The sequence below is a fragment of the Dactylosporangium sp. NPDC000244 genome, assembly GCF_040300725.1.
Lineage (GTDB): Bacteria > Actinomycetota > Actinomycetes > Mycobacteriales > Micromonosporaceae > Dactylosporangium.
The window spans coordinates 205,906-299,584 of the sequence record NZ_JBEPEH010000009.1 but is presented as its reverse complement, the minus strand read 5'-3'; the positions used below and the strand labels follow the sequence as shown (position 1 = coordinate 299,584).

Sequence of the window (93,679 nt, the reverse complement as noted above, 5' to 3'; positions counted from 1 at the left end):
GGGAGATAGAGACATGAGCGACGTCGACTACGGGCAGTACGAGACCGGCCAGGAAAGCGCCGAGCTGGACCAGCTGCACCAGGCCGAGGGTTCCGAGGCCGACTACAACAGCCAGTTCGGCGTGTACGAGCAGGACCACTCCGCGGCCGAGTCCACCGACTTCTCGCAGGGCCACCACGTCGAGTACGACGCCCCCGGCGCCGTGCACTACGAGTCGGACGACTACACCAACTACTCCCACGACGCGTCGGTCGACGACCACGTCTTCGCCGCGGAGGGCTCCGAGTCCTCGCACCAGGCCCAGTTCTCCGAGCTCGACATGCTCAAGGAGCGCTTCGCCTCCGGCTTCGCAAGCGGCACCATGTTCAGCGGCACCAACACCGAACTCGAGGCCGCCAACTGAAAAAGCACCGACACCCGAGATGCGGCCCGCCAACCGGCGGGCCGCATCTCGTTCGGCGTCAGGGCGGTCTGTCCGGATTGATCACGCGGGACAACGCGGTGGTGACGGTCGCCGCACAATGTCCTCGTGCAGAGGCCCCTCATCGCCGGACTCCTGGCGGCGGCCGGCGCGGCGACCGCGCTCGTCGGCGTCGCCGCCCCCGCCTCCGCGGTGGCCCCCAGGCCGGTGCTCTACGTCGGCGGGTATGGCACCGGCCTCGCGTCGGTGATCGACCCGGCGACCGGCCGGGACCTCAACCGGATCGGCGACGACAACCCCCAGGGCGTCACCGGGCGGATCGCGTTCGACGCCGGCACGGGCCGGGCCTACGTCGCGACCGGCAACGACCTCAACGTCGTCGACGTCGCCCAGAGCCGGATCATCAAGTCCGTCGGCCTCACCTTCGGCCCGCTGGGCGCGGCGCTCGCCCCGGGCGGCGGTCGCGTCTACACCGCCAACTCCGCCGACAAGACCGTGACGGTCATCGACACCACGAGCTACGCGACGGTCGCGACGATCGTCGTCGGCCGGAATCCGGCGGACATCGCCGTCGCCGCGGACGGCAGGCACGCCTACGCCGTCGCCCAGGAGCTCTACTCCGACCTCGGCACCGTGTCGGTCATCGACACGGCGACGAACACGGTCACGGCGAACATCCGGGTCGGCCGGCAGCCGCGGTCGATCGCCGTCGCACCGGACGGCACGCGCGCCTACGTCGCCAACATGGACGACTCCACCGTGTCGGTGGTCGATCTGGTGGCGAACAGGATCGCCGCGACCGTCGACGTCGGGGCCCAGCCGACGGCCGTGGTGGCCTCGCCGGACTGGGCGCGGATCTACGTCAGCAACTACGCCGGGAACTCGGTGTCGGTCATCGACACGGCGGCGAACGCGATCGTGGAGCGGGTGCCGCTCGGCGGGCACGCCCACGGCGTCACCATCGCGCCGGACGGCCGGAGGGCGTACATCGGCGTCGAGGACGGCACCGGCGGTCTGCTGGTCCCGTTCGACCTGGCCACCAACGCGACCGGGACGCCCCTGCGGATCTCCCGCGTCCCCGGGAGCGTGGTCTTCGTCGACGTCGCCGACCCGGCGGGGCCGTCGGCGGACTTCTCCGTCGAGCCCGTCGCCGGCGACCCGCCCAACACCTTCAGGTTCGACCCGAGCGCCTCCGGGCTGGTCCGGATCGTCTCGTCGGCGCTCGACACCGGTGACGGCTTCACGTACAAGTCGCCGACGCCGAGCTTCTTCACGCACACGTACCGGGCGCCCGGCACCTACACGGCCTCGCTCACCGTCACCGACGCCGAGGGGCGCGCGGCCACCGTGCGCAAGCAGGTGCGAGCGGCCTCGCCGAGCCGGACGTTCTCGCTGCTGGCGCTGAGCAATCTGCGGTACGTCACCGCCGAGGACGCCGGCCGTAAGCCCCTGATCCCGAACCGCACCGCGGCCGGGGCGTGGGAGAAGATCCGGGTGAGCGACCTCGGCGGCGGCGATGTCGCGCTGTTCGCCCCGGTCAACAACCGGTACCTGACCGTCGACCCCGCCACCTCGAAGGTGGTCGCGAGCGCGGAGAACGCGGTCCCGTTCGAGTTCGTCGCCGGCGCCGACGGCGTGTTCAGCCTCCGGTACAAGGCCACCGGCAGGTACGTGAGCACGAACTTCGACCGCGAGCTCACGGCCGACCGCACCGCGATCGGGCCGTGGGAGCGGTTCGCCGGGACGGTCGCCACCGACGTGTCCTGGGGCTCGGTGGTCCGGGGGCTCGTCTGCGCGGAGGACGGCGGCCGCAAGCCGCTGATCGCGAACCGATCGGTGGCCGGCTCGTGGGAGACGTACGACCTCATCGACGCCGGCGACGGGCAGGTCGCGTTCTTCGCCCACGCCGACTACCGCTTCGTCAGCGCCGAGGCGGGCGGCGCGCAGCCGCTGATCGCCAACCGGACCGCCATCGGCGCCTGGGAGAAGTTCAAGATCCTCTTCAACCCGGACGACGGCACGCAGTCGCTGCTCGCGAACGCCAACGGCCGGTTCGTCACCGCGGAGGCGGGCGGCGCGCAGCCGCTGATCGCCAACCGGACCGCGATCGGACCGTGGGAGCGGTTCAAGGGCCTGCCGCAGACCTAGCTCAGGCCAGGTGCGCCGCCGAAGCAGAACCCCATCGCCGCGAGCCGGGCCGCCGGCGCGCGGCGGTGCAGCTCGTCGAGGGCCGAGCGCATGTCCTTGATGAACCGGGCCGGGCCGGCCGCGCTCACCGGGGCGGACGCGCCCGCGCCTGGAGCGGGGGCCGGGTCCGTGCAGGCGGCGAGCATCGAGGCGGCCAGCGCGGCGCCCACACCCATCAGGGAGAGGCGCCGCAGGGCCTCGCGGCGGTTGATGAGGCCGTCGGCGTAGTCGACCACGACCTCGGACGTGAGGTAGGCGTTCACGCCCCTCAACGCTAGTGCTGGGAGGTCCGGTCCGCCGGAGGGAACGGCCATTCCAGCTTGGGCTTGTCCGAATCGCCCTCGGGCTGCTCCGCCTCGGCGGCGGGGACGGCCACCGGCTCGCGCGTGGACGCGGGCCGCGCCGGGGCCTCGGGAGCCCGGGCCGCAGCCGGGGCCGGGGCGGCCGGAGCCGGGCGGCGGCGGACCGAGGCCAGCAGCTCGCGCGGCGTCGGGAGGTAGTTCCACAGCGCGCGGTCGGGGATACGGTCGGCCGGGGCCAGCTTGCCCCACAGGACCGCGACGGCCACGCAGACGGCGAAGGCGAGGACGAACGGCCAGTAGTTCTCGCCCGTGCCCGGACTCGTCTCGACCGCCGGTATGAACCGGGCGATGTCGGGCTGCCGGATCTTGCCGGCCAGCCAGGTGAAGATCGGGTCGTTGCCGTCGCCGCCGCCGGAGGTGAAGCGCCAGAACAGGTTGACGTCACCCGTGAAGGTGATCAGGAAGCCGAACACGCCGGTGGCCAGGGCCAGCGCCAGCGGGAACCAGCTGTGCAGGCGCTGGAGGGTCACCGCCACGTAGAACGCGAGGATCGGCACGAGCACGACCGGCAGGCGCCCGGGCGGCGTGAACCCGGCCCACCAGGTGCGGAAGGTGGAGATGGCGAGCATGTACGGCAGGATCACCGCGAGCAGCATCCAGTGCGCCTGCATCCGGCTGTTGCGCCGGCCCACCAGGAACATGCCCGGCACCGCGAGCGCGAGCACAGGGAAATGACTGATCAGGCCGTACTGCCGATCGAACAGAAGCCCCGCGAGCCCCCGCTGCGGCGGGATCTGCAACACCCCGTCGCCGAGCGCCGAGTTGCCGGGGGCCGGGTTCAGCGACTGGTAGTGGGTGTAGTTGAAGATCTCGAGCGCGAGCAGCAGCACGAGCATCGGCACCGCGGCCGGGATGTAGGCGGTCAGCGCCCGCACGCCCTTCGCGCCGCCCCGGTCGACCCGCAGGAGCAGCAGCACCCCGAGGATCACGGTGAACAGCGTGAACCGGCCGTGCACCCAGGGCATCCAGCCCAGCCCCGCGGAGGCCAGCGCGACCTGCCACTTCGCCGGGCGGGCGGCCACCAGCACGCGCACGGCGTAGGCGACGAACAGCGCGCCGAACGGGTCGATGAAGAGCATGGACGCGTACATGTAGATCGGCGTCGCGACCACGAAGATCCCGGTGACGATCGTCGCGTAGGAGCGGGCGATGCCCATCTCGCGCATGATCCGGAACATGACCCCGACGGTGAGCACGCTGGCCAGCACGACGACGGCCTGGGCCCCGATGCGCCCCCAGATCATGAACGGGATCGTCCACAGGATCGGTCCGCCGAAGTTGTGCAGCGGCACCATGACGCCGTCGGCGTTCGGGTACACGTGGGCCTGGATGTCCTCGGGGTAGAAGACCCGAAAGTCACCGTTGGCGTAGGCCTGCGTGAGGTCGAACGTGTGATATTTGCCCAGCGCGATGCTCTCGATGAGGTAGTGCGGCTCGTCGCCGAGCGGCGGCATGCCGAGGCGCATCTTGGCGGCGATCGCGTAGAGCACCGCCGCGAGTGCCATCAGCGCCCAGATCACCTGCCGGTCGCTGAACCGAATCGTGACCTCGGGCTCCGGATCCGTCTGGATCGACCGGTTCGCCACTAGTTACCTCCGAGCCATGGGACGCGCGACGGCGAACGTAGCACGTCCCCTCACCCGGGGGAGTCCCCCGAAGCGCGAAAACGACTCGGCCTCACATTCCAGGCGGCCGACCCCACCCGCGCGCGGCTGGGCCTGGGCGACAATGCGGCCGTGGATGATGTGGTGGCAATCGAGGTGCGCCTCGCCGACGGGGGTCTCGCTACTTCCTGACCTGGGGTCGATGTTCTCGCTCGGGGGCGATCTCATCAGCGCCCGGCTCGGTGCCAGCCTGCGCGAGGCGGCCGAGTCACCCGACGCCCCGTACCTCTACGAGTGTTTTCTGAGCTTCTGTCGGAAGTCGGTCCCTGGCGCGGACGGCTACGAGTCCTGGCGCGCCGGCGAACAGATCTCCTACTGCGGTCGCCGCAGCGGCTCCTAGATGCCCGACACGAGTGAGGTGAGGCTGAGGTGTCGCGTTCCGCGAAGAGGTTCTACACGGTCGCCTGGTCGGCGCAGGACACGACCGGTGGGCCGCTTGACGAGGTCTTCCGTGCCCTGCGGGAGGAGCTTCCTGACCTGACCATCGAGCGGGTCCGGCGGACGCACCCGGGCGACGACGACAACGTCTGGTGGCTCACGCTCGCGGAAGCCGATTCGGATGTGCAGATCGATTCCGCCGAGGGCGGTGAGCCGCCGTTCGTCCTGGAGTCGGACACCGATCCGGCGCGTCGCGTGGCCACCGTGGCCATGGCAGTGACCACGCTGAGCGGGAAACGACTCAGGGCTGGCTCCCTGTTTCCAGGAAACCAGCCCTGAGCTGGAACTTCACGAAGTCGGGGTAGCCGGATTTGAACCGACGGCCTCTTCGTCCCGAATTAAGCCGATACGCGATCTTGAGCTGAGCCGTTTCGTGTTTCTGCAGCTCAGGACGTTGGTGAGTGTCGGTCTACGTAGGGCCGCAAGTGGCGTCTTCGCAAGATCTTCTCCCAAATTCTCCCAAGCGGGTGGCCGCTGCTCGTCGCTGGCGGCCACCCGTGGGAGGCTGTTTGCAGGAGGTGAGTCGCCTGTGAGCGTGGACGTGCTGGAGCACCTCGGGCCGTGGAGTGAAGAGGAGTACTTCGCGCTCGGGGAGACTCCGAACCGGGTCGAGCTGATCGATGGGAGCCTGCTGGTGAGTCCGGCGCCGGGGGTTCGGCACCAGATCCTGTCCCGCCGCATCGCGAACGCTCTCGATGCGGGTGCGTCGTCGGCCGGCATGCTGGTCCTCGAGGCGGTCAACGTCCGCCTACGCACCGGCCGGATCGTCATCCCGGATCTCGTGGTCTCGGACGTCGAGGACGGGTCCACGGTTGAGTCGGTTGACGTCGCCCTGGTCGGCGAGATCGTGTCGCCGAGCAACGCGGGGATGGATCGGCTGGTGAAGATGCAGCTGTACGCGGCCGCGCGGATCGACTGGTACTTGCTGATCGAGCCCGAAGCGCCGTCCTCGGTGACGCTGCGCTTGCTGCGCCTGGAGGGCGAGCACTACGTCGAGCTCGCGGTAGCCGGCGCGGGGGAGACCCTGACATCGGATGTCCCGTTCGCGATCCACCTCGACGCTGATGCGCTGGCTGCCCGCCGCTCCTCCTGATCGACCCCTTCAGCCCCTCCGTATACCCGTCGTCCACCCTCCGGGGAACAGGCCGGCGGTGGGGGCTGCCCTCGTGAGTACGGACCGCGACGGCCACGACCACGCTTGGCGGCCCCCACCGTCGGCCTGTTGGCGTTGCCTGGACGACGGGGCTGCGGAGGGGCGCCCACCGGAACCCTGAGGCCCCCGGCTGGAGGCCCCGCCGGAGGCAAAGAGCGCGAGTACGGATCGGCTGGCAGGGAGCGCAGCGACCGGTGTCCGCGGGAGCGACGGCATGTAGCGCGGCGAGCCGGGGCCATGGCCTGCAGGACCATCGATGTGCCGGTACCTGGCTGGCCTTATATCTAGTGCTGCTGCTGTCGGCCCGCGCGTGGGCCACCGGCCGGTGGGCTCCCGGCGCCGCGCGAAGCGCGGGCGCCGCTTGCACGCCGAGCCGGCTGACCGCGTGCGGGCTGCGCCGGAGGCGCCTTGATCTAGTACAGCCAAATTCGGCAACGCTGAGGCACGTTCTATGCGACGGAGCCTACCTAAAAGCGGCCTTCAGAGCCTCGGATTGTCTCGCTATCATGTTCAGGCGTGGATACCGTTGAATCGTCTGAGGCGACATACCGCCCCCGCTCGGCTAGTACGATTTCAGGCAGGAAAGGACTTCAGGTCCATGGGACTTGTCCCGGAGTCACCAGAGCAGAACTCTGTCGCCCAGGTCGACAGCCCCACAGCGGAATCGCTCCTTAGGGCTGCCGAGAAGTCCGTACCAGCCCTGAAGCTAGCGGAAATTCGTATCTCGATCACTCTGGCAATCGTTTCGGCCATTCTAAGTGTGGGTCTACTCTTACTTGTCGCCCTTTGGTTCGCCGACTTTCCGGCCATCGAAAACGACGGCCAGGTAAGCGCTCGCAGTCTCTTTGAACTCGTGAAGCTTGTTTTTGCCGTCGTCGCCGGAATCGGTGGCGTCGCGGCCCTCGTGGTGGCATATCGAAGGCAGCGAGTGGCTGAACACGGAAGTAAAATAGCAGAGTTTGCCCACCGCCTGGCGCAGGCTGCCGATGAACGAGCAGAGATATCCAAACTTCTCGCACAGGCCGCAGATGAGCGCGCGAAACTCGAGAGTGACCGCAACGGTGTGCGCTTGTTCCATGAGAGATTTGCGAAGGCCTCTGAACAGCTCGGAGCAAGTGAAGCCGCTATCAGACTGGCTGGCGTATACGCAATGGCGGGTCTCGCTGATGATTGGGAAGACGGTCGGCAAACGTGCGTCGACGTCTTGTGCGCCTATATTCGCATGCCCTACTCGCCAGCGAACGAGACTGATGACCAACCGATCCGTTTCGCCTCCCGTCAGGAGCGCGAGGTTCGGAACACGGTGCTCCGACTGGCGGCTTCTCACCTCAGGGGGGATGCATCACCCGTACATAGTTGGCAAGGATTGCGACTAGACTTTACTGGCGCTACATTCGACGGCGCCGACTTCTCTTACGTGCGAATTCTTGAACCCACGAAGATCATATTTGACTACGCAATGTTTGTGGCCGGTCGCACAACTTTTACGGGTGCTCAATTCTTGGCGAGTGTGTCATTTAGAAGCATTCGCCTCGTCGGTGGCACCATCGATTTTAGCGGGGCAAGATTCTTAGATGGCGGCCTTAGTTTTCGCTACTCCGTATTTACGAAGGGTTCGATCGAATTTGCCGACGGAGGAAGTCCGTCACTTGTTGGTGGATTTCTCGATTTCAGTTCGACTAAATTTCACGGAGCTGGTATGAGCTTCGGATACCCATGGGAGCCATTCTTCACAATGGAGTCAGGGCGCATTAAGTTCGATCACACGGAATTCAACACCGGATCGCAGTGGTGGGCGGGCAAACTAAATGGCGGTCGCCTTTCATACGAGTGGGCAACATTCAAAGGAACCCGTATTGACTTTACGGAGGCAGAGTTCAACGGCACATCGGTTGAGTTTCATCCTTTGTCAAGCAAAGAGCCCGGAGTGCCACCGAAGTTTGGAGATGCGCCGCTACGGGGTGTCAAGATGCCAGATGCGTGGCGTATGAAGCCCCGTAAAGATGGCGACTAACTCCGGCCATCCGCAAAACGCGGCTTCGGGGGGCGGCCAGGTCGGAAATCCGTGCCCCGTTTGACTGCTTGCCTTGCGTAGTCAGTCCTTTGCCTCCGCTTACTTCGGTGTCCTCTTCTGTGTGTGCCACCGTTCACCCAGCAGCCGGAGATCGTGTGAGCAGCGCGGTAGGCAGCATCACGCTCCGTGATGATCCTTAATGCCACCGACGTGTCACTAGGTGTAAACCCCGCCGTGTCACGTGGCGCGTGCGCCCCGTGTCGGTGGCGAGTGTATGGCGCGTTTCGCCTTGACCTCTCACACGAGGTTGTCCCACGCTATGCGCGTGTCGCTTCGACGGATAACGCCAGCTGTACGGCTGGCTGGTTGATCATGGTACATACTGTAAGCTCACAACATGTTGCGCAGCGTAGAGAGGGCGGCTGCCACCATGGCTGATGGCGCGTTGTCGTATGTGCGCTCACCGGACCTCCCCTACTTCGAGGAACCCCCGGTCCGCGAGGTGTCCGTCGTGATCCAGTTCCAGGCCTTGCCTCTCCGTGCCGTGGATCTCGGCGACTTGCGAGACCGTCTCCGTGGTCGCTACCCAACGGTTCACGAGCGACCCCCAGCTCCGTCGCAAGTTGAAAATTTCAGGAGCTCACTGAATTCACAACTGAGGGTTCAATTCACGCTCGCCGATCGCGTCCCAATTCCGATGCTTATCTTTGTATCGGAGGACGAATCTAGCATTATCCAGGTGCAGAGCGATCGGTTCGCGTGCGCTTGGAGACGCACCGAAACCGTCAAATACCCCAGATATGAGCGTATTCGAGAAGAGACCGTTCGCCTGTTGGAACTTTTCTCGGAGTTCGTTGAGGCTGCGTGTGACGGGGAAGACATCAAGGTAACTCAGGCAGAGGTCGCCTACGTAAATACAATCCCCGTGGGTGATCAGGGACGGCCCGATGTGCTCGCGAACGCTGTTCCCGATCACGCAAGAGACACCACGCTTCCTGTTATTTCGTCCACGATCGCTTCGTATAGCCTTACGTTCCAGAACGCCAATAAAGTCGAATACGCGCGGCTGCATATGAAGGGCGAACCGGATCTTGAGGCTAGCGAGCCGACAGTTCTGTTGACCCTGCTTTACCGAGGCGAGCCATACGAACGGAGCAGCGAACCGCCGGGGCTCGACACGCTCCTAGCGTTCGTCGATGAAGGCCACGAACAAATCGTTCGCGCGTTCGCGCAGAACACAACACCCGATGCCCAACGACTGTGGAGGCGAATCGTATGACGCTTACAGCCGTATGGCCAACCGGTGGAGGCTTAGCCAGGCTCCCTCGGCGGCAACCGCGCGGGCGTGCGGTACAAGTAGCCCCTGCGCCACCGAAAGATGTTTTCACTGAGCCAGCTGTGCCGGCATGGATGGAGTCCGTCATCGAAGCGATGACAGACATTACGATGCTTGAATACGGTTGGGACGGTGAGCAGGCTCAACCGTTGTCGGACCGCGCCTTCGAGATGGCCATTACGATCCTCGTCGACACAATGTCTATCGACACCGTGCCACCACAGATAGTTCCGACGTACGACGGCGGCTTGCAACTTGAGTGGCACTGCGCTGGCGTCGACTTGGAGGTCGCCGTGGAGTCGAACGGCCAAGTGTCGGTCTGGTTCCGTGAATCCGGTCGCGAATGGGAAGAAGAGCGGTATCCGAGGGCTCGCCTCAGTAAGGAGCTGAGTTTGCTCACTCGGGCGTATGTGGACTGATGGTCGCACACGACGACGCGTCAATCAGTGGCGATGACGCGTGCTACCGGCGAGTGCCTCCGTCGCAAGTCACTAGAGACGAAAATCATGATCGGCTCCGGCCGTCTTCCGCCTCTTTGGTACCCTCGAACGGCGACTCGGAGGTGTCCGTCTATCTTGGATCACTGATGGCGGAGCATGGACTGAAGCCGGAAGACCTTCTGGAGGGACATGAGCAGCACGGGCTCATGAGCTTTCCGGTGCAGGCGGCACGCGATGCCGGCTTCGGTGTCAAACGCGATCCGGTTGTAGATGCCGACCGGCCGTTGAAAGGCGACCCGGCGCACGCAGTTTTGACTGGCGACCCAATCGGAAACAAGCCGTGCATCAAGCGAGCCCGCAAGCTGGTGTATGACCCACGGCTTACCGTGGTTCGTGATCCCGGGCAGCCTGGCACGTATTAGAGCCGCCGCATTGCTTTTAGACTGGCACCCCGTCAGGCCGGCGAGCCCCCACGATGGGAGCCGGCTGGTGTAACCAGCGTCCACCAGCCGGTCATACGCCGACTGGACGCTGGAAGGAACTTCCTGCGGAATGGCGAACCCCCGCTCGGCGTACACGCGGATACGCTGGGTGTCGCCGACGAGCATGTTGACGACTTTTGTTGATGTCGCCGATGCTGCGCATGTAGTCGTCGAGGTGGAGTGGGTTTGACGCGCAGATGACGTCGACTTCGGGCCAGAGCTTCTTGGCCGTCGCGTAAGCGCGGCGTTGCTGGTACGGGCGCGACATCACGACCACAGAGCGCACAGCGATTCCGCGACCGTCGAGCAGTTTGCGGGTCAGCTCGGAGTTTTGGTGTGTGTTCGTCGCCCCAGGCTCGATCAGGACGGCGTCGGCCGGCACGCCGTGCTTGTGGCGTATTCGGCGTAGTGGACGGCCTCGCCGCGTGGGAAGCGCTCGACCGTCGTCGGGGCGTTCGCGCCGGTGAAGATGAGTAGCGGGTACAGGCCGCGGTGGTACAGGTCGGTGGCGATGATGGCCACACCCAGGTCGTGGCTGCCAAGGCCGATGCCGACGTCGCACGGGCGGAGTCAGTGGTGCATGTTATGGCACTCCCACAACGTCTCGACATCCGCACGGTGCTTTTCCGGGATCATGGTCGCTGCGGCGATCTCGTCGGCATCCGTCACGGCTGCACCTGTACCTCGTCGGCGAGTAGTCCGAAGAGCAGGGAGTCGCGCCAGGCGCCCGAGGTGTAGACGTGGTGGCGTACGCGGCCCTCGTACTGCATTCCAAGGTTCTTCACGACTGCGACCGAGGACTGGTTGTCTGGGCCGATGGCGGCCGAGATGCGATGCAGTCCCAGCGTCTCGAACCCGAAGCGGATGAGCGTCCGCGCGGCGTCGGTGGCGTAGCCGTGTCCCCACTGGTCGGCGCGGATGGCGTAGCCGAGCTTCGCGGCCTGGACGCCATTGAAGCCAAGTCGGGCGAACCCGATCAACTCGTCGGCTTCCGGCAGCGTGACGGCGAGGTAGTACTCCGTCCGCGGTTCCTGCTTTGCGCGCTCGATGGCGGCGTTGATCAGTGCGGTGACCTCGTCGCGGCTGCGGCTGTCGAAGGAGAGCCAGGCGGTCACGGTGTCGTCGCCGAAGATCTGGAACGCGCCGGCCGCATCGTCGGGGCGGAACTCGCGCAGGACGACGGTGCGGCCGGTAAGGGTCACGGGGTACATGCCCCGATCATCGCTCAGCGCGTGATCGCCTTCAGCGGGGTCCGGGTGAAGTCCTCGATGGCTTCGATGAGCTCGGCCGCGTCCTGGGCCAGGCCGGCGCGGACGATCGCGGCCTGAACCCGCTGGGCCGACTGCACCACGCCGTTGATGCGCTGCTCGGGCGGGAGGTCGAGCACCGGAGCGAGCGCCTCTTCGGCGCCCTCGATGTCGCGGTCGGCAAGGCGCGCGATGGCGAGGTTGGTGTGCGCGCCGGCCTGGTCGCCGAAGGCCCATGCCGGGTCGTTGCGGTTGCTGAAGGCGTCCACGGCGCGGGTGGAGTAGCTGATGGCGTCCGTCGCCTGGGCGGGCAGCCACGCGAGGGCGTCGGCTGCGTAGTAGAGCGTCCGCGGGCGGTTGAAGACGCAGATGCCGCCCAGCTCGTCAACCTCGTCGGTCGTCACGCGGTCCCATGCGTCCTCCGCGGCATGGATCGCCTGCATCGCCTGCTCGGCGTTGCCCAAAGCGGCGTGCGCACGGGCGGCGTTGAGCGGAAGCCAGACCGCGGTGGTGCCACCGGCGTTCGTGACGTACGTCGAGCCCTGCTCGGCGTAGCGGAGGGCCTCGGTGTAGCGGCCTGCCCAGTAGGCGACCAGGGATTGGAGGCCGCGAAGCCAGGCCCGAAGACCGGGGTGGTCGGCCTGGTCGGCGCAGAGGACCGCCGTCCGCGCCTGGATCATCGCGGCGTGGGGCTCGGCGAGGTCGTGGGATGCCTTGGCGAGTAGGCCACTGGTGACGGCGGCGAGGAAGTGCAGCTGCCGGGCCTGCGTGAGCGGCTGCTGGCGCTCGATCAGGTTGAACAGAGTCTCCTGCGTCTCGACCAGATCGCCGAGTAGCTCCGTGATCGGCCGCTGCGGGTAGGCGAGGGCGAGCCTGGCGACGTCGGCGTGCAGCTGATCGACGAACTCCGGGTTGGTCGCCTGCGCGGCGTTGAGGGTGAAGCGGCGTGCCCGTTCAGCGGCCATGGTGAGAACGCTCCTGTCGACATCGGTCACGATCAGCCCGGTCTGGCTGCCATCGTGGGATCGGACTGCGGGAAGGTCAGCCGGCGACCAAGGACGCAAAAGTTCTTCGACAGAAAGCGAAAACATGGCCTGGAGCGCACGCCGGGTCGCTGGGTTGGTGCCGGCCATCCCGCGCTCGCCGCGGGCAAGTCGGCCCAAGTGCCGGGCGCTGATCGTGACGCGCTCGCCCAAGCGGCCGAACTCTTCAGCCAGTTCCTCGTAGGTACGGTCGCGTTGCTGGATCAGATGCTCCAGCACCGTGCGCGGCTCGCGTCGAGTGTTCGCCACGAGGGTGCCTCGCCTCCTGTGTCATGGGCTGACCTGTTCACCGTCGCTTACCACGTCGCTGCAGTTCAATTGATGTCCACCAGGTGTCCCCGGCTGGTCCGTGAGAGGTCCTTCGGCGGACCTCGATCGGTCCATTGGCGTTACTCCATGCTTCTAGTGTGTCTCAGAGGGGTGACTTCGCGGCAGAGCCCGCTAGCCGGTCCTGCACCGGATGCGGTGGACGTGGCTGGAAAGTGGTCAGCCAGCTAAGGCGTATGCGCGACGACGGGCCGAGCGCCTCCTTCGCAACCCGGCCCTGCGTGGACTGCAACAACGCACCGATGACCGGACACCTGACTCATTGAGGAGAGGTTCATGCATGTCCTGCTAGCCCCGCAAGGTGATCTCGATCTGGACGCGGGCGCAATGCGCGTATGGGAGGCGGCCGACGACAATGGTGACCCGGCCTTGGTGCTCAAAGACGCGGAATCAACGGTGATCATCGAATTCGGCAGCGATGGCGCCTGGGACTCGGCGATCCGGTCCGCGGAACGGCTCAGCGACGCGGCACTCATGTACGCCTCGACTCTGCGAGCGGCGATGGCCAAGGCCAAGCAGAAGGACGAGAGCAACACCTGACAGGCGGCCCCTTGATGTCGGTAGCACCAAGGGACCGCGACTCATCTTCCCACTCCGTGCCGGCTGGGTGCGGAGTCAGTACGTGAGGGGTCGCGTGGCGATGGATGTGCAGGAACAACTTGAGGATGTGGAGCTTCAACTTGAGGTGGCGCTGGCGCTACTGCCGCTGATCGGTCGCTGCGTGCGGGTCGACGGCGACCGCGAGGTACACCAGCGGGGCAATCGGCTCGATGACGCCGAGGACCGGCGGGCGCTCGTGCACGAGGTTGCGCGCCGCTGGAGTGGTCTCCTTCCTGGTCAGCGGCGGCGTTACCCCCGAGAGCGCGCAGCGGCAATTGCGAAGTTCGCGGCGGACTACGTCGACGTGATTGAGCTGTCGGAGCTGGATGAGGCGGACTATCGAGCGCACGGCTTCGACGCGTCGATGGAGACGGTGTGGCGTAAGCATGTCGAGGGGATCCGCAGGCGTGATGAAGCCGCGTAGCGCTCAGCCTGGGTCGGCCAGATGGCCGAATCGACAGGCCGGACTCACGCAGATAAGCTCTTGACAAGCTATGTTGTCGTCTTCGTGAACGGTGGACGCGATGCCGATCGAGTTCGTGCCACCCAAGTACATAGTGATCGTCAACGCGCTGCAGGCGCGTATCGAGGATGGGACGTACCCGTCCGGCTCGATGCTGCCCAGCGAGACCGCACTGATGACCGAGTTCAAGACCTCGCGCCCAACGGTGGTCCGGTCTCTGGAGATCCTGCGGCAGGACGGGTGGATTGACACGCAGCAGGGCAAGGGCCGGTTCGTCCGGTCGAAGCCGGCGGATTCGCGCGGGATGCCTGCCCGGGCCGCGTCGCTGCTGACCACGGAGGCGGCGGGCCGCGTGCGAATTGTCGACGTTGCTGAGGTTCCGGCCCCGCCGCGTGCCGCTTCCGCGCTGGACATCCGCGAGGGTGCGCCGGTCGTGGTGCGGCGTCGGCTGGTGAGCGTTGACGGGCTGGGGCCGGTTGAGCTGGGTTCTGTGTACGTGCCGGTCGACCTCGCCGAGGGAACGTTGGTGCGCTCGTCGGCGCCATTACAGGAGGGCCTGCTCCAGCACCTGGCGACGAGGAAGGCCCTGCGGTTCGGGCATGCCACGGAGCGGATCTCGGCCCGGCCGGCGACCGATGAAGAGCGGGAGCTGCTCGACGTCGATCCGGGCGAATGGGTGCTGACCATATTGTTCTCGGTCCACACGAACGAGGGCCTGCCGGCGTTCGTGCTCGACGTGGCGGTACCGCCGGATCGGCACGAGTTCGAGGACTCCTTTCCGGTTACTTAGCCGTTGCATTGGCCTTGCTCAATCTCAGATTGAGGCGGCTCAACCACTTAACAAGTCAAGATGCCGCTCTACAATGGAGCTACTTAACAAGTCAACTGGTCGCCCGGTTGGGTGATCGAGGCCAAGGAGACACGGTGGCACTGAAGGGCGGAACCCGGTTCGCGGTCAGGTTCGAAGACGTTTTCCCGGCTGGCTGTGTGCTGGTGCCGGACTCGATCACGGAGGCGCAGGACTACAACGAGGTCACGCGGGCTCGTACGCCTGCGGTCGACAAGCTCACCGGGCAGCGGGTGTGGACGGTCCGCGTCATGGACATGGACCCGGATCTCGCGGGCCGGGCGCGAGAGGTGGCCGTGAAGGTCTCGGCGCCGGTGCAGCCGGTTCCCGAGTCGTCGGTGCCGTTCGCGCCGGTGGAGTTCGAGGGCATGACGGTGACCCCGTACGTCGGGCAGACCGGTCGGCTCACGTACTCGCTGCGGGCGACCGGGTTCCGTGCGTCGGTCCCGGCGGGCCGCGGGGCGAAGTAGCGCAACAGGTACGGGGCGGTCCGGCTTCCTACGGCATACAGACCGCCCCGTTCCTTCCCGAAACCCCTGTGAGGCAAGGAAGGCGGGCTTCATCATGCCCAATTCCGGGCCTTCGATCCAGCGTGGCCGGCGGCGTATGTGCGCCGGTCAGCTGCTCCTGCTGATGCCTGTGGCGCGGGATGCGTCCGGGCGGTTCACCCGCTGGTTCACCGGCATGCCGTTGCAGTTGCTCGCGTTCCGCCGCGATGTCCGCGGTCGGTTCGCGTCGCTCACGGCTGGCCGGTGAACCCGGGCTATCCCTGGGGAGGGTCGAAGTGAAGAGCAACGCTCCGCTGGTCAATTTCCGGCGGTTGCAGGTGCCCACACCGTGGTGGGTCGTCCTGCTCGTGGTCATTCCCTACCTGGCCTGGCAGGTTGCCCGCGCGCTGGTGCGGCTGGTGCCGGTCGTGCGCCGCAACCTCGGCTCGCTCGGACTCGTCTGCGGTGCTGGGTGGCTGTGGTGGCGGTACGGCTGGGGCGCCTTGGTCCTGGTCCTGTTGCTCGTCGCGGTGCTGCTGGCCGTGTGGTGGTGGCGGTGGCGGGCCTCATGGGTGCGGTTCGTGCTGCTGCCGGCCACGGCGTGGTGGCGGCGGGTGTCGCTCTATCGGCTGCACTGGCGTGAGGCGATGACGCTGTGCGGCCTGAGTGAGCGGTTCGACGACACGCGGGTCATGCCGAAGCTGCTGAGGGTCCGGTGTACAGCGGCGGCGGATGAGTTGCTGGTCCGGATGCCGCGTGGGCAGAACCCGGACCTGTACCACAAGGCGTCGGCGAACCTGGCGTACTCGTTCAACGCCCGCGACTGCCGCGTCTACACCGGCCGCCGGACCGCGCCACCGAACCGTCGAGGTCGGTTCGCGGTAGTGCTTCGGTTGGTGGACCGGGTGCGGTTCCGGGATCGGCCGCGCCTGGTCTGGCTGGTCTTCCCGCGCCGGGACCCGTTGCGGCAGATCGTGCCTGCGTTTCCGGTCGCCGAGGAGCCGGACTTCGACCGGCTGCCGCTGGGGCTCGGTGAGGATCTGCGGACGTTCGCGCTGCGGCTCCTGGCGACGCACGTCCTGATCGTCGGCGCCACTCGGTCGGGCAAGGGATCGGTGCAGTGGTCGCTGATTCGCTCCCTCGCGAGTGCGATCCGGGTCGGGTTGGTGCGGATGTGGGCCATCGACCCGAAAGGTGGGGTGGAGCTGTCGATCGGGCGGGAGCTGTTCGCCCGGTACGAGTACGCCGATCCGGAACCGATGGTCGCCATGCTCGAAGACCTCGTGACGCTGATGCGTGGCCGGCAGGCCCGGATGCAGGGCGCCGTCCGGTTCCACACCCCGACCGTTGGTGAGCCGCTGTACGTGCTCATGGTGGACGAGCTCCTCGCGCTCGTTGCGCTGTTGCAGGACACCGACCTGCGCAATCGCGCCCGCTCGGCCCTGGCGCTGCTGCTGACTCAGGGTGCCGGTCTGGGTTTCCTGGTGATCGGCGCGACGCAGGACCCGCGCAAGGAAGTGGTCGAGCTGCGGGACTTCTTCCCGACCCGGATCGCGTTGCGGCTCAACGAACGCAACCACGTCGACCTGGTACTCGGCGACGGTGCCCGGGCACGCGGCGCGCTCGCGGACCAGCTCTCGGCCGAGCCGGCCATGCGCGGCATCGGGTACGTGGTCCTCGATGACCGGCCGGAGCCGCTGCGGGTGCGGTTCGGCTACGTCACCGATGACGACATCCGGGTCATGGCGGCCCAGTACGCCGCCCCGCCCGAACCGGCGCCACAGCCCGCGCCACGGCAGCGGACCAAGCCCGCGGGGCATGTCAACCACCGCTCCCGCCCGGCGGCCGGGCCGCTGCTGCCGGACAGCCTCGCCGGGCTCCTGGACGGCGGTGAACCCGCGTGACCGTCACCGAAGCGACCCGCCGGTTCTACCGGCTCCGGGCGCCGCATCCCACGGCGGGCTCCTCCGCGGTCACCGTGCGGGTCACCGACGGTGAAGACCTCTACGTCGCGGTCGGTGCGGGCTGCCGGCGGATGTACCTGACCCCGGCCGAGGCATGGGCGCTGTGGCGGTGCCTGTCCGAAGCGGTCGCGTCCACCGGTGCGCCGCCGGACTGGATTCGTGTCCCGATCACCCCGAAGACCCGATGAGGAGGCCCGCTGTGCGTTCCCACCGCCGTCCCTGCCTGGACCTTGCGCACCGGTTCCGGGACATGACCTGCCCCCGCTGCTGTCCCGGCCGCCTCGACTCCGACGACATCGTCACCACCGCGCGGCGTCGGCACGCCCGCACGGTCGCCGAGGACCGTGACGGGTTCGGGTGGTCGGCATGACCGGTCGCCGCTGGGCCTACCTCGGTACTGCCCTCGGCGGGTTCGGGTCGCTCGCCGCGAACGTTGCCCACTGCTACATCCCACCTGCTGACGCTCCGGCGTCGTGGCGGCCGGAGGTCGGGGCGGTGCTCTCGGCGATGTTCTGGCCCATTGCAGTGTTCATCGCCGTCGAGATCCTCGTCCGTACGGTGTGGCCGGCGGGCTGGTGGTGGCGCCTGGCCCGGTTCGCCGGGCTGCTCCCCGTCGCGCTCGTCGCCGCGGTGGTGTCCTATCGCCACCTGTCCGGGCTGTTCCGCCACTACGGCGAAGACGTCCTGACCGCGACCCTCGGCCCGCTCGCGGTCGACGGACTCATGGTCATGGCCGCCGCCGCACTCCTGGCCGCCCAACCACGCACACCCGACATCCCCGCCACCGAAGAACCGATCCCTGAGCCGCTGCCCGAACCGCGCCCCGCCCTGCATGTCGTGGGCGCGATCCCGTCAGGAGTCGTGCGATGACCAACCACGACCTTCAGCCCGTAGAACACTTCCTCACCGGCCCGGCCGAGCAGCTCGCGAACGTTCTGCGCGCTGCCGATGCCCGGGGGCACCTCGTGCGGTATGGACGTCCGCAGTCGCTCGGCGGCGGCCGGTACGCCATCGGTGTGACGCTTCTCGAGCCCGTCCCTCGGCCGCGGTGGTACCGGCGCATCCGCTGGCGGCTCATCGGCCAGGTCGCCGCCGCCGTCGCCGGTTTCGCCGCGCTGGGCGGCCTCGGCTGGGGCGTCTGGCTGCTCATCGCGTGGGTCACCGCACACCTCACCGCCGTGATCGTGACCAGTGTCCTGGTGCTCGTCATTGCCGGGGGCATCGCGGCCCAAGAGGAGACGCGCGGCCGGGGGCGCCGGTGACCGTCACAACGCTTCCCGGACTCGAACAACAGGAGCAACAGCCCCGGCCCGGCTCGCGCGCCGCCCGGCGACTCATTCCCTTGGCCGCGGACGTGGTCAAGGACATGGCGGCCGAGTACGGGGTGTGTCTGCGCCCGGTCGGCCTGCGCCGGACCGATCTGGCGACCGGGAAGACGGAGATCGTCGACGTGCCGTGCGGGGCGACCCGGGACGACAAGTGTCCCCCGTGTGCGAAGCGGGCTCGTCGGCTGCGGAAGGTCCAGATCCGGGAGGGCTGGCACCGTGCCGACGAGCCCGCGCCCGGCCCGGAACCGGCCACCGAGGGCCAGCGGGCGCTGATCAGTCTCCGGGCGCACCTCGAACACGGCCGGGATCAAGCGGTCCGGGAATCGCTGTGGGAGCAGGTCGCAGAGGTCGACGAAGCGATCCGGGAGGTGGAAGCGGCGATCGCGGTCGAGGGGCTGCGGGGCAGTGTGGCGCCGCCGCACGACAAGCCGGCGGAACCGAAGCGGCAGCGGTCGACCAAGCGCCGTCAGGACGCTCCGGCGCTGCCACGACAGAAGGTCGACCCGCGCACGATCGGCCGGACCTACACCGCCCCGAACGGCGCCGAATACCGGCCCTCGATGTGGTTGACGGTCACGCTCGACTCGTACGGCCCCGTACGGTCGGACGGCTCTCCGGTCGATCCGACCACGTACGACTATCGGCGGGCAGCCTGGGACGCGATCGCCTTCCCGCGGCTGCTGGACCGGTTCTGGCAAAACCTGCGCCGCTGTGTCGGCTGGAACGTGCAGTACGCCGGATGTGTTGAGCCGCAACGTCGTTTGGCTCCGCACGCGCACTTCGCGATCCGGGGCACCATCCCGCGCGCCGTCCTCAAGGAAGTCGCGGCGGCGACCTACCACCAGGTCTGGTGGCCGAAAGTCGACGAACCGAACTGCCGTCCACAGTGGAACGCCGACGCTGAGATGTGGTGCGACGAAACGGGTCGGCCGCTCGTCACCTGGGATGAGGCCCTGGACGCGATCGAGGATGAGCCGGCGCACGTGATCCGGTTCGGTGCTCAGCTGCGGGCCGAGGGCGTCAACGCCAACGACAGCAACGCCGAGCGGGCCATCGGCTACATCACGAAGTACATCACCAAGTCCGCGGCCGACTGCCACGCCGTCACCACCGATCGGCAGCGGGATCACCTGGAGCGGTTCTGGCGGGAACTCCGCGTCACGCCGTGCTCGGATCGGTGCGCGAACTGGCTGCTCTACGGCATCCAGCCGAAGAACGCGCACGCCCGGCTGCGGCCCGGCAACTGCAAGGGGCGGGTGCATCAGCGCTCGACGCTCGGCATCGGCGGCCGGCGCATCCTCGTCTCGCGGGACTGGTCCGGGAAGACCCTCGCTGACCACCGGTACGACGCCAAAGCGTGGGTCCGGGCGCTACTCGGTGTCGAGGCTCCCGAACCCGAAACGTCGACCGCGCCGGTCGCGTGGGAGCTGGCGCGGCCGAACGATCCGGACCTTCCCCCGATGCGACATCGGCTGCTTCGCGCGCTCGCCCAACGCATCCAGTGGCGCAACGCGCTCAACGCGGCCAAGGACCGAGCGGCCCAACCGGCCGGGACGGGAGGGAGTGGACCGGGTGCTGCACCGGCCGGCTGAGGTCGCCAAGATCCTCGACTGCTCTGAGTGGTGGGTGAAGGAACAGGCCCGCAAGCGCCGTATCCCGTTCGCGTGGATCGGCGGCAGCTATCGGTTCACCGATGAACACCTGGCCGAGATCATCCGGATCTTCGAGGTCCGGCCTCAGGAAGAGCGACCGGCAACGCCGCGTGCCGCGCCGTCCGTGATGACCGGGCCGCTCCGGGCGCGGCGACCACGACGAGCGGCCTGAACAAGGAGGGAGAGAGGTGGGCTACGCCGAGAAACGAGGAGCGTACTGGCGCGCTCGGTACAAGATCGAACCCGGCAAGTACGGCACCGTGCAGGACTCGACCGGCGTCAAGGTCGAGTTCCGGACGAAGCGGGAGGCGAAGAAGGCGGCCGACGAGGCCGAAATCAAGGGCCGACCGACGACGACACCGGGTCGGATGCGTTTCGGCAACTGGGCCAACGTCTGGTACGAGCGGCAGGACCTGGCCGCGTCGACCATGCAGAACTACCGCCGCCACATCGAGGAGCACTTGCTGCCGACCTTCGAGGATCGGGAGTTGGGGTCGATCTCGTCGGCCGACGTCAACGCGTGGGCGAAGAGCGAGCGGGGCGCCGGCTACGCGGATGCCAGTGTGAAGACGTGGAGGGGAACGCTGCATCTGCTGCTCGCCGATGCCGTGGACGAGGGGCTGATCCCGTCGAACCCGGCCACGAAGCGGCGGGGGAGGGGCAAGCGGGTCGGGCGGTCGCGGAGTCGCGGGCCGGAGAAGGCGATCACGACCGCGCTCGGTGTGCTGCTGATGGCTGAGCGTGCAGCGCTGTTGTCCGGGCGGGATGACGAGTTCACGGCGCTGGTCACGCTCGGCTTCACCGGGATGCGTTGGGGTGAGCTCGTGGGCCTGGAGAAGGAATTCATCCGGCCGGGTGAGGTGCGGATCGAGTGGCAGCTCTACGAACTGGACTCGGGTGAGATGCACCGCTGCCCACCGAAGGACGACTCCCGGCGGACGGCGGTCGTCCCGGATTGGCTGACCGGGCTGCTCCGCGCACAGTCGGCAAGGTTGTGCGCCTGCCATGGCCGGGCGTACGTGTTCTCCGGGCATCGTTCGGCAAATGGAGCCGTCCGGGAGGTGGGGCCGAAGCTCGTGGACGTGGCTCGGCGGGCCGGCGTGTCGACGGGAACTGTTTCGGCAGTGCTGAACGAGCGGGACAGCGTGGCGGCGGCGACCCGGGAGAAGGTCGCAGCGGCCATCGCGGATCTCGGCTACGTCCGGGGCGGGGTCACGGGAACGGTCGCGGCCCACTGGCGCCGGACGGGGTTCGCGACGTGGTTGTTTCAGCCGGCGGCGACGGGTCGGTATCCGGGGAAGAATTCTCGCCCGGTCCCAATCCTCGGCGAGCCGTGGCCGGGCATCCCGGTGCGGGGTCGCAACGCCGCCGGTCGGGCTGATGCCTGCTGGGTGCCGATCGCGCCCGGGTTGACGCCCCACGGGCTCCGGCACACCTACAAGACGATGATGATCGAGCTGGGCACCCCGCCGGTGCTCATGGACGAGCAACTCGGCCACCTGGACGGCTCGGTGCAGGCTCGCTACTCCCACACCACCCCGGAGATGCGGCGGCGGCTCACGGACGGTCTGACGGACCTCTGGACGGCGGCGATCAACACAAGAAGAGAGATGAGCCCAAACTCGCCGGTGAACGTCCTCGACGAGATGCTCAGGCCAAGATCTTCTCCCAAATTTCTCCCAACGGAGATCAAGAGACGACTCAGGGCCGGTCCCTCGTAGTGAGGAAACCGGCCCTGGCCTGGTGTTTCACGAAGTCGGGGTAGCCGGATTTGAACCGACGGCCTCTTCGTCCCGAACGAAGCGCGCTACCAAGCTGCGCTATACCCCGAGCGTGCCGAGTAATCGTAGCCCACGCCCGCCGCATCCCCAACTCGGTATCCCCCGTGTCGGGCGAAGGGGGCCTGACCTGGGACTACAGGGAGCGCAGGAAGTCCGCGAGGCGCTTTTCGTAGGCCTCCGGGTCCAGGTTCCAGCTCCGGCAGTGACCCGCCTCACGTGTCTCGACCAGGGTCGCGTGCGGCGCCGCGGCTTGGGCGAACTCGATTGTCGGGGCGGGCGCTACGGTGCGGTCGTCGTGGTCGACGTAGAGCAGTGTGGGCACGTCGAGCCGGGCCGCCAGCGGGCGGTAGTCGAGGTCGGCCCCGCGCACGCCCAGGCGGTGCTGGATGAGCCGCAGCGCCGTCCAGGTCCACACCGGCGGCACGTTGAGCTGGCGGGCGTTCATGCGCAGCGTCTCGGTCCAGTCGACCACCGGGCAGTCCAGCACCAGGCCGCGCAGGTAGCCGTCGTGGTCCCACTCGCGCAGCAGGTTCAGGATGGCCGCGCCGCCCATCGACCAGCCCATGAGGATCACGTTGCGGGCGCCCGCCGACCGTGCGTAGTCGATCGCGGACCGGACGTCACGCCACTCCGTGTGGCCGAGGTGGAAGCGGCGGTCGTACGACGGCGGGGCGTCGGCGTCGTTGCGGTACGACACCACGAGCGTGCGGCGGCCCGAGGCGGCGAGCGTGGGCAGGACGCGCAGGGCCTCGCCGCGCGGGGCGCCGCGGCCGTGCACCGCGATGATCCAGGTGTCGTCCACCTGCTCGGTCGTGGGCGGGACGAGCCACGCGGGCAGCGGCCCGAGCTCGCCCGGCACGACCACCTCGTCGAAGGGCAGGCCGCGGGCGGTCGACGGATCGCCCTCGAAGACATAACCCGAGGTGTACCCGCGCACGCCCGTCGTCAGCGAACCCCGCGTGACCTCGGCGATCTCGCGGGTCACGGTGGCCCGGTCGACGGAGATCACGTCCCCGAGGATGGCGTGCCCCTCGGCCCAGACGAACGACAGCGGGATGCTCCGCGCCGTGTCGGGGGTGCGGGTCAGCGTGATCCGGTTGCCCGCGTAGGCGCGTACGCGCACGGGGTACACCCGCGGGCCGTTGACGTTGAGCACGTGGCCGGCCAGGAACCAGCCCGCCCCGGCGGTGCCCGTGGGCAGGAGCACCGCGAGCCCGGCGGCCCCGGCGAGGCCCGCATACGCGGCGCGCCGCGGCCATTTCCGCACGGGCGCCGCAGTCTCGGCGGTCACCGCGGGATGAGGGTCAGGATCGTCGCCTCGGGCGGGCAGGCGAAGCGGATCGGCGCCGTCGGGTGCGTGCCGAGGCCGGCCGAGACGTGCAGGTACGACTCGGAATATGGCCATCGGTGCAGCCCCTTGGCCATCCTCCGGTCGAGGCCGCAGTTGGTGACCAGGGCACCGTAGAACGGCACCGCGACCTGCCCGCCGTGCGTGTGCCCGGCCAGCAGCAGGTCGAAGCCGTCGTCGGCCATGCGGTCGAGGATGCGCGGCTCGGGGGAGTGGGTCAGCCCGATGCGCAGGTCCACGTCGGGCGAGGCCGGGCCGGCGACGGCGTCGTAGTCGTCGCGGCCGACGTGCGGGTCGTCGACGCCGACGAGCTCGATCGTGCGGCCGCCCGCCTTGATCGTGGTGCGCGCGTTGTTCAGGTCGGCCCAGCCGGAGCCGGACAGCAGGTCGCGCAGCTCCTCGGCGGGCAGCGCGGCGCCCTGGACGTAGGGCTTGTGCTTGTTGAAGTACCCCAGCGGGTTCTTGAACACGGGGCCGTTGTAGTCGTTGGAGCCGAAGACGAACGCGCCGGGCCGGTCCAGCAGCGGGGTGAGCGCGCGGACCACGCCGGGCACGGCGTCCACGTGGGCCATGTTGTCGCCGGTCACGATGACCAGGTCCGGGTCGGTGCCGGCCAGCTCGGCCACCCAGCGCTGCTTGCGGTGCTGGCCCGGGGTCATGTGCATATCGCTGATGTGCAGCACCCGCAGCGGCTCGGCGTCGGGGGCGAGCACCGGCACGTCGAAGCGGCGCAGGGTGAACATGTTGCGCTCGACGAGCGAGGCGTAGGCAAAGGTGGCGGCCCCGGCGGCGACGGTGCCTGCCGCGAGTCGCAGAACGGTCTTCGAGCGCATTTACTCAGCCTACCGGCGCGCTTACAACAGAATATGAGCAAGATCCGACGGATAGACTTTCCTCATGTTGAAGGCACGCCTGGAGTCCGACCTGCACGACGCCATGAAGGCTCGTGACGAGCTGGTGACGTCGACCCTGCGGATGGCGATCGCCGCGGTGCGCAACGCGGAGGTCGCCGGGAAGTCCGCCCGTGAGCTCTCCGACGACGAGATCCTGTCGGTGCTCACCAAGGAGGCCAAGAAGCGCCGCGAGGCCGCGGACGCGTTCGCCGGGGCCGGCCGCGAGGCCCAGGCCGCGAAGGAGCGCGCCGAGGAGGAGGTCATCGCGGGATACCTGCCGAAGCAGCTCTCCGAAGACGAGCTCAACGACATCGTGCGCGAGGCCCTCGCGGCCGGCGGGTTCGCCGGTCCGCAGCAGATGGGCCCGGCGATGAAGGCCGCGCAGGCGGCGGTCGCCGGACGCGCCGAGGGCGGCCGGGTGGCCGCGATCGTCAAGGCGCAGCTGACCTCGGGCTGACACATCCCGGCAAACGCGAACGGCGGGCATCCCCTGAGGGGGACGCCCGCCGTTTTCATGCGTTCAGGTGATCAGCAGACCCACGGGATGGGGCACGCGTTCGTCGGGACGTCGCCGTTGGGCACCCCGTTGCCGTTGTCGCCGCCGAGGTACGGCGCGGCCGGCGCGCCCGGGCCCTTGCTCACGACGAGCTGGACCGAGCTGCCCTTGGCCGTCGAGCCCGCCGGGTTGGTGCGGTCGACGGTGCCGGGCGGGCACTGCGAGGCGACCTGGCCGGACGCGACCGAGACCGAGAAGCCCGCGTTCTTGATCTTCGCGCGCGCCTGGTCGACGGAGAGGCACTTGACCGACGGGATGTCGACCAGCTTGCCCTGCGAGCGGTCCTTCGTCGGCGGGGTGAACTGCACGACGGGCTGGCCGGCCAGGCCGTCGCGGAGCACGCCCAGCGCGGCGTAGTTGACCGGCGGGTGCTTCATGTCCTTGTTGGTCTCGGGCCAGTCCGGGTCGGTCAGGAAGCCGGAGACCGCGAGCTGCTTGGTCATGACGGTGAACGTGGCGCTCTTCTCGGAGTCCGTCGTGCCCGTCTTGCCGGCGATCGGCCGCTTCACGAAGTCGCGGGAGTAGCCGGCGGTGGCGCCGGCGCACTTGCCCTGGGCCGACTGATCGCCGACCGGGCAGCGGGCCATGTCGACGGCCGCGCGGGCGACCTCGGGGTCGACGGCCTGCTTGCACTTCGGGTCGAGCCCGTCGACCTTCTTGCCGCTGTTGTCCTTGACCTCGAGGATCGGGGTCGGCTCGCAGAAGAGGCCGTCCGCGGCGAGCGTGCCGTAGGCGTTGGCCAGCTGCAGCGGGGTCGTGGCCGAGACGCCGAGGGTGAAGGCGCCCCACTGCTTGGGGTTGGCCGCGAGCTGGGCGTCGTTCGCGGCGTTGAACTGGATGCCGAGCCGCTTGGCCACGTCGACCACGTGGTCGACGCCGACCTGCTGCTCCAGCGGCACGAAGAACGTGTTGATGGAGCTGCCGAAGCCGGTCCACATGTTGTACGGCCCGGACTGTCCGCCGGAGTTCTTCGGGCAGTAGTGCGGGCCGTTGCACGCGGCCGGGCTCTTCGGGTCGATCGGGAAGTCCGAGACGAACTGCTTCTCGGTCTGGATCGTGGTGGCCAGCGGGAGCCCGGACTCGAGGGCCGCGACCGCGGTGAAGATCTTGAAGGCGGAGCCGGCCTGGTAGCCGGGGATGTCCTTGTCGCCCGTGATGATCGGAACCGTGGTGTTGGGGTAGTTGCCCTTCTGGTTCTTCTTGTCCGGGTTGGTGTTCTTGCCGTTGTTGGTCTGGTCGTTGCTGAAGTTGCGGTTGGTGGCCAGGGCGGTGACGCGGCCGGTGCCGGGCTGGACCGCCGCGAGCATCATCGCGTTGGACTGGCCCAGGGTGACCTTCTGGTCCTTGGACACGAACGGCTGGTCCTGCGCGTACTTGAAGGCCGCCGTCTGCGTCTGGATGTCGAGCGAGGAGACGACCGTGTAGCCGCCGGCGCGCAGCCGGTTGGCGCGCTGGTACTCGTCCTCGCCGAACACCTTCTGCCCGATCCACCAGCGCCGCAGGTAGTCGCAGAAGAACCCGGCGCCGAGCTCGGGGCGCTGGATCGACTCGCAGCCCTCGGGGGTCCGCTTGCCGACGATGTTGAGCTTCTCCTTGCCGGCGGCGTCGGCCGTGGCCCGGTCGATGTAGCCCATCGAGACCATCTGGTTCAGCACGTACTTCTGCCGGTCCATCGCCCGCGGCAGGCCCTCGGCCGTGGCCGGGTCGTTGGTGCCGGGCGCCTTCACGAGGCCGGCGATGAGCGCGGCCTCGGGGAGCGTCAGGTCCTTGGGGTCCTTCTCGAAGTAGACGTGCGCGGCCGCGTAGACGCCGTAGGCGCCGTGGCCGAAGGGCGCGATGTTCAGGTACCGCTCGAGGATCTCCTTCTTGGAGAGCTTCTTCTCGAGGTCGATCGCGTACTTCATCTCGCGCAGCTTGCGCGTCGGGGTCTTGTCGGTCGCGTCGACGACCTCCTGCGGCGTGCGCGCCGAGTAGGCGATGGCCTGCCGCACGTATTGCATCGTGAGCGTCGAGGCGCCCTGCTCGGTCTGCCCGCCGGCGTTCTGGTTGGCCACGAACGCGCGGGCCACACCCTTCACGTCCACGCCGCGGTGCTCGTAGAACCGGTTGTCCTCGGCCGCGACCATCGCCTGCTGCATGACCGTGGCGACGTCGTCGATCTTCACATCGCGGCGGTTCTCGTCGTACATCATCGCCAGCAGCGTCTTGCCGTCCGAGGCGAACACGTAGGAGATCTGCGGCGACGGCAGCACGTCGATGTCGGTCGGGAGGTTCTCGAACGTATCCGAACCGGCCTTCGCGGCCAGTCCGGACATGGCCACCGCGGGGAAAGCCGCCGCAGCGACCACGAGCCCCGCCAAGAGCCCACACAGCAGCAACGAAGCCGCGTTGGGCAGCAGGCCGTGCTCGCGTTTGCGCATCCAGGTCACCGCCTCAGACTACGTGACGACGTCATAAGGCCGCGTCCAGATGGAGGCGTCCTCGTTGTCCTAGACGCGTCACATCGAGCGTGAGGTTGACCCAGTTCCGATTCTGCGGCAAGCCGTGCGGGGGCCGTCGGCATTTTGGGCAAATCGCACCCGGTAGTGGCCGAGTGGTAGCACGGATCGGCCCTTTGGTGGAACGCGAAAGGCCGGTTAACCTGGTGCAACAACGTTGCGTAACTGGACGACTACAGAGCATGATGTTCCGGAAAGCTCCTCTCGGGGTTCCCGTGGCCGGGGACCCTGCTGTCGCGCCGGGCAATCCGGCGAACTGCACCCGAATGCCATGGGGGGACGTGGTTTGGGCGCTTTTCGCCGGGGCAAGCACGGCGGATGGACCCGGGGGGAGTCCAAGGGGGGAAGAGGAAATATGAGCATGGTCGTCGACTGGCCCAGCATCGCCGCGTGTCGCAATGGCGACCCGGACGCCTTGTTCGTCCAGGGTGCCGAGCAGAACGTGGCGAAGCGGATCTGCCGGAGCTGCCCCGTGCGGTACGAGTGCCTGGCGGACGCCCTCGACAACCGGATCGAGTTCGGGGTGTGGGGAGGCATGACCGAGCGCGAGCGCCGCGCCCTGCTGCGCCGCCACCCGCAGGTGCCGAGCTGGCGCAAGATGTTCGAAGCGGCCATGGACCGCAACAGCACCAGCAAGGACGCCAAGGAGCTGGTGCCGACCGGCTGATCGCAGCCGTTTGCTTCACGCGGGGGTCGCGCCGGTCGCGCTCTACGCGAAGGTCGCGCCGATCGCGCGCAGCCCGTCGAGGTCATGGACGTCGGCGGGCTGTGCGGGCACGCGGACGACCGGCACGCCGGGGTGGGCGCGCAGGAACCGGCCGGAGACCGCCGCCTGCCGATCGTGCTGGTCGGCCAGTTCCGCGTGCACGCGCAGCACGTCCGCCGTCGCCTGGTGGCCGCCGAGCTCGTCGAGACGCTCCGCGGCCGCCCGGGCGTCGGCGGAGGACAGCGCCGGCGCCGCGACCGGCACGACCCGGTTGAGCACCAGGCCCGCGAGCGGCATCCGGTCCGCGCCCAGGCGCCCGGCGAAGTAGACCGCCTCGCGCACGGCGTCGGGCTCGGGCGCCGCCACGACCAGGAACGCCGTCTCGGGGGCCTGCAGCACGCGGTACGTCTGCTCGGCGCGCTCCCGGAAACCGCCGAACATCGAGTCCAGCGCGCCGACGAAGCCCGACAGGTCGGTCAGCAACTGGGCGCCGAGGATCTTCTGCACGGTCCGGCTGAACAGCCCGAACGAGGCCGAGACCAGGTTGAACACGCTGCGGCCGCCGGTCCGGGCGGGCGCGAGCAGCAGGCGCAGCATCTTGCCGTCGAGAAACCGCGACAGCCGGGCGGGCGCGTCGAGGAAGTCCAGCGCCGAGCGCGACGGCGGGGTGTCGACGATGATGAGGTCCCACTCGTCGCGGGCGCGCAGCTGGCCCAGCTTCTCCATCGCCATGTATTCCTGCGTGCCCGAGAACGTCGAGCTCATGGCCTGGTAGAAGGGGTTGGCGAAGATCTCCTCGGCCTTCTTCGGGTCGGTGTGCGCGAGCACGACCTCGTCGAAGGTCCGCTTCATGTCCAGCATCATGGCCTGCAGCTCGGCCGAGTCCGGCTGGAGGCCCTTGACCTGGCGGGGCGTGTTGTCCAGCTCGGTCAGGCCGAGCGCCTGGGCCAGCCGCCGGGCCGGGTCGATGGTCAGGACGACCGTGCGGCGGCCGTGCTCCTCGGCCGCCCGCAGCGCCAGAGCCGCGGCCGTTGTCGTCTTCCCGACTCCGCCCGAGCCGCAGCAGACCACGATCCGGATCGCGCGGTCGGCGAGGATCGCGTCAAGATCCAGGTCGGGCGATCCGGGCGTCTCGGCAGTGGGAGGCACCCTGCGAGCGTATCCGCTGCGAGCATCCTCAAGCAGACGTGAGGAGCAGATCACCGAGCGACTCGAGGGTCGCCACGGTCACACCCTCGGGTATCACCGGCAGCTCGACCACCGGCCGGCCGAGACCGAGCAGCTCCGCGCGCAGGGAGGACTCTGCGGCGACCTTGGTCTGGTAGGCCCGCGCCTCCCCGGCCAGCCCGCCCAGCATCTCCTTGTCGGCCGTCACGCCGGCCGCGGCCAGGCCCCGGCGCAGGTCGGCCTGGGTGACCTTCACCCCGGCCAGCACCGGCGGGCGGGTGGCGTTGACGATCACGGTGCCGATCGGGATGCCCAGCCGGGTCAGCTCCTCGATCGCGTCCGAGGTCTCCTGGACCGGCATCTCCTCCAGGAGGGTGACCACGTGCACGGCGGTCATCGGCGAGCGCAGGATGGCCGCCACGCCCTCGCTCTGGGTCTTGATCGGCCCGACCTTGGCCAGCCGCGCCGTCTCGGCCGTCACGTTGAGGAACCGGCCCACCCGCCCGGTCGGCGGCGCGTCGAGCACGACGGCGTCGTAGGCCCGGCGGCCGTCGGCGGTGCGCGTGACCGCCTCCTTGATCTTGCCGGTCAGCAGCACGTCGCGCAGGCCCGGGGCGACCGTGGTGGCGAAGTCGACGGCGCCGACCTTGCGCAGGGCCCGTCCGGCGACGCCGAGGCGGTAGAACATCTCGAGGTACTCCAGCAGCGCCTCTTCGACGTCGACCGCCAGCGCCCGCACCTCCCCGCCGCCGCGGGCCGAGGCGATGCGGACCTCCCGGTAGGGCAGCGGGTCGCGGTCGAAGAGCTGCGCGATGCCCTGCCGCGCCTCGACCTCGATCAGCAGGGTCCGTTTCCCGTCGCGGGCCAGCGCCAGCGCGAGGGCGCCGGCCACGGTCGTCTTGCCCGTGCCGCCCTTGCCGGTGACCACATGCAGACGGGCGGGCCAGCCGTAGCCGCCCCGCCCGTCGGAAGACTCGCGCGCCGTCACACCCTCGACGCTACCTGGTCGAGGCCCGTCGTCACGCGGCGGTGATCTCGCACACGAACCAGCCCTTGCCGTGGGAGGCGATGTACCGGTACTTCGTCTCCGCGACCTTCTCGTCGCTGGTGGTCACCTTGACCGTGGTCGTGAGCGTCGCCTCGTCGCTGCTCTGCTTCTCGACCGTCGGCGCGGGCCAGGTGTACGTCGGGCTGCTGAGGCTGCTGTCGTAGGTGCGGATCTCCTGGATGCGCGCGGTCAGCTTCGCCTTGTCGCGGGAGGAGGAGCAGACGTACTTGAGCGCGTCGTCGACGCTCTTGTTCTTGTACACCGCCGTGAGGAAGCTGTTGACCGCCTCGGAGGCCGTCGGCGCGCCCGTGCCCTGGTTGTTCTGGACCACGAAGTAGGCCGCGGCGCCGCCACCGCCGCAGAGCACGATCACGACGCCCAGGATGATCATCGTGATCATCAGGCCGCGCTTCTTCTTGACCGGGGCCTGCTGCGGGTAGACCGGGTAGCCCTGGGCCGGGGGGCCGGAGAACGGCGGCGCCATGCCCGGGTGCGGCACCCCGCTGGCCGGGGCCATCGGCCCGGTCGGGAACTGGCCGGTGGGCGGCGGGAACTGCCCCGTGGGCTGCCCGAACGCGCCCGTGGGCGACATCGCGCCGGTCGGTGGGTAGGGCTGGGCGTAGGGCTGCCCGGAGATCGGCGGGGCCGAGGTGGGCGGCGGCGCGTACGGGTCCGGGTTCGGCGGCTGCACGGTGTACTGCTCGGGCTGCGGCGGCAGCGCGAACGGGTCCTGCACCGGCGGAGGCGGCGGCCAACCCGACTGCCCGGGTTGTCCGGGTTGGCCCGGATACTCCGGCTGGCCCGGATACGGGGGCGGTTGCGTCATTTCTCCCACCTTTGTGCGACACTCGCGACGGCGGCCCTCACAGTAGCGTCATGGGGCCACCCATGGGGGGTCCCGATATCAGGCTGTGCCCGACAAACCCGGACGGCCCGGCGTTACTGTCCCCACATGCAGAAATGGGAGTACCTGACCGCGCCGCTGCTGGTCCACAACACGAAGATGATCCTCGACAACTTCGGCGAGGAGGGCTGGGAGCTGGTGGCGATCGTGCCCGGCCCCAACCCGGAGAACCTGGTCGCCTACTTCAAGCGCCCGAAGGCCGGCTGACATGGGTGACGTCCACGCCCGCCTGGCCGAGCTCGGGATCACCGTTCCGCCGGTCGTACCGCCGGTCGCCGCGTACGTCCCCGCCGTGCGCACGGGCAACCACGTGTACGTCTCGGGCCAGCTGCCCATGGTCGACGGGGCCCTGCCCGCCACCGGGCTCGTCGGCGCCGAGGTCACCCCGGAGCAGGCCAAGGACCTCGCCCGCAACTGCGCCATCAACGTCCTCGCGGCGGTCGAGGCCCTCGTCGGCCTCGGCAGCGTCGTGCGGGTCGTGAAGATCGTCGGGTTCGTCGCCTCGGCGCCGGGCTTCACCGGGCAGCCCGGCGTGGTCAACGGCGCCTCCGAGCTCCTCGGCGAGGTGTTCGGCGACGCCGGGAAGCACGCGCGCAGCGCCGTGGGGGTCTCGGCACTGCCGCTGAACGCGCCCGTCGAGGTCGAGGCGATCCTCGAAGTGGCCTGACGCCGGGTGGCCGGCCGACCCCGTGGCGTACCGCCCGCGGGGTCGGCTACTGGCCGGTCGGGTGACGTGTGAGGCGAAGTACCCCGCCGTAGGATCACATTCGTGGTAAGCCACGTCACCACCCCTGCCGCCGAAGTGCTCGAGACGTTGCCCGACTGGGTGACGCTCGTCCGCGCGCCCAACCCGGGCCCGATGACGCTCGACGGCACCAACACCTGGCTGCTGCGCGCCCCCGGCGGCGGCAGCGTCGTGGTCGACCCGGGCCCGCTCGACGAGGGGCACCTGAGGGCCGTCGCCGCGCACGCGCCCGTCGCCGCGATCGTGCTCACCCACGGCCACCTCGACCACACCGAGGGTGTCGAGCGGCTGGCCGGGCTCACCGGGGCGCGGGTGTACCACCCGCCGGTGCTCGAGCACCTCGACGCCGACGGCCTCACGGTCGAGCCGCTGGCCACCCCCGGGCACACGAAGGACTCGGTGTGCTTCCTGGTGCGGCTGGGCGGCGAGGAGATCGTCCTGACCGGCGACACCATCCTCGGGCGCGGGACCACCGTCGTGGCCTGGCCCGACGGGGACCTCGGCGACTACCTGGGCAGCCTCGGCCGGCTGGCCGCGCTCGACGGGCGCCCCGCGCTGCCCGGGCACGGCCCCGCGCTCGACGACACCGGGGTCGCGGCCCGGTTCTACCGGCAGCACCGCGAGGCGCGGCTGGAGCAGGTGCGGGCGGCGGTGGCGGCCGGCGCGACCGACGCGCCCGAGGTCGTGGCCAAGGTGTACGCCGACGTGGACCGCTCGCTCTGGTTCGCCGCCGAGATGAGCGTGCGCGCGCAGCTCGATTTTCTGCGACGGGAATCACATCCGGCCCCTGATGGTTTGGATGCAACGTGAGCGGTCCGCAGCGAGGCAGAGGGGCCGCTCACCGGCAAACTCAGCCCGGGGGTCGCGGCGGCACCGGAGCGCAGCGGAGGTGACGGCGTGACGTGTTCGGTGTGCGGGACCGTGGCCGTTCCCGGTGCGCGGTTCTGCCACCACTGCGGCTCGGCGCTGCCCGCGGCCGCCACCCTGCCGGCGGCCGAGCGGCGCATCGTCACCGTCCTCTTCGGTGACCTGTCGGACTTCACCGCCTGGTCGGAGGATCTCGACCCGGAGCGCGTCGGCGCCGTCACCGACCGGGTGCTCGCCGCGCTCGCGGGCGCGGTGAAGACCTTCGGCGGCCACGTCGACAAGCTCACCGGCGACGGGATCATGGCCGTGTTCGGCGCGCCGGTCGCGCACGAGGACGACGCCGAGCGGGCCGTGCGCGCCGCGCTGTCGATGCAGCGGGCGGTCCGCCGCGTCCTCGACGACGAGCGCGGCGGCGGCGCCCCGCTCGGCCTGCGCATCGGCCTCAACACCGGCCCGGTCGTCGCGGGCGTGCAGGCCGGCATCGAATACACGGTCATCGGCGACACCGTGAACACCGCCGCCCGGCTCGCCGACGCGGCCGCGATCGGCGCGGTGTACGCGGGCGACCGCACCTCGAGCTCCACCCGCCGCCTGGCCTCCTGGCGGGCGCTGCGCCCGCTGCGGCTGAAGGGCAAGCGGGAGCCGGTCGAGGCCTACGAGCTGCTCGGCCTGCTCGACGCGCCCGGCACCCGCTCCGGCCTCGGCGACGAGGCGCCGTTCGTGGGCCGCGAGCCCGAGCTCGGCCGCGTGTCGGGCCGCCTCGCCGAGATCGCGGACCGGCAGGAGTCGCGGGTGCTGGTCTTCACCGGCGAGGCGGGCCTGGGCAAGTCGCGGCTGGCCGGCGAGATCGAGCGCTTCGCCGCCGGATACCTCGGCGGCGCCGGCTACACCCCGAGCGCCGGGTTCGCCCCGGGCGGCGGCGCCCGCGTGCTCTCCGTGCACTGCGCGGCGTTCGGCGAGCGGCGGCGCCTGGCCCCGCTGGCCGACCTCGTGCGCGCCGCGATCGGCCTGCCCCCGGACGCCGCGCTGACCCGCGAGGCGGTCGAGGAACGGCTGCGCCGGCTCGCCCAGCGCCTGGCCCGGGCCGCGCGCGGGCGCCCCGAGCCGCCGCGGTTCGCCAGCGACCTGCTGCTGAGCCTGATCGGCTACACCGAGGTCGTCGGCGACACCGCGTGGGTGGCGCCCGGCGGCAAGCCCGACGAGCTGGACCTCGACGTCGTGCCGGCCGCCGTGGCCGAGCTGCTGTCGGGGCTGGCCGCCGAGACGCCGCTCGTGGTGATCGTCGACGACCTGCACGACGCGACCGCCGAGACGCTGGACGCGCTCGGGGCCACCATCGAGCGGCTCGAGGGCCCGGTGCTCATCGTGCTGCTCGGCCGGCCCGAGCTGGTGCGCTCGGCGGGGGTGCTGACCCGGATCGCGGATGCTGAGGTCGTACCGATCCCGCCGCTTCGAGGCGCGGACGCCGCCCGGCTGCTGACGGCCTATCTCGGGGGCGGGCGGGTCGCCCCGGCCGACGAGGACCGGCTCCTCGCGACCGCCCAGGGCAACCCGTTCTACCTTGCCGAGCTCGTCACCCTGCTGCAGGAGCGGGGCGCGCTCACCACCGTCGCCGGCACCGACCCGCCCGGCTGGCGGCTCGCGCCCGGCTCGCTCGGCGGCCGCCTGCTCTCCCGCGACCTCGCCGCCGTGCTCGCGGCCCGCATCGACGCGCTGCCCGCCGACACCCGGGCCGTGCTGCGCGACGCCGCCGTCATCGGCGACACCGTGCCCGCCCGGGCGCTCGAGGCGCTGCGGTTCAACCCGCCCGGCCAGCCGGCCCGGCCCGCGGTCGTGGCCGCGGTCGAGCTGGAGCGGGCCGTGGAGGAGCTGCTGCAGCGGCGCATGCTGCGCCGGGGGCGGGGCGGGTTCGCCTTCGCCACCCCGCTGCTGCGCGAGGCCGCCTACGCGGGCATCGGCAAGGCCGACCTCGCCGAGCGGCACGCCGCGCTCTCGCGCTGGGCGGCCGCGGCCGTCACGAGCTTCCTGGCCGCCGGCGGCACCGGGAACGTCGCGGGGCTCAACCTGACCCTCGGCTCCGCCGACGCGTTCATCGCCGAGCACGCCGAGCGGGCCAGCCGGCTCGCCGACGTCGTCGGGCTGCGGCCGGACTCGCTCGCCCGCTCCGCCGCGCCGCTGGGCGTGCAGGCGCTGGGCCGGGCCGCCCGGGCCGCGCTGTCCTCCGGCGAGCCGGCCCAGGCCGCGCAGGCCGCCGATCGGGCCGCGGTGCTCGGCGGCGGCGCGCTGCCCGCGGCCGACCGGCTCGTGCACGCCCGGGCGTTGCTGCAGCTCGGGCGGTCGGCGGAGGCGCTGGGGTACGCCGAAAAGATCACGGCGAACGCGGGCGACGACGCGGGCGTGCGGGTGGGCGCGCTGCTCGTGGCCGGGCGGGCCTACCGGGCCATGGGCGATCACCGGCGCAGCTACGGCACGCTGTCCGAGGCCCTCGACGCGGCGACGGCGGCGCACCTGACGTATGAGCGCGGTGACGCCATGCGCCGCCTCGGCATGGCCGACTTCCTCGAGGGGCGCCTGGCCGAGGCCGGGGGCCGGTTCGCCGAGTCGTTCCAGATCGCGGTCACCGCCGGCGACCGGCGCGCCCAGGCGTGGTCGCTACAGCACCTGGCCTGGGTCACCACCACCCGCGGCGACTTCGCCGGCGCCGACGCGGCGCTCGGGCGGGCCGCCCGCCGCTTCGCCGAGCTCGGCGACCCGGTCGGGCGGGCCTGGCTGCGGGGCACCACGGCGTTCGTGCGGCTGCTCGCGGGCCGGCTCGGCGAGGCGCGGCGGCTGGCCAAGGCGTTCCTGCCGTTCGGCGAGCGGGTCGGCGACGCGTGGGCGGTCGGCACCCTGCGCGCGGTCGAGGCGTTCGCGGCGGCCGAGAGCGGCGACCTCGCCGAGGCCGACCGGGAGGCGCGGCGGGCCTACCGCGAGTTCGCCGCGGCCGGCGACGACTGGGGCCGCGGCCTGGCACTGGTCGTGCGCGGCGTGGTCGCGCGCGAGCTGTCCGAGCCGGCGCACGCGTACGACCTGCTCAGCGACGCCACCGAGTGGGGCGAGAAGACCGGGCACCCGCTGCTGCTCGGCATGTCGCGCACGATGCGCGGCTTCGTCTCGCTCGACCGCGGCGACCCCGTCGCGGCCGAGGCCGACGCGCGGGCGGTCCTGCAGGTCGTCGAGACCCACGACGTGCTGGAGCCGGCCAAGGTCGGGCCGCGGGTGCTCTTCGGCCTGGCCCGCCTGGCCCAGGGCGACCTGCCCACGGCGCTGGAGACGCTGGGCTGCGTCGCCGCCGAGCGCCCCGGCCCCTCGGTGATCTTCTCGCGCCGCCAGGCCATCGCCGCCTACGCCGCGGCCCTGCTGGCGGCCGGGCGCAACGCCGAGGCGCTGGACTGGGCGCGGCAGGCGCAGGGCGCGGCGGGCGAGGACGTTCGCGGTCGCGATTATGCGGCAGCGGTGCTGGCCGAAGCCCTCGAAGCCAACCGAGCGTGCGCGGACGACTCCGTTGCGGCGGGGGCCGAGTCCTGAAAGTCGGCTGTGGCCGATGCGTGACGGAGAACTGTCATACCCCTGCCGTACCGTCTTAGCGTGACCGCATCGGCTCCGCTCCCCTCGGTGCCCGGCCTGACCGGGTTCTCGGTGCTGGCCCGTGGCGGGTATGCCACCGTCTACCGGGCCCAGCAGGAGTCGGTCGGGCGCGACGTCGCCGTCAAGGTCGAGAACCGCACCCTGGAGACCGAGCGCGACCGCCGCCGCTTCATGCGCGAGGCGCGCGCGGCGGGCCGCATGTCCAGCCACCCGCACGTGGTCGACCTCTTCGACGCGGGCATCACCGGCGACGGCCACCCCTACCTGATCATGGAGCTCTGTGACGGCTCCTACGCCGAGCGCATGCGCTCCGCCCCGCTGAGCGCGACCGAGGTCCGCGAGGTCGGCTTCAAGATCGCCGACGCCCTGGCGGACGCGCACTCCCTGGGCGTCCTGCACCGCGACGTCAAGCCCGCCAACATCCTCTTCAGCCGCTTCGGCGAGCCCGCCCTCGCCGACTTCGGCCTGGCCATCCTCGCCGAGTGGCGCGACGTGTCGATCACCCTCGACGTGCTCACGCCCGCCTACGCCCCGCCCGAGACCTTCCGCCACGCCCCGCCCGGGCCCGCCGCCGACGTCTACGCGCTCTGCGCCACCCTCTATGCCCTGATGCGCGGCCGCCCGCCCCGCTGGCGCGAGGACCAGATGCCGAGCCTGCTCTCGCTGGTCGACATGTTCAATGAGAACATCCCCGACCTGCCCGGCTGCCCTCCGGAGCTGATGGCGATCCTGCGCGCGGGCATGGCCAACGACGACACCAGGCGCCCGACCGCCCTGCAGCTGCGCGACGCCCTGATCGCCCTGCAGTTCGCGCCGACTCCGCCGGTGATCGTGCCCCCGCTCGGCTCCCCACCGGTCGAGCCCGTCTACACCTCGCCGCCGCTGCCGCCCACGCCCCCTCCGCCGCCCGCGGACCGCCTGCTGGACTCGCCGTTCCTGGGCGGCTTCCCCCGCGACCCGGAGCAGACCGTGCCGCACGAGGCCGGCCCCGATGAGCCCGCGACCGACCCCCTGCACCGCTCCGGCTCCGGTTCGGCTCCGTCGTCGGGCTCCGGCGTTGGCGCGTTCGGCTCCGGCGGTGGGGTCTTCGGCTCCGGCTCGGGTGGCGTGGCGGCGGTCGCGGATGCGGGGCCGCCGGCCGCGCCGCCGTCGGACCCGTTCGTCGCGCCGGTCAGGCCTCCGGCGGGGAGCCGGCGCGGCCTGTGGGTCGGTGTGACCATCGGACTGGTGGCGGTGGCGGCGCTGGTGGGTGTCGCCATCGCCTACGGTTTCGGCGACGGCTCCCCGGGCCCGACCCCGTCCGCCTCGGCGCTCGCCGCCCCGCCGACCACCGGTTGTGGCCCGGTCGCCGTCACGGAGGCGCACTGCTCGAGCACCCCGGAGTGCTTCGACGTCAAACTCACGGTGACCTCCTGCGACGGGGTGCACACGTGGGAGGCGTTCGCCTACGGCGACCTGCCCGTCGGCAGCAAGGTGACCAGCCGCAAGGACCCGGCCGTGTCCGCGGTGTGCAGCATCAACACCCTGGTGGCGGTGAACATCGGCGCGGCCGGCTGGGAGATCTCGGTCATGCTGCCGAGCGCGGCGGAGCAGCGGACCGGCCCGACGACGTTCCGCTGCCTGGCCGGCCGCGGCGACAATGCGATGACCGGCGAGCAGCTGCACAAGAGCCGCTAGCACCGGCCGGCCGCCGGCTCGGGACGCCGCAACGCCGAGCGCCCGCCGGAGCCGTGGGCCCGTCGTGTCGTTTCAGGCCGCGTGGCCGCGTCGGGCCGAGTCGCCGTGTCGTGGTGCGTTGCTGTGCCGGGACGCGTGGTCGCGCGGTGCCGCCCGATCGCCTCGCGGTGTTTGCGCAGGTCGGGCGGGGCTGGGGAGCGATGGGCGCGAATAGGCCCATCACTCCCCGGTGGTGTCGTCAGTACGACTTCTCCTGCCCCAGCAGGTGCTGCGAGACGAAGTTCAGGATCATCTCCCGCGACACGGGCGCGATCCGGCCCGCACGCACGGCTCCGAGCAGGGTCGACACGCCGTACTCGGTCGTCATCCCGTTCCCGCCCAGCGACTGGATCGCCGTGTCGACCGCGAGCGCGGCGGCCTCGGCGGCGGCGTACTTGGCCATGTTCGCCGCGACCCCGGCCTCGAGATCGCGACCCGCGTCGTAGAGGGTCGCGGCCTTCGCCACCATGAGCCGGGCGAGCTCGACCTGGATGTGCGCGTGCGCCAGCGGGTGCGCGACGCCCTGATGGCTGCCGATCGGCCGGCCCCACACCGAGCGGGTGGCGGTGTAGGCCGAGGCGCGCTCGAGGGCGTACCGCGCGGTCCCGCACGCCATCGCCGCCACGGTGATGCGCTCGGGGTTGAGGCCGGAGAACAGCGCGGGGAGGCCCGCCTCGGGATCCTCGCCCACGAGCGCCTCGGAGGGGACGCGCACGTCGTCGAGGTACAGCTGGAACTGGTTCTCCGGGCTGACGATCTCCATGTCGATCTTCGTCGCGGTCAGCCCGGGGGCGTTGGACGGCACCACGAAGATCGCGGGCTTCAGCTTGCCGGTGCGCTCGTCCTCCAGGCGCGCCACGACCATGATCTTGCCGGATTCGTCGACGCCGGAGATGTACACCTTCCGGCCCGTCAGGGAATAGCCCCCCTCGAAGGGCCGGGCGACCGTCGTGAGCTTGTGGAAGTTCGAGCCGGCGTCGGGCTCGGTGATGGCGAAGCAGACCTTGAGGGTGCCGGACGCGAAGCCAGGCAGCAGGCTCTGCCGCTGGGCCTCGGTGCCGTGCTTGGCGATGATCGTCGCGGCGATCGCGGGGGAGACGACGAGCAGCAGCAGCGGACAGCCGGCCGCGGCCAGCTCCTCGCAGACGATCGCGAGCTCGGTGATGCCGCCGCCCCCGCCGTCGTAGCGCTCGGGCACGCTGACGCCGAGGTAGCCGAGCTTGGCCGCCTCCTGCCAGAGCTCGTCGGAGTGCTCGCCGGCCTTGGCCTTGCGCACGAAGTACTCGTGGCCGAAGCGCTTGCCCAGCTTGGCCACCGCGTCGCGCAGGTCCTGCTGTTGAGGGGTGTAGTCGAAGTCCACGCAAAACTCCAAGGGCTATGAGGGGGACAGCACCGCCAGCAGTGCGCCGGACTCGACCTGCGAGCCGGCCGCGACCCGAAGGTCGCTGATGACGCCGTCGGTGGGGGCGTGCACGGGGTGCTCGAGCTTCATCGCCTCCACCGTCAGCAGCAGGTCGCCGGCCGCGACCCGCTGGCCGGGCACCACGAGCACCCGGCCGACCGCGCCCGGCAGCGGCGCGACCAGCGAGCCCTCCGGCTGGTCGGCCGAGGGCAGGGGGAAGCGCGGCAGCTCGCTCAGCGTCACCGAGCCCTCGGAACTGTCCACGAAGGACACTCCGTCGACCTCGTGCACCGAGAACTGCAGCCGCACCCCGCCGACGTCGAGCACGACCCGCTCGCCGGTGGCGGAGAGGATCGCCGCCGGCGGGTGGTCGGGCGCGCCGGAGGGGTCGAGCGCGGCGCCGGGCAGGCCGATGTCCTCGGGGTCGATGCGGCGCACCGCCCAGGCCGCGAGGTCGTTGGCCCGGTCGAGCCGGTAGCCGACCTCGATCGTGCCGGTCGGCCCCTCGTACACCACCGTCTGCAGCGCGCTGGGCACGTTGCGCCAGCCCGAGGGCAGCCCCGGCAGGAGCGCGGTCTTGGCCCGCCGCGCGGCCCCCGCGAGCGCGGCGGCGAGACAGGACAGGCGCACCGCGTCGACCGAGGACAGCAGCGGCGCGAAGACCTCGGGGTGACGGTCCAGGAACCCGGTGTCGGTGCCGCCGGACAGGAACGCCGAGTGCCGCAGCACCCGCACGAGCAGGTCCCGGTTCGTGGTCACGCCATGGATGTGCGCCCGGGCCAGGGCCCCGCCGAGCATGCGCGCGGCCTCGGCGCGGGTCGGCGCCCAGGCGATGAGCTTGGCCAGCATCGGGTCGTAGTGCACGCCGATGACCGAGCCGTCGGCGACGCCCGAGTCCAGCCGGAGCCCGGGCGCGGGCAGCGGGCCGAACGTGTGCGTGACCCCGGCGACGTCGAAGCGGTGCAGGGTGCCGGTCGAGGGCATCCAGGCGTACGCGGGGTCCTCGGCGTAGAGCCGGACCTCGATCGCGTGCCCGCGCAGCGGCGGCGGGCCGTTGAACGGCAGCGGACTGCCCTCGGCCACGACGAGCTGGAGGCGGACCATGTCGACGCCGATCACGCACTCGGTCACCGGGTGCTCGACCTGCAGCCGCGTGTTCATCTCCAGGAAGAAGAACTCGCCGTTCGGCGCGAGCAGGAACTCCACGGTGCCGGCGCCGACGTAGGACACGGCCCGGGCGGCCGCGATCGCCGCCTGGCAGAGCCGGTCGCGCAACTGCGGGTCGACCGCCGGCGACGGGGTCTCCTCGACGATCTTCTGGTGCCGCCGCTGGATCGAGCACTCGCGCTCGCCGAGGGGGACCACGTTGCCGTGCGAGTCCGCCATGATCTGGACCTCGATGTGGCGGGCACGCTCGACGTACCGCTCGCAGAACACCGTCCCGTCGCCGAACGCCGACGCGGCCTCGTGCCGGGCGGCGGCCACGGCCTCGGCGAGCGACTCGCGGTCGCGCACGATGCGCATACCCCGCCCGCCCCCGCCCGCGGACGCCTTGACCAGCACCGGGAAGGTGTCGACGTCCTCGGGCTCGACGGCGGTGGGCAGCATCGGCACCCCGGCGTCGGCCAGCAGCGCCTTCGCCTCCAGCTTCGAGCCCATCATCGCGATGGCCTTGGGCGACGGGCCGACCCAGGTCAGGCCGGCGTCGATGACCGCGCGGGCGAACTCGGCGTTCTCCGACAGAAAGCCATAGCCCGGGTGTACCGCATCCGCCCCGCACTTGCGCGCGGCCGCGATGAGCAGATCGCCGCGCAGGTACGTGGCGGTCGGGGAGTTCCCGGGCAGGTGGACGGCGTAGTCCGCCTCGGCCACGTGGGGCGAGTCGGCATCGGCGTCGGAGTAGACGGCGACCGTCTCGATCCCCATCGCCCGGCAGGTGGCGAACACCCGGCGGGCGATCTCGCCGCGGTTGGCTACCAGCAGCCTTCTGATCACTGTCGCTCCCCTAATGCCGGAATACACCGAAGTTCGCGCGGTCGCCGGTGCCGACGAGCGCCAGGCACATGCCCAGGACGGTGCGGGTGTCGCGTGGGTCGATCACGCCGTCGTCGTACAGGCGGCCGGAGAGGAACAGCGCCGCCGACTCCTGCTCGACCTTGTGCTCGACCATGAACCGCATGGTGCGGTCCTGCTCCTCGTCGTAGGCATGGCCCTTGGCCTCGGCCGCCTGGCGGGCCACGATCGACAGCACGCCGGCCAGCTGCTGCGGGCCCATGACCGCGGACTTGGCGTTCGGCCAGGTGAACAGGAACCGCGGCTCGAAGGCGCGGCCGCACATGCCGTAGTTGCCGGCGCCGTAGGAGGCGCCGATGTTGACGGTCAGGTGGGGTACCCGCGAGTTGGCCACCGCGTTGATCATGAGCGCGCCGTGCTTGATGATGCCGCCCTGCTCGTATTCGCTGCCGACCATGTAGCCGGTCGTGTTCTGCAGGAAGACCAGCGGGGTGCCGTTCGCGTTCGCGAGCTGGATGAACTGGGCCGCCTTCTGCGCCTCGGCCGAGAACAGCACGCCGCGCACGTTGGCCAGCACGCCGACGCGGTGGCCGTGGATCGCGCCCCAGCCGGTGCACAGGGCCGGGCCGTAGGCCGGCTTGAACTCGTCGAACTCGCTGCCGTCGAGCACCCGGGCCAGGATCTCCCGCGGGTCGAACGGCACCCGCAGGTCCGCGCTCGGGATGCCCAGCAGATCGTCGGCGTCGTACTTCGGCTCCGTGCCATAGGTGCGGGTGGCCGTGCGGCCGAGGTTGCGCACGCAGGCGCGGGCCAGCCGCAGGCCGTCGCGCTCGTCCTCGGCCACGAAGTCGGCCAGGCCCGAGCGCGTGCCGTGCATCGCGGCGCCGCCCAGCGTCTCGTCGTCGACCGTCTCGCCGGTGGCCATCTTCACCAGCGGCGGCCCGGCCAGGAACACCTTGGCCCGGTCGCGCACGAAGATCGTGTAGTCGGACATGCCGGGGACGTACGCCCCGCCGGCCGTCGCGTTGCCGAAGACCACCGCGACCGTGGGGATCTGCGCCGCCGAGAGCCGGGTCAGGTCGCGGAACGCGGCGCCGCCCGGGATGAAGATCTCGGCCTGCTGCGGCAGGTCCGCCCCGCCCGACTCGACCAGGTTGATCAGCGGCAGCCGGTTCTCCCGCGCGATCTGCGAGGCCCGCTGGGTCTTCTTCAGCGAGAACGGGTTGACCGCGCCGCCGCGCACCGTCGGGTCGTTGGCCACGATCACGCAGGGCACGCCCTCGACGATCCCGATGCCGGCCACCACGCTCGCGCCGACCGGGTAGTCGGTGCCCCAGGCCGCGACCGGGCAGATCTCCAGGAACGGCGAGTCGCGGTCGACCAGCAGTTCGATGCGCTCGCGCGGCAGTAACTTGCCCCGCGCGTGGTGGCGCGCCGCGTACTTGTCGCCCCCGCCGCCGCGCGCCTGGCGCAGCGCCGATTCCAGCTCGGTCAGGCGCTCCAGCATCGCCGCGCGGTTCTCCGAGTACACGGTCCCGCGCGGGTCGAGGTTGCTCGTCAACACTGGCATGGCCCTCAGACCCCCAACTGCTTCGCGATGATCTCGTTCATGATCTCCGTGGTCCCGCCGCCGATGCCCATGATCCGAGCGTCGCGGTAGTGGCGCTCGACCTCGGCGTCGCGGACGTACCCCAGGCCGCCGTGGAGCTGCACGGCCTGATCGACGACGTGGTCGCAGGTCGCGACCGCGGTGTTCTTCGCCATCGCCACCTCCGTAACGAGCCGCTCGCCGCTTGCGACACGGACGGCGACGTGACGTACGTATGTGCGGGCCACCGCGACCAGGCACGCCATCTCGGCGAGGCGGTGCCGCACGAGCTGCCGGCTCGCCAGCGGGCGGCCGAAGGTGTGCCGGTCGCGCACCCAGGTCAGCGTCAGGTCGAGGCAGCGCTGGGCGGTGGCGTAGGACTGCACCGCCAGCGAGATGCGCTCGGTCGCGAAGTGGGCCATGAGCTCGGCGAACCCGCCCACGACATGGTCCTTGGGCACCCGCGCGTCCACGAAGGCCAGCTCCGCGGTGTCCGAGCAGTGCCAGCCCATCTTGTCCAGCCTCCGGGTGACCGTGAAGTCCTCGACCACGAGAAGGCGCAGGCCCTCGCCGGTCCGGGCGGCCACGGTCGCGAAGTCGGCCCGCGCCCCGCTGGTGATGAACGTCTTCGTACCGCTGACGACGTAGTGATCGCCGTGGTCGTCCGCCCGCGTGCGGATGCCGGCCACGTCGGAGCCGCCGTCGGGCTCGGTGACGGCCAGGCAGCCGATCCGCTCCCCGGCGAGCGTCGGGCGCGCGAACCGCTCGATCAGGTCCGCCCGCCCGGTCGCGACGATGTGCGGCAGCGCGATGCCGTGCGTGAACAGCGCGGCCACGAGCCCGGACGACCCGCCGGCCTGGATCAGCTCCTCGGTGACCACGACGGTGTCGACGAGGTCGCCGCCGGAGCCGCCGGCCGACTCGGGGAAGCCGATGCCGAGCAGCCCGAGCTCGGCGGCCCGCCGATGCAGCGCGCGGGGCACCTCGCCGGCGCGTTCCCAGGCGTCGAGGTGGGGGAGCACCTCGCGGGTGACGAAGGCACGGGTCAGCTCACGCAGCCGCCGCCGCTCCTCGGTCTCGAAGGGATCGGCCCCTCCGCTTCGCTCCGGACCGGTCACGACAACAGCTCCTGAGGCAGCTCGACGACCCGGGAGCGCAGCCACTCGCCGAGGGCCTTGCCCTGGGGGTCGAAGCGGGTGCTGGCCGCGACCCCCTCGCCGAGGATGCCGCGCACGACGAAGTTGACGGCGAGGAGATTCGGCAGCTCGTACCGCTCGATCGGCAGCGGCCGCGCCTCGGGCAGCAGCTCCCGGAGCCGGTCGGCCGTGAGGTGATCGCGCAGCCACGCGTAGGCGGGCTCGGCGCGGGCCCAGACGCCGATGTTCGCGTCGCCGCCCTTGTCCCCGGAGCGCGCCCCGAACACCGTGCCCAGCGGGACCGCCACGCCCGGCGGCGGCTGTTGCGGTGAGCCCGGCTGGGAGTCCGGTGGAGTGCCCGCGATCGTCGTGGCGGGCGGCGGGATCGTGCGGCGGGTGCCGTCGGGCCGGACGGCCACGTGCTCGACCGCCTCCTGCGGGACGAAGTGCCCGGTGAACACGCCGAACGGGGTGGCGTCGCCGGGCGGGGCGGTCAGCGCCAGCCCGGGGTAGGAGGCGAGGGCGAGCTCCACCGCGGCCTGGGAGAAGGTGCGGCCGGCCCGCTTCGGATCGGAGTCCTTGATCGACACGGTCAGCAGGGCGCTGGCGGCCGCCTCCGAATCGGCGTCCGGGCGGTCGGTGCGGGCCAGGGTGAACTCGAGGCCGTCGGGGCCCAGGGCGTCGGTGAGCTGGGCGCGTACCAGATCGGACTTGGACTCGATCTCGAGCCCGCACAGCACGAACGTCATCGCGTTGCGGAAGCCGCCCAGCGAGTTGACGCCGACCTTCAGCGAGGGCGGCGGCGGGGCGCCGCGGACGCCCGAGACGCGCACCCGGTCCGGCCCGTCGGCGGCCAGGCGGATGGAGGCGAAGTCGGCGACCACGTCGGGCCCGGCGTACGCGGGCGTGCCGATCTCGTAGAGCAGCTGCGCGGTCACCGTCTCCACCGTCACCGCCCCGCCGGTGCCCGGGTGCTTGGTGATCACCGCGGAGCCGTCGGCGTGCAGTTCGGCGAGCGGGAAGCCGGGGCGGCGGGCGCGGTCGGGCAGCTCGGTGAAGAACGCGTAGTTGCCGCCCGTCGCCTGGGCCCCGCACTCCAGCACGTGCCCGGCGACCGTGGCCCCCGCGAGCGCGTCGAGGTCGTCGCGGGTCCAGCCGAAGCGGGCGATGCCGGGGCCGACGACCAGCGAGGCGTCGGTGACCCGGCCGGTGACCACGATGTCCGCGCCCGCGTTCAGGCACTCGGCGATGCCGAAGGCGCCGAGGTACGCGTTGGCGGTGAGTCCCGGCACCAGCGCGTTCACGTCGTCGCCCTCCACGTGCGCGACGGCCACGTCCAGGCCGAGCCGCGCGGCGAGGGCCCGCACGGCGTCGGCGAGCCCGGCCGGGTTCAGCCCGCCGGCGTTGGTCACCAGGCGGACGCCGCGCTCCTGGGCACTTCCGATGACGGACTCCAGCTGGCGCAGGAAGGTCTTGGCGTATCCGGTCGCCGGGTCCTTGAGCCGGTCCCGGCCGAGGATGAGCATCGTGAGCTCGGCCAGGTAGTCGCCGGTGAGCACGTCGAGCTCGCCGCCGTCGAGCATCTCGCGCCAGGCCGTGGCCCGGTCGCCGTAGAACCCGGACGCGTTGCCGATCCTGAGTGTCATCGGGTCCTCGCACGCGGCTCGCGCTTGGCTCCCGGCGGGCCCGCGAACGCCTGCGCCACGCAGAGCCAGGCGGCCGCGTGGTCGCCGGTCGCCTGCAACGCCAGGTCGGCCGGGTGCCGCCGCTGGGTCACCAGCAGGCAGAAGTCCAGGATCGGGCCCGCCACGCGATCGCCGGACGCCTCCGGCCCGAAGGTCACCAGGTCGTCGCCCAGGCTCAGCTCCACGCGGAAGGGGGCCGGCGGGGCCGGTTGCCCGTGGCTGGCGAAGCCGTGGCCGATCGTCCGGTACCCGATGAAGGCGACGTGCCGCAGTCGCTCGGTCGGGCGCAGGTGCTCCCGCGCGCGCTCGTCGTCCGGGAACGTCTCGGCGATGTCGCGCCCGTGCGCCCAGGTCTCCATGATCCGCGCCGTCGCGCACGAGACGGGCGACATCGCGGGGCCGAACCAGGGCCGTTTCTCTCCCGGGGGTACCTGTCGCAGCGCCTCGGCCAGCGCCGCGCGCCCGGCCCGCCAGCGCGCCAGCAGCTCGTCCGGCGGCGCGACGCCCGCGGCCGCGGCCCGATCCACGTAGGTCAGCGGGTCGTCCAGCGACTCCGACAGCCGCGCGTAGAAGCCGTCCGGGTCCGCGTTGGCCAGCGTGGCCGCCTCGTCCGTCCAGTGCAGGTGCGCGATCTGGTGCGCCACGCTCCAGCCGGGCGCGGGCGTCGGGCGGCTCCACTGCTGCGGGTCGAGGCCGCCGACCAGCCGGTCGAGCGCCTCCGACTCCGCCGCCAGGTCTCGCAGCACCTCGTCGAGCTGCATGGTCGCGCCTCCTATATCAGCTTCGCCAGCTGGTGCTTCCAGGCCGCGAGGAGCAGGGTGCGGCGCGGGGTGTCGTCGGTGAGCAGATTCGCCACGCCCAGCCCGCGCAGCAGGTCGAGCGTCGCCTGCACGGCCTCGCGCACGCCCGGCCGCGACTCGTCCGCGCCCAGCACGTCGACGGTGAGCCGGTGCATCTCGCGGCCGACCCGCGCCTCGAGCGGCACGAGCGCGTCGCGCAGCTCGGGGTCGGTGCGCGCGGCGACCCAGACCTCCAGGGCCGCGACGAACAGCGGGCCGGTGAACGCGGCCGCGAGCAGCTCGATGACCCGGTCCAGGCGCTCCTCGCGGTCGCCGGTCAGCGCGGCGGCCTCGACCCGGATCTCCTCGGCCCGGCGCTCGGCCAGGTGCTGGACGGCGGCCAGCACCAGGGCGGCGCGGGTGGGGTAGTGGTGCAGCTGGGCGCCGCGGGAGACGCCGGCGCGCTCGGCGATGACCGTGGTGGTGGCGCCGGACCAGCCGAACTCGTAGAGGCACTCGACGGTGGCCTCGAGCAGGCGCCGCTGCGTGACCCGGCTGCGTTCCTGCATGCCTCCCAGGGTCCTCGTCCAAAAACAAACAGTCAAGACTGATTGTTTTCCGGGTCGAAAAAAGCCGCCCGGGGTGTCTGGGCGGCCTTTTCTTCTCGGAGCTGTCCGGTTTCTTCTCCTAGTGCGGTGAGGGTGACCAGCGGCGGACCTGGCAGCGTCGGCGCGCAGCGCCCAGCGGTGCCTGGCGGGAGCGACGGTCGTGCCCCCGGCGGACCCGAGTCATGCTCCGCCAGTGCCCTCTGCCAGTGCCCTCTGCCAGTGCCCTCTGCCCAAGCCGGTCGCGCTCAGACGCGGGCGCGGCGGGCCAGGCGCTCGGGGTCCATGATGATCACGCTCTTGCCGTCCAGCCGCAGCCAGCCGCGGGAGGCGAAGTCGGCCAGGGCCTTGTTGACCGTCTCCCGGGAGGCGCCGACGAGCTGGGCCATCTCCTCCTGCGTGAGGTCGTGGTTGACCCGCAGCACGCCGCCGTCGCGGGTGCCGAAGCGGCCCGCCATCTGCAGCAGCGTCTTGGCCACGCGGCCGGGCACGTCGGTGAAGATGAGGTCGGCCAGCGAGTCGTTGGTGCGGCGCAGGCGGCGGGCCAGCACGCGCAGCAACTGCTCGGCGATCTCCGGCCGGTTGGTCAGCCACGGCCGCAGCGCCTGCTTGCGCAGCCGGGCCAGCCGCGTGTCGAGCACGGCGGTGGCGGTGGCGGTGCGCGGGCCGGGGTCGAACAGCGAGAGCTCGCCGACCATGTCGCTCGGGCCCATCACGGCGATCAGGTTCTGCCGGCCGTCGGCCGCCCGGCGCCCGACCTTGATCTTGCCGGACAGCACGATGTAGAGACTGTCGCCCGGCTCGCCCTCGCTGAACACGACCTCGCCCTTGCGGACGTCGATCGTCTCCATCTCCTTGGCGAGCGATTCCGCGGCGTCGGCCTCGACCCCCTGGAAGATTCCGCTCCGCGCCAGTGTCTCGTCCATCGCGTCCACCTCGTATCCTCGGCGCGTCCTCTCCTCTGCGAAGCGATCGCGCGAACGCCAGTTTATGCATACGGGATCGCGTTCACCGAGGGTGGGCAGGCGGAGATGGTACCGCGCGACCTGCGGCTGGGTCGTCCTCCGCAAGGGCGGCCCGCCGTTCGCGGGGGTGCGATATCTTCGCGTCGGACACAACCGACCCGTGCTCACCGTGAGCGCGGAGCGTCGCCGAGTGGTGGAGTGGATCGCATGACGGTGTACGGCGGACCCTCCCGCTGGCCGGACGAGCAGCCCGAGCAGCCGGAGCGGCGCGGCCCTGCGCCCTCTCACCCTGAGCAACCGACGGGACCGGCCGGAGGTTACGGGGCGCCCACGGGTCGTTTCGACGGATTCGCGGCGGGCCGCAACCCGCGCCAAGAGCCCACCCCGGAGGCCGGTTCCGGCAACGTCTGGGGCGGCTCGTTCGGCGGCGACCGCACCGGCCCGGTCTCCGGTCAAGTCTACGGCTCCCCGCCGGTCGCGCCACTGTTCGAGCCGGCGCCCGGGCAGCAGCGGCGCCCCGAGGACCTCTACTCCGCCCGGGCCTACGAGCCCGAGGAGCGCGCGGGCCGGCGCAAGCTGCCGCTGCCCGGCGATCCGCCGCCCGTCCGCGCCGGCGGCGGCCGGCGCACCGCGATCATCCTGGGCGCGGTGGCCGCCGTGGTCATCGGCGCCGGCACCGCGGGCGCGGCCACCTTCCTCGGCGGCGGCGACGACAAGCCCGCCTCGACCCAGGGCCCGGCCCAGGGCCCGAAGGGCGGCGGCGGCTCCGACGCGGCCGGCGGCGGCTCGTCCGCGCCCGCCGCCGGCGCGGTCCCCGGCCCGGCCGAGGGCATCACGCTGAGCGCGACCGGCGACATCGTCATGGGCATGGCCCCGGGCGGGCTGCCGCCGAACAACGGCAAGGGGTTCTTCGACCCGGTGAAGGAATACCTGGTCGCGGACTTCCAGATGGGCAACCTCGAGCAGGTCCTGACCGACGACACCGGCGTGGGCAAGTGCTCGGCCGACACCGCCGGCAAGACCTGCTTCGCCTTCCGCACCCCGCCCGCCTACGTGCAGAACCTCACGGACGCCGGCTTCAAGATGATGAACATGGCCAACAACCACGCCTACGACTACGGCGAGGTCGGCTACAAGAACTCGCAGAAGACGCTGGACGGGGCCGGCATCAAGTACACCGGCTGGCCGGGCGACATCTCCGTCGGCGAGGCCAAGGGCGTGAAGATCGCGGTGATCGGGTTCGCCTCCTACAAGTGGTCGAACCTGTGCTCCGACCTCGACGCCGCGGAGAAGATCGTCAAGGAGGCCACGACCAAGGCCGACCTCGTGGTCGTGCAGGTCCACATGGGCGCCGAGGGCTCCGACAAGACCCACGCGAAGAACGAGACCGAGATGTTCCTCGGCGAGAACCGCTGCAACCCGGTCGCCTTCAGCCACCGCGTCGTCGACGCCGGCGCCGACCTGGTCATCGGGCACGGGCCGCACGTGATGCGCGCGATGGAGTTCTACAAGGGGCGGCTGATCGCCTACAGCCTCGGCAACTTCGCGGGCTACAAGGCGCTGTCCTACAACGGGACGGTCGGCATCGGCGGCGTGCTGAAGGTGACGCTGCTCGGCGACGGTACGTTCAAGGCCGGGACGCTCACCGCCACCTACATGGTCGCGCCCGGGCTGCCCAAGCCCGACCCGAAGAAGCAGGCCATCCCGTTCGTCTCCAACCTGACGAAGCAGGACTTCCCGAAGACGGGCGCCCAGATCGCGGGGGACGGCACGATCACGCAGCCCGCCGCCTCCTGACGCGTCCGGGCTGGGCGGACCGAACGCTTGGTCGACTGTGACGGAGTCGCTCGATCGGGGGCCGTACCGGGCGACGTATTGTCGTTGCGTGACCGAGACCGCGTTGGCGTTGAAGCGGCGGGCGCGGCGGATGGGCCGCGCCCTCGTGACGATCCACCCCGACGCGCACTGCGAGCTCGACTTCACCAACCCGCTCGAGCTCGCCGTCGCCACCATCCTGTCCGCCCAGTGCACCGACGAGCGCGTCAACCAGGTGACGCCGAAGCTGTTCGCGCGGTATCCGGACGCCGCCGCGTACGCCGCGGCCGACCCGATCGAGATGCAGGAGCTCATCAAGCCGACCGGCTTCTTCCGCAACAAGACCGACTCGCTCATCGGGCTCGGGCAGGCGCTGGTGCAGCGGCATGACGGTGAGGTACCGGGGACGCTGAACGAGCTCGTCGCGCTGCCCGGGATCGGGCGCAAGACCGCCAACGTGATCCTCGGCAACGCCTTCGACGTGCCCGGGATCACCGTCGACACCCACTTCCAGCGCCTGGTTCACCGCTGGAAGTGGACCGACGAGACCGACCCGGTGAAGATCGAGTTCGCCGTCGCGGTGCTGTTCGCGCCGCGGGACTGGACGATGCTCTCGCACCGGATGATCTTCCACGGCCGCCGCGTCTGCCACGCGCGCAAACCGGCCTGCGGGGCGTGCACGCTGCGGAAAGACTGCCCGTCGTACGGTCTGGGCCCGACCGAGGTGGAGGCGGCCATCAAGCTGCTCAAGGGCCCGCGCGCGGGCGAGCTCGCGGAGCTGGTCCTGTGAGGCGGCTCCGTCTCGCCGCGGCCCTGCTCGCAACGGTCGCGGCGCTCGCGGCCTGCACCGCGGACGTGAAGGCCCCTTCGGCCGGCGACACCGCGGCGAGCACCGGCCCGCGCTGCATCGAGAAGGCCGCCGAGTCCGCCCCGGCGTCGGCGGCCAACGGCCCGCTGTTGCCGGCCATGGCGCTGCCCTGCTTCGACGGCGGCCGGTTCATCGACGTGGCCGACCTCGGCTCCGAGCCGACGATCGTGAATCTGTGGGCCTCGTGGTGCCCGCCGTGCCGCGAGGAGCTGCCCGCGCTCGAGCAGGTCGCGGCGGCCGGGAAGGTGCGCGTGGTCGGCATCGTCACCAAGGACCGCCACGACCAGGCCCAGTCCGTGATCGCGGACGCGAAGCTGACCTTCCCGATGCTGGAGGACCAGGGCCAGCAGTTCGCGGTGGCGGCGAGCCCGCTGGTGTCCAAGGCGCTGGTCACGCTGCCCTCCACGCTGTTCGTGGCCCCGGGCGGGCACATCGTGTACGCCTACCAGGGCCCGGCGCTCACCGCGGACAAGCTGCGGGAGCTGGCCCGGCAGCATCTGGGGGTGACCGCGTGACCGAGCTGTCGACCGAGCTTCCCACTGAGCTGCCCGGCTGGTTCGAGCCGCTGCTCACCAACATCCGCAACACCGACGCGGCCGACTTCACGCGCCTGCCCACGCCCGACGGGGAGGGCCGCCGGCAGAGCGCGGTGCTCGTGCTCTTCGGCGAGGACCCCGCCACCGGCCCCGACATCCTGCTGCTCCAGCGCGCCGCGGACATGCGCAACCACGCCGGCCAGCCCGCGTTCCCCGGCGGCGCGGTCGACCCGGGCGACGCCGACTCGATCGCGTGCGCGCTGCGCGAGGCCGAGGAGGAGGTCGGTCTGGACGCGAGCTCGGTCGAGGTCATCACGACCCTGCCGACGCTGTGGATCCCGGTGAGTAACTTCCTCGTCACACCCGTCCTCGCCTGGTGGCGCGAGCCGCACCCGGTCGGCCCGGCCGACCCGCGCGAGGTGGCCCGCGTCGAGCGCCTCCCCATCCGCGAGCTGGTCGACCCCGCCCACCGCCTGCGGCTTCGCCACCCCAGCGGCTGGATCGGCCCGGCGTTTCGGATTCACGACATGTTGGTCTGGGGCTTCACCGCCGGCGTGCTGTCCACGCTGCTGGAACTCGGCGGATGGGCGGTGGAGTGGCCGACCGGCAGGGTTGAGGAGATGCCGACATCTGGTGCCGCACCTGTACGTTGAATGCGTGTCCGGCAGCGTGATCGACCTCGTCCTCCTGCTCCTCATGGTGATGTTCGCTATCAACGGATATCGCCAGGGTTTTCTTGTGGGTCTGCTGTCATTCGTCGGCTTCTTCGGGGGCGCGCTGCTCGGCCTGCAGCTCGGCCCGCTGCTCGCCGAGCAGTTCTTCTCCTCCGACCAGGCCCGCGTGGTCGTGTCGCTCTCCGCGGTCTTCGGCCTCGCCGTCGCCGGCCAGGCCCTCGCGAGCTTCGTCGGCAACCGGCTGCGCAACGCGATCGTCAGCCGTAACGCCCAGGCCGTCGACAACGCGGGCGGAGCCGTCGTCTCGGTCGTGGCCGTGCTCCTCGTCGTCTGGCTGGTCGCCGCCCCGTTGAGCACGTCGTCGCTGCCCTGGCTGGCCCGCTCGGTCAGCAACTCGATCATCCTGAACGTGGTCGACAAGGCGATGCCGGCCCAGGCCGACGCGCTCTCCCAGGCGCTGCGCGACACCGTGGACACCCGCGGCTTCCCGGACGTGTTCGACGGCCTCTCGCCGACCCGGGTCAAGGAGGTCTCCCCGCCGGACCCGAAGCTCGCGGGCTCCGAGCTGGTCAAGAGCGCCAAGAAGTCCGTGGTCAAGGTCCTCGGCCAGGCCCCGAGCTGCTCGCGGCGCATCGAGGGCTCCGGCTTCGTCTACTCGCAGAACCGCGTCATGACCAACGCCCACGTCGTGGCCGGCACCAAGACCGTGAGCGTCCTCGTCGACGGCTCCTCGCGCCCGCTGCCCGCGACCGTGGTCGCCTACGACCCGAAGCGGGACATCGCGGTCCTCTACGTCAAGAGCCTCAACGCCCCGGTCCTGCCCTTCGCCGCGAAGAAGGCCGAGTCCAACGACGACGCGATCGTGCTCGGCTACCCGCTCGACGGGCCGTACGACGCGCAGTCGGCCCGCATCCGCGACCACCGCGACATCACCGGCCCGGACATCTACGACAAGGACAAGGTGACCCGGGAGATCTACACGATCCGGGCGCTGGTCCGCTCCGGCAACTCGGGCGGCCCGCTGCTCTCCACCGACGGCGAGGTCATCGGGGTCATCTTCGCCGCGGCGGCGGACGATCCGCAGACGGGCTTCGCGGTGACGGCGGACGAGGCGTCGCAGGTCGCCGAGGCGGGCAAGCAGCACACGGACCCGACGCAGACGGGGGAGTGCGCCTAGCCTTCCGGTCTCCTGCGTCATGGCATTCGGACGCAGGACCTTTGGCATCGGCTGCCCGCTGCTCGCGTTTTGCGGCTCACCCGGCGGCGCGCTGCTCGCGGTTCTGGCGTCTTGCGTGGCGGCGCGTGTCTGGGGCTTTGAGCGGCGGCGGCTACAGCGTGGTCGAGTGCCGGGCGCGGCGGCGGTGATGGAGTAGTACGCCGGAAGCTCCCGCGATGGAGATCACCAGCACCGCCGTGAGGCCCGCGACCGCGCCGGCCTCCGTGCGCGCGTCGCTCGCCAGCTGCCGCAGATCCGGCTCCGCGGACGTGCTCGGCATCGGCGCCGCCCCGCCCGGCCGCAGCGGCCCGGCCTGCTCGGCCTCCGCCTCGTCGCCGGCCGGGGCCGCCTCCGGTCCCGGCCCCGAGGCGTCCTCGGCGAGCGGGTTGGTCGCGACCTCGCCGACGGTGTCGCGCAGCGCCGCGACCGGGTCCACCTCGCCGTAGCCGAACCGGTCGTCGCGCCCCTTGGGCCCGAGGTCCTTGGCCGTGCCGATGAGCCGGTTGATGACGTTCGCGGCGCTCATCTTCGGGAACCGGGCGCGCACCAGCGAGGCCGCCCCGGCCACAAGGGGGGTCGCGAAGCTGGTGCCCTGGACCTGCCAGTACCCGCCGCCGGGCTTCGCCCCGATGAGATCCACCGCGGGCGCGGTCAGCACCGTCTCGGGCCCGGTGAGCGAGCCGGACCAGAGCACGTCACCCTTGGAGGTCTTGGTCCGCGCGCCGAGGCCGGCCACCGCCACGACCCCGGGCTCCCGCGCCGGATACCACACCTGGTGGATCGACGGGTCGGTGGCGATGTTGCCGGTACAAGCGACAACCACGACATCGTGCGCCGCCGCGTACTGCAGCGCCTCCGCGATCGCCTCGCTGCGCAGCGCCCCGCCGAGCGAAAGGTTGATCACCGAGGCCCGGTGATCCACCGCCCAGCGCACCGCCTTCGCCACGACGCCCGGATCGTCATACTTGTTCGCCTCGTCCAGGACCCGGATCGGCAGGATCTTGGCCCCGGGCGCGATCCCCCCGGCGCCCGAACGATCCCGGTTGTTGCCCGCGATGAGGGCGGCAACGGTCGTACCGTGCCCGACCGGATCGACCTTCCCCTCGTCCCCCGCCGCGGGGTCGACGAGGTCGAGTCCCGGCAGCACCTGCCCGGCGAGATCCGGGTGGGTCGCGTCCACCCCGCTGTCGATGACGGCGACGATCACGCCCTTCCCGGTCGAGACCTTCCAGGCGTCCCGCGCGTCGAGGGCGGTGAGCTGCCACTGCTCGCTGCGGGCCTCGAAGGCGACCGCGGCCACCGGCCCAACCCCGACTCCCACCGCACAGGCGAGCGCCGCCGACAGCCCCAGAGCAAGGGCACGGCCGGCGGCGCGGGCGATGGAGGTGAGCGCGATGGAGACATTCTGGACCGTCTTGGTCGGATCTGTCAGGCCCCCGGCCACACCTCGCCGAAAGGTGGTAACCCATTCGGCTCGGTGACGCCCACCCAGCAGTGCTTACCCCTTCCCTCCGCACGCAGACGGTCGCCGCTCGACCCACAGCCGCTGCGACCGCCGGCCGACTCACACCGCGCGGGGGAGCGCTCGGCCGTAACTCTGGCTCGGCGAGCGTCTCCACTCCGCACAGATCTGGCAGCCGCGCCGGGTTGGTCCGAGGCGTTTGGCGCGCGCGGCCAGCAGGGCACGGCGAGGTGGGGCGTGCGGTTCGAGGTGTCTGCGTGCGGCCCGGCAGGTGCGGCGGCGCGCGGCGGGGGTGCGGTTCGAGGCGTTTGCGTGCGGCCCGGCAGGTGCGGCGGCGCGCGGCGGGCGGTTCGGGCCGTCGGTGCGCGGCCTGGCTGATGCGGCCCGGCTCGGCATAGTCGAGCCCTGCTGCTGCTCAGCTCCACCTAGTCCAACCCCGATGGATGCTCCGGGCGTGACCCGCCCGGCGCGCACCACGGCTCGCCACGACCTCGGCGAGCGCGACCAGCTGGGCGCCGCGGTGCCCAGCATCAATCGGCCCAGTCAGGCGTGGACCAGCCCGAGCCTGCGCGCGCCTGGCATGGCCTGGCTCGGCTGGCGCGGCCAGCCTGACGCGGCCGACCTGGCCCTGCGCGGCCCAGCCGGGCGCGGCCCGATCCAGTCGGCCCGGGCCGCGGCGGAGGGCTCAGGCGACGGGGCAGTCGGCGATCTGAATAAGCGTGCCACTCTCCTTCCGCGTGACCAGCCGAGCGCGCCCCGGCGGCAGAACGCTGAACCGCACATTGTTCAAGGCAAGACTCTCGTCGCGGTCGCCCGACATGAGCACGACCGGCGAAGCGAGCTCGCGCAGTCGCTGCAGCACCGGCTCGAAGAGCGCGCGCCCCACGCCACCGCTGTGCCGGGCGACGATCAGGTGCAGCCCGATGTCGCGGGCCTGCGCGAGGTAGGGCAGCAGCGGCGTGAGCGGGTTCCCGGCGGCCGTCGGCACCAGGTCGTAGTCGTCGACGAGCACGAAGCACTGCGGCCCGGTCCACCAGCTGCGGTTGCGCAGCTGGTCCTCGGTCACGTCCGGGCCGGGCAGTCGCCGCTGCATGTAGTCCGCGACCGAGGCGATGAGGTCGACGGTCTGCTGCGTCCCCGTGCCGTAGCCGATCAGGTGCTCCGTCCGCACCGCCCCGAGCAGGCTGCGCCGATGGTCGATCAGCACGATCCGCGCCTCCTCCGGCGTGAACCGGGCGCTGATCGAGGTCGCCAGGCCGCGCAGCAGCGTCGACTTGCCGCACTCGGCGTCGCCGAAGGCCAGCAGGTGCGGCTCGACCGCGAAGTCGATGCGCACCGGGCGCAGGTCGGACTCGGCGATGCCGATCGGCAGCGCGAGCGGGTTCTCCGGGTCGGCGTCGCCGGCGATCTCGGACCAGGGCACCGACGCGGGCAGCATCCGCACCGGCCGGGCGGGCGCGCCGGGCCAGGCCGAGGCGATCGTCCGCACCAGCTCGCCGGGCTCGGCCCCGTTCAGCCGCGGCTGCACCACGAGCAGGTGCAGCCCTTCCTGCGTCATCCCGCGCCCCGGCGTCTCGAGCGGCACGGCCGCAGCCGCCCGGCGCTGGCCGAGCGAGTCGCCGGGGTCGCCGAGCCGCAGCTCGATCCGCGCTCCGAGCAGGTCGCGGAGGCCGGACTGGAAATCCATCCAGCGCGAGGCGGAGACGACCACGTGGATGCCGTAGGACAGCCCGCGCGTGGCGATGTCGACCACCACCGCCACGAGATCCTCGTAGTCCTTGCGCACGCTGGGCCAGCCGTCGACGACCAGGAACACGTCGCCCCAGCCGTCGTCGGGGCTCCCGGGCCCGCCGGCCGCGCGCCGCCGCCGGTAGGTGGGCATCCCGTCGATCCCGGCCGCGGCGAAGCGCTGCTCGCGCGCCGCGAGCAGGGCGGCGACCTCGCCGATCGTGCGCCGGACCGCGTTGGCGTCCAGGCGCCCCGCGACCCCGCCGACGTGGGGCAGCTCCCGCAGCCCGGCGAGCTGGCCGCCGCCGAAGTCCAGGCAGTACACCTGGATCTCCTCCGGCGTGTGGGTGAGCGCCAGGGCCGTGACCAGCGTGCGCAGCGCCACCGACTTGCCGCTGTGCGGCCCGCCGACCACCGCGACGTGCCCTTGGGCGCCGTCGAGCCGGAACCACAGCACGTCCCGGCGCTGCTCGAGCGGGTTGTCGATGAGCGCGACCGGCACCTGCAGCGACCCCTGCAGCTGGGGGCTGGTGACGGTCAGCCCGCGGCCGGGGTCGACCGTCAGCGGCCCGAGCACGTCGTCCAGCGGTGCCGAGGGGGCCAGCGGCGGCAGCCAAACCTGATGCGCGGGCACGCCCCGCCCGGCGAGCTGGTCGACGATGATGTCGAGCAGGCTCTCGCCCTCCGGCGCCACGGACGGCTCCAGCTCGGGCCTGGGCGCGGTCGGCGCGGGCACGTACCGCGTCCCGTATGCCATCACCCGCGGCCGCCCATCGCCGCCGGAGCTCGCCGCGGCCCGCCCCGCCCGCCGCCACACCCCGCCGACGTAGGCGCCCTTGAACCGGGTCAGCGGCTCGGTGCCGGACTTGAGGATGCCGTGCCCGCCGGGCTTCTTCGGCAACTCGTACGCGTCCGGCACCCCCAGCACCGTCCGCGACTCGAGCGAGTTGAAGGTGCGCAGGCCGATGCGATACGACAGGTGCGTGTCCAGCCCGCGCAGCCGGCCCTCCTCCAGCCGCTGCGAGGCGAGCAGCAGGTGGATGCCCAGCGACCGGCCCACCCGCCCGATCTGCACGAACAGGTCGATGAAGTCCGGCTTGGCCTCCAGCAGCTCGCTGAACTCGTCGACGACGACCAGCAGGCTCGGCAGCGGGGCCAGCGGCGTACCCCCGGCCCGCGCTCGCTCGTAGTCGCGGACCGAGTCGTAGTCGCCCGCCCGGCGCAGCACTTCCTGGCGGCGGACCACCTCGCCGGTGATCGCGTCGGTCATGCGGTCGACCAGCAGCAGCTCCGAGCGCAGGTTGGAGATGAACGCCGCGACGTGCGGGAGGCGGTCCATCCGGGCGAATGTCGCGCCGCCCTTGTAGTCGATGAGCACGAAGTTGAGCGTCTCGGACGAGTGCGTCGCGGCGAGGCCGAGCACCAGCGTGCGCAGCAGCTCCGACTTGCCGGAGCCGGTCGCCCCGATGAGCAGCCCGTGCGGGCCCATGCCGTCCTCGGCCGACTCCTTGAGGTCCAGGTCGACCGGCTGGCCCTGCTGCCCGACGCCGATCGCGATGCGCAGCCGGTCGCGGTGCGGCCGCGGCGCCCACGACTTCGCGGGGTCCAGCGTCTCCGGGTCGCCGATCTCCAGCAGCGCCGGGAAGTCCAGCTCGGCGCCGGCCTCCCGCCCCTCGCCCGGCGGTCCGTCGAGGCCGGTCGTGACCGCCAGCCGCAGCGGCGCGAGCCGGCGGGCGACGGCCTCGGCCTCGGCGACGTCGAGCGCGTCGACGACCCCGATCGCCGGCGGCGGCTCGGCGACGTCGTGGTCGGCGGTGATCGTGGCGAGCCGGCCGCCGACGGTCTCCAGGACGATCGCGGACCGGTCGAGCAGCCGCGGCGGCTCCCGGTCGAGGTCCACGATGGTCACCCCGTCGATGCCGCCGTCGGTGCCCAGGTGCGCGCTGCCGGACAGGTCGCCGCCGTCGAGCACCACCACGATGTAGGGCGCGGCCGGCGGCCCCTCCCGCTCGGCGTCGAACCGGCCGCGGCTGCGCAGGAGGTCGTCGAGGCGCTCCTCGAGCTCCCCGGCGGTCTCGGCGAAGAGGCGGACCGGGCCGAGCGCGTCGGCCCGGGTCGGGTGCAGGGCGTGGGGCAGCCACTTCGTCCACTCCCACCACGCGCGCCGGTCGGGCCCCGCGCAGACCGCGACGAGCAGGTCGTCGGGGGCGTGGAACACCGTGAGGTGGGCGAGGACGGCCCGGGCCAGCGCCCGCGCCGGGTCGTGCTCGCCGGTCGGACCGGAGGCGGCCCGCCCGGCGCGCAGGTGGACGCGGGCGAAACTGCGCAGGGAGACGGCCACCGGGAGGCCGGGGACCACCGAGTAGGCGTCGAGGAACCGCCGCAGCGCGGCCGCGGTCATCGGCTCCAGGTCCTGCAACGGGCGGGTCGTCGGCGGGATGAGCGGGGTGGCGAGGGTCTGCGGGCCGGTGGCGACCCGCACGATGCCGAAGTCACCGTCGGTCGCCCGCCGCTCCCACAGGCGATAGCCGTCGACCGACGACCAGAGCGCGTGCGGGTCCGGGTGCCGGTAGTGCAGGCCGGTGCGCTGCCGGGCCGCGGTCTCGCGGACGCGCCGGCGCAACTGGGCGAGGTGGCGCAGGTATTCGCGGCGCGCCACGACCATCTCGGCCTTCTTCGGCGAGCCGGCGCCGGTGGACGTCAACAGCATGCCGAGCGTCGAGAAGCCGAAGATGGCGCCGATGACATAGGAATATGTCCCGCCCTCGCGCCCGGCGAAGAGCAGGGCCGTCGCGACGGTGCCGGTGAGCATCGGCACCACCTGCACCAGCTGCTGCCAGCGCGACGCGGGGGCCGGCGGGAGCTCCGGCGGGGCGGCCACGACGATCTCCCCGCTCGGGATCTCCGGAGCGGGCCGGCGCGGGGAACGCTTCACGACGACCGTGGTCACGCCGGAAACCCTAAGTGAGGGGTACGACACTTTTCCGCCCCGGACCATTGATCGTGACGACTTCTTCACGCTGTGGAATCGGCGGGCGCTCGGGGGCGACGCGTCCCGACGGATCGTGGTAGTTCTATGCCCATGTCGACTGCCGCGGCCGGTCTGGCCCGCATCACGATCAACGCGCCCGGGCGGCGCGTCGATGTTGCGGTGCCTGATGCGGTACCGCTGGCTGAATTGCTTCCCGAGCTGCTGCAGCATGCGGGCGACGGGCTCGCCGACGACGGTGAACGGCACGGCGGCTGGCTGCTGCGGCGGGCCGACGGCACCACGCTGTCGGCCGCCGCCGGGCTGGCGGGGCAGGGGGTGCGCGACGGCACCGTCCTGCACCTGGTCCCGGCCCGCACCGGCTGGCCGGAGCTGGAATACGACGACGTGGTCGAGGCCATCGCCGCGGGCGCGCGGCGGCAGGGCCTGCCATGGGGGCCGGCCGCGACCCGGGCGGCCGCGATCGGGGCCGCCGGGGCCGGGCTGCTCGTCGCGCTGATCGCCGTCGTCCGGGCCGACCTGCCCCTGGTCGCCGCGGCCGTCGCCGCCGGGCTGCTGCTGGCCGGCGTCACGGCGTCGCGGGCCTACGGCGACGCGCTGGTCGGAGCGAACCTGGCCGCCTTCGCGCTGCCGTTCGCGGCCGCCGGCGGCTGGCTGGCGGCGCCCGCGGCCGCCGCGCCGGCGGCCCGCGCGCTGCTCGGGGCCGTGGCGCTCCTGCTCGCCGCGCTCGTCGGCGCCGTCGGCGTCGCGCACCTGATGCGCCTGTTCGCGGCCGGCGCGACCGTGGGCGTGCTCGGCTCGCTGACCGGGCTGCTCGCCACCGCGACCCGTCCGGCCGCCGCGGCTGCGGTGCTGCTCGCCGTGCTGGTGGCGGGCGTGGCCGGGCTGCCGCTGCTGGCCATCCGGCTCGGCCGCCTGCCGATGCCGGTCGTGGCCACGCCGGCCGGCCTCTCCCCGGGCGGGCGCGGGCCGGCCGCCGACCGGGGCCGGATCTTCGCCGCCGTCGCGCGTACCGACGAGCTGCTCACGGGCATGCTGCTCGGGCTCGCCGCGGCCGCCGTGGGCGGGTCGGTCGTGCTCGCCCGGTCCGGGGACATCTCCGGCACCGTGCTCGTCGCGGTCGCCGCGACCGCGCTGCTGCTGCGGGCCCGCACCTTCCTGACCATCCGGCAACGGCTGCCGCTCATCGTGGCCGGGGTGGCGGGTTTCGCCCTGCTCGCGCTGTTCGCCGGATTCGAGGCCCGGATCGTCGCTGCCGTGGCGCCGCTGGTGGCGCTCGGCGTCGCCGTGGCGGGAGCGCGGGCCGCGTCGCATCCGGCCTCGCCCTACCTCGGGCGAGCGGCGGATCTGCTCGACACCCTGTGCGTGGTCGCGATGGTGCCGCTCGCCTGCGCGGTTTTCGGGTTGTACGGCTTGTTCCTATGAAACGCGAAGGCGCCCGGTGTCGGACGACCGGGCGCCTTCGCGGTGACCCGCCGGTCTAGTCGACCGGGCGGGCGATCGGGGCCACGCCGGGGTCGTGGTACGTGCCCGCGGCGATGGCCTCGGCATAACGGCGCCGGGACTCGGCGATCTCCGCCTCCGCCTCGACGCGACCGACCCAGGTCGCGCCCTCGACGCTCTTGCCGGGCTCGAGGTCCTTGTAGACCTCGAAGAAGTGCTGGATCTCCAGGCGGTCGAACTCGCCGAGGTGGTGGATGTCCCGCAGGTGCTCCAGCCGCGGGTCGTCGGCCGGGACGCACAGGACCTTGTCGTCGCCGCCCTTCTCGTCCGTCATGCGGAACATCCCGATCGCCCGGGAACGGATCAGGCAGCCCGGGAAGGTCGGGGACTGCACGAGCACGAGCGCGTCGAGCGGGTCCTCGTCCTGGCCGAGCGTGCCCTCGATGTAGCCGTAGTCGGCCGGGTACTGCGTCGAGGTGAACAGAGTCCGGTCCAGCCGGATCCGGCCAGTGGCGTGGTCGACCTCGTACTTGTTGCGCTGACCCTTGGGGATTTCGACCGTGACGTCGAAGTCCATCTGACGACTCCTCACCCTCGCACCGCTGCGCCGACCATTAGTCTCGCGTACGGCACGGTGGGGCATCGCGGGGAGGGTCGGATGGCGAGGGAAACACCACAACGACGCGCCGGGGCCGGCCTGATCGCCGCCGTCGTCGCGCTGGTCCTGGCGCTCGGCGCGGCCCTGGCCTCGGTCTTCGCCGGAACGCAGATCGTCAATGGGCTCGGCCTCGCGGGCGGGCAGAAGACGCACTGGACGGACGGGACGGCCCCGGCCGCGCCGCCGGCGGTGCTCGCCGCGGCGGACGCCCAGGCCCCGATGCCGACCCAGGGCGGGGTCACCTCGGCGCTGCAGTCGCTGCTGACCGTGCCCCAGCTCGGGCCACACATCACCGCGTCGGTCGTGGACGTCTCGACCGGGCAGACCATCTACTCCTCGGAGCCGGACGCGGCGATGACCCCGGCCTCGACCACCAAGCTCGTGACCGCGGCGGCGGTGCTGGCGGCGCGGGGGCCCGCGTACCGCATCGAGACCAAGGCGGTCGCGGGCACGCAGCCGGGCGAGGTCGTGCTCGTCGCGGGCGGCGACCCGACGCTCGCGGTCTTCCCGACGTCGTACTACCCCGGCGCCGCCCGCATCGACGATCTCGCCAAGCAGGTGAAAGAGGCGCTCGGCGGCCAGGCCCCCACCAAGGTGACCTACGACGTCAGCCTCTACACCGGCTCCGGCATCGGGCCGGGCTGGGACGCCGACGCGACGACCGGCGGCTCCGGTGCCGTGATGACGCCGATCATGACCGAGGGCGGACGGCAGAAGCAGCAGAAGTACGCCCAGCGGTACCCGAAGCCCGATCTTCAGGCGGCTCAGGCATTCGCGAGCGCATTGGGCGTACCGACGAATGCCGTCGCGGCCGGAAACGCACCGCAGGGCGCGAAGGAACTCGGCAAGGTCGAGTCCGCACCCATGTCGCGCATGGTCGAGTTCATGCTGCAGGAGAGCGACAACGTGCTCGCCGACGCGCTCGCGCGCCAGGTGGCGCTGGCCAAGAACCAGCCGGCCTCCTTCGAGGGCGGGGCGGCGGCCACGAAGAGCGTCCTGGAGGAGCTCGGCCTGCCGGTCACCGGCTACGGACTGGTCGACGGCAGCGGCTTCTCGCGCAACGACCGGCTCTCCCCGGCCCTGCTCACGGCCGTTCTGGCGATGGCCGCCCGGCCCGACCGCGCCGACCTGCACTCGATCTTCAGTGGTCTGCCGGTCGCGGCGTACTCCGGGACGCTCACCACCCGCTACCTCAAGCCGGACCAGGGCGGGTCGGCCGCCGGGCTCGTGCGCGCCAAAACCGGCACCCTGACCGGTGTCAACTCGCTGGCCGGCGTCGTCGTGGACGCCGACGGGCGCACGCTCGCGTTCGCGTTCATGGCCGACCAGACCACCAACGCGGATCAGGCCGTGATCGCCCTTGACAGAGTTGCCGCAGCTCTCGCCGCCTGTGGGTGTCACTGAGCACCGCCGCGGTGACGCTGCGTCGATCAGGGTGTACTCAGGGTTTCCACCCGCCACAGCCGTGGCCCAGCGCGGGTACGGTTGGTTCATGGCGCAGTTCGTCGATTGGGATCTGGCCGCAGCAACCGCCGCGGCGCTGGGCAAGAGTGGCCCCGCGGTGTCATACGAGGAGGCCGCGGACGCCGTCACCGACCTACGCGGCCTGGCCGATGAGGCCTCCGGGCACGTCACCGAGTTCACCGGCCTGAAGGCCATGATCCAGGGCCCGCCGGTGCGCGTCGTCGACCGCCGCGACTGGGCCGCCACCAACATCGCGGGGCTGCGCGAGGTCATTCAGCCGCTGGCGGAGCGGCTCGCGGGCGGCAAACCGCCGGGCGCCATCGTCGGGGCCATCGGCTCCCGCTTCACCGGGGTGCAGGCCGGCACGGTGCTGGCCTACCTCTCCGGCAAGGTCCTGGGCCAATACGAGGTCTTCTCCGCCGACCCCGGCCAGCTGCTGCTCGTCGCCCCGAACATCGTCGAGGCCGAGCGCAGGCTGGGCGCCAACTCGCGCGACTTCCGCCTCTGGGTGTGCCTGCACGAGGTCACCCACCGCGTGCAGTTCACGGGTGTGCCGTGGATGCGGGGGTACTTCCTGGGTGAGGTCGGCGCCTTCGTTGACGCGTCCCAGCTCAACCAGGACCAGCTCGCCGAGCGCCTGCGCCGGGGCGTGACCGCCCTCGCCGACGTGGTCCGCGACCCCGACAGCCGCGTCTCGGTGCTCGATCTCGTGCAGACGCCGGGCCAGAAGGCGGTGCTCGACCGCCTGACCGCACTTATGACGGTGCTGGAGGGCCACGCGGAGTTCGTGATGGATGGCGTGGGTCCGGATGTCGTACCGACGGTTGACGACATCCGCGCCAAGTTCAACCGCCGCCGCGAGGCCGGCAACCCCCTCGACCGCGTCCTGCGCAAGCTTCTCGGCGTGGACGTGAAGATGCGGCAGTATGCGGAAGGCCGCAAGTTCGTGCACGCCGTCGTCGAGCGCGTCGGCATGGAAAGCTTCAACCGCATCTGGCAGTCGCCGCTGACCATCCCGCGCCTCAACGAGCTCTCCGACCCCGACGCCTGGATCGTGCGGGTCCTCGGGTCGAGCGCCCTGAGCCGCTCGACCGCCGCGACCCCGCCGTCCTCGATCGCCGCTCACGGCTCGGTCGCCGCGGCGTCCTCGGCCGCGGCTTCGGGCTCGGACTCGGCCGTGGAGGAGCCGCCGGCCCCGGTGCCGACGGTGCCCGAGCCGCTGGACGAGTCCCCGGCGGAGGCGGGCGTCGCCGAGCCGACCGAGGTGGCGGGGCTGACGCCGGAGGAGTCCACGACCGTGGTCGCTCCGGTAGTCGTACCGCCGGCACCCGAAACGGCATCGGACGCCTGGTCGGCCGCGGCCGGCACATCCTCCGCCTCGACCGGCACTGAACCGACCTCAGCGGCCCCGACCGACACTAGCGCCGCGCGGGCTTCCGTGACCGCGACCGACGTTGACGACGCGCCGGCCGAGATCGAGCCGGGCAGTGTCGGTGGCGAGCCCGGACCGGCGGCGGTCTCCGAGCCGGTTGCGACCGACTCGGCACCGGAGCCGATCGGCGCCTTCGAGCCGGGCGAGGCGATGCGCGTCGCCGAGTCCTCGGATCCCGAGGTCGCCGAACACCTGACCGACCCGGCCACGCCCGCCCCTGACTCGGACAATGACAAGGCGGAGGGCTCGGCCAAGCCCGCCACCGGCATCTGATCGAGTGGCGGCGCTGTCGCCGGCGGTCGCCGCCGTACGCAACGCGGTCCGGCGCGCCCTCACCGGCGCTCCGGACCCGGACACCGGCGACGAATCGGTTCTAAGCTCCCGCCTCACTGGGCGGCTTCCTGACCTGGACACCGGCGGCGAATCAGCTCCGGGCTCCCGGCTCACTGCGCGGCTCCCTGACGGCGAATCGGCTCACGGCTCCCGGCTCACGGGGCGGCTTCCTGACCTGGACACTGGCGGCGAATCAGCTCCGGGCTCTCGGCCCGCGGCGTCCGCGGATATGCCGCGGCTCCTGGACCCGACCACGGCGATGGCGGCCCAGGACGACACGCTGCCGGCCGGGAGCCCGGCTATCGCTGGTCGGGCGCCCGGCGCCGGACCCGATGACGGCGCGCCGCCGCTTCGGCTCGCCCCCGGCGACTATTCGGCCCCGGTGCCGCCCCGGGGCGAGTTCCCACGCGCGGTGCACGAGGGCGACGCGTACTCGGCTGCGAATGCCTCTGACGCGCCTCCGATCGCCGCCGAAGCCGGTGAAGATCCGTCGGTGGGGCCCGATGCCGGCGGGGCGCCCCTGCGCAGCGCTTCCCGGGGCGGAATGCTGCCGCCGGACGTGGCCTTCGGCGGCGCGGTCTTGTCCGGCGCGTCTGTGAGTGGAGCGGCCGCGGGCGGAGCGGTCAGCGCGGTCGGAAGCGTCGGTGGTACGCCTGGTGCTGGGGCTTCCGCGGGGGACACTGTGCTCGTGGCCTGCTCGGGCGGGGCGGACTCGATGGCGTTGGCGGTGGGGGCGTTGTTCGTGGCGCGGCGGATGGGGGTTCGCTGCGGGCTCGTGACCGTCGACCACGGGCTGCAGGACGGGTCCGCGGAGCGGGCCGGGGATCTGGCCGACTGGGCGGTCGATCGCGGGTTTGCGCCCGTGCAGGTGCGGACCGTTCGCGTCGGGAGTGCCGGGGGGCCGGAAGCGGCGGCTCGCGAGGCGCGGTACTCGGCGCTCGAGGCATCCGCGATCGAGCTCGGGGCCTCCATGGTGTTGCTCGGGCACACGCGGGATGACCAGGCGGAGACCGTGCTACTGGCGCTGGCTCGGGGGTCCGGGCCCCGCGGGCTGGCGGGCATGCCGCTGCGGCGGGTGCGCAACGGGGTGCTCTTCGTGCGGCCGCTGCTCGACGTCAGCCGGGCCGAAACCCGGGCGGCCTGTGCGGCCGAGGGGCTCGTGGTGTGGGAGGACCCGCACAACGCCGACGCGGCCTACGCCCGGTCGCGGGTTCGGCCGTTGGTGGCCGCGCTCGGCGACGGCGTCGTCGGCAACCTGGCCCGGACCGCGCGGCTGGTCGGGGCGGACTCCGCGTACCTCGACGGGCTCGCCGCCGAGGCGCTGAACGGCGCGCTCGATGACGCGGGCGGGCTGGCGGTGGCGGCGCTGCAGCTCATGCCGGGTCCGATCCGTAGCCGGGTGCTGCACGCGTGGGCGCTGCGCCTCGGGGTGCCGGGCACGGATCTGTCGCATCGGCACGTGGACGCCCTCGACGCGTTGATCGTGCGCTGGCGCGGCCAGGGTGCCGTCGCGCTGCCCGGTGGTCTGTTCGTGGCCCGGGCCGCGGGAAGGCTGCACGGGAGCCGCTGAGGCGTCCCAGTCCATCGGCGGCGCGCTGCGCACATACGCCGGGGGCGTGATTGCGCAAAGCACTGAGGCCGGGCGCTGTGCACATATGCGCCGGGGCTCGCTGCACGCATACGCCGCGGCGCGATTCCGCAAAGCACGGAGGCCGAGGCGCGCTGTGCGCATATGCGCCAGGGCGCGCTGTGTGCACACGCCGCGGCGCGATTCCGCAAAGCGTTGAGGCTGGGGCGTGGTGCGTACATGCGCCAGGGCGCGATTGCGTGATTCCGCGAAGCGCTGAGGCGGGATCGGGGCTGTTCTCGGTGCCGGTCCGGTGGTCTGCTGAGTGGACTTTGGTGGCCGGATGGGGAGGGTGGGCACATGGGGTACGAAATCCGGCGCTCTTCGGTTTTTGCTCCTCGCGGCGTGGTCGCGACCAGTCAGGGCCTTGCCGCCGGTGCGGGGCTCGCCGTGCTGCGGCGCGGGGGGAACGCGATCGACGCCGCCATCGCCACCGCCGTCGCGCTCACCGTGGTGCAGCCGGGGTCGAACGACATCGGCGGGGACCTGTTCGCGCTGGTCTGGGACGGGGAGCGGCTGCATGGGCTGAACGCGTCCGGGCGGTCGCCGGCGCTGCTCACGCGGGACCTCGCGCTCGCGGGGGCCGCGAGCGCCTCCGACGGGCTCGGCGGGCACCAGGGGGACGCCGAGCTCGCGATGCCGACGCGCGGATGGCTGCCCGTCACGGTGCCGGGCGCGCCGGGCGGGTGGCGGGACCTGCACGCGCGGTTCGGGTCGCTGCCGTTCGCGGAGCTGTTCGCCGACGCGATCGCGTACGCCGAGAACGGTTACCCGGTGTCGCCGCGCGTTGCCGAAGGGTGGCGGGTCGATGCCGAGCAGGTGTATCCCACGCTCGTGGGGGCGGAGTTCGCGGAGTGGGGGCGGGTGTTCACGCTCGGTGGGCGGGCGCCGCGCGCGGGGGAGCGGTGGCGCAATCCGGACGCGGCGAACACGCTGCGGCGGATCGCCAGTACCAACAGTGAGGACTTCTATCGCGGGGACATCGCGAACGCGATCGTCACGCACGCCGAGCGGACCGGCGGGCTGCTGCGGGCCGGCGACCTGGCCGGGCACGAGTCGGTCTGGGTGGACCCGATCTCCGTGTCGTATCGCGGGCACGAGGTCTGGGAGATCCCGCCCAACGGGCAGGGGATCGCGGCCCTCGTCGCGCTGGGCGTTCTCGACGGCTACGCGGAGTCGTCGCTGCACGAGCACATCGAGGCGATGAAGCTCGGGTTCGCCGACGCGCACGCGTTCGTCGCCGATCCCGGGGCCGGTGGGCCCGTTCGGGAGCTGCTGGAGGCCGGCTACCTGGCCGGACGGCGGGGGCTGATCGGGTCGCGGGCCGGGCGGTACGGCGCCGGCGAGCCGCGGCGGGGCGGGACCGTATATCTGTGCACGGCCGACTCGGCGGGGCGGATGGTCGGCCTGATCCAGTCGAACTACCTGGGGTTCGGCTCCTACGTGGTGCCGCCCGGGACCGGGTTCGGGCTGCAGGACCGCGGCGTCGGGTTCGTGCTGGCCGAGGGTCACCCGAACGCGGTCGGCCCGGGGCGGCGGCCGTACCACACGATCATTCCGGCTTTCCTGACCCGCGGTGGCGAGCCGGTCGGGCCGTTCGGCGTGATGGGTGGACACATGCAGCCGCAGGGGCACGTCCAGGTGGTCCTTTCCACCGTGGACGGGCGGCTCGATCCGCAGGCGGCTCTGGACCGGCCGCGGTGGTACTGGCATCGGGGCCTCGACGTGCTGGTCGAGCCGGGGCTGGCCGGCGAGGTGGACGGATTGCGACGGCGGGGTCACAACGTGTTCGTCGCGGACGATCCGGACACGTTCGGGATGGGGCAGGCGATCTGGCGAACCCCGGCCGGTTACACAGCGGGGTCGGAGCCTCGCGCGGACGGGCAGGCGATGGGGTACTGACGGGAAACCCGCAGCGAGACAGGTCTCTCATTGGGCGACCCCGCCTCGATCCGGCGCCGCCGATAGTGCAGGCTTGTCGCATGGCCGACGGCACCACCTGGCACTCGTCCGACATCGACCACGTCATCGTGAGTGAGGAGCAGATCCGCGAGAAGACCGCGGAGCTCGCCAAGCAGGTGGCGGCCGATCACGCCAATGCGGAATCGATCCTGCTCGTGGGCGTGCTGAAGGGCGCCGTCATGTTCATGGCGGACTTCGCGCGGGCGCTCGGACGGGTCGGCCCGCCGGTGGAGCTCGAGTTCATGGCGGTTTCGTCGTACGGGCAGGGCACGACGTCCTCGGGAGTCGTCCGGATTCTCAAGGACCTCGACCGGGACATCGCCGGGCGGCACGTGATCGTCGTCGAGGACATCGTCGACTCCGGGCTGACGCTGTCATGGCTGCTCAAATACCTGGAGAGCCGCTCGGCGGCCCGGGTGGACGTCGTCGCGCTGCTGCGCAAGCCCGACGCGCTGAAGGTCAGCATCCCGGTGCGGTATGTCGGATTCGACATCCCGAGCGAGTTCGTGGTCGGATACGGTCTCGACTATGCCGAGCGCTACCGTGACCTGCCGTTCGTCGGGGTCCTGAAGCCGTCGGTCTACGGGCGCGGCTGACCTGGCTTTTCGGCGGACGTTTCCTGAGAGTCTGCTGAGAGCACCTCGTCCCCGCCCGACGCCGATCCGCGACTGTGGGTGCCACGGTGTACCGTCAAATGGTCGCAAGCGTCAACTGAGCCCATAACCTAGGCGGCGCTTTCGGCACCGCGTCGGAAAGTGGGTCCGGCGCGGTTGACGGCCTTACGGATGGAGGGGCCGGGCGCCGCGGCGTCCGACGACAACATGGAACGTACCCGTTTGTTCCGCCGGCCGGTGGTCTGGATCCTTCTGGTGATCATCGGTGCCATCGTGCTCAGTTCCTTCTTCACTTCCGGCCCGAGCTACACCAAGGCGGACACGTCCGTCGTGCTCGACCAGCTTCGCAGCGGCAACGCGAAGAAGGCTGTGATCCAGGACAAGGAGCAGACGCTCAACCTCGATCTCAGGAACAAGATCAAGGTCAAGGGCACGGATACCAACAAGATCCAGGGTCAGTTCTCCTCGCAGAGCGCCGACGATCTCCAGAACGAGCTCAGCACGCTCAAGTCGGAGAAGAAGCTCGACGAGTACAACGTCAACGTCACCCAGGACAACATCTTCATCAGCCTGCTGATCAACCTGTTGCCGATCGCGGTGCTGGTGGTTCTGCTGCTGCTGTTCATGTCGCAGATGCAGGGCGGCGGCTCCCGGGTGCTCAACTTCGGCAAGTCCAAGGCGAAACTGATCTCCAAGGACACCCCGAAGACGACGTTCGCCGACGTGGCCGGCTCGGACGAGGCGGTGGAGGAACTCCACGAGATCAAGGACTTCCTGCAGGCGCCCGCGAAGTACCAGGCGCTCGGCGCGAAGATCCCGAAGGGCGTGCTGCTCTACGGGCCGCCCGGAACCGGTAAGACGCTGCTCGCGCGGGCTGTCGCCGGCGAGGCGGGCGTGCCGTTCTACTCGATCTCCGGCTCGGACTTCGTCGAGATGTTCGTCGGTGTCGGTGCCTCCCGCGTCCGCGACCTGTTCGAGCAGGCCAAGGCCAACGCGCCCGCCATCGTCTTCGTCGACGAGATCGACGCCGTCGGCCGCCACCGCGGCGCCGGCATGGGCGGCGGTCACGACGAGCGCGAGCAGACGCTCAACCAGCTGCTGGTCGAGATGGACGGCTTCGACACCAAGGGCGGCGTCATCCTGATCGCCGCGACCAACCGGCCCGACATCCTCGACCCGGCGCTGCTGCGCCCGGGCCGTTTCGACCGGCAGATCGCGGTCGACCGCCCCGACATGGAGGGCCGCAAGGCGATCCTGCGGGTGCACGCGAAGGGCAAGCCGTTCACGCCCGACGTCGACCTCGACTCGGTCGCCCGCCGCACGCCCGGCTTCACCGGTGCCGACCTGGCCAACGTGATCAACGAGTCGGCGCTGCTGGCGGCCCGTAACGACAAGCGGGCGATCACCAACGACTACCTCGAAGAGGCCATCGACCGGGTCATCGCCGGCCCCGAGCGGCGCACCCGCGTGATGAGCGAGCACGAGAAGAAGGTCACGGCGTACCACGAGGGTGGTCACGCGCTCGTCGCCTGGGCGCTGCCCCACTCAGCGCCGGTGCACAAGGTGACCATCCTGTCCCGCGGCCGCTCGCTGGGCCACACGCTGGTCCTGCCCACCGAGGACAAGTACACGCAGACGCGCTCCGAGATGATCGACACGCTGGCGTACGCGCTGGGCGGTCGCGCCGCCGAGGAGCTCGTCTTCCACGAGCCGACCACCGGCGCCGGCAACGACATCGAGAAGGCGACCGCGCTCGCCCGGTCGATGATCACGGAGTACGGCATGAGCGCCAAGCTGGGCGCCGTCAAGTACGGCACCGGCGACGGCGAGCCGTTCCTGGGCCGCACGATGGGCCACGAGCGGGACTACTCCGAGAAGGTCGCGTCGGAGATCGACGCCGAGATGCGCTCCCTCATCGAGATCGCGCACGACGAGGCCTGGGAGATCCTGGTCGAGTACCGCGATGTCCTCGACAACATCGTCGAGGAGCTCATGGAGAAGGAGACCATCTCCCAGGCCGACATGACCCGCATCTGCGCGCGCGTGGTCAAGCGGCCCCCGATGGCGCCCTACAACGGCAACGGCCGTCGCCGGCGCGCGGTCGAGGCCGGCGCGAACGGCTCCGAGGTCGCCCAGCCCACCGGCTTCGGCGCGGACGACCACGTTCGCATCGGCGGGGGCGAGACCCCGGACGGCACGCACTGAGCGAGCACAGCGGCACCGAGCCCGACACCGACAATGGTGTCGGGCTCGTTGCCGACCGGGAGCTGGATCACGTCGCCGCGCGGCTCGTCAGCGGCCGGCTGGGCGGGGTCGAGGTCGAGCGCAACGTCGATCTGAAGCGCATCGAGGATGCGGTACGAGAGATCCTGATCGCGGTCGGCGAGGACCCCGATCGCGACGGGCTGCGCAAGACGCCGGCGCGGGTCGCCCGGGCCTACGCCGAGCTGTTCGCGGGGCTGCGCGTCGACCCGGCCCAGGTGCTGAACACGACCTTCGAGGCCGACCACGAGGAGCTCGTGCTCGTGCGGGACATCGAGGTGCAGTCGATGTGCGAGCACCACCTGCTGCCGTTCCACGGCGTCGCGCACATCGGCTACATCCCCGGCGCCGACGGGCGCATCACCGGGCTGTCGAAGCTGGCGCGGCTCGTCGAGGTGTTCGCGCGGCGGCCGCAGGTGCAGGAGCGGCTGACCTCGCAGATCGCGGACCTGCTCATGGCGCAGCTCGAGCCGCGGGGCGTCATCGTGGTCATCGAGTGCGAGCACATGTGCATGTCGATGCGGGGCATCCAGAAGGGCGGCTCGCGCACGATCACGTCGGCGGTCCGGGGGCTGCTTCGCGACGACGCCAAGTCGCGGTCCGAGGCGATGTCGCTGATCCTGCACGGCTGATTTCTGCATTTGTACCCCCTGTGCCCACGCCGGGCCCAGGGGGTTCATGCATGCGGGTGTCTTCGCTTCTGTGCTCGCGGGCCGCTTGGGCGTCCTCGCTTTTCGCGCTCGCGCTCGCGGCCGTTCAGAAGAAGAGGATCACGCCGCCGAAGACGAGGATCGGTATCAGGGCGATCAGGCTGATGACCAGGCCCAGCACCGGGGTCCTGGACGTCGTCCGGCGGGTCATCGCGCCGATGGTCAGCCAGCCGAGGCCGAAGGAGAGCGCCGGAAGTACCAGCGCACAGGGAAGGGCCAGGAGACCGACTCCGGTCAGTTCCTCGCTCGCCAGGAGCGCCGGGATCTGCACGATGGCGGCCAGGAGCGCGAACAGGAAGTAGACGCCGGCGTTGACCCACACGCGGCGGTTGGACGCCGCCTGGCGACCCGGCGCCGTCAACTCCGCCTCAGAGCGCTTCAGGCCGCCCGCAGCCATCCGCAGTGCCGTCGATACCCTCCCCGGCACCGACCCCGGCACCGGTGGGCTCAGCGGGCTTACGACGCCCGTTCCCACGACGCCGCCCGGGCCGGAAACGGGTACGCCGCTGACGCGGTTCGGCACGCCGCTGACGGGGACGCGCGGGATCGACCCGGTGTTGTGCGGGCTCGGGGGGATCGGGGGGGCACTGCGCGGTACGACCACTGGATAGCCGCCCGTGGTGGACCCCCCGGCCCTCGTAACAGCCGGCGTTCCCGGCATGGCGGACGTCGGCACGCCCGACACCGGGGGCGCGCCCGACACCGGCGGCCACGGAGGTGCGCTGACGGGGGACGTGAGGATGCGCTGCCCCTGCGGCCAGGCGCCGCTGCCGCCGGTGAGCGCGGCCGGGGGCGGAGGCGGGGCCATCGGCGCGCCGCGGCGCGGGTCGACCGGCTGCGGGCCCGCGGTCAGCGCGTTGTGCGCGGCTTGGATCTCCGGCCACGCCGGGCGCAGCTCCAGGGGGCGCCCGCCCGCCTCGCCGGCCACCTCGGACAGGTAGGCCTCGTGGTGCGCGAGCTTGGCCCGGATGTTCTGGAGGTCCTGCTGGGCGGCCTTGAGCGCGGCCTTGTGCTCGGCCACGATCGCGATCACCTCGCGCCGCACGGCGTCGAGGCGCTGGCCGGCCGCCACGTATTCGAGCCAGGCCGTCCGGCTCGGCTCGCCCACCGGCACCGGCGGCGCCGTCCACGGCCCGCTGAGCTGCGCGCAGACGCGGCGGACGAGCTCGACGGGCGGGTCGGGGTCGAGGTAGACGGGGGCGTTGAGCCGGCTCGGGCCCGTGCCGGTGCCGGAGAACGTGGCGCCGGGCGGGTCGCCGACCCACGCGTGCGGGTTACGAATGGCGATCTGGGTCGCGTGCGGCAGCGGCGCCTGGGTCGTCTCCTGCGTCAGCGGCGGCGGCGGCCAGCCGGCGGCGATCAGGTGCAGCCGCCCGGCCGGCCCGGCGTGCGCGAGCTGCGCGATGCGCGCGAGGTCGCGGCCCTCGGTGAGCTCGGGCAGCGACGCGATGACGATCAGCAGCGTGGGGGCCGGCCCGTCGGTGCGCGCGGCGAGCCAGCGCTCGCCTTCGTCGAGAACGCTGCGCAGCCCTTCGGCGTCGCTCGCGGGCCGCGGCATGATCGAGTCGATCCCGGTGAACCAGTCGAAGGTCCCGCCGTCGACCACGGCGTCGATGGCACGAATCCGCACCGAGCCGGGCGGCGAGGACGCGAGCAGCCGCAGCACGAGACTGCGCAGCAGCCCGCCCACGCGCGCGTCCCGCGCATCGGCGTCGATCGCGATGTGGCCGGCCCGAAGCAGCGGCACAATCACTGGGAATCGCGCGTCATCCAGCGGATGCGCCTGCCCGACCCGCACGAACGTGGGCGGGAGCGGCCCGCCGAGCGGCGTGCTGGGCGCCAGGGCGTCCAGCTGCGCACCGAGCCACCCGGGCGCGAGCAAGGCACTGTTCGAGCGCAGACTCGCGGCCAGGTCGTGCTGCTCGGCGTACTGCTCCGCGGGGGCGGCGTTGGGGGAGTACTTTTCGAGGATCGGCCCGGCGGCGGCGATCAGCGCAGCGGTGTGCCGATGCTGCGCAGCCGCTCGCTCGATCCGTGCCCGCAGGCGTGCCACCGTGCCCCTTCCGATCCAAGCAGATGACGGGAACGGTAACGCAGAAGGGCATTCTCGTCAGCAGGCGCCATGGGGCTTACGCGTTGTCGCAGGTAGCCGCGTCGCCTTCGGATCACCACGGCGCGGGAGGGTGCTCCTGGGGCGTTCGGCGGCTAGCCTCTGGGGCGTGGACCCATCGATTCCCAACGAGCCGGGCGTGGACCGGGGGCGGTCGATTCCGCGCTCGCGATCGGGCGAGAACGAGGTCCTTGAGGGGGAGGTCATCGGCAAGGGGGTGCCGATCGGCCAGCCCCGCACTGGGCCCCCTCCACCGCCTGACGCCCCGGCGCGAAAGCCCCGCAAACCAGGCCAGATCCGCCGCACAGTTCTATGGACCCTGCTGGCGATCGTCGTCTTCGGTCTCCTGGCTGGTGGCGTGACCGCATGGGTGTTCTACAACAAGGCGGCGGAGCCGGATCGCGGCAACCCGACCGCCACGTTGCGGCAGTATCTCGACGCTCGCTTCAACACCCGAGATGCGGCTCGGGCGAGCGTGTTCACGTGTAGCTCATCGAAGCTCTCGGAGATGGATGCGGCGATCTCTGACGTCGAAAGACGAGAGCAGAAGGATCAGATTCGGATCCGGATGTTCACTACAGAGATGACCGTGACCGCATCGACGGCAGCGTCTGCCACGGTTCGCACAATCATCACCTACCAGATTCCGGAGGAAGGGGGCCGAAGCTCCGGGGAGGTCTACACCTGGGATTTCGGCATGACCGTAGAAAACGGCTGGCGGGTCTGTTCGGCAGCACAGCTCCGTCCCTCATCACAGCCGCCTGCCAGCTGAGTTACTCGACCCAGAGCAGGTGTACCGGCACTTCCATGGTCTTCGGAGCCTGGCCACTCCACGCCCACCGATACCAGTCCACCTCCCGGCAGACCCGCACGCAGATATCCCCCTCAACCCCGTTGTACGCCTCAGTGACCGCCCGCAAGTCCCGCTGATCCCGCCCAGTCTTGTCATCAGGCCCAGGCACCCGAACCACCCGTAACCCGGTGACCCGAGGCACCTCTCGAACCCGCCGCGGAAACCGGGCCGGCGGCGCGTCGAGCGAAACCAGTACGAGGTCCGAGGGCGGGGTGACGGCGCTGGAAACGCGTTCGACCCAGACCCGCTCGAGCGGCACGAGCGGCGCGAACACTTCGGTCTGTTCGGCCTCGGCGCGGTACCACTCCTGCTCCGGCAAAGCCGGCACAAAAGTCCGCGAGGCCTGCACGATGGCGTCGTCGATGCGCAGGTCCCCGCGCCAGCCCAGCCCTGGCAGCCCGACGACCGCGCGCAGGCCGCGAAGGCTGCGAAGCGACGACGCAGGCACGAGCTCGATCCCGGCCGGCGTACGTTCACCACTCCCCGCCAGCAGATCCCAGTCGGGAAAGTCCTCCGAGCTCACGACTTGACCCCCAGCGGCGCGCCCATGCGCTGCATGAATGGCACGGGATCGATGGCGCCATTGTTGCTCGGATCGCTGTTCATGTGCACCTCGAAGTGCAGGTGCGGCCCGGACGAGTGCCCGGTCGTGCCCGAGAAGCCGATCTCCTGACCGGGAGCGACGTGCTGGCCGATGGTGACACTGGGTTGCTTGATCATGTGGCAGTACCGCGTGAGATAGCCATTCGCATGCTGGATCTCGACGTACCAGCCGCACCCGAGCACGGACGGCGACCCGTCGCGCCAGCAGCCCCACTCGGTCCCGTTGGCGAGGTGGGCCTGGCAGCGCACCTTCACCACGAGCCCGGCGGCCGCGGCCCGGATCACGGTGTTGCGCGGCACGATGAGGTCCACGCCCTGGTGGGTCGGGCGCGAGGCGGTCCGGAACCCGGAGCCGACCTCGCCGTTCACCGGCGCCGTCCAGCCCGACGCCGCGATCTGATCCCCGCTGACGCACATGAGCTGGTTGGAGTTGCCGACCGCGCGCGCCGCCCCGCCGGTGAGCGAGTTGACGACGGTGCTCGCGAGCGCCTCGTGTTTCGCGTACGCGTTCGGGTACGCGCTGCGCTGCACCTTCTGCGCCGCGCGCGTCAGACTCATCTGCTCCCAGCCGGGCACCTGCACGAGCTTCTCGTAGAACTTCCGCGCGGCGTACTGCGGGTCCATGATCTGCTCCGGCGTACCCCACCCGGTGCTCGGCCGCTGCTGGAACAGCCCGAGCGAGTCATGGTCGTTGCGCGCCCCAAGATTCGGCAGGTTGTGCAGGCTCGACTCCTGCATCGCCGTGGCGACCGCGATCACCCACCCGCGGGGCGGCACCTTCAGATCCTGCCCGACCCGGACGATGATCGCCGCGTTGCGTACCTGTTCGTCGGAGAGCTCATGATGCTCCGGCAACGATTTCGCGGCCGCGTCGACGAGTTGCCCATTGCCGCACCCGGCCGCGTCATAGTCCTGCGTGTTCCGCGCCGCATCCATGAAGAACGCGACCGCCCCGCCCCCGCAGCACAGCAGCACGAGCCCGACACAAAGAGCACCGATGAGCGCCGGACGAAGCCGTCTTTTCTGCGTCGGTACCGTGAAATCGTCGTCATCACCGAGAACGCTCACGACGCCTCCAAGCCCCGCGACGTGCCCCGACCCAAATCGTCATTCGTGCGCGACTCGAACGCCGGCCCGCTGGTCATGCGGTCTCCCAGTCGAGCGACGTGACGAGCCACCGCCCACCGGAAGCCTGCAGTTCCAGCACGATCGTCCCGCCCTGAGCCGGAATCCGCGCAACGGTCGCCGCACCGACATTCTGCAGCTGTACGTCCCCGGTAATCGCGTCGGTGGGCACATCCGCCGGATCGGTGTCGGCGAGATCGGTCATCAATTCGGCCGAGGCGTCGGTCTTCAACCCGGCCCGCCACTGCTCCCCGCTGACTCCAGGCTTCCGGAGCCACGCTTTGGCAAACCGAGTAGCAACGGCAGAGACGTCAGCCGCGCCTTTACTGAGCGACGGCGCGGGATTGGCGCTCTCGTCAACCCCGTCATCCCCGAGCGAGGCATACGGATCCGCCGAGGTGGGAACGGCCGCGACGGTAGGCCCGAGCGCATCATTGGCGGAATGCCCGTCACCGCGATCGAGCACGGTCCGCCCGAGCCCCACGACAATGAGCACCACGACAACAAGCACCAGCGCGATGCCATACCGCGTACCGAGCAGCCGAAGGACCGTACGCATTCTCTCGCCTACCCGGGCAGACTGGCCGACTCAGGCCGCCGAGCAGGCGCCCGCTCGGACCCACTCCGCTCCGACCCAGGCCGATAAATCGAGTACGACGGCGCACTCTCGGCCGGCACATCGGGCTCATCCCAAGACGGCTCCCGCCGCCGAGTCTGCCGCCCAGCCCCACCACTACCGCCGCGACTGCGCCCCGACCCCCCGGTCTCGGGCCGGTCAACGGGCGCAACTTCCCCACCGCCAACAGACACGGTGTCCTCACTACGAGACTCCGGCCGCTGCTGCATCTCCACACTCTCCCCGCGCCGCTGGGCCCCCGGCTCCCGAGTCCCCCCAGCGTCGACAACCTTGAGCGCAGCCGCCTGCCGCACATCCCGCATGAACAGCCGATGCCAACTCCCAGCGGAGGTAATCGCCCGCGTGGAGTCCTTCCCCCCGAGCTGCGTGATCCGCCGGTACGGCCGCAGCAGAAGCCACCCAACAACCCCGGTAAGCCAGATGAGCAAAACCTGCAACCAAGGCGCCAAAGAAGCAGTGCTCAGGATAAGCGAGACGGCGAACAGGTAGATCGCCGATCCGGTCCCGAAGATGACGACGTTGAACATTGCGGCGATGACGGCGTTACCGAGCCGGCGCAGCCCGGCGTTGGCGGGACGGAGCAACCCGATAGTACCGAGGATTGGCGATGCAATGACCGCCCACCGGAAGAGCAGGAATCCAAGAATTACAAGAACGGATGCCGTAATGTCGAACAGGGCGAAGAACAAGGCCGATAGAATGGCCAGGAACCCGGCGCCGACGCGATCCATGCCCCGGCTGCCCTGCAAATGCTCGTACGCCTCAGGATCCTCGGTGCGGATCTGCTCCGCAATCCGCATCCATCGCTGCTGCTTTTCCTCGGTTATGGTCTTCCGCATCGTCGAGGTGATCGGCGGGCCTGGCTTTTGGTCGCGAATTCTGGCCGCTTCGTCATCGGCGGCACGCTTCTCATCGGCTCGGATGTTCTGAATATCGACCCAGGTGAACGACTTTGCGTCGTATAATGCTGGGCCGTACTTGTTGGCCGTCTGGCTGTCGGCGGATCCAAGTGTGCCGCGCAGCCAGTTGCGATAAAGTAGGCCGTCAACAACAGTGTCGCTCGCTCGGACCGCAGGTGGTCGATTGTCCTGGCAGGCGTTTGGATCATTGTTGTGGCACTTCTCGGGCGGAATCGACTCATCAGGCGGCCCGACGGCCCGGTGAATCATGTCGAGACTCGTGATTAGAGTCTTGTCGGCCAAATGCGCCGAGAAGGTCGGCCAGTGGGCGATGGCGGTGATCAGAATCATCACAAATACCGCCCAGCCCGCGGTTGTGACTGCGTTGGAAAGGTCCGACTGACGCGACCGCCACAACAGGTAGAGTCCGACGACTGCCACGGTTACCGCGCCGAAGGCAGTGAACACTTTCGAGTAGACAGCCTTGGTTGCGGTCTCAACCAATGGGTCGGCCCAGCCCCACATGTAGGATGGATCCCAAGCGCGTTCGCGAAGTGCATTCGAGGCGCCGACTACGCCTGTAGCGAATAGGAATTCGCCGTTCGCAACGGTGTTTTCGAATTCGGCACTCGGATTGGTTACGACCGAGGCGCACTTGAGGTCATACGTGCTGAAGTCGTAGCCGGCGTAGCCGTATTCGCTATAGCGGAACAGCAATCGGGAACCGCGGCTCGGGTCCGGCTGTTGTGCAAACCAGCCGGCCACGCCCGAATCTGGGGCGCTCGGAACTGGAGCGTCAAGGCAGCTCAGTTTGCCTTGAATATCAACCTGGAGGCGGTTGGCGCAGTTGTCAAAGTTTCCCGGGAAGCGCCATTCCTCGACGGTGCACAGTGGGTCGCCGGGGGCGTAAGCAGTGGGTGAGGCTGATGCCGGAGCCATAGGCCCCGCGAACAATGTCGCCAAAGCCGCGACGAGGACCACGGCCACGTACACGGGCAGGCGTCTCACCGCTAATCCTCCGGCTCATCGTCGTGGACGTCCACAACCTCCCCGCCCAGCGCAGCGCCAGGAGCAGCACCGCCAGGCGTGGTGTCGAGGTACCGCAGCAGATCCGCAACATAAGAAACGTCCACGCGCACCTTCTGGACGCGCCCGTCCACGTCGCGCATCACGAACTCGCGGAAGCCCAGGCGCGACGAGGAACTGGTGTCGACCTGGGACAGGGCCGCGAGGGTCTGCTCGTAGCCGACATCCGTCGGCACGCGCAGCAAGCGCAGCGCCTCGGCCGCGATCTCGCTGTCCTCGGCGATGCGACCCACGAAGACGGTCGAGACGAGGTTCTGCACGTCCAGGCCCAGGATGTCCTTCGGGTTCTGGGAGGCGACTAGCGCGGCCAGGTTCCACTTGCGGGAGTCGCGGGCTAGGCGGACCAGGAAGGAGCGGCCCGAGCGCCAGCCCTCCATGAAGTGGGCCTCGTCCAGGCCTACGAGCTTGCGCTGGGACATGTCGCCGCCGTAGCAGCGGCGCACGGCGAGGCGGTGGGCGGTGTGCAGCATCGGCAGGGCGAGCGACTCCTCGGCCGACCAGTACTCGCGCTCGATCTTGAGGTCGGGCAGCCGCAGGCCCGCCATGGTGATGACGGTCAGGGCCGCGTCGGCGCCTAGCAGGCCGGGGGGCGGGGAGCCGAAGAAGAGCATGGCGAGCGGCATCTCGGCGGTGTCGAGCAGCAGGTTGCCGAGCTCGGCGGCGTCGTGGTCGCCGGTGTCGCGCAGCGAGCGGATGACGTCCTCGAGCGTCGAGGACTCCTCGGCCGGCACCTGGCGGACCGCGTGGCGCAGCATCGTCGCCGTCGATGCCTCGCGGGCCACCTGGGGTGGTACGAGCATCATGCAGATGTCCTGCACGAGCATGCGGCGCTCGGCGCGGGCGTTGGAGATCGCGATCTCGAACTCGCGATCGCCGGCCGGGCCGGTGGCGTAATGCCCGCGTTGCGGGGTAGGGATGAGGGAATAGGGCGCAAGTGTGCCCTGCTCCGAGCCGGTCAGGTTGAGCACGCGCGAATACGGCGCCAGCTCCGGCATGCTGCACAGGCGCGCGAGCGGCCCGGACGGGTCCAGCAGCGTCACCTGGACGCCCCGCCGCGCGGACAGATAGCCCAGCGCGCCCATCAGGGTCGACTTGCCACCGCCCGGCTCGGCCACGAAGACGGCTAGGCCCGAGCGCTCCCGCACCTCCATCGGGAAGTGCAGGTCGAGGAAGACCGGGCGGCGCGAGGTGCCCGCCGTGCGCCCGATGAGGTCGCCGCGGCGGTCGCCCACGGTCGAGGCGGCCTGGGGCAGCGCGGCCGCGAAGAGCTTGACGGGCATGCGGCGCAGGTAGCCGGTGTTGGCCAGCGGCTCGCCCGGGATGAACTCGCGCGCGAGCCAGTCCTGGTTCTTCGGGTGCTGCAGCGCTACGCGCATCTCCCGCGAGTACATCTGCGTGATCCGGCGGGCCCGTTCGAGGCATTCCTCCCGGGTGCGACCGCCGACCGCGACGCGATGCCAGCCGTGCGCGCGGGACGAGTCGACGGGCAGGCCGGTGCTGATCTCGTCGCCGATCGTGAGCGCGCGCTTGGCCAGGCGCTCGAGCTCCGGGGGCGCGTCGATGCCGTGCTCGGAGTAGTCGGCCTGCTGCGAGCGGATCAGGCGCAGGCGGTGCTCCAGGTTGCGGAACGAGTCGCCCGGGCCCAGGATGTCGATCCGCGACGAGATCTCCATCGGCCACGGCAGCCGCTCGTGGAAGTGCAGCCACGGCTCGTGCCGCTCGGGGATCTCCAGGGGCTCCATGCGCCCGACGGTCAGCACGGCGACGTGGCGCTCCTCGCCGGTCTGGCGATTGACGAGCTTCACCGTCGATCCGTACGGCGTGCGATACCGCTCCACCGCCTCGGTCAGCGCCAGCAGGTCGCCCGCGTCCCAGGACCCGTCGAGCGAGGTGATGTGCCCGGGCGGGGACATGCACAGCGCCACCGACCGGTACAGCAGCCACTCCAGCTCGAACGCGGTGACCCGCCGGCCGCGCATGCCGAAGGCGCCCAGCACCTCGTCGAACTGCTCGACGGTGCGGGCCATGCGGCGCCGCTCGGCGTCGGCGACCCCGCGCTTGAACAGGGACCCGATGCGCTCGGACAGCGTGTCGCCCAGCGTGCGGCGGGCGAAGGCGATCCCGAGGTACGTCTGACCCTCGGCGTGGTTGATCGACAGCAGGTGCTTCTGGGCGTTGACCAGGTGGTCGGACCACGAGGGCGCGCCGTGCACGGAGGGCAGCGGGTTCGGCGTGTTGCCGTCGACCACGCGCGCCCACTGGTCGGCCGGGAACGGCCGGGTCGTGCGCCGCAGGTGCAGCCGGAAGCCGGCCAGGCCCGCGTACTGCTCGGAGATCGCCGACAGCAGCGCCTCCCGCTCGGCGTCGGGGCGGAAGGCCCAGCGCACCTCGGGCAGCCAGTACCAGGCCGTGACCGTGTTCGGCGTGAACGTCAGGTGCCCGGCGATCTCGGTGATCGCCAGGTCGATCGCCGCGCTGCGGTCCTTCTGCTTCGGCTTCGGCACCTTGTCCAGCGGCGTCCTGCGGCCCCGCTGCGGCGGCGGGGTGGCGCGGGGCGGCCGGGGCGGCTGCTGGGCGGGGACGCTGCGGGCGGGCTGGGTCCGTCGCGCCGGCGGCGGTGGTGCCGTGGTCACCGCCTTCCGAGGTGTACTGCCGGCAGCAGGCCGTCCCGCGGGCGTCCCATACCGTTGCGCGGCCCATTGATCCGTCGGTGTGATCCGCTCCCCGGCACGGGCCGGACCCGCGGTCGGGCGGCGATCGCCGAGCGGCGGGTGCTCGCCCGACGGGTCGCGCCCGGGCGCGGAGGGCTGACCGGGCGCGGAGGGCCGCCCGCGCAGCGCCGGGCGCCCGTTGCTCTCGGTCCAGTTGTCGTACGCCGGCCGCTCGGGCAGCGCCGGACGGGTGGGCGGAGCGGCCGGTCGATCGCTCAGGGCCGGCCGCGTGGGATGCCGCTCGCCGTTCGTGGTCGCCGGGTTGCGCGGGATCGCCCGCTTCGGGGCGCGCAGGTCCTCGGGCGCCCGCGGCGCCCCCGACGACGGCGCGGCCGAGATCGGGATGCCGGAGACGGGCTGGACGCGGTCGGCGTGGCCGGGGCCCGGCTCCAGCGCCCGCAGCCGGTCGCGCGGCGGCCCGCCGGGCTGGTCGTCGAACAGGCCCAGGAACGGCGAGTCGACCTCGGGTGCGGGCTTGCCGCTCACCGGCCGCTGCTGTCCGCCGGGGCGACCCGTGCCGCCGTTCGTGCCGTTCTCGCCCGCGGGGCGCGACGAGCCCGGCGCGCCGGGGCCGGTGCCGCGGAACATCGCGACGCGACCGCCCTCGGCCGCGGCCCGAAGTCCGCCATCGTAGTCGGTTGACTGCGCAGCGTCGTCGTCGATGTCCGAGCGGTCCTGATAGCCCCCGGACTTGCGGGGAGGCGGAGTCGTCATACGAGCTCACCGGTGAGGTCCGGGCGGATGCGCACCTTGGACCCGACCAGGCGGGCGTCACGCTGCTCGGAGCTGGGCTCGCGCGTGTGACGCCAGTCGGTCAGGGCGGTGCGGACCACCATGCGGGCAGGTCGATCGGGGTCGACGTAACGGAAGATCAGCGACGTCGCCACGATCGCGAGGGCGATCTCGTAGGCGGGGAAGTAGTCGACGTGCAGCGTGATCAGGTAGCGGATGAACATGAACAGCGGCACCAGCAGCGCGAACACCCCGTACTGCGCGTATGGCAGCTGAATGGGCAGCGTGTAGCCCGGCGGGCCCAGGTAGACCAGGCGGGCCCGGTAGATGTCGTCGTCGGTGCGCAGGCGCATGGGAGGTCAGACCTACTTGAAGATGAGGCTGACCAGCGAGTCACCGAAGAAGAACAGCGACGCCGCGCCGGCCACGAAGGCCAGGCCGATGATCGCGATCGCCGAACTCGTCAGGACGCGCGAGACCTCACCCTTGCTGGCCCGGCCGATGAAGATGACGCCGAGCGCCGCCAGCAGGATCGGCACGATCTTGGTCGTGAAGAACGTCAGGATGCCGTCGGTGTTGATCGTCTTCGGCTCGGGTGTTGGCGTCGGCGCGAGGGCGATCGCATCCACGGCGCGTGCGGCCGAGCCCCACATCGCCTGGCCGATCTCCATCAACATCATCAGACCTCCCCGGAGGCGCGACGGGCGAGGTGCACGCCGCGCGTTAAGCCTCGCCGAAAAGACGACCCAGGGGTACAACCCCGGCTGCTGTGTCGTCCTCCGGCGGAACCTTATCCGGGCGTTTGCACTGCTAAATGCCCTTTGTCGGGTTTAACGGTCCGAATAACGTTCACTTGCAGAGAGTACGGTGCGGCCCTCTTTCCAACAAGCTGACCGAAGCGTGGTCAGTGTGCACAGTGTGCCTCGCGAGGTGGCTGAGCGCGCCCCCCTTAAGGTTGTCGCAGGTCGCCACCGGGCGGCCGCATTGAGTTGAGTACCTTCATTCAAGTGATGGTCTTGCGACGTTCAACGCCGCTCGTGATGGGCGTGCTCAACGTGACCCCGGACAGCTTCTCCGACGGTGGTCGCTACGCGGACCTCGAGGCCGCGGTGGCCCACGCGCGGCAGATGACCGCCGAGGGCGCCGACATCGTCGACGTGGGCGGGGAGAGCACCCGTCCGGGGGCCGGGCGCGTCGACGCCGCCACCGAGTCCGCCCGCGTGCTGCCGGTCATCCGCGCCCTGCGCGCCGAGGGCATCGCGATGAGCATCGACACCACCCGCGCCGCGGTCGCCGCCGCCGCCCTCGAGGCCGGGGTCGAGCTGGTCAACGACGTCTCCGGGGGCCTCGCCGACCCCGACATGGGCCGGGTGGTGGCCGCGGCCGGGTGCCCGTGGGTGCTCATGCACTGGCGCGGGCACTCCCGGCGGATGGCGGAGCTGGCGGTGTACGGCGACGTCGTCAAGGAGGTCGCCGCCGAGCTGATCGAGCGCGTGGACGCCGCGGTCGCCGCCGGCGTCGACCCCGAGCGGATCATCCTCGACCCCGGGCTCGGCTTCGCCAAGAAGCCCGAGCACACCTGGCGGCTCGCCGCCCACCTGCCCGACCTGATCGCGCTCGGCCACCCGGTGCTGGTCGGCTCCAGCCGCAAGTCGCACCTGGGCCGCCTGCTCGCCGACGCCGAGGGCCACGACCGCCCGGCCGAGGACCGCGAGGCCGCGACCGTCGCCACCACGGTGCTCTCGGTCGCCGCCGGCGCGTGGGGCGTGCGGGTTCACGACGTCCGTGGCAACGTGGATGCGATCAAGGTGTGGCAGGCGATGAAGGCGGCGGAGTGAGACCCGACAGCAGCGACCGGATCGCCCTGCGGGGGCTCACGGTCCGCGGCTTCCACGGCGTGTTCGACTTCGAGCGCCGCGAGGGCCAGGACTTCGTGATCGACGTCGACCTCGAGCTCGACCTGCGCCCGGCCGCGGCCTCGGACGACGTCAAGGACACCGTGCACTACGGCGAGCTCGCCGAGGGGCTGGCCGCGGTCGTCGCGGGCGAGCCGGTCGACCTCATCGAGACCCTGGCCCAGCGCCTCGCCGACGTCTGCCTGGCCGACGAGCGGGTGCGGGCCGCGACCGTCACGGTCCACAAGCCGCACGCCCCGATCCCGCTGACGTTCGCCGACGTCGCCGTGGTCATCCGCCGGGAGCGGCCGTGACCGGCCCGGAGCGGAGCGGAGGGGCCGGTCACCAGCCGGCTCAGGCTCTCGGGCACGCCACCGACGAGCGAAGCGAGGAGGCGGCGTGACCCGGGCTTTGCTCGCGCTGGGCAGCAACCTCGGCGACCGCGAGGCCCACCTGCGGGGCGCCGTCGCCGGGCTCGGGGACAAGGTCTTCCTGGTCTCGGGGGTGTACGAGACGCCACCCTGGGGTGATCCCGACCAGCCGCACTACCTCAACGCGGTGCTGCTCGCGACCGATCCGGACGCCGCCCCGGCGGACTGGCTCGCGGCCGCCCACCGGCTCGAGGAGGCGGCCGGACGCGTGCGCGATCCCGCGCGCCGCTTCGGCCCGCGTACCCTGGACGTTGACGTGATTGCCGTGTGGAACGACGACGGGGCGCCGGTGACTTCCGGCGACCCTGAGTTGACCTTGCCGCATCCGCGCGCCCACCTGCGCGCATTCGTGCTCCGGCCCTGGCTCGACATCCAGCCGTATGCCCAGTTGCCGGGGCACGGATGGGTCAACGACCTGCTGCGCGCCGACGTGGTCGCAGACGACCTCGCCGACCTGCGTCCAAGAGTTGACGTCCACCTCGATACGTGATCTGGAGCGAAAGCAGATGGGCACGCCGTCACCCGAAGACCCCAACGCGAACGGACCCAAGGGACCGAACGGACCCAAGGGCCGGATGGAGCCGACCCGCCCGGCCACGCTGGTGATCGCGGCGCTCGCCACCACGGCGCTGGCCTGGATCGCCATCAGCAACTTCTGGAACAGCCTGCCCACGCTGCCCTGGCTGCCGCCGCTGACCTTGATCGGCCTGGCGATCTTCGAGGGCATCGAGGCGTACTCCACCCGCAACCGCATCCTGCGCAAGGAGGGCGCCGGCCCGCTGCAGCCGCTGGTGATCGCGCGGTACGCGGTCCTCGGCAAGGCCTCCGCCCTGGTCGCGGCCCTGTTCGGCGGCATGTACCTGGGCCTGTCCACCTGGTTGCTCACGCAGCGCGGCGTGCTGGCCAAGGTGTCGGAGAACCTGCCCCAGGCCCTGCTCGGCGTGGCCGGCTCGATCGTGCTCATCGCCGCCGCGCTCTGGCTGGAGCGCTCCTGCCGCGTGCCCCCGAGCGACCGGGACAAGGACCTGCCCCGGCAGAACCGCCAGACCGGCAGCGACCGGGCGCCCGACGACCAGAACGCCTGATCGGCGGGCCTGACCGGGGCCGCGGATCCGCTCGGCGCGCGGATCCGGCCCATCCGTCGCAGGATCCTCATGTACAGGGTCTGTCGCCGGTCACGTTCCGCGGTTACTGTGCGACCCGTACCCGTCGGCTGGCAGGAGGCGCGCGCCATGGCGTACGACGACTCGCGGTTCCGCGGTGAGCCCGGATTCCGGGAAGAACCCGACTTCCGGTCGGGCGGCGTGCCCGAGGACGCACCCACGCTGGGCGTCTCCAGCCAGTCCGTCTACACCCCCGGGAACTTCCCGGTCTCGCCCGCCTACGGCGCCCCGAGCTCCGAGACCACCACCCTGGGCCTCGACGTCCGGCGCCGTCCCCCGACCGCCCGGCAGCTCGGCGACGTCTTCGACGACCCCGAGCACGGCGAGCCCGGCCGCGACCGCTACGCCGTGCACGCCCTCTGGGAGCTGGTGCTGCTGCTGGCCGCGGGAGCGCTGCTGTACCTGCTCCACGACGCGAGCCCCGCGGCGCTGCGCGGCGAGGAGCTGCGCGCGCTGCTGCTCTCCGGCGCCGAGCTCGGCCTGGTCGCCGTGGCCGCCGGCCTCACCCTGCGGGCCGGCGCGCCCAATCTGGCCCTCGGCCCGATCGCCTTCGCCGCGGCCCTCTTCTTCGCCAAGAACGCCGACCGCGGCCTGCTCATGACCGCCGCCATCACCGGACTCATCGCCGTCGGCGTCGGCGTGGTGATCGCGGTGCTGGTCGTCGCCTTCCACGTGCCCGGCTGGGCGGCCGGCCTCGGCGCCGCCCTCGCGCTCATCGCCTGGATCGCCGACCAGCCCGCCGAGAAGCTCGTCGCCGGCGCCTACGACCCGCACCCGCACGCGATGTGGTGGGCGATCGGCGTGGCCGTCCTCGCGGCCGGCGGCGGCGCCCTCGGCATCATCCGGCCGCTGCGGCGCGGGCTCGGCCGCTTCCGGCCCGTGCGCGACCCGGCCGACCGGCGCGGCGGCGGCGCGGCCACCTTCACCGGGCTCGCGCTGGCCGGAGCCGCCCTGCTCGCGGCCATCGCCGGGGTGCTCGTGGCCCTCGACGACCGCGGTGTCGCGGCCGGCGACGCGAGCGCCTCCTTCGGCGGGTTCACGGTCAGCGCGCTCGCGCTCGGGGCGGCGCTGGCCGGCGGCACCTCGGCCTTCGGCCGCCGCGGCGGGGTGCTCGGCACGCTGCTCGCGGTCGCCGTGATCACGCTGCTGCTGCGGTACACCGCGGCGGAGGGCTGGAAGCTGCAGCCGGTCGCGCTCGCGGCCGGCGCGATCGGGCTCGGCCTGGTGGTGACCCGGCTCGTGGAGACCTTCGGGCGCCCCCGCACCGCGGCGGAGGAGGCCGAGGAGGCGCCCTGGACCCCGCCGTCGATCACCGCGCCACAGCCCGAGCCCGACGACAACTGGTCCCCGCCGTCGAGCCGCACCGGCAGCTGGCCCGCCACCAGCGGCTACGACGCCCCGCAGGACTCCGATCGCGGCTGGGGAGTCGAGGAGCGCTGGGGGACCAGATAGCCTGGTGACCATGACTGACGTCAGGTTCGAACAGCTCGAAGCGCTTTCCACCGAGGAGCTGCGCGACCGCGCGTTCGCCCTCGCGCGGCAGAAGCGCGACATCAAGTTCTTCTGGGACCTGTTCACGCATGTGACGTACAGCGACGAGGACACCCAGGACGGCTGGATCGGCTCCCTCGACGCGACCATCGACGACGCCGTCGCCCTGTGGCGCGAGGTCACCAAGCACGAGTACGGCGAGAACGAGCCGCTCGTGCGGGCCGCATTCATCGACTACATCATGAAAGCCGACAAGTAGCACAAATCGTCGTCGGTTTATTTTTCGCGGCCGGGGGGCCTTATCCCGGCATGGCAATCACGCGATCCCGTTACCGCACCGCGACGAGTGCGGGCACGCTCGTCGCCTTTCTCCTGGTGCTGATCTTCGGCAGCCCCTGGTACGTCGACTGGACCCAGAAGGGCGACCGGGGCATCTTCCTGGAGACCCTGGCCTGGCCGGCCTGGGACCTCGACACGAACGCCGCCGTGCGCGACGTGCTCGGCGCCGACCTCAAGGCCATCCTGCTGGTGCTCTTCACGGCGCTGTTCATCACGCTGCTCGTCGGCGCGCAGCTGGCCTCGGCGCGCGGCACCCTCTCGGCGATCTTCACCGGATGGGCCGCCTACATCTTCGCCGCCGCGCTCGCGGCCTTCCTCACGTCGTTCCTGCTGGCGAGCCCGTCGTTCGGCCAGGCCACCGCGAACGCGGCCGGCGGCGCGGGCTACGGCCTGATCGTGGGCTGGATCATCGGCCTGGCGACCATGGCCGGGCGGCGGCCGTAACCGCCGCCCGGGAAGTCAGCTCAAGCGGGCGTGTCCACCGCCGCTGACGCCAGGGCGACCTGGACGTCGGCGGCGGTGAGCGCGCCGATCGGCGAGTCGCCGTCGCGCACCACCACGGCGCCGCGGCCCGCCGCCAGCATCGCCCCGAACGCCTCCCGCAGCGTCGCGCCGGACGACACCACCGGCGCGTCGTCGCCGGCCTCCGCCACCGGCCGCAGCCCGTCGGACGGGATGGGCGTGACCGAGAGCCGCATGATCCCGCGGTCCTCGCCGACGAACCGCTCGACGAACTCGTTGCCGGGCCGCGCGAGCAGCTCGGCCGGGGTGGCGTACTGCTGCAGCTGCGCGTGATCGGAGAGCACCGCGATGCGGTCCCCGAGCTTGATCGCCTCCTGCAGGTCGTGCGTGACGAGGATCGTGGTCTTGCGCACCGCCCGCCGCAGCCGCAGGAACTCGTCCTGCAGCCGGCCCCGGTTGATCGGGTCGACGGCCGAGAACGGCTCGTCCATGAGCAGCACCCGCGGGTCCGCGGCGAGCGCCCGGGCGAAGCCGACCCGCTGGCGCTGGCCGCCCGAGAGCTCGTGCGGGTAGCGCTTCGCGTACTGCGCCGGGGGCAGCCCGACGAGGTCGAGCAGCTCGTCGGTGCGCGCGGCGGTCCGGCCCTTGTCCCAGCCGAGCATCCGCGGGACCGTGCCGACGTTCGTGCGCACGTTCTGGTGCGGGAAGAGCCCGACGTTCTGGATCACGTAGCCGATGGTCCGGCGCAGCTGCGTCGGGTCCGCGTTCGTGACGTCGGTGCCGTCGATGAGGATGCGGCCGCCGGAGGGCTCGATGAGGCGGTTCACCATCCGCAGTACCGTCGACTTGCCGCAGCCCGACGGGCCGATCAGCACCGTGACCTCGCCGGCGCCGATCTCGAGGCCGAGCTCCTCGACCGCGACCGTTCCGTCCGGATACACCTTGCGCAGCCGATCGAGCGTGATCGGCGCGGCATCGTGCTTCGCGGTAACGTCCACGCATGTCCTTCCTGGCTCGCGGTGAGGCGGGCAACCCCTGGTTCTCCTGGTCGTACGTCCGGGACAACGCCGACACGATCCGGGATGCGCTGCTCGACCACATCGTGATCACACTGTGGTCGGTGGCGATCGCGGTGGTCATCGCGATTCCGCTGGCGGTGCTGGCGTACTGGGTGCGCCCGCTCGCCACGCCGATTCTGACATCAGCCGGCGTGCTTTACACGATTCCGTCGCTGGCCCTGCTCGCCTTCCTGGCCCCGTTCATGGGCACCGGACGGTCGCCGGTGATCCTCGCGCTCACCTCGTACGCCTTGATCGTGCTCATCCGCAACGCCCTCACAGGCCTGCTACAGGTGCCCGACGACGTGCGCGAGGCCGCGACCGCGATGGGCTACAGCCGATCCGCCCGGCTCTGGCGCGTCGAGCTGCCGCTGGCCCTGCCGGGCATCCTCACCGGGCTGCGGCTCGCGACCGTGTCGACAGTGGCGTTGGTCACGGTTGGCGCGATCGTCGGCTCGCACGGCGGCCTCGGCTCGCTGATCCTCGCCGGCTTCCGGAACAACTATTACAAGGCTGAGATCTCCACGGCCGCGATCGCCTGCGTCGCGCTCGCGCTCGTGCTCGATGTGGTGCTGATTCTCGTCAGCCGGTCGCTGACGCCGTGGACGAGGAGGCGCTCGGCATGAGCGGTTCGGAGCGAAGCGGAGAGGCCGCGATCCAGGAATGCAGGGTCGGGTGCTCGCGGCGGCCCCGGGGCGAAGCGGAGGGGACGCTGTGAGTGTCATCAACGACGCATTCGTGTGGCTGAATGATCCTTTGAACTGGAGCAATCCGGGCGGGATCGTCGAGCGCCTGACGGAGCACATCGAGATCTCCTTGGCGGCGGTACTGCTCGGCTGCGTCGTCGCATGGCCCGTCGGCATCCTGCTGGGCCGGCGCGGGGCCGCCTCCGGCGTCATCGTGCTGCTGTCCAACCTGACCCAGGCCGTCCCGGTGATCGCGCTGCTGACCATCCTGTCGCTGACGCCCATCGGGCTCGGCAAGCCCGCGGTGATCATCGCGCTGGCGGTGTTCTCGCTGCCGGCCCTGCTTGCCAACGCGTACACCGGCATGCGCGAGGTCGACCCCGAGGTCCGCGACGCGGCCAAGGGCGTCGGCATGACCACGGCGCAGCAGCTCCTGCGGGTCGAGCTCCCGCTCGCGGTGCCGTTCCTGGCCACGGGCCTGCGCATCGCCACGACGACGGTGGTGGCCACGGCGACGCTCGCCACCGCGGTCAACGGCGGCGGGCTCGGCATGATCATCTCGGCCGGCTTCGGCCTCGGCCCCGGCCACGGCGGGCAGATCCTCGCCGGTGCGATCCTCGTCGCCGGGCTGGCATTGATCGCCGACGGTGTGATGGCGGTCATTGAGCGCAAGCTCACACCGAAGGTCCTGCGGCGGGCTGCCGGGCGCTCCTGACCTCGAATAGGTGATCTGCGCGACAGCTCGGTGACCGGTCGTTACGAAAACGTGCCTGGCTGCGGTTGCCGAATTTCCATCGCCGGAGTTGCCTATTGGACAGCGGGCGGGCTTTCTTGCCATTCAAGCGCCGTCCGTCGGACACGCGGCCGGTCACAGTGATCGCGCCGGGACACGGAAGGCGGGCCAAGTTTTGCGAACAGCCATACGCGCCACGCTCGGGGTATTCCTCTGTCTCGCCGGTGTGGGCCTCGCCGCCTGCGGTGAGTCGGGGTCCTCGGGCACTGAGGCGCCGGCGAGCGTCAGCGGAGCGGGATGTGCTCCGGTCGCTGGGGAGAAACTGGTCGTCCTCGATGACGACAAGAAGCTCCAGCTGGCGGACAACGTGATTCCAGCGATCAACGCGAAGGTCGCCGACCCGGCCCTCATCGCGGCGCTGGACAAGGTCTCGGACGCACTCACCCCCGAGAAGCTGATCGCGCTCAACAAGGCGGTCGACGTCGACCGCAAGACCTCGAAGGTCGCGGCGGAGGAATTCGCCAAGACCGCGAACCTCACCACCGGACTGGAGAAGGGCAAGGGCGGGGCCATCAAGATCGGCGCCGCGGACTTCTCCGAGAGCGCCACCCTCGGCGCGCTCTACGAGCTGGTCCTCGACGCCGCGGGCTACGACGCCTCGGTGCAGACCATCGGCAAGCGCGAGGTCTACTACGGCCAGCTCACCAAGGGCGACATTCAGGTCGTCCCGGAATATGCCGCGACCCTGACCGAGTTCATCAACCAGTCCGTCAACGGCAAGGACGCCAAGACGCTCGCCTCCGGTGACGTCGACGCGACCGTGACCGCGCTGAAGGACCTCGGCGGCAAGGCCGGCCTGGCCTTCGGCAAGGCGTCCAAGGCGACCGACGGCAACGCGTTCGCGGTGACGTCGGAGTTCGCGTCGAAGAACGGCCTGAAGACGCTCAGCGACTTCGCGGCCAAGTGCTCGGGCCAGGCCACCGTCCTGGGCGGCCCCGCCGAGTGCCCGCAGCGCCCGTTCTGCCAGCCGGGCCTGGAGAAGACCTACGGCATCCAGTTCGGCAAGGTGCTGAGCCTCGACGCCGGTGGCCCGCAGAGCAAGGACGCCCTGAAGAAGGGCACCGCCTCGCTCGCGCTGGTGTTCTCGTCCGACGGCTCGCTGGGCTAGCCCGAAGATCGAAGTCGTCCTCTCGTACCGCCGCGCCGAGGCGGTACGGGAGGACATTTCGTTTGTGGGCAAGTGCGGGTAAGTTCTCTGCTCATGCCGGCCGCGGAGACCACCGGACCACCCGGGGAAAAGCGGAGCACCAAGCTGCTCCAGCTGCTCTTCTGGGGCGGTGTCGGGCTGGCCCCGCTGGCCGCCCTGCTCCTGCTCGTGGGCAGCGGCTTCGTGCTGCAGTTCGCCGCGGTGCTCGGCCTGTTCGCCGTCGTCCTCATCGGCCTGTCGATCGCGCTGCGGCGCGAGGGCGAGACGGTCAAGGGCGAGGTCGAGGAGATGGTGTACGAGGAGATCGACACCCTTCGCGAGAACGTCCGCGCCGACATCACGCACGCGGCCCGCCAGACCCACGGCCAGCTCATGGAGCGCGTCGGGGTGCTGCACGAGACCGTCGACGCGCTGCGCAACCAGGTCGAGATGATGCGCGGGCAGCTCGAGCGGGCCGCCGCCCAGCCGCCGCCGCCGAACCACCCGAGCGGCTCGGCGTCGGTGCCCCAGGGCGTGCTGCGGCACACCGAGACCGTGCAGGTCACCACGAAGACGATGGTCGTCGACCCGACCGAGTCCCGCTCCGGCACCGTCTACGGCGGCGGGCCGCGCGCCGACATCCCGCAGCAGCGCCGCCCGGACCGCGCCGAGCGCATCCCGTCGCGCCCCGAGCCGCGACCCGAGCAGCGACCCGAGCAGCGACCCGAGCCGCGCGGCGAGGAGTACGGCCGCCGCCAGGAGCGCCGCGACGACCAGCGCCAGCGGGACGAGCGCCACGAGTACGGCCACCGCGAGGAGTACGGCCACCGCGACGAGCGCCGTGACGAACGCCGGGACGAGCGCCGCGACGACTACGGCCGCCGGGACGAGCGCGAGGACCACGGCCGCGGCGAGCGCAGCCGCGAGCAGGTGCGCGACCAGGCCCGCGAGCAGAGCTCCTGGACCGAGCAGCTGCTGCGCGAGCGGATGGCCCGGGCCGAGAGCGGCGAGTGGCCGCAGACCCCGTCCCGCGGCGCCGACGTCGAGCGGCGCGGCGGCGGGGGCCGGCGCCGGGCCGACCCGGACGAGCGGGACGACGATGACGACAGCGTGACCGGCATGCGTACCACCGACCGCTGGGCCTCCGTGCACAGCGACGAGCGCGGCGGTCGCGAGCTGCGCATGGGGGAGCGGCGCTCGG

General features: G+C 71.2%; 79 protein-coding genes, 1 tRNA gene and 3 pseudogenes (1 of these 83 cut by a window edge). 51 read left to right on the top strand and 32 right to left on the bottom strand.

Annotated features, from left to right (window positions below; genetic code table 11):
* The coding region (locus tag ABT369_RS15555) for a hypothetical protein (protein ID WP_350612431.1) at nt 1-403 on the top strand (403 nt) is incomplete at its 5' end.
* A 126-nt stretch (nt 404-529) separates the two neighbouring features.
* On the top strand, nt 530-2,569 hold the full coding sequence (locus ABT369_RS15550; protein ID WP_350612429.1) for a cytochrome D1 domain-containing protein: 2,040 nt from the start codon (nt 530-532) through the stop codon (nt 2,567-2,569).
* Here ABT369_RS15550 and ABT369_RS15545 read toward each other — a convergent pair.
* Both ABT369_RS15545 and ABT369_RS15540 read right to left on the bottom strand, forming a co-directional pair.
* Nucleotides 2,566-2,871, bottom strand: coding sequence for a hypothetical protein (locus ABT369_RS15545; protein ID WP_350612428.1), 306 nt, complete (start codon nt 2,869-2,871; stop codon nt 2,566-2,568). The genes ABT369_RS15550 and ABT369_RS15545 overlap by 4 nt on opposite strands.
* A gap of 11 nt (nt 2,872-2,882) precedes the next feature.
* Nucleotides 2,883-4,556: a hypothetical protein gene (locus ABT369_RS15540; protein WP_350612427.1), complete on the bottom strand. Its 1,674-nt coding sequence runs from the start codon at nt 4,554-4,556 to the stop codon at nt 2,883-2,885.
* A gap of 220 nt (nt 4,557-4,776) precedes the next feature.
* Between ABT369_RS15540 and ABT369_RS15535 the strand changes: the two genes are divergently transcribed.
* From ABT369_RS15535 to ABT369_RS15510, 6 genes are all read left to right on the top strand, one after another.
* Complete coding sequence (locus tag ABT369_RS15535) at nt 4,777-4,974, top strand: hypothetical protein (protein ID WP_350612425.1); 198 nt, start codon at nt 4,777-4,779, stop codon at nt 4,972-4,974.
* Nucleotides 4,975-5,003: 29 nt separating this feature from the next.
* Nucleotides 5,004-5,351, top strand: a complete 348-nt coding sequence (locus ABT369_RS15530; protein WP_350612424.1) for a hypothetical protein — start codon at nt 5,004-5,006, stop codon at nt 5,349-5,351.
* A 256-nt stretch (nt 5,352-5,607) separates the two neighbouring features.
* Complete coding sequence (locus ABT369_RS15525) at nt 5,608-6,165, top strand: Uma2 family endonuclease (protein ID WP_350612423.1); 558 nt, start codon at nt 5,608-5,610, stop codon at nt 6,163-6,165.
* Between the two features lie 658 nt (nt 6,166-6,823).
* The gene (locus ABT369_RS15520) at nt 6,824-8,239 is read left to right on the top strand and encodes a hypothetical protein (protein WP_350612422.1); all 1,416 of its coding nucleotides are present in this window, start codon (nt 6,824-6,826) and stop codon (nt 8,237-8,239) included.
* A 397-nt stretch (nt 8,240-8,636) separates the two neighbouring features.
* Nucleotides 8,637-9,518, top strand: coding sequence for a TIGR04255 family protein (locus ABT369_RS15515; RefSeq protein WP_350612420.1), 882 nt, complete (start codon nt 8,637-8,639; stop codon nt 9,516-9,518).
* A 131-nt stretch (nt 9,519-9,649) separates the two neighbouring features.
* Nucleotides 9,650-9,994, top strand: coding sequence for a hypothetical protein (locus tag ABT369_RS15510; RefSeq protein ID WP_350612418.1), 345 nt, complete (start codon nt 9,650-9,652; stop codon nt 9,992-9,994).
* 500 nt (nt 9,995-10,494) lie between these two features.
* Here the strand turns inward: ABT369_RS15510 and ABT369_RS15505 are convergent.
* The 3 genes and pseudogenes from ABT369_RS15505 to ABT369_RS15495 form a co-directional block, all read right to left on the bottom strand.
* Nucleotides 10,495-11,133, bottom strand: a pseudogene (locus ABT369_RS15505) (YdcF family protein); the annotation flags it as partial.
* A gap of 29 nt (nt 11,134-11,162) precedes the next feature.
* Entirely contained in the window at nt 11,163-11,708 is a 546-nt protein-coding gene (locus tag ABT369_RS15500) for a GNAT family N-acetyltransferase (RefSeq protein WP_350612417.1), read from the bottom strand.
* Nucleotides 11,709-11,722: 14 nt separating this feature from the next.
* Nucleotides 11,723-13,006 carry an NsdA family TPR-like regulatory protein gene (locus ABT369_RS15495; RefSeq protein ID WP_350612415.1) on the bottom strand — a complete coding sequence of 428 codons (1,284 nt, stop codon included), beginning with the start codon at nt 13,004-13,006 and terminating at the stop codon, nt 11,723-11,725.
* A 384-nt stretch (nt 13,007-13,390) separates the two neighbouring features.
* Here ABT369_RS15495 and ABT369_RS15490 point away from each other — a divergent pair, with 384 nt between their 5' ends.
* The 11 genes from ABT369_RS15490 to ABT369_RS15440 all read left to right on the top strand — a co-directional run bounded on the left by ABT369_RS15490 (nt 13,391) and on the right by ABT369_RS15440 (nt 22,177).
* Nucleotides 13,391-13,654 carry a hypothetical protein gene (locus ABT369_RS15490; RefSeq protein ID WP_350612413.1) on the top strand — a complete coding sequence of 88 codons (264 nt, stop codon included), beginning with the start codon at nt 13,391-13,393 and terminating at the stop codon, nt 13,652-13,654.
* Nucleotides 13,655-13,754: 100 nt separating this feature from the next.
* Complete coding sequence (locus ABT369_RS15485; RefSeq protein WP_350612411.1) at nt 13,755-14,138, top strand: hypothetical protein; 384 nt, start codon at nt 13,755-13,757, stop codon at nt 14,136-14,138.
* A gap of 100 nt (nt 14,139-14,238) precedes the next feature.
* Nucleotides 14,239-14,967, top strand: a complete 729-nt coding sequence (locus tag ABT369_RS15480) for a GntR family transcriptional regulator (RefSeq protein WP_350612409.1) — start codon at nt 14,239-14,241, stop codon at nt 14,965-14,967.
* A 134-nt stretch (nt 14,968-15,101) separates the two neighbouring features.
* Nucleotides 15,102-15,494 carry a transcriptional regulator gene (locus ABT369_RS15475; RefSeq protein WP_350612408.1) on the top strand — a complete coding sequence of 131 codons (393 nt, stop codon included), beginning with the start codon at nt 15,102-15,104 and terminating at the stop codon, nt 15,492-15,494.
* A gap of 314 nt (nt 15,495-15,808) precedes the next feature.
* On the top strand, nt 15,809-17,416 hold the full coding sequence (locus ABT369_RS15470) for an FtsK/SpoIIIE domain-containing protein (RefSeq protein WP_350612406.1): 1,608 nt from the start codon (nt 15,809-15,811) through the stop codon (nt 17,414-17,416).
* Nucleotides 17,413-17,664 (top strand): spread protein, encoded by a 252-nt coding sequence (locus ABT369_RS15465; protein ID WP_350612404.1) that lies wholly within the window; start codon nt 17,413-17,415, stop codon nt 17,662-17,664. The genes ABT369_RS15470 and ABT369_RS15465 overlap by 4 nt, the downstream gene beginning before the upstream one ends.
* Before the next feature lie 178 nt (nt 17,665-17,842).
* Nucleotides 17,843-18,346, top strand: coding sequence for a DUF2637 domain-containing protein (locus tag ABT369_RS15460; protein ID WP_350612403.1), 504 nt, complete (start codon nt 17,843-17,845; stop codon nt 18,344-18,346).
* Entirely contained in the window at nt 18,343-18,738 is a 396-nt protein-coding gene (locus ABT369_RS15455; protein ID WP_350612402.1) for a hypothetical protein, read from the top strand. Before ABT369_RS15460 ends, ABT369_RS15455 begins: the two co-directional genes overlap by 4 nt.
* Nucleotides 18,735-20,396 (top strand): replication initiator, encoded by a 1,662-nt coding sequence (locus ABT369_RS15450; RefSeq protein WP_350612400.1) that lies wholly within the window; start codon nt 18,735-18,737, stop codon nt 20,394-20,396. The genes ABT369_RS15455 and ABT369_RS15450 overlap by 4 nt, the downstream gene beginning before the upstream one ends.
* Nucleotides 20,377-20,628, top strand: a complete 252-nt coding sequence (locus ABT369_RS15445) for a helix-turn-helix domain-containing protein (protein WP_350612398.1) — start codon at nt 20,377-20,379, stop codon at nt 20,626-20,628. The genes ABT369_RS15450 and ABT369_RS15445 overlap by 20 nt, the downstream gene beginning before the upstream one ends.
* 16 nt (nt 20,629-20,644) lie before the next feature.
* Complete coding sequence (locus ABT369_RS15440; RefSeq protein WP_350612396.1) at nt 20,645-22,177, top strand: LacI family DNA-binding transcriptional regulator; 1,533 nt, start codon at nt 20,645-20,647, stop codon at nt 22,175-22,177.
* 35 nt (nt 22,178-22,212) lie between these two features.
* Here the strand turns inward: ABT369_RS15440 and ABT369_RS15435 are convergent.
* The 3 genes from ABT369_RS15435 to ABT369_RS15425 all read right to left on the bottom strand — a co-directional run bounded on the left by ABT369_RS15435 (nt 22,213) and on the right by ABT369_RS15425 (nt 24,418).
* Nucleotides 22,213-22,286, bottom strand: a tRNA-Pro gene (locus ABT369_RS15435).
* An 84-nt stretch (nt 22,287-22,370) separates the two neighbouring features.
* Nucleotides 22,371-23,528 carry an alpha/beta hydrolase family protein gene (locus tag ABT369_RS15430; RefSeq protein WP_350612394.1) on the bottom strand — a complete coding sequence of 386 codons (1,158 nt, stop codon included), beginning with the start codon at nt 23,526-23,528 and terminating at the stop codon, nt 22,371-22,373.
* Nucleotides 23,525-24,418 (bottom strand): metallophosphoesterase, encoded by an 894-nt coding sequence (locus ABT369_RS15425; RefSeq protein ID WP_350612392.1) that lies wholly within the window; start codon nt 24,416-24,418, stop codon nt 23,525-23,527. The genes ABT369_RS15430 and ABT369_RS15425 overlap by 4 nt, the downstream gene beginning before the upstream one ends.
* Before the next feature lie 64 nt (nt 24,419-24,482).
* Here ABT369_RS15425 and ABT369_RS15420 point away from each other — a divergent pair, with 64 nt between their 5' ends.
* Nucleotides 24,483-24,935 carry a GatB/YqeY domain-containing protein gene (locus ABT369_RS15420; RefSeq protein WP_350612390.1) on the top strand — a complete coding sequence of 151 codons (453 nt, stop codon included), beginning with the start codon at nt 24,483-24,485 and terminating at the stop codon, nt 24,933-24,935.
* A gap of 71 nt (nt 24,936-25,006) precedes the next feature.
* On the opposite strand, the gene ABT369_RS15415 is transcribed toward ABT369_RS15420, so the two are convergent.
* Nucleotides 25,007-27,454 (bottom strand): transglycosylase domain-containing protein, encoded by a 2,448-nt coding sequence (locus tag ABT369_RS15415; protein WP_350612475.1) that lies wholly within the window; start codon nt 27,452-27,454, stop codon nt 25,007-25,009.
* A gap of 433 nt (nt 27,455-27,887) precedes the next feature.
* Here ABT369_RS15415 and ABT369_RS15410 point away from each other — a divergent pair, with 433 nt between their 5' ends.
* Nucleotides 27,888-28,199 (top strand): WhiB family transcriptional regulator, encoded by a 312-nt coding sequence (locus ABT369_RS15410; protein ID WP_350612388.1) that lies wholly within the window; start codon nt 27,888-27,890, stop codon nt 28,197-28,199.
* 42 nt (nt 28,200-28,241) lie between these two features.
* Here ABT369_RS15410 and bagB read toward each other — a convergent pair whose 3' ends face one another.
* The 3 genes from bagB to ABT369_RS15395 are packed head-to-tail and all read right to left on the bottom strand — an operon-like array spanning nt 28,242 to nt 31,279.
* Complete coding sequence (gene bagB / locus ABT369_RS15405) at nt 28,242-29,387, bottom strand: ArsA family ATPase (RefSeq protein WP_350612387.1); 1,146 nt, start codon at nt 29,385-29,387, stop codon at nt 28,242-28,244.
* Between the two features lie 28 nt (nt 29,388-29,415).
* On the bottom strand, nt 29,416-30,393 hold the full coding sequence (gene bagA / locus ABT369_RS15400) for an ATPase BagA (RefSeq protein WP_350612385.1): 978 nt from the start codon (nt 30,391-30,393) through the stop codon (nt 29,416-29,418).
* Nucleotides 30,394-30,424: 31 nt separating this feature from the next.
* Nucleotides 30,425-31,279: an Rv0361 family membrane protein gene (locus ABT369_RS15395; RefSeq protein ID WP_350612384.1), complete on the bottom strand. Its 855-nt coding sequence runs from the start codon at nt 31,277-31,279 to the stop codon at nt 30,425-30,427.
* Between the two features lie 126 nt (nt 31,280-31,405).
* On the opposite strand from ABT369_RS15395, the gene sp36 reads away from it, so the two are divergent.
* The 5 genes from sp36 (at nt 31,406) to ABT369_RS15370 (ending at nt 38,273) form a co-directional block, all read left to right on the top strand.
* Nucleotides 31,406-31,564 (top strand): Sp36 family protein, encoded by a 159-nt coding sequence (gene sp36 / locus ABT369_RS15390; protein WP_190251269.1) that lies wholly within the window; start codon nt 31,406-31,408, stop codon nt 31,562-31,564.
* Nucleotide 31,565: 1 nt separating this feature from the next.
* Nucleotides 31,566-32,024 (top strand): RidA family protein, encoded by a 459-nt coding sequence (locus ABT369_RS15385; RefSeq protein WP_350612383.1) that lies wholly within the window; start codon nt 31,566-31,568, stop codon nt 32,022-32,024.
* 102 nt (nt 32,025-32,126) lie between these two features.
* On the top strand, nt 32,127-32,912 hold the full coding sequence (locus ABT369_RS15380) for an MBL fold metallo-hydrolase (RefSeq protein WP_350612381.1): 786 nt from the start codon (nt 32,127-32,129) through the stop codon (nt 32,910-32,912).
* An 87-nt stretch (nt 32,913-32,999) separates the two neighbouring features.
* Entirely contained in the window at nt 33,000-36,536 is a 3,537-nt protein-coding gene (locus tag ABT369_RS15375) for an adenylate/guanylate cyclase domain-containing protein (protein ID WP_350612379.1), read from the top strand.
* 60 nt (nt 36,537-36,596) lie between these two features.
* Complete coding sequence (locus ABT369_RS15370) at nt 36,597-38,273, top strand: serine/threonine-protein kinase (protein WP_502891760.1); 1,677 nt, start codon at nt 36,597-36,599, stop codon at nt 38,271-38,273.
* Between the two features lie 238 nt (nt 38,274-38,511).
* On the opposite strand, the gene ABT369_RS15365 is transcribed toward ABT369_RS15370, so the two are convergent.
* From ABT369_RS15365 to ABT369_RS15330, 8 genes are all read right to left on the bottom strand, one after another.
* The gene (locus tag ABT369_RS15365; protein ID WP_350612378.1) at nt 38,512-39,672 is read right to left on the bottom strand and encodes an acyl-CoA dehydrogenase family protein; all 1,161 of its coding nucleotides are present in this window, start codon (nt 39,670-39,672) and stop codon (nt 38,512-38,514) included.
* A 15-nt stretch (nt 39,673-39,687) separates the two neighbouring features.
* Entirely contained in the window at nt 39,688-41,709 is a 2,022-nt protein-coding gene (locus ABT369_RS15360) for an ATP-binding protein (protein ID WP_350612376.1), read from the bottom strand.
* Between the two features lie 10 nt (nt 41,710-41,719).
* The gene (locus ABT369_RS15355; protein ID WP_350612374.1) at nt 41,720-43,297 is read right to left on the bottom strand and encodes an acyl-CoA carboxylase subunit beta; all 1,578 of its coding nucleotides are present in this window, start codon (nt 43,295-43,297) and stop codon (nt 41,720-41,722) included.
* Between the two features lie 5 nt (nt 43,298-43,302).
* A complete protein-coding gene (locus ABT369_RS15350) occupies nt 43,303-44,433 on the bottom strand; it encodes an acyl-CoA dehydrogenase family protein (RefSeq protein WP_350612373.1) in 1,131 nt (376 codons plus the stop codon).
* The gene (locus ABT369_RS15345; protein WP_350612372.1) at nt 44,430-46,097 is read right to left on the bottom strand and encodes an acyclic terpene utilization AtuA family protein; all 1,668 of its coding nucleotides are present in this window, start codon (nt 46,095-46,097) and stop codon (nt 44,430-44,432) included. Before ABT369_RS15345 ends, ABT369_RS15350 begins: the two co-directional genes overlap by 4 nt.
* Complete coding sequence (locus ABT369_RS15340; protein ID WP_350612371.1) at nt 46,094-46,897, bottom strand: TIGR03084 family metal-binding protein; 804 nt, start codon at nt 46,895-46,897, stop codon at nt 46,094-46,096. Before ABT369_RS15340 ends, ABT369_RS15345 begins: the two co-directional genes overlap by 4 nt.
* 11 nt (nt 46,898-46,908) lie before the next feature.
* On the bottom strand, nt 46,909-47,484 hold the full coding sequence (locus ABT369_RS15335; protein ID WP_350612369.1) for a TetR/AcrR family transcriptional regulator: 576 nt from the start codon (nt 47,482-47,484) through the stop codon (nt 46,909-46,911).
* 284 nt (nt 47,485-47,768) lie between these two features.
* On the bottom strand, nt 47,769-48,446 hold the full coding sequence (locus ABT369_RS15330) for a Crp/Fnr family transcriptional regulator (protein ID WP_350612368.1): 678 nt from the start codon (nt 48,444-48,446) through the stop codon (nt 47,769-47,771).
* 621 nt (nt 48,447-49,067) lie between these two features.
* Between ABT369_RS15330 and ABT369_RS15325 the strand changes: the two genes are divergently transcribed.
* The 5 genes from ABT369_RS15325 to ABT369_RS15305 all read left to right on the top strand — a co-directional run bounded on the left by ABT369_RS15325 (nt 49,068) and on the right by ABT369_RS15305 (nt 53,555).
* The gene (locus ABT369_RS15325) at nt 49,068-50,282 is read left to right on the top strand and encodes a CapA family protein (protein WP_502891763.1); all 1,215 of its coding nucleotides are present in this window, start codon (nt 49,068-49,070) and stop codon (nt 50,280-50,282) included.
* A gap of 130 nt (nt 50,283-50,412) precedes the next feature.
* Nucleotides 50,413-51,090, top strand: coding sequence for an endonuclease III (nth, locus tag ABT369_RS15320; RefSeq protein WP_350612471.1), 678 nt, complete (start codon nt 50,413-50,415; stop codon nt 51,088-51,090).
* A complete protein-coding gene (locus ABT369_RS15315) occupies nt 51,087-51,683 on the top strand; it encodes a TlpA family protein disulfide reductase (RefSeq protein ID WP_350612365.1) in 597 nt (198 codons plus the stop codon). The genes nth and ABT369_RS15315 overlap by 4 nt, the downstream gene beginning before the upstream one ends.
* Before the next feature lie 5 nt (nt 51,684-51,688).
* Entirely contained in the window at nt 51,689-52,357 is a 669-nt protein-coding gene (locus tag ABT369_RS15310) for an NUDIX hydrolase (RefSeq protein WP_350612469.1), read from the top strand.
* Nucleotides 52,358-52,361: 4 nt separating this feature from the next.
* Nucleotides 52,362-53,555, top strand: a complete 1,194-nt coding sequence (locus ABT369_RS15305; protein WP_350612364.1) for a MarP family serine protease — start codon at nt 52,362-52,364, stop codon at nt 53,553-53,555.
* 151 nt (nt 53,556-53,706) lie between these two features.
* Here ABT369_RS15305 and mycP read toward each other — a convergent pair whose 3' ends face one another.
* Nucleotides 53,707-54,894: a type VII secretion-associated serine protease mycosin gene (gene mycP, locus ABT369_RS15300; protein WP_502891759.1), complete on the bottom strand. Its 1,188-nt coding sequence runs from the start codon at nt 54,892-54,894 to the stop codon at nt 53,707-53,709.
* A gap of 847 nt (nt 54,895-55,741) precedes the next feature.
* A complete protein-coding gene (eccCa, locus tag ABT369_RS15295; RefSeq protein WP_350612363.1) occupies nt 55,742-59,734 on the bottom strand; it encodes a type VII secretion protein EccCa in 3,993 nt (1,330 codons plus the stop codon).
* Nucleotides 59,735-59,860: 126 nt separating this feature from the next.
* On the opposite strand from eccCa, the gene eccD reads away from it, so the two are divergent.
* A complete protein-coding gene (eccD, locus tag ABT369_RS15290) occupies nt 59,861-61,198 on the top strand; it encodes a type VII secretion integral membrane protein EccD (RefSeq protein ID WP_502891758.1) in 1,338 nt (445 codons plus the stop codon).
* A 55-nt stretch (nt 61,199-61,253) separates the two neighbouring features.
* Here eccD and ABT369_RS15285 read toward each other — a convergent pair whose 3' ends face one another.
* On the bottom strand, nt 61,254-61,793 hold the full coding sequence (locus ABT369_RS15285; protein ID WP_350612361.1) for an inorganic diphosphatase: 540 nt from the start codon (nt 61,791-61,793) through the stop codon (nt 61,254-61,256).
* An 81-nt stretch (nt 61,794-61,874) separates the two neighbouring features.
* Here ABT369_RS15285 and dacB point away from each other — a divergent pair, with 81 nt between their 5' ends.
* From dacB to folE, 7 genes and pseudogenes are all read left to right on the top strand, one after another.
* Nucleotides 61,875-63,278 (top strand): D-alanyl-D-alanine carboxypeptidase/D-alanyl-D-alanine endopeptidase, encoded by a 1,404-nt coding sequence (gene dacB, locus ABT369_RS15280; RefSeq protein WP_350612360.1) that lies wholly within the window; start codon nt 61,875-61,877, stop codon nt 63,276-63,278.
* An 88-nt stretch (nt 63,279-63,366) separates the two neighbouring features.
* Nucleotides 63,367-64,407: pseudogene (locus tag ABT369_RS15275) on the top strand (zinc-dependent metalloprotease); the annotation flags it as partial.
* Between the two features lie 1,240 nt (nt 64,408-65,647).
* The gene (gene tilS / locus ABT369_RS15270; protein WP_502891762.1) at nt 65,648-66,673 is read left to right on the top strand and encodes a tRNA lysidine(34) synthetase TilS; all 1,026 of its coding nucleotides are present in this window, start codon (nt 65,648-65,650) and stop codon (nt 66,671-66,673) included.
* Between the two features lie 402 nt (nt 66,674-67,075).
* Nucleotides 67,076-68,632 carry a gamma-glutamyltransferase family protein gene (locus ABT369_RS15265; protein WP_350612358.1) on the top strand — a complete coding sequence of 519 codons (1,557 nt, stop codon included), beginning with the start codon at nt 67,076-67,078 and terminating at the stop codon, nt 68,630-68,632.
* Nucleotides 68,633-68,712: 80 nt separating this feature from the next.
* Nucleotides 68,713-69,288 carry a hypoxanthine phosphoribosyltransferase gene (gene hpt / locus ABT369_RS15260; RefSeq protein WP_350612357.1) on the top strand — a complete coding sequence of 192 codons (576 nt, stop codon included), beginning with the start codon at nt 68,713-68,715 and terminating at the stop codon, nt 69,286-69,288.
* 189 nt (nt 69,289-69,477) lie between these two features.
* Nucleotides 69,478-71,511, top strand: coding sequence for an ATP-dependent zinc metalloprotease FtsH (gene ftsH / locus ABT369_RS15255; protein WP_502891757.1), 2,034 nt, complete (start codon nt 69,478-69,480; stop codon nt 71,509-71,511).
* A gap of 62 nt (nt 71,512-71,573) precedes the next feature.
* Complete coding sequence (folE, locus tag ABT369_RS15250) at nt 71,574-72,200, top strand: GTP cyclohydrolase I FolE (RefSeq protein WP_350612464.1); 627 nt, start codon at nt 71,574-71,576, stop codon at nt 72,198-72,200.
* A gap of 124 nt (nt 72,201-72,324) precedes the next feature.
* On the opposite strand, the gene ABT369_RS15245 is transcribed toward folE, so the two are convergent.
* Nucleotides 72,325-74,331, bottom strand: a complete 2,007-nt coding sequence (locus tag ABT369_RS15245; protein WP_350612354.1) for a hypothetical protein — start codon at nt 74,329-74,331, stop codon at nt 72,325-72,327.
* Between the two features lie 166 nt (nt 74,332-74,497).
* Here ABT369_RS15245 and ABT369_RS15240 point away from each other — a divergent pair, with 166 nt between their 5' ends.
* Nucleotides 74,498-75,160: a hypothetical protein gene (locus ABT369_RS15240; RefSeq protein ID WP_350612353.1), complete on the top strand. Its 663-nt coding sequence runs from the start codon at nt 74,498-74,500 to the stop codon at nt 75,158-75,160.
* Between the two features lies 1 nt (nt 75,161).
* Here ABT369_RS15240 and ABT369_RS15235 read toward each other — a convergent pair whose 3' ends face one another.
* The 7 genes from ABT369_RS15235 to ABT369_RS15205 all read right to left on the bottom strand — a co-directional run bounded on the left by ABT369_RS15235 (nt 75,162) and on the right by ABT369_RS15205 (nt 83,714).
* Nucleotides 75,162-75,764, bottom strand: coding sequence for a hypothetical protein (locus tag ABT369_RS15235; RefSeq protein ID WP_502891756.1), 603 nt, complete (start codon nt 75,762-75,764; stop codon nt 75,162-75,164).
* Nucleotides 75,761-76,912: a M23 family metallopeptidase gene (locus ABT369_RS15230; RefSeq protein ID WP_350612352.1), complete on the bottom strand. Its 1,152-nt coding sequence runs from the start codon at nt 76,910-76,912 to the stop codon at nt 75,761-75,763. Before ABT369_RS15230 ends, ABT369_RS15235 begins: the two co-directional genes overlap by 4 nt.
* 73 nt (nt 76,913-76,985) lie before the next feature.
* Nucleotides 76,986-77,528 carry a hypothetical protein gene (locus ABT369_RS15225; RefSeq protein ID WP_350612351.1) on the bottom strand — a complete coding sequence of 181 codons (543 nt, stop codon included), beginning with the start codon at nt 77,526-77,528 and terminating at the stop codon, nt 76,986-76,988.
* A gap of 8 nt (nt 77,529-77,536) precedes the next feature.
* Nucleotides 77,537-79,513, bottom strand: a complete 1,977-nt coding sequence (locus ABT369_RS15220) for a DMT family transporter (RefSeq protein ID WP_350612350.1) — start codon at nt 79,511-79,513, stop codon at nt 77,537-77,539.
* Between the two features lie 2 nt (nt 79,514-79,515).
* Nucleotides 79,516-83,016: an ATP-binding protein gene (locus ABT369_RS15215; RefSeq protein WP_502891755.1), complete on the bottom strand. Its 3,501-nt coding sequence runs from the start codon at nt 83,014-83,016 to the stop codon at nt 79,516-79,518.
* Nucleotides 83,013-83,387, bottom strand: coding sequence for a hypothetical protein (locus ABT369_RS15210; protein WP_350612349.1), 375 nt, complete (start codon nt 83,385-83,387; stop codon nt 83,013-83,015). The genes ABT369_RS15215 and ABT369_RS15210 overlap by 4 nt, the downstream gene beginning before the upstream one ends.
* Nucleotides 83,388-83,399: 12 nt before the next feature.
* Nucleotides 83,400-83,714, bottom strand: a complete 315-nt coding sequence (locus ABT369_RS15205) for a hypothetical protein (RefSeq protein WP_350612348.1) — start codon at nt 83,712-83,714, stop codon at nt 83,400-83,402.
* Between the two features lie 330 nt (nt 83,715-84,044).
* On the opposite strand from ABT369_RS15205, the gene folP reads away from it, so the two are divergent.
* The 7 genes from folP (at nt 84,045) to ABT369_RS15170 (ending at nt 88,797) form a co-directional block, all read left to right on the top strand.
* Entirely contained in the window at nt 84,045-84,872 is an 828-nt protein-coding gene (gene folP, locus ABT369_RS15200; protein WP_350612459.1) for a dihydropteroate synthase, read from the top strand.
* Nucleotides 84,869-85,243: a dihydroneopterin aldolase gene (gene folB / locus ABT369_RS15195; protein ID WP_350612347.1), complete on the top strand. Its 375-nt coding sequence runs from the start codon at nt 84,869-84,871 to the stop codon at nt 85,241-85,243. Before folP ends, folB begins: the two co-directional genes overlap by 4 nt.
* An 85-nt stretch (nt 85,244-85,328) precedes the next feature.
* Entirely contained in the window at nt 85,329-85,850 is a 522-nt protein-coding gene (gene folK, locus ABT369_RS15190) for a 2-amino-4-hydroxy-6-hydroxymethyldihydropteridine diphosphokinase (protein WP_350612346.1), read from the top strand.
* Between the two features lie 85 nt (nt 85,851-85,935).
* On the top strand, nt 85,936-86,445 hold the full coding sequence (locus tag ABT369_RS15185) for a DUF3180 domain-containing protein (protein WP_350612345.1): 510 nt from the start codon (nt 85,936-85,938) through the stop codon (nt 86,443-86,445).
* Nucleotides 86,446-86,592: 147 nt separating this feature from the next.
* Nucleotides 86,593-87,975 (top strand): ABC transporter permease, encoded by a 1,383-nt coding sequence (locus ABT369_RS15180; protein WP_350612344.1) that lies wholly within the window; start codon nt 86,593-86,595, stop codon nt 87,973-87,975.
* 10 nt (nt 87,976-87,985) lie between these two features.
* A complete protein-coding gene (locus tag ABT369_RS15175; RefSeq protein ID WP_350612343.1) occupies nt 87,986-88,273 on the top strand; it encodes a hypothetical protein in 288 nt (95 codons plus the stop codon).
* 50 nt (nt 88,274-88,323) lie between these two features.
* Entirely contained in the window at nt 88,324-88,797 is a 474-nt protein-coding gene (locus ABT369_RS15170) for a hypothetical protein (RefSeq protein WP_350612342.1), read from the top strand.
* A 20-nt stretch (nt 88,798-88,817) separates the two neighbouring features.
* Here the strand turns inward: ABT369_RS15170 and ABT369_RS15165 are convergent, their stop codons facing one another.
* Complete coding sequence (locus ABT369_RS15165) at nt 88,818-89,813, bottom strand: ABC transporter ATP-binding protein (protein WP_350612341.1); 996 nt, start codon at nt 89,811-89,813, stop codon at nt 88,818-88,820.
* Between the two features lie 2 nt (nt 89,814-89,815).
* Here ABT369_RS15165 and ABT369_RS15160 point away from each other — a divergent pair, with 2 nt between their 5' ends.
* From ABT369_RS15160 to ABT369_RS15145, 4 genes and pseudogenes are all read left to right on the top strand, one after another.
* Nucleotides 89,816-90,499 carry an ABC transporter permease gene (locus ABT369_RS15160; RefSeq protein WP_350612340.1) on the top strand — a complete coding sequence of 228 codons (684 nt, stop codon included), beginning with the start codon at nt 89,816-89,818 and terminating at the stop codon, nt 90,497-90,499.
* A gap of 37 nt (nt 90,500-90,536) precedes the next feature.
* On the top strand, nt 90,537-91,274 hold the full coding sequence (locus ABT369_RS15155) for an ABC transporter permease (protein WP_502891754.1): 738 nt from the start codon (nt 90,537-90,539) through the stop codon (nt 91,272-91,274).
* A gap of 95 nt (nt 91,275-91,369) precedes the next feature.
* A pseudogene (locus tag ABT369_RS15150) lies at nt 91,370-92,460 on the top strand (glycine betaine ABC transporter substrate-binding protein).
* A gap of 93 nt (nt 92,461-92,553) precedes the next feature.
* Nucleotides 92,554-93,679: the 5' portion of a hypothetical protein gene (locus tag ABT369_RS15145; protein ID WP_350612338.1), read on the top strand. It continues 683 nt past the right edge of the window; 1,126 of the gene's 1,809 nt are visible here — the first part of the coding sequence; the start codon lies at nt 92,554-92,556; its stop codon lies off the right edge, out of view.

Excerpts from the sequence above, each read along its gene's own strand:
- dacB (WP_350612360.1), top strand. The coding sequence starts at position 61,875 with ATGGCGAGGGAAACACCACAACGACGCGCCGGGGCCGGCCTGATCGCC.
- ABT369_RS15485 (WP_350612411.1), top strand. The coding sequence starts at position 13,755 with ATGGATGTGCAGGAACAACTTGAGGATGTGGAGCTTCAACTTGAGGTG.
- ABT369_RS15335 (WP_350612369.1), bottom strand. The coding sequence starts at position 47,484 with ATGCAGGAACGCAGCCGGGTCACGCAGCGGCGCCTGCTCGAGGCCACC.
- ABT369_RS15330 (WP_350612368.1), bottom strand. The coding sequence starts at position 48,446 with ATGGACGAGACACTGGCGCGGAGCGGAATCTTCCAGGGGGTCGAGGCC.
- ABT369_RS15385 (WP_350612383.1), top strand. The coding sequence starts at position 31,566 with ATGGGTGACGTCCACGCCCGCCTGGCCGAGCTCGGGATCACCGTTCCG.
- ABT369_RS15345 (WP_350612372.1), bottom strand. The coding sequence starts at position 46,097 with ATGACACTCAGGATCGGCAACGCGTCCGGGTTCTACGGCGACCGGGCC.
- ABT369_RS15410 (WP_350612388.1), top strand. The coding sequence starts at position 27,888 with ATGAGCATGGTCGTCGACTGGCCCAGCATCGCCGCGTGTCGCAATGGC.
- folP (WP_350612459.1), top strand. The coding sequence starts at position 84,045 with ATGGTCTTGCGACGTTCAACGCCGCTCGTGATGGGCGTGCTCAACGTG.
- hpt (WP_350612357.1), top strand. The coding sequence starts at position 68,713 with ATGGCCGACGGCACCACCTGGCACTCGTCCGACATCGACCACGTCATC.
- ABT369_RS15460 (WP_350612403.1), top strand. The coding sequence starts at position 17,843 with ATGACCGGTCGCCGCTGGGCCTACCTCGGTACTGCCCTCGGCGGGTTC.
- ABT369_RS15395 (WP_350612384.1), bottom strand. The coding sequence starts at position 31,279 with ATGACGCAACCGCCCCCGTATCCGGGCCAGCCGGAGTATCCGGGCCAA.
- ABT369_RS15510 (WP_350612418.1), top strand. The coding sequence starts at position 9,650 with ATGGAGTCCGTCATCGAAGCGATGACAGACATTACGATGCTTGAATAC.
- ABT369_RS15425 (WP_350612392.1), bottom strand. The coding sequence starts at position 24,418 with ATGCGCTCGAAGACCGTTCTGCGACTCGCGGCAGGCACCGTCGCCGCC.
- ABT369_RS15225 (WP_350612351.1), bottom strand. The coding sequence starts at position 77,528 with ATGCGTACGGTCCTTCGGCTGCTCGGTACGCGGTATGGCATCGCGCTG.
- ABT369_RS15215 (WP_502891755.1), bottom strand. The coding sequence starts at position 83,016 with ATGACGACTCCGCCTCCCCGCAAGTCCGGGGGCTATCAGGACCGCTCG.
- ABT369_RS15415 (WP_350612475.1), bottom strand. The coding sequence starts at position 27,454 with ATGCGCAAACGCGAGCACGGCCTGCTGCCCAACGCGGCTTCGTTGCTG.
- sp36 (WP_190251269.1), top strand. The coding sequence starts at position 31,406 with ATGCAGAAATGGGAGTACCTGACCGCGCCGCTGCTGGTCCACAACACG.
- ABT369_RS15480 (WP_350612409.1), top strand. The coding sequence starts at position 14,239 with ATGCCGATCGAGTTCGTGCCACCCAAGTACATAGTGATCGTCAACGCG.
- nth (WP_350612471.1), top strand. The coding sequence starts at position 50,413 with ATGGGCCGCGCCCTCGTGACGATCCACCCCGACGCGCACTGCGAGCTC.
- ABT369_RS15420 (WP_350612390.1), top strand. The coding sequence starts at position 24,483 with ATGTTGAAGGCACGCCTGGAGTCCGACCTGCACGACGCCATGAAGGCT.
- ABT369_RS15535 (WP_350612425.1), top strand. The coding sequence starts at position 4,777 with ATGTTCTCGCTCGGGGGCGATCTCATCAGCGCCCGGCTCGGTGCCAGC.
- ABT369_RS15455 (WP_350612402.1), top strand. The coding sequence starts at position 18,343 with ATGACCAACCACGACCTTCAGCCCGTAGAACACTTCCTCACCGGCCCG.
- ABT369_RS15515 (WP_350612420.1), top strand. The coding sequence starts at position 8,637 with ATGTTGCGCAGCGTAGAGAGGGCGGCTGCCACCATGGCTGATGGCGCG.
- ABT369_RS15205 (WP_350612348.1), bottom strand. The coding sequence starts at position 83,714 with ATGATGTTGATGGAGATCGGCCAGGCGATGTGGGGCTCGGCCGCACGC.
- ABT369_RS15175 (WP_350612343.1), top strand. The coding sequence starts at position 87,986 with ATGACTGACGTCAGGTTCGAACAGCTCGAAGCGCTTTCCACCGAGGAG.
- ABT369_RS15185 (WP_350612345.1), top strand. The coding sequence starts at position 85,936 with ATGGAGCCGACCCGCCCGGCCACGCTGGTGATCGCGGCGCTCGCCACC.
- ABT369_RS15170 (WP_350612342.1), top strand. The coding sequence starts at position 88,324 with ATGGCAATCACGCGATCCCGTTACCGCACCGCGACGAGTGCGGGCACG.
- ABT369_RS15340 (WP_350612371.1), bottom strand. The coding sequence starts at position 46,897 with ATGCAGCTCGACGAGGTGCTGCGAGACCTGGCGGCGGAGTCGGAGGCG.
- ABT369_RS15520 (WP_350612422.1), top strand. The coding sequence starts at position 6,824 with ATGGGACTTGTCCCGGAGTCACCAGAGCAGAACTCTGTCGCCCAGGTC.
- ABT369_RS15355 (WP_350612374.1), bottom strand. The coding sequence starts at position 43,297 with ATGCCAGTGTTGACGAGCAACCTCGACCCGCGCGGGACCGTGTACTCG.
- ABT369_RS15180 (WP_350612344.1), top strand. The coding sequence starts at position 86,593 with ATGGCGTACGACGACTCGCGGTTCCGCGGTGAGCCCGGATTCCGGGAA.
- eccD (WP_502891758.1), top strand. The coding sequence starts at position 59,861 with ATGCCCATGTCGACTGCCGCGGCCGGTCTGGCCCGCATCACGATCAAC.
- ABT369_RS15210 (WP_350612349.1), bottom strand. The coding sequence starts at position 83,387 with ATGCGCCTGCGCACCGACGACGACATCTACCGGGCCCGCCTGGTCTAC.
- ABT369_RS15285 (WP_350612361.1), bottom strand. The coding sequence starts at position 61,793 with ATGGACTTCGACGTCACGGTCGAAATCCCCAAGGGTCAGCGCAACAAG.
- tilS (WP_502891762.1), top strand. The coding sequence starts at position 65,648 with ATGCTGCCGCCGGACGTGGCCTTCGGCGGCGCGGTCTTGTCCGGCGCG.
- ABT369_RS15490 (WP_350612413.1), top strand. The coding sequence starts at position 13,391 with ATGCATGTCCTGCTAGCCCCGCAAGGTGATCTCGATCTGGACGCGGGC.
- ABT369_RS15160 (WP_350612340.1), top strand. The coding sequence starts at position 89,816 with ATGTCCTTCCTGGCTCGCGGTGAGGCGGGCAACCCCTGGTTCTCCTGG.
- ftsH (WP_502891757.1), top strand. The coding sequence starts at position 69,478 with ATGGAGGGGCCGGGCGCCGCGGCGTCCGACGACAACATGGAACGTACC.
- ABT369_RS15500 (WP_350612417.1), bottom strand. The coding sequence starts at position 11,708 with ATGTACCCCGTGACCCTTACCGGCCGCACCGTCGTCCTGCGCGAGTTC.
- ABT369_RS15155 (WP_502891754.1), top strand. The coding sequence starts at position 90,537 with ATGCAGGGTCGGGTGCTCGCGGCGGCCCCGGGGCGAAGCGGAGGGGAC.